Origin of the sequence: Streptomyces sp. NPDC059256, assembly GCF_042753785.1 — a bacterium.
GTDB lineage: Bacteria > Actinomycetota > Actinomycetes > Streptomycetales > Streptomycetaceae > Streptomyces.
The window spans coordinates 200,095-315,437 of the sequence record NZ_JBHYZO010000002.1 but is presented as its reverse complement, the minus strand read 5'-3'; the positions used below and the strand labels follow the sequence as shown (position 1 = coordinate 315,437).

The following is a 115,343-nucleotide window of genomic DNA, read 5'->3' as shown; positions in this document are numbered from 1 at the left end:
ACGGCCTCGTCCGTGGTGGCCGGATGGTCCTGTGGCGCGGGCACTCCCGGTACCACGGCGCCCCAGTGGCGGCGCAGGGCGTCGACCGTCGCGTCGGCGAGGTCGGTGAGGAGCGTCCGGTCCAGCTCGGGACCGCCTTCGCCGCCCCCCTGGTCGAGCCATGGGGGCGAGCAGCCGTCGGCGTACACGGCCTCCTGGTCGGCGAGGCCATGGGGACGGCCGGTACGCCTGCGCTGACCGGGTACGCCCGCGGGGTCGGCCTGCGGTGAGTCGCCCGGCCAGGGGTCTGCGGACCATTCGTCGTCGTCCCAGTCCTGGACGTCCCAGCCATCGGCTCCCCAACCGTCCTCGGCTCCCCGTGCGCCCCAGTGCGCCTCCGGGTCGCCCTCGCCCCACTCGTCCGACGCGCCTTCCTGGGAGGTGCTCGCCGGCGCGAGGCGGACGGCCGAGCGCAGCGCACCGGCCAGGGCCCGTGCGCCGTCCGCGGTACGGGTCCGTTCCGCGGCGGCCCACCACTGCTGGCGGACGATCTCGGCGACCAACCGGTCCACGGTCTCCAATCCCACGTCGAGCCGCTCCACGCCGGTGGTGTCCCACCAGTCGTCGACCGCCCGGGCCCAGCGGATGCAGAGCAGCAGCAGGGTCCAGGAAGTGGCGAGCAGCAGGGTGGTGAAGCCCAACCAGGACGGCGGTTGCAGCGTGTGACCGAGTGCCCAGCCGCCAGCCACACCGACTGCGGCGGAGATGAGTTGGGTGCCCGTGGCCATCCGCAGGGCGCCGCCGCGGGCGCGGTTGGGCCGGGCGCGGGCGGCGAGCACATGCCCGACGAACAGGATCGTCAGCGGCAACAGGGCCAGCAGCGTGCCGGGCCACGACCACAGGGAGCCAAGGAACGACAGCCCGGCCACGGCGGTCCAGGCTCCGGGGCGGGCCCGGGCGAACCGGAACGGATTCGCGATGGTGACCGCCGCCACCTCGGGACTGCCCTGCTGCAACTCGGCGATCCGGCCCTCGGCTGGCAGGGGCGCGATCTGTTCGGAGAGGGCCGTGAGCCGCTCCGCGACGGTGTTCAGATCGAACCCGTCCTCCAGCATGGCGAGGGTGAACCGGTTGATCTCATCGTCGACCACGTCCCCGCGTGGGCGTTTGCCCACCGCTCCCAGCCCGGCGTACCGCTGCCCCTCCCCGGGACGTCCTCGGTCCTCCGCGGGCGGGAGCGCAATACCCACTTCCGCCAGCAGTCCTTGGGCATCGCCCGGTGCCAGATGGGGTGAGGCGCTGGCGCGCAGTGCGCCCGCCACCAGGGTGCGGTAGCGGCGGAGTTCCTGTGCGGACTCCTCGATCGCGCGGCTCAGTTCCTGCGCCGGGCGTCGCCCCACGAGGATGCCCACGGGACGGGCCAGCTCCGAACGGAACCGCCTGGCCCGCATCAGGGCCTCCGCGTACGCCCGGTGAGCCCGCTCGGCGGGACCTCCCGGCACATGGATACGAGCCGGGGCGGGCGGCGGCCCCTCGCCTGCGAGTTCGGCCAGCCGAGCCGGCAGGTTCTGGGCGCTCAGCCGTGGCCCGGTCGTGCCGGGCTGACCGGTGAACCGGGTGAGCGCACCGAGCCAGGCCCGTTCCAGCGCTGGTGCTGCCAGATCGTGTTCCAGGGCGCGCAGCGCGGGTGCGGCGGTGGCGGACGGACAGTGGCGCAGGGCGCCGAGGACACGGTCGAAGAGCTCCCTCTTGCGCAACAGGTCGACGAGGATGCCCAGTGCCGCGGTCCGCGCGGTGTCCGAGCCCCCCTGACCGTTGTCAGCCGCCCCACCGGCGAGGGGGTCGGCGGTCCAGAGCACTCCCACGCCCTCGGAGTTCAGGGCGGACACCAGACGGAGCCTGCTGGCCGAACGGTCCTCCTGCCCGGCCTCCCATGAGGTCTCCTCGTCCCATTCCGAGACCTTCGCGGACTCGTCCAGTTCACCGACGGCCAGGCACACCACCTCGACCGTGCCGAGGGTGGGGTAGCCCATGACGAGTTCATAGGCGTCGGCGTGGGCCGTGAGCCCCTGCGGGGTGTCCACGAGGAGGAAGCGCAGATCCGGCTCCGGCGCCACCTCCCCTTCCTGACGCCATTGATGGAGCACCAGGTCACGCAATCGCGCCTGGTCGGCGGGGCGTTCGTGCTCGGAGCGGAAGTCGAGTACGACGACGACGGAGCCGCTCACTCGGGGTCTCCGTCCCAGACGCCGCGGCCCTTGCCGTCGGAGTCCCGCTCGCCGTCCCACTCGGTCTCGCCGTCGCTGTCGGCGAGCCCCCAGGGAAGGGACGACTCACCACCGGGCCAGCCGGGGTCCTGGAGCGGCTCGTCCGGGTAGGGGGCGTAGGCCGGTTCGGAGGACGTCTGGTCGGGGATGAAGGCCGCGGCCGAGGCCACTCGGCCCGCGGTGGGCGCGGTCACGGGTCCGTAAGCCCGGGGCCCTCGGTTCCGGTCGGGATCGCCGGCCCCTGCGGGATCGCCGGGATCTGCGTGGTCGGCCGGGTCAGTCAACTGCCCGTTGGTGTAGTCCGCATGGACCTGTCGGGGCCGGCGGGCGGCTCCGGTGGGATCGGCGGGCGGCTGGCCGTGCCCCGCCCGTGGCGGTACGGGCCAGTCCGGATCGGCGCCGCCCGACCGTGGGCCCGGTTCCCGGCCCGCCCCGCTGTCGTACGCGTCTTCCCCGGCGCCCTGTTCCTCGCGTGCCGGCTCCCTGCGTCGGCGTCCTTCGGTGGCTCGGGCCCCGCCCGCCCCCTCCGTCCGATCGTCGCGGCGGGCCCCGGCGCGACCGGCCTGGGGCCCGGACGGTGCCGAACTCCTGGCGCCCGCAGCGGAGCGCGGAGAACCCCGATCAGGGCCTTGGCGCGGCACGTCTCCGTACCGATCGGCCTGCGGCGGCTCGTCGTACCGATCCCGACGCGGCCGGTCCGATGCGTACCGCGAATCACCGTCTGTGGTGTGCCGGTCCCCGCGGTCGTCAGCGTCTACCCGGTCGTCACTGTCGAGGCGGTCTTCGTACCGGTCCGCGTGGCCGCGTCCCGCCGGCCCTTCGTGACGCTGACCGCCAGCCCGCTGACCGCCCGCACGTTCACTGCCAGCCCGTTCACTGCCAGCCCGTTCACCGCCCGCCCGTTCACTGCCGTAGCGATCGTCCCGTGAGCGCTCCTCGTACCGGCGCTCATGGGTCGCGGGGTCAGGCTCGGACCAGCCCTGGTCCCAGTCCTCGTCCCGGCCGCGGGGGCTGCGCGCCGGTTCGCCGCGCCGGACCGGGGTGTGGTGGTCGCGCACCCACTCCTCCAGCAGCCGCAGGTTCGGCTGCACCGGGCGCTTGCCCTCGGGGAAGGGGACTTCGAGCGCGCCGACGAGGGTCTCCTCCCAGAACTGGCGCAGGGGACGCACCCACTCGGCGACCCGGTCCCCGTACTGGTCCTCCCGCTCCTCCAGGAGACGGAGTTGACGCGGCGCGATCTCGTTGACGAAGCGCCGGTACAGCTCCGACGGCTTGCTGCCGGAGGTGGTCAGGTCCTGCGGGAGGACCCGCATCAACTCCCGGCAGTAGTCCTCCACGATGGAGCCGTCGCCGTCTCCGTCGCCCTCGCTCAGCAGCGCCCAGTGCTCGTAGGCCCGCAGCAGGCTCGCCCAACTGGAGATCTCGTCGTGGTGCTCGTCGAGTTGCAGCGTCATGGCGGGCACGTCGTTGCCGACCCGGTCGTGCAGACGGATGCGGACCTTGCGCGGCGACGCCGGGTCACCGAGGCAGTCGACCTGCCCGTTCCACATGGCGCACAGCAGCCGGTGCAGGATGTGCTCGCGGTCCTCCTCCGTACTGGCCAGCCAGTCGTCCTGGTAGCCGAGGCGCTGCCGCCAGCGCAGCAGGTCGTCGTCGCGCTGGTCGTCCTGTGCCCGGGCCCACTGACGCAGCACCGCCCGTGCCTCCGGCACTTCGGTGACGCTCATCTCGCTGCGGAACAGCACGACCGTGATCGTGTCCGAGTCCACGCCGCGGCACTCGATGGTGCGCTGGCTGTCGCGCGGCAGGTGCAGCGCGCGCTTGAGGTAGGTCTCCGCCGCGTCCTTGCTGTGCGCCTGCGGATAGGTGATGAGGATCTTGAGCGGCCCACTGCCCTCCGGGGTGAATCCCGCGGGCAGCAGCCCGGCCACCTTGAAGCCGAACTGACGCAGTGCACCGGAGCTGACCTGCTCGGCCGACTTGGAGTCACCCGCAGCCGCGGACAGCAGGGTGCCGAGGCTCGGCATCAGTGGACGGGAGCGCTGTTGGCGCCCGCTCTCAGCGAACAGCTTCTGCACCCGCTCCTTCAGCACGCCCTTGACCCCGGACACCGCGGCGGCCGGATTGCGCCGGCCCTCCGCGAACGTGCTCTGCCAGTGGTCGGAGCTGACGAGGGTGAGCAGCAGCGCCGTCTCGTCGTCGCTCCCGCGCAGTGCCTCGCTCTCGATCAGACGCTCCATCAGGTCCTCGTAGAACTCGCCGAGGCTTGACTGCGGCGGCAGGAAGTACGAGACGCCCGTACGGTCGTCGTACAACTCCTTGACCTTCGCCGCGTCCGCGGTGCGCTCCTCCTCGACCGCATCGCGGAAGGCGTCGATGAGCTGGCCCAGTTCGTCCTGGAGGTCATTGGCTGCGGACCGCCAGCGGGGCTCCTGTTCGTTCCAGGCGCGGTGCCAGACCGCCCGGGCGCTCAGCTGGTACCAGTCGTTCTGTTCCTGGATGACCGTGGCGACCTCGTCGTCGGCCCAGCGCGGCCGGGACAGACCACCGATCCGGCCCCGGATGCGCGGCACGATCGGGGGCGGGAGCGCTCCGCTCTCCAGCCCGGCGGGCGCCTGCCGGCGGTTCTCCAGCACTCCCAGGAAGCCGAGGCCCGCCACGGGGTCCGCATCGTCCGGGATGCCGCGGATGACCCCCTCCAACTGGAAGAGGTCGATGTCGCGGAGCATCCGCTCCGCGGCGGCGCGGGGCTCGAATGCCTCCGCGAGGGTGATCACTTTGCGCCCCACCCGGCGTTCCAGATCGCCGAGTTGACGCCGCATCGTCTCCAGCCGGTCGCGCAGCGCCTGTTCGATGTCGCTGCTGCCCTTGGGAACCACCGTGGGCTCCGGTACGGCAATGGCCTCCCGCCGCCAGAGGTCGCCCAGCCCCGCGGCCTCGAACATCTGACGCACCAGCGGGGCGTTATCCGTGGTCCGGGGCACCCTGCGGTCCAGCAGCCTGGGCACCGCCCTGGCCAGCATCCGCGCGGACACCAACTCGGCCAGTTCGTCGAGGGGCGCGGTCATGGAGGCGACCAGACTGGTGGAGACCCCTCGATGTCCGATTCCACTGGCGGCCCTGGTGCGTCGGGTGACGCCCCGGTTGATGAAGTTGGCGGCGAAGGTCTGGTAGTCGTCGTCCGCGTGGGCGGGGCCTTCGCGCAGTTCCGTGCCGATCAGGGACAGCACCAGCGAGACCATGGATCGACGCAGGTCGTCCGGCCTGATGCCGGCGGTCAGACTGAAGAGGAACCCCGTCGGTACGGTTCCGTTGTCCAGCCGGATCGGGTGCATGTCCGGGTAGCGGATGCGCAGGGCGTTGAGCTGCTCGGTCGCCCCCAGGTCGGATTCGGCGTCCGGTACGTTCTGCCGGTCGACGAGCCGGAACAGGTCCACCACGGCACGTGCCGCGTTCAGCTTGGCCGCACGCCCGCCGCCGTTGCCTTCGGGGAAGGCCGAGGGCATCACCACCAGCGGGTAGATCCTGGCGCCTGTGAAGTTCTTGTCCTTGAACGTCTGGCCGATCAGGTGCAGATAGTCCAGGAAGATGCCGGTGCCGGTGCCGCCCGCGACGGAGAAGGCGACGAACACGTCGCAGCCGCTGATCGGGCCGCCCTCCAACTCCTCCAGTTCACTGCCCGACCGGCTGATGATGTCGATGGCCTCGCGCAGCGGCTCCACGACCGGGGCGGTGCCGTTGCGCAGGGTGCCGAACAGGGCGGCCCGGCCCACGGTCGGCCACTGGCCCGCACCGTTGCGCAGGGGCACCACCTTGGGTTCGCCCTCGCGCGGCGGCAGCCAGTCGGACACCTCGTCACGGAGTACGGCGCGCAGCATCCGGGTCACATCAGGGGAGCTGAAGTAGCTGGCGGGCAGCAGGTCGTGTGTGGCGCGTGCGGTACGGGCGTACGCGTCGCGCAGAGTGCGGTCGGCGTTCATGTGGGGAAGCCTGGCGAGTTCGGACTCGCTGTAGTCGGCGTACACGAACTGGAGGCAGTCGGGCAGCTGGTGACGTTTGCGCTGGCTTCCCGCTGTGAGCGCGTTTCCGTCGGGCCCGCACAGTTCGGCGCGCAACCGCCGTTCCAGTTCGGCGCCGACCAGACCGCCGGTACCACCCAGGCCGACGAACAGCATCGGCTGGAAGATCCTCATGATTTCTTCTCTCCGCGAGGGCCGGAGCACCCGGCCGGTTGTGGGTGAGGGATGTGCAGTGCCGTGCTCGCGTGGGGGATGTGATCCCGGCGTGGCCCGGGCCCGTCGAGGCCCGGGCCGCGCCGGTCAACCGCTTCGGCTAGAGGTCCGGATGCGGCGAACCGCCGCCTGAGGAGGCCCCCACACCGCCCGATGAGGGCGGATAGGCCGATCCATGAGTGGCGCCCGGGCGCTGCTGGCCACTCCGGTCGCCCGACTGGCCGCCCGGCCCACGGCGTCCGCTGCCGTCCAGCAGCCGGACCAGACGCCGCAACGCGCCGCCGCCCGTCGCACCCCGCCCGGAGCCGGGCTCGATGCGCAACTGGACCGTGCTGCCGGGCAGCGTCACCGCGGTGCCGATCCGTACCGACTCCTCGGCCCGACCCGGCATCCGCAGCAGCCCGCCCCGGGGCCCGCGCCGCAGGTAGTAGCCACCGCTGGTGGGACGCGGCTCCAGCCGAGGATCGTCACTCTCCTCGTCCACCACTTCGAAGCGGTACGGGACCACCCCGCCCGTGCTGACGGGCAGCGAACTCCCCTCCCGGTGGCCACCGCCGTGGGGCACCAGCAGCCTCAGCACCAGCCCCGAGGGGTCGGCGCGCATCTTCCGGGCGCGCCAGGCCCAGATCACATAGGCGATCAGAGCGACCAGCAGGATCGCGCCTGGCACCACGGCCCACCAGTAGTCCCGCCACACGCGCTCGGGCAGGGACGGCACGGGCACCACCTTGATGGTGACCAGCTTCGCTTCCAGCACCTGTTCGTCCGCGGCCGTGTCGACGACGCGGATCTTCCCCGCCAGCGTGCGTCCCTCGGTGTTGTCGCCGACGCGGAGGGTTCCGTACTCAGTGATGGACTCCCCGGGATCCAGGGCGTATTCGCGGCGCGAGAGCGTCAGATCGCCCGGGGCGGCATCCTCGACACTGAGGCTCAGCGTCCGTCGGGTGGTGGTGTGGTTCTCCGCCTTGAGGGTGAAGCGGGCGCCCTCGCCGGGATGAACGGTGGTGTCGGAGACCTTGATGTCGGCCCGCACCAAGTCGTTGACGCCGCCGATCCGGGTGGGGAAGGGCCGGTGGTCAGCCGTCAGGCCGACCGCGCCGAGCACACCCACCGTCTTCAAGGCGCCGGTCGCGGTCTCGGGCACCTTGACCGTGCCGGAGAAGATCCCGTCGCGCGCCTTCGTGTCCTCGCCCTCGCCGTCGTCACTGAGGGAGATCGGTACGGGGTCGAAGCCGTCACCGGTGAGGGTCGCCGAGACCCGTAGGCGATCGAGGTCCGTACGGTTGGTGATCGACTCGTGGTCGCGGGTCTGGAGTTGGAGTTCCACCACCGGGCTCTCGCCCGGACGTGGTGCCGTGGGCTTCATGCTGATGGAGGAACGCAGCGATCCGCGCCACTGCACACCGACGCTGGCGAGCTTGTCCCGATGCCCCTCCGGGGCGTCGAGGTGCACCGTCCAGTTCCCCGGCCGCGGATCGGTGACCCGCAGCGCCTCCACGTTCTTGCCCTCGCCGGCGAGGGTGAAGGTCGATCCGTCGCGGTGCTTGCCCGGCTCGACCTTCTTGCCGAGCGGATCGATGTACGTGACGGTGACCTTGGGATCTCCCTTGGAGACAACGATGCTCGCGAGTGTGGCGAGCGGGGAGATCCGCAGCTTGACATCGGTCGGCGGGGTGCCCTTGACCGGCTTTTCCGAGACCAGGCAGCGCGCGCCGGCGAAAGCGGCCTGAAGGGCGTCGCCCACCGCCTCGGCGTCCGGCACCGTACGGGCCTGCGGCTTGGCCTGGGGCAGATTGACGCAGGAGCCCTGGTGGGCACCGGCAGCCATCTCCTTGAGCTTGCCAGGATCGGCCTTTCCGAACCCGAGCGGCCAGATCTGCACCTTGGCGGCCTTGGCCTCCGCGAGCGCTTCCCCCAGTTCGCGCTTCCCATTGGCCTCGCGGTCCTTGGGGTCGCCGTATATCGGGCTGTCCTCGACGTCGAGGAGGCCGTCGGTGAGCAGGAACAGGACCCTGGGCACATTCGGTTCGCCCTCGCCGAGCCGGTCCACGGCCTGGCGGATGGCCGACGGGAAGTCGGTGCCGTTGCCCTCGTTCTGCTTGCGGCTCTTGAGCTTGCCGATGCAGTCGCTGAGCTTCTCCCGGGCCACTCCGCTGAGCGTGGTGGCCGGGCAGACCTCGTCCACCGGCGACTGCCGGTCGTTGTCCGCGCTGGCGAACCCCAGCACGGTCATCCGGGAGAGGTCCGACATCTCACCGACGACGATGCGCTCGGCGGCGTCCCGCTCCCGCTCCACGTCCTCCTGGGCCAAGGACCCGGACACATCCACCACGATGGCGGCATTCACCGGGTCCTGGGTCTCCGCCTTGGCGAGCGCCGCCGAGTCGAAACCGCTGCCCGCGCCCTGGACGGGCGACGGGGACAGCGTCAGGGCCGCCAGCACCAGGGCGCCGAGCGCCGCGCCACCGCCCAGAACCCGACGGCGAGCCGCGGTGCGGGGCGAGTGACGGCGCGCACCGAGTCCATCCGAGGCGGGCCACCCAGCGGAATCCCCCGTATCGATCCCGCTGGGCGTGCCCACCCGGCCCCCCGGCTCATGGCCCGCGATTTTCCGCGGGCCGGTTCCCGTCGGCGCCGGTGCGCCGCGGGCTGCGCGGCTCTGGTCGCCGCTTGGGTCTGTGCTCACGTCTCCACCCCGTCTTTCTTCCTGCCAACCACTCGTGCTCGTATCCGCGGCCGTCGCGCTCCGCTGCGCGCTCTTCGACTCCGGCCCCGTCCTCGGCCCCCGTCCGGTCCGCCCCCTGTCGCGGTCAGACCGTCAGCAATCCGGCCGTCACGCACACCACCCCCATGAGCAGCCAGCCCACGCCCCAGCGGATGCAGCGGTACTTCCGGGCGAGGATGCTGCTCAGGTCGACCGTCTGGGTCACCAGCCAGGCGGCCGGCTGCCCGCCCGCGTCCGTCACCGCGGTCAGGACTCCCGCGTGGCCCGACTCACGGTGGATCGCGAGCACATCCGCGTAGAAGGTGATGCCAGGCCCGTCCCGTTGAGTTCGAAAGCGGGGGAGTATGGCCCGAACGAGTGACATGGCACCGAACATCCATACGAGACCGCCCACCGCGAGCAGCCCCATGCCCGCGGTGGACGGCCGGTCAGGAAACCTCGCGTTGCTCGCCACGAGTGCGGGCAGGGCGAGGACGAAGGAGAGCAGCACGGACGCCTTGGTGTCGGCGCGCGCCAGGTCCTCCCGTACGAACGTCAGCAGCCGGCTGGCCGCATAGCCGGCGCCGGAACTCTCGACGGTGTCGACGAGCGCGGGGGCGGTCATCCTCGACCCCGTTCGTCATCGGAGACGGACCAGTAGTCGCCGCCGCGCTCCTGCCGGTCGTCGGAACGTCGGGAAGGCTCGTCCCGGTAGCGGTCGTCCCGCTCCCGATCCCGCTCCCGGTCCTGATCGCGGTGTCGGTCCCGGTCCTGATCGCGGTGTCGGTCGGGTACGTCACGGCTGTCCCTGCCCCCGTCGTCCCTCGGGCGGTCGTCCCTCCTACGGTCGCCCCGGTACCGGTCCTCACGTGAGGAACCATCACGCCCCCGGTCGACGTCGGACCGGCCGTTCCTGCCGGCGTCCCCGCCCGGACGACCCGAGCCCGATCGGCCGTCGGGTCCGTCCCACGAGCGGTCGTCACGCCTTCGGTCGTCCCGCCCCGCATCGTCGCGCGACCAGTCCTCCCGCCCCCGGTCACCGGCTCGCCGGGGCCCGCCGGAACGGTCCCGCTCCTCGTCGTCCCACGACGGGTCGCGGTGTGTGCGCCCCCGCTCGGATCGCTCGTCCCCGGCGCGGGTGCCCTCACTGCGGCCCCCCACCGGCCGGGGGCCACCGGGTCGACGTGATGCGTCCCGGCCGTCCCGAGGACGGTCGTCGCGACCCGCCCGAGCGGAACTGCCCCGGTCGCCCCGGTCCCTGCTGCTGTCGCTCCAGTCCCGATCACGATCACGGTCGCCGTCACCGTCACCGTCGCGAACGACTCGCGGGCGGCCCTGCCACTCCTGATCGTCCGAGCGCCCACGGTCCGATCGACCGGAGGAGGACCAGCGGTCCGCGGTACGGGAGTCGGCGTCATGAGCGTCACTGGACCTACCGCGGGAGCCCCGATCCGAACCGAACCGATCCGAACCTGAGCGATCCGACCCTGAGCGGTCCGACCCTGAGCGATCCGGTCCCGACCGGTCCGAAGCCGACCAGCCTGAACCGGAGCGAACCGGACCCGACCTGTCCGGACCCGACCTGTCCGGACCCGAGCGCCCGCGCGAGCCCTCACCATCGGACCGCCCGCCCTGCGGTCGACCACGGGAAGGACCGCCGTCCCCCGACCTTCCTCCGGACGAGGTTCGACCGCGCCCGGGTTCGTCCCCGGGCGGCTCCGCCCGAGCCGAACCGTAGGAATCGTCGTCGTCCCAGAGATCGCGTTCCGGACGCCGGCCCGATCCGGCCCGTCCACCACCGGCGTCAGCGTCAGCGACGGACACCCCGTCCTCGTACTCGTCCACCCAGGAGCCGTCGTTCCAGACCCGCCCCTCGCGCGGCGGTCCGCCCCTCGACCCGGCATCCGCGCTGGGCCACGGCGGCTCCTGCCGGCCCGTACCGCTCCGAGGCTGTTCGCCGCCACCGCTCCCCGACGAACCGGGCGGCAGGGAGAGCCGCGGCGGCGGCGCGGGCGGCAGAGCCCGTTCGGCGAGGGCCACGTACTGCGGGTCGGTCGACCGCTGCCCCGGCAGGATCAGCGAACGCAGGTGAGCCTCCAACTCGGGGCTGGTGATCCGGTCCTGCTCCAGCATCCGCAGGAAGAAGTCCCGGGTGTCGCTGCGCCCTTGGGCGTCGTCCTCCTGCATCATCGTGATGACGCCCTTGACGTCCTGCTTCGTACCGGAAGCCATCAGATAGGCGAGCCGGTCCGAGGCCGATCCGGCGGCCAGCTTCGAGTACGCGGCGAAACGCCGCCCCACCCGCTGCTCCTCGCCCTCGTCCGTACGGGCCTCACGCACCTGGTCGAGGATCACCTCATCGGTGCCCACGTCCACGAACAGCTCCGCGCTGAGCCCCACTTCAGCCCCGAGGTCCCGCCAGCGCCCTGCCCTGATGTCGGCGCGGATCGCGGTGTTGGCCTGCTGTGCCTCCCGTACCGGATAGCGCTCGGACACCTCCCGCAGTCGGTCCACGATCTCCTCGCCGAGGTCCCGCTCCACACTGGCGAGTTGGTTCACGGCCACCCGCTCGTAGTCCGTCACCTGCCACCGCAGAGTGATCTTGGTGACGAAGAAGGTGGCCGCCCCCGCGGCGGGAAGCCTGACCTCGAAGGTGGTGATGTGGCGCCCGCACGCCACATGACACACGCTCAGTGGGCGTGCCCACCAACGCCGTTCCCGGACCTCGTGGGGTCCGTTCACCGTGTAGACGGTGCAGCCGCCGCCCTCGTAGAAGACCACCGACGCCGACTGGGCCCCGCCGTCGTGGCGATAGCCCCGGCCGGGGAGCGGTGTCTCCCGCAGGAACGGTCCAGGAATGCTCTCCGGAAGCCTTCGGCTGTTCTCCCCAGCGTTGTCGGGCAATTCCGCTCCGTTCCCCCGCCCCGGTCCCGGTTCAGCGACCGCTTCGGGCCATTCCGCTTCCATCTGCTGCCCGTCTTCTTCCGGGTACTGGCTCAACTCCGCTCCTCTCTCCGGCCGGGCAGCCCGGCCCCCACTACGTCCCGCACATGACTCGCGAAGGCTTCGTTCAGAGGTTCATCGGGGGCGTCCGCCATGGTTCGGAGCAGCCACAAGAGCCGCTCCCAGTCACGCCTTTGACGCATCAACTGCGGGAGGAACCACAGCAGGGCGCGCAGGACCTCGCCGGGCACCGGATCGAGTTCCGCTCCCGTGGCGGCCTCGTGGTCCTCGAAGACATAGATCCGCTGCCGTCGATCCGGCCCCGGCACCACGGCGTCCTCCTCGGCCACCCGCAGCCAGTCCCGAAGGGCGTCCATGGTCCCCTCGCTGGACAGATGGGTGTCCGCAGCCCGCCACAGCAGATCGGCCAGCGGGGCGTCCGCGCCCGGGACCGCCACCGCGACGGCGAGCGCCAGCGGCCAGTGGGCCCGCAGCTCCAGTTCGCGATCGGTCTCCTCGGTGGACGCGCGGGGAGCCGAGGAGAGCGTGGTGGAGCGCCAGCGCAATGAGGGAGAGCGCCGGTTCGGTCGTACCGCGGGCGGCAGCCGGTGCACGGGCAGCCCCGACGACGAGGATTCCGCACCGTGAAGACCCGGATCCTCGCCCTCCGTGGCCCCCGGCACTCCGCTCTCCGGCTCCCACAGCTCGTCGGTACGCGCCCAGGCGATGCGCAGCGCACTCAGCAGGGCGAGATTGCGGAACTCGCCGGTGAGCTCCGCCGCCCACTCCTTCAGGACGGTGAGCACCTCCGTGGCCCTGCTGCCCGATGCGAGCCTGGCCAGCGAGAACGACGCCACCTGGAGGTGCTTGCCCTCCTCCCGGCTTCCGATGTCACCGAGCAACTCGACCGCGTGTCGGGTGTCGTGCTCCGTGCGTCCGTAACCGAGGACGATCGCGGCCGTCCAGCACAGCTCCGATTCCGTGGCCTCCGCCCAGTCCCGTACCACCGAGCGCACGGCTGCCCGGTGCGGCTCACGGCCGCCCATCTGGTCCAGGGCCGTGGCCGCGAAGAAGCGGCGCCGTGGGGCGTCCGCCGCGGCCAGTGGACGGATGAGTTCCGCGAAGCCGTATCCCACGTCGGCGGCGCAGAGTTCACCCGCGACGACGGCGGCCCGTGTCCACACCTGGGGACGGGGATCGTCGGCGAGCGACCGCAGCCAGCGCACCACGGGCCCCCGAGCCGAGTGATGGCGCTCCCAGACCTCGGCCAGTACGGCTCCGGCCAGGGCCTCGCCCCGGTAGGCGACCGTGCGGACCGGCAACGGCACCCCGCCGAACGTGTCGTCCTCCTTGACCGAGAGGTCCGCCCGGCAGGCGGCCAACAGCCCCTCCAGGTTCTCGGTGAACACCGGCCTGCCCGGTGCCCTGGCGGGATCACGGGCCTGCAAGAGTTCCCACGCCAGCAGGTCGGCGGCGTCGGCGACGGCACTGAACGCCTCCCCGTCCAACACGGCGAGCGCCACCCGGAAGGCCATCTCGCGCAGCCAGCCGTCCATGTTGTCCGCCGACTGCTCCCCGCCCCGGCCGGACTCGTCGGCGAGAGCGGGTACGCGGGCACCGCCGCGTCCCGTGAACCACTCCCTCGCCTGGCCCCGGGCCACCTCTCCGCACGAGTCGAGGAGTTGTGCGCGGCTCAGCCCGCCGCTGACGTGCTGGACGACCAGACGTGCAACGTGCTCCGTCTCCCCCGGCCGCAGGGAGTCCAGTCGAATCCCCAACGCCTGCTGGAACAGGGCGTGATCGAGGATCTGGTTACCGGCGTCGAGCGCGGCCTCCGCCGCCTCCGAATCGCGGGACAGTCCGCGTACGAGGTGCCAGGAGAGCAGTTCGCGCGCCGGCGCCGGCGGACACTGACGTCCGTAGCGGCCGGTGAGCAGGCCGCCACCGGGTGAGGACGGCGATGCCACCAGCACCGCGTAGGCAGCTCGTTCGGCCAAGGCCGACGACAGGGCATCGAGGTGCAACTCCTGTGGAACGGGCCAGTCCCCCGCTTCCTCGGGCAGCTGAATGATCATGCCGCCGCCCTGTGGCACACCCGCGACGATGGCCGGGAGGTCGCGTACGAGATGGGCCGAGGCCGAGGGATCGAGCCGGGTCACGCGCCCGCCGCTCTGTGTCCCGTCCGCACCCTCCGCACCACGGGTCCTGCTGGCCGTGGTCAGCTCGTCGAGCAGGCACAGGGCCGTGGTCGACCGTCCGGTCCCGGGCGGTCCGCCGAGCAGCAGTACGCGTCGGTTGCGCAGGACGTCCTTGAGCAACTGGTAGCCGGTCGGGGCCCGATAGACCTGGCGGAGACGGGCCAGTTCCTCATCCGGAACGATGCCGAAGACGGGTGCCCTGGTCGTGCCCCTCCCGCCGACGTACACATCGCCGAAGTGGGCGTGACCGAACCTGCTGCGGTCGAAGACCCCGCTGTTGCCGCGGACCTCGAACCGGACCTGGGCCTCACGGCGGGCCCGGGTGGAGGCTCGGGTGCCGCCGGAGGCCCCCGTGTCGGCCAGGGGGTCGCCCATGGCTTCCCGGAAGCGCTCGCCCTGTCGCTGTTCCCGTTCCGCGCGCTCGTTGCGGGAGCCGTCGGCATCGTCGTCCTGCCCACCGGCCCCGGGGGAGTCTTCGCGGTCGCCGCGCTCCTCCCGCCCACGATGGTCATCGCCCCGATCCCGATCCCGATCCCGATCCCGATCCCGGTCTCTGTCCCGATCGCGGTCTCTGTCTCTGTCCCGATCGCGGTCGCGGTCGCGGTCGCGGTCCCTGTCGCGCTGGCCTCGATCCCGGTCCTGTTCCCGGTCACGCTGCCCACGGTCCCGGTTCTCCCGGTCCGGCCCCCGCTCCCGGCCGCGGTCTGCGTTTCCGGCGTTACCGGCATTTCCGGCGTCCGGAGCGGGCGCCCGGACGGGTGCGGCCCCCGCACCAGGGGCTTCCGCACTCACCGCTCCTCCTTGGGCGGTGCCGTATGACGTCCACCGAAGTGGGTCGTCCCGTAGCGGAAGTCACCACGGTCCACGAAGATGCTGTCCCCCTCGGCCTGCACCTCGAAGTGGGCACCTTCCCGGTCCCGGTCGGACTCCCCCTCCACCATGGGGTCACCGACCAGCCAGGGGTCCGGCGACGCGACGAACCTCAGTGCGTCCCCGTCCGCCCCCTGCTGTCCATGCTGTCCATCCGCTCCGGTGGCGGCACCGGTAGCAACGGCCCGTGCGTCCGTACCGAGATCCGAACGGGACGGTGCCCGGGCCCCGTTCCGGGCGCCCCGACCCCCCTCGGGCGCGGCACCGGCGCCCCGAAACGCCCCGAACTCCGCGTCCCCCGGCACGGCAGGCCGCGTCTCGCCGGGGATGTGGTACCAGGCTGTGAGGGGGCCTTCCTTGAGCATCAGCCGCGCCGGACGGTAGGTCGACGGCTCCATGAACCGACCGCCGTGCTTCACGATCGCCTGGTAGAGCGAGTCGGAGACCACACAGACGAGGTCGCGGCCGGAGTGGGCGAGCACATCGCGGGTCACATCGGATTCGGCCAACCGGCAGACCTGGTCGACGGCTTCGCCCGCCAGGCCGTCGTCATCGTGCTGAACGGGCCCCACGTGCATGCCGACCCGCAATCCGAGCGGTACGGAGAGTTCCTCATTCCCATCGCGCAACACCTGGTACAACTCGGCCAGCCAAGGGCCGATCAACTGCGCGGGTGGCACTCGGGCGTCCACGGCGGCGAGGAATCCGTCGCCCCTGTCCTCCCGATGGATCAACGACCTGCCCACGCCGCTGGAGTCGAAGGCTTCGTCAGCACATGCGTAGATGCGCCGACGCATCCGCAGCTTGGCGTTGTCCAGATAACGACCTGACCCACGGGCATCCACACTCATCAGGAACTTGTAGACAGCCCCGGCACCCATTGCGCCTCCCCTGGTGTTCACGGATGCAGGTCAGCATCCCCGCCCCCAGGGCTTTGGCATGTGGTCGTTTACACATCGTTCTGAAGCATTGGGATCTCCTGGAGGAGGCGCACGCCCCCTGCGCACCACCCCACTACTGAGCGCACGCCCCCGCGCCCCCTGCTCAGAATCGCCGCTCCCACCGACCTCGGAACCAACGAACATGGAGCTCAGAGAGCGAGAAACCGCCAATCCAACGGGGTGCGTCCCCCTTGGATACGTCCGCGACCGGAATCCGTCTCAGCGCCACACCCAGCCGAGGCACGACTACGTTCCATCGGCCCACACCCCTACGGAGAAATCCTCAGGAGGTTCGGCTGCGAAAGTCGAAACTGCCACCGGAGGCGAGCAACTGAAGCACCGTCGGGTCGACGAGTTCGATCCGCCGCTGCCCGGTACGGACGACATCGGCATCACGCAGCAACCGCAATGCCTTGGCCACCGCCTCACGGGTGGCACCCACGGCATCGGCGAGATCGTGTTGCGCCAGATCGACCAGCACCACCTCGGCAGCCGTCTTCGCCCCGCGCGAGACCGTGGCCGGACCGACCGCGGGCAGCTCCAACAGCCGTTCCGCCAGACGCTGGAGCACGGTCAGCGAAGCAAGTGATCTGCGCTCCTCATCGGCGCTGCGCAGCCGGGCCGCGAGTTGGGCCATCAGCAGGCCGTTCGCCTGTGGGGTGCCCGCGACGAAACGTCGAAACCGCTCGTTCATGATCACGCGAGCGGACACGGGACCGAGGGCGGTGACGGTGGCGCTGCGTGGCGAGCCGTCCAGCATCGCCATTTCGCCCACCAGCTCCCCGGGACCACGAAGGGCCAGAATCAGTCGGGAGGACGCCCGCTCGGTCGCGGTGGAGACGACGGCCCAGCCCGTGAGGATCACCAGTACATGGCTGCCCTCTTCGTTCTCCCGCAACAGATGTTCCTGAGCAGCGAACTTGCGTTCAGCGCCGAGGCCCAGCAGTTCTTCCCTGGCCTGCTTCCCCAGCCCATGGAGAAACGGCCGTCCTCGCCCCACCAGGCTCATTGCTCGCGCCACCCCTCGCCCTGTGCGTCGCCCATCGAGCGTAGTGACCCCCTGGAAGGGGCGGAAGCGATCGAGCGGATGGACATCAGCCGAACCACGGGCGCAACCGCCCTCTCCACCACCGGTCAGAGTGGCCGGGACCGTCCGCACCCGGGTACAGCGATCTTCAACCAGGACACCGCGTCGGGGTCCCGGTCGCCGAGTGGCCCGAACCCATCGCCAGACTGCTACGAACCCTCTCTCCGCTCAACCACTTTCTCCGGCAGTCTGCGTCGAAACCACACCATCCGCACACCGGCTCGACCGTCCACCCGATCCATCCCCGGTGGGCAGCGACCGGACCTCTGGCCGACGGCTGGCCGGGAACCCGAGAACGACCCCCCCTGCGTCGGAAACCGGCAGCGGGGAACGACCGCCCTGCCCACACTCGGCAACGACGTACGGCGCCACCGTCCCGGAGCCCCCAGCCAGCCGCGGAAGCCTGCGGGCGGGTACGGACACCGTGTCTGTCCTCAGGAGGAGACAGTCGCCCACCACCCAGCCCAGACCGGCCCAGACAGCAAAATGCCCTCCGACCGGTGATCACCAGGTCGAAGGGCATTCATCGAGTGGAGCCTAGGGGAGTCGAACCCCTGACATCTGCCATGCAAAGACAGCGCTCTACCAACTGAGCTAAGGCCCCTCATGGGAGGACAAGACCGATTGGACCATGGGTCCCGGCCACATCCGCAGACCCAGAGTACCGGGTGTTTCGGGTGATCCTGCAAAACGATTAGGACTCCCCGTGGGCGACCACTCTCCGTAAGATGCACGACGAGGTTCGCAGCAGCGAAGCCCGCTTTGGGGAAGCGATGGGGAGACGCACATGGACGCCGTGCAGCAGGAGACGACCGCAAGAGCCAGGGAGCTCCAGCGAAGCTGGTACGGGGAGCCATTGGGGGCGCTGTTTCGGCGGCTGATCGACGACCTGGGGCTGAACCAAGCCCGGCTCGCTGCCGTTCTCGGTCTGTCCGCTCCCATGCTCTCCCAGCTCATGAGCGGCCAGCGGGCGAAGATCGGCAACCCTGCGGTGGTCCAGCGGGTCCAGGCGCTCCAGGAGTTGGCGAGTCTGGTCGCCGACGGGAGCGTCAGTGCAGCCGAGGCCACCGATCGCATGGAAGAGGTCAAGAAGTCACAGGGAGGCTCCGTGTTGACCGGTACCAGCCAGACCACCAGCAGTTCGGGCGCCCCCACCGTGCGACGGGTGGTGCGGGAGATCCAGTCCCTGCTGCGGTCCGTCTCAGCCGCGGGCGACATCATCGACGCCGCGGACACGCTCGCCCCGACCCATCCGGAACTGGCAGAGTTCCTCAGGGTCTACGGAGCCGGGCGCACGGCGGATGCCGTCGCACACTACGAGTCGCACCAGAACTGATCACCGAGGCTGAACCAGAGCACCACCTGACGCCTCACGAGGACGGGGAGCGGGCGCAGCGCCATGGGTGAGGTCTTCGCCGGTCGGTATGAGCTGGTCGACCCGATCGGACGCGGTGGCGTCGGCGCTGTGTGGCGCGCCTGGGACCACCGGCGCCGCCGCTATGTGGCGGCCAAGGTGCTCCAGCAGAGCGATGCGCACACCCTGCTGCGCTTCGTCCGCGAACAGGCCGTCCGCATCGATCACCCCCATGTACTGGCCCCGGCCAGCTGGGCCGCGGACGACGACAAGGTTCTGTTCACCATGGATCTGGTGAGCGGCGGGTCGCTGGCGCATGTGATCGGCGACTATGGCCCGCTGCCTCCCCACTATGTCTGCGGTCTGCTCGACCAACTGCTTTCCGGACTGGCCGCGGTGCATGCCGAGGGGGTCGTGCACCGCGACATCAAGCCCGCGAACGTCCTGATGGAGGCCACCGGCACCGGACGTCCGCATCTGCGGCTGTCCGACTTCGGCATCTCGATGCGCAAGGGCGAGCCGAGACTCACCGAGACCAACTACGTGGTCGGTACGCCCGGGTACTTCGCACCCGAGCAGATGACCGGTGCGGAACCGGACTTCACCGCGGACCTGTTCGCGGTCGGCCTGGTCGCCATATATCTCCTCGAAGGCCAGAAGCCCGACTCCAAGGCGCTGGTCGACCACTTCGTCGCCCATGGCACTCCGGGGGCGCCCCAGAGCATCCCCGAGCCGCTCTGGCAGGTACTGGCCGGACTTCTTCAGCCCGACCCCGAGGACCGCTTCCGTAGCGCCACAGGAGCGCGCAAGGCGCTCGCGACGGCGGGCGAGATGCTTCCCGATCTCGGCCCCGACGACGAGCCCGTCGAGATCTTCGACCAGCTCGGTCCCCTGCCGATGGGGTTCGGCCCTGACGGCCCGGAGAGGCCGAAGGCGCTGGGACCTGCCCGCCGCCCAACCGGCTCGGCGCCCTCCGCTCTCCCGGCATCCGCTCTCCCGGCATCCGACGGCAGCCTTCCCCACCCGACCGGGACCGAGTCCGGGGCTCCCCACGCCGCCGCACCACCTCTCGCCGGCTTCCCCACCGCGGGGCCGCCCTCCGGCCCATCGGTCATCGAACGCCCCGGCGTGGCCCCGCCCCCCGCAGAGCCCTCCACTCCGGCCGAGGCCGTCGAACCGCTGCCGCTGCCCCCACAGCCACCCAGCACACCGCCACGGCCCGTCCAGCAGCAGCCCGGCCTTCTCACCCACGGCTCCGAACCCACTCCGGGCGCGCACCCGGCGCCACACCCCCTGACACCACCGCAGTTGCCCCCGGTGCCCACGAACGGGCCGGTGCTGCCTCCACCGCCCACCCAGCCGCCGACTCCCACACCACAACCGATCCAGCAGCCGCCCACACCTCCGGCCGCTGCCGAGTCCACCCCGCCCCCCGTGTCGGACCTGCTGACGGATCACGGCGTCGCCCCCTTCTACGCCTACGCTCCTGAGCAGTTGCCGCCGTCCCACACCACGCAGACCGCGCCGACCTCACCGGTGCAGTACCAGCCGCCTCTCACTCGTACATACACCGCTCAGAGCCCTCGGGTTCCCCTCACCCGAGCCGAAGCCCGGCGCGCGGCCAAACGCCCCGGGCCGCCACTGAAGGTCGCCGCCCCCGTGCTGTTCCTGGCCCTGATCTGCTACACCGTGGGCGTCTGGGCGCTCCTCCAGCTCTGAAGCGAGCCCCCACAGGCTTTTTGCTTGAGCAATTCAAATATTCACTTGAGTGAATGCGGGGGGTGAGGGTGTGCCGGGGCAGCAGAAAGCCCCGGTCGCTTCGTGCGACCGGGGCTTCAACCAAGACTGCTGCGACTCACACACCCGAACCTGCGGGCACGGAGTCGGTCGCCTCCGTCCACAGATCCTGCTCGGCGCGATCCGCCTGGATCTGGCGGTACACGAGGAGCCCGCCGATGGCGGCCAGTGCGACCAGGAGAAGCTTCTTCACCGCGCGACCTCGTCTTTCCTTGACGTATGAGGACTTCTGCCGCCCGACTATACACACCGACCGATACCGATCAGTGACCTACGTGGACGCTTGCCCTCAGCTCAACTTCCGCAGTCAATAATGCGTTCGGCCCGTACGAAGTCACTCCGTACGGGCCGATTCAACACTGTGGGGCTAACAGGATTTGAACCTGTGGCCTCATCCTTATCAGGGATGCGCTCTAACCAACTGAGCTATAGCCCCGCCGCGCTGCGCGCTGACCTCTGAAGATTAGCGCACGTCGGGCGCAGCTCCCAAATCCCGGGGCCAAAGGCCCCGGACCTGGGACTACTCGTCCTCTGCGAGCGTCAATTCCACCCCGCCGACGAAGCCGGCGGAGAGGTTGTAGATGAACGCTCCGAGGGTCGCCAACGCGGTGGCGAGCACAACGTCGATCACCGCGATGATCGAGGTGAAGATGAGCACTCGCGGCAGCGAAAGGAACGACTGCAAGTCGAACCCATTGCTGTCGGTCGAGCCCGTGGCTTCGCTGATCGTGCCGCCGACGGTGGAGAAGACGCCCATGGCGTCCATCACCATCCACAGCACCGCAGCAGCGATCACCGTACAAATGCCGAGCGCGATCGAGAGCAGAAAACTGACCTTCATCACGGACCACGGATCGGCCTTGGCCACCCGCAGCCGCGCCTTGCGGGTGCGCGGTGTGGTCCGCGCACCCGTGCGGGGCAGCCGTACGCCGGCCTGCGTCCCCTCGTCGCCGTGCGGCGACGGGTAAGCCTGGGGCGGGCGGTAGGGCTGCCCGGCCTGGTGGGGCGCCGGCTGGTCGCCACTGAACGTCTCGTACGGGGGCTGCTTCCCCCGGGTGTCTGTCACCGTAACCCCCTGGGAGTCCGTGGCTGAGCCACGGGCACCGCTCGCTCCAGAAGCTCCGGCAGCGGCCGAACCGGCGCCCGTGGCTCCACTCACGCTCTACTCCTCGTGCTCCCCGGCCGAAGGCTCGGTGCCCTCGGCTGCCGCTTCGGCCGAAGCGGCGAAGGTCTCATCGGTCCCCACGGCCTCTTCGGCCCCTTCGACCTCTTCAGCCTCCCGACCGGCCTCGGCGTTACGAGCGATACCGACCACGGCATCGCGCTTGCCCAGGTTGATCAGTTGGACGCCCATGGTGTCACGGCCGGTCTCCCTGACTTCATTGACTCGCGTACGAATCACACCGCCGCCGAGGGTGATGGCGAGAATCTCGTCCGTCTCCTCGACCACCAGAGCGCCCACGAGCGATCCACGGTCCTCCACGATCTTGGCAGCCTTGATGCCGAGGCCGCCACGACCCTGGACGCGGTACTCGTCGACAGCGGTCCGCTTCGCGTAACCGCCATCAGTAGCAGTGAACACGAACGTACCGGGCCGCACCACATTCATCGACAGAAGCTCGTCTCCTTCGCGGAAACTCATCCCCTTGACACCGGATGTGGCACGCCCCATCGGGCGCAGGGCATCGTCCGTCGCGGTGAATCGGATCGATTGCGCCTTCTTGCTGATAAGTAGCAGATCGTCCTCGGCCGACACCAGTTCTGCGCCGATCAGCTCATCATCGGTTCCCGCCTCGGTCTCCCGGAGGTTGATCGCGATGACACCGCCGGAGCGAGGCGAGTCATAGTCCTTCAGCGGGGTCTTCTTGACCAGACCGCCCTTGGTGGCGAGCACCAGATAGGGCACGGCCTCGTAGTCGCGGATCGCCAGGATCTCGGCGATCTGCTCGTCCGGCTGGAAGGCGAGCAGATTGGCCACGTGCTGGCCACGCGCATCGCGGCCGGCATCGGGGAGCTCGTACGCCTTGGCGCGGTAGACCCTGCCCTTGTTGGTGAAGAAGAGCAGCCAGTGGTGGGTGGTGGAGACGAAGAAGTGGTCGACGATGTCGTCTTCCTTGAGCTTCGTCCCCCGAACGCCCTTGCCGCCCCGCTTCTGCGAGCGGTAGTCGTGGGTCTTCGTGCGCTTCACATAGCCGCCGCGGCTGATCGTGACGACGATGTCTTCCTCGGCGATCAGGTCCTCGATGGACATGTCACCGTCGAAGGGCACCAGCATCGAACGCCGGTCGTCGCCGAACTTCTCCACGATGACCGCCAGCTCATCGCTGACGATCTGCCGCTGCTGGGCGGGGGAAGCGAGGATGGCGTTGTACTCGTTGATCTTGGCTTGCAGCTCGTCGTGCTCGGCAACGATCTTCTGGCGTTCCAGTGCGGCCAGTCGGCGCAGCTGCATCTCCAGGATGGCGTTGGCCTGGATCTCGTCGATGGTCAGCAGTTCCATCAGACCCGTGCGGGCGATGTCGACGGTGTCGCTGCGCCGGATCAGCGCGATGACCTCGTCGATGGAGTCCAGCGCCTTGAGCAGACCGCGCAGGATGTGCGCCCGCTCCTCCGCCTTGCGCAAACGGAAGCGGGTGCGCCGGACGATGACCTCGATCTGGTGGTGCACCCAGTGACGGATGAACGCGTCGATCGACAGCGTGCGCGGCACGCCGTCCACCAGCGCCAGCATGTTCGCGCCGAAGTTCGTCTGGAGGTCCGTGTGCTTGTACAGGTTGTTCAGGACGACCTTGGCGACGGCGTCGCGCTTGAGCACGATCACCAGCCGCTGACCGGTGCGGGAAGAGGTCTCGTCCCGCACGTCGGCGATGCCGCCGATCTTGGCGTCCTTCACCAGGTCGGCGATCTTCTGCGCGAGGTTGTCCGGGTTGACCTGGTACGGAAGCTCCGTGACCACCAGGCACTGACGGTTCTGGATCTCCTCGACCTCGACGACCGCGCGCATCGTGATGGAGCCGCGTCCGGTCCGGTACGCCTCCTCGATGCCCTTGCGCCCCACGACCAGGGCGCCCGTCGGGAAGTCCGGGCCCTTGATCCGCTCGATGAGGGCGTCCAGCAGCTCCTCATGGGTGGCGTCGGGGTGCTCCAGCGCCCACTGGGCGCCTGCGGCGACTTCCCGCAGGTTGTGCGGGGGGATGTTGGTGGCCATGCCGACCGCGATGCCCGCGGATCCGTTGACCAGGAGGTTGGGGATACGGGCCGGCAGGACCGTCGGCTCCTGGTTGCGGCCGTCGTAGTTGTCCTGGAAGTCGACGGTCTCCTCGTCGATGTCCCGGAGCATCTCCATCGACAGCGGCTTGAGCTTGCACTCGGTGTACCGCATGGCGGCGGCCGGGTCGTTGCCGGGGGAACCGAAGTTTCCGTTGGAGTCCACCAGCGGCAAGCGCATCGACCACGGCTGGGCCAGCCGGACCAGGGCGTCGTAGATCGAGGAGTCGCCGTGCGGGTGGTAGGTGCCCATGACGTCACCGACGACGCGGGCGCACTTGTAGAAGCCCTTCTCGGGCCGGTACCCGCCGTCGTACATCGCGTACAGCACTCGACGGTGGACCGGCTTCAGTCCGTCCCGCACGTCCGGCAGTGCGCGGGAGACGATGACGGACATCGCGTAGTCGAGGTAGGAGCGCTGCATCTCCGTTTCGAGCCCGACGGGCTCGATCCGCATGACCGGCTCTTCTTCGGTGGTGGCAGGGTTGGGTGTCTCGTCGGCCATTGCTGGTCTTCGGTCCTTTCGTACGGTCAGCTGAGACCGACTCAGATGTCGAGGAAGCGGACGTCCTTGGCATTGCGCTGGATGAAGGAGCGACGTGCTTCGACGTCCTCACCCATCAGCACGGAGAAGAGGTCGTCGGCCTGGGCCGCGTCGTCCAGGGTGACCTGGCCGAGGACGCGGTGCTCCACGTCCATGGTGGTGATGCGCAGTTCCTCGGCGTTCATCTCGCCCAGTCCCTTGAAGCGCTGGATCGAGTCTTCCCTGATCCGCTTGCCCTGCTGCTTGCCGAGCTCCACCAGTGCGTCGCGCTCACGGTCCGAGTACGCGTACTCGAAGTCGTCCCGACCCCACTTGATCTTGTAGAGCGGCGGGCGGGACAGGAACACGTGCCCGGCCTCGACCAGGGGGCGCATGAAGCGGAAGAGGAACGTCAGCAGCAGCGTGTTGATGTGCTGACCGTCGACGTCGGCGTCCGCCATCAGAATGATCTTGTGATAGCGGAGCTTCTCGATGTCGAAGTCCTCGTGGACCCCGGTGCCGAAGGCCGAGATCAGCGCCTGGACCTCGGTGTTCTGGAGGATCTTGTCGATCCGGGCCTTCTCGACGTTCAGGATCTTGCCGCGGATGGGCAGGATCGCCTGGTACATCGGGTTGCGACCGGACTTCGCCGAACCACCGGCGGAGTCACCCTCGACGATGAAGATCTCGCACTTGGTCGGGTCGTTCGACTGGCAGTCGCTGAGCTTGCCGGGCAGTGAGGCCGACTCCAGCAGGCCCTTTCGCCGGGTCAGATCGCGCGCCTTGCGGGCGGCCACCCGGGCGGTCTGCGCCTGGATCGCCTTGCGGATGATGTCCGCGGCCTCGTTCGGGTTGCGGTCGAACCAGTCGGTGAGGTGCTCGTGCACGACCTTCTGGACGAACGTCTTCGCCTCGGTGTTGCCCAGCTTGGTCTTGGTCTGGCCCTCGAACTGGGGCTCGCCCAGCTTGACCGAGATGATCGCCGTCAGACCCTCGCGAATGTCCTCGCCGGAGAGGTTGTCGTCCTTCTCCCGCAACAGCTTCTTGTCACGCGCGTAGCGGTTGACCAGGCCCGTGAGCGCGGCGCGGAACCCTTCCTCATGCGTGCCCCCCTCATGCGTGTGAATGGTGTTCGCAAAGGAGTAAACGCCCTCGGTGTACTGGGAGTTCCACTGCATCGCGAGCTCGACCGAGAGCATCCGCTCGCGGTCTTCGGCCTCGATGTCGATCACGGTCGGGTGGATCAACTCGCCCTTGCGCGAGTTGAGGTACTTCACGAAGTCGACGATGCCGCCCTCGTAGTAGTACGTGACCGTGCGGACCTGCTCCTGCTCGGCCTCCTCGGCGGTGTCGGCGCCGACCGTGGCCTTCGCGGACTCGCGCTCGTCGGTCAGCGTCAGGGTCAGGCCCTTGTTGAGGAAGGCCATCTCCTGGAAACGACGGGAGAGCGTCTCGAAGGAGTACTCGGTCGTCTCGAAGATGTCGCCGTCGGCCCAGAACGTCACCGAGGTGCCGCTCTCGTCCGTGGCCTCGTTCTTGGCGAGGGGCGCGGTCGGGACGCCGAGCTTGTAGTCCTGCGTCCACCGGAAGCCGTCGGCCTTGACCTCGACGGCGACCTTGGAGGAGAGGGCGTTCACGACGGAGACACCCACGCCGTGCAGACCGCCGGAGACCGCGTAGCCCCCGCCGCCGAACTTGCCGCCGGCGTGGAGGACGGTCAGGACGACCTCGACCGCGGGCTTGTTCTCCGAGGGGACGATGCCCACCGGAATGCCTCGGCCGTTGTCGATGACGCGAACGCCACCGTCGGCGAGGATCGTGACCTCGATCAGGTCCGCGTGCCCGGCCAGGGCCTCGTCGACGGAGTTGTCGACGACCTCGTACACCAAGTGATGAAGCCCACGCTCACCGGTCGAGCCGATGTACATGCCGGGGCGCTTGCGAACCGCGTCCAGCCCCTCCAGGACGGTGATCGCACTGGCGTCGTACGAGGCAGTGACCTCTACGCCGCCATTGAGGGTGGACGGGGTGATCTCGTTGGGGTTGCCGGAATCGGCCACGAAGCGCCCTTTCTGGCACAGCACAAGCCGTTCTCCGGACAGGCGGGGACGGCTGCGTCGTTCGACATGTTCCGCAAGGTGGCGGGATTGTCCATCAGTCTACCGGTACCGCCGACACTCATGGGGGTTTGCCGGTGCTTGAGTCCGCATGTGCCGCCCTAAACACTGACGGTCCGACTCCCCATATGCGGGAAGGGGCTACAGGAGGCTGACACCGGCATTGAGCGCTTTGGACTGTCAGCGAACGGCTACGGTGAGGGACGGATCATGAAAGGCCCCATTCCGGGCGCCGGGACGGCCCCTCGACGAGGGCCGGGAAGCGGCGGGGGAACGGCCCTGAAACCGGTGCGGGGACGGAGCAGGAGCGGGCGCGTCCCCACCCTGCCGCCGGACTCGCCCTGCCGTCGGACCCCGGAACCACCGACTGCGTGGGCCCGCTGTGCGCCGGGCGTCCGGGCGCCTCCACTGCTCGGGTGCCGCATCCAGGAGGCCCTGAGCGGCGGCCGGGTCGATCGGAGTGGGCCGAGCCGTGGGTGGTGGAGCGCACAAGAAGGACCGCAGCGGTTCTGCACGGAATTTTCACAAGCCGGGGCAGGGTCCATGACCGATCCGACAGTGGTACCGCAGCCCTGGGGCGGTACCCGAACTCGATCCGAACCGCCCTATCCGTAGGTGTCGCCGGGGCCGGTGCTCCCGGGTGCACGGAGCGGCCCGTACCCCTTCCAGGGGCCTCCCGGCCCCAACACCTTGATCAGCCTCACGGTGCCCTGCCCGAGGTCCTCGTTGAGCCGAGCCACCAGGCGTGGCGCGAGCAGCCGCAGCTGGGTCGCCCAGGCCGTGGAGTCGCACTGCACCGTGAGCACCCGTGCGTCAGGGGCCTCGTCGTAGCGCAGCGGCACACAGTGATTGGCCAGGTGCTCGCCCACGATCTGCGGCCAGCGACCCATCACTCCGCCCACCGCGGCCGGGGTCTCCCAGCCGCGCTCGGTGATCAGTCGATTGATCGCCGCCCCCAGGGGCAATGGGTCACGACCGTCCGCATGAGCGCCGGAGCGAAGCCCTCCGCCCCTTCTGGCCTGTTTCTTCTCTTGCGCGGCTGCACCGCGGGCCCGGGCTTGCTCCTTGGCCGCCCGCAGGGCTACGCGTGCCAGGTCCACGCCGGAGACCTCGGCAGGCGCAGGGAGCCCGGCCGCCACGGGGAGCGGCAGTTCCGCGCTCATGCCCGCTTCACCTCGCCACCGGCGACCTCGTAGCGCGTCCCGGCCAACACCGCCGGTACGTCGTCGTCGACGGCCGCGGTCACCAGGACCTGTTCGGCGGGGGCCACCAGCTCGGCGAGCCGTTCCCTACGCCGGGCGTCCAGCTCGGCAAATACGTCGTCCAGGACGAGCACAGGTTCGTTTCCTTCGGTGCGCAGCAGATCGTAGGAGGCCAGCCGTAGGGCCAGGGCGTAGGACCAGCACTCGCCGTGACTGGCGTATCCCTTGGCGGGCAACTGGCCCAATCCGAGCACCAGGTCGTCGCGGTGCGGTCCGACAAGGGTGACTCCCCGCTCGATCTCCTGTTTGCGGGTCTCACCGAGCGCGGTGAGCAACTGTTCGTAGATCTCGGAACGGTCGGGGGACTGATCCGGGTGGGCCACGGTCAGTCCGGCGGAGGAACGGTACTCCAGGGCGATCGGGCCGCCACCGGGTGCGAGTGCCTCGTACGACTTCTCGGTGAGCGGCTGGAGGACCCGGATGAGCTCGAACCGCTGGGCCAGCAGTTCGGCGCCCGTGTGGGCCAGGTGCTGGTCCCATACGTCCAAGGTGGAGAGGTCCGCACCGGAGCCGCCGCGCGAGCCGGAGTCATCGGGCTCGCCCGGTGGTTCCGCAGCCGCGCGGCTCGACGGCCGGCCTGGCTTGGTCACTCCGTAGCGACGGGCTATCGCCGCCGATTTGAGCAGGGAGTTCCGCTGCTTGAGCACGCGCTCGTAGTCGGCGCGCACCCCCGCCATGCGCGGCGAGCGGGCCGTGACCAGTTCGTCGAGGAAGCGACGGCGATCGCCAGGGTCGCCCTTCACCAGCGCCAGATCCTCGGGGGCGAACAGGACCGTACGGACGATCCCCATCACATCTCGGGGTCTGACCTGCGACGACCTATTGATCCGGGCACGGTTGGCGCGACCCGGGTTGAGTTCGAGCTCCACCAGTTGCGAGCGCTCGCCCTGGGTGACGGCGCCCCGGATCACGGCGCGCTCAGCGCCGGCCCGCACGAGTGGGGCGTCGGAGGAGACCCGGTGGCTCGACAGCGTGGCCAGGTAGCCGATGGCCTCGACGAGGTTGGTCTTCCCCTGCCCGTTGGCGCCCACGAACGCGCTGACGCCCGGGTCGAGTGGGACCTCGACCCGGGCGTACGAGCGGAAGTCGGCCAGTGACAGATGCGTGACGTGCATGGATGTAGGCCGACCTCCCCCGGCTCAGGGCTTACTTCTTGCTCTCCACCGCGTGGCCACCGAACTGGTTGCGCAGTGCGGCGATCATCTTCATCTGCGGGGAGTCGTCCTGACGGGAGGCGAACCGGGCAAAGAGAGATGCGGTGATGGCGGGCAACGGTACGGCGTTGTCGATGGCGGCTTCCACCGTCCAGCGGCCTTCACCGCTGTCCTGGGCGAATCCACGCAGCTTGTCGAGGTGCTCGTCCTCGTCCAGCGCATTGACCGCGAGGTCCAGCAGCCAGGAACGGATGACCGTGCCTTCCTGCCAGGAGCGGAAGACCTCGCGCACGTCGGTGACCGAGTCGACCTTCTCCAGCAGCTCCCAGCCCTCGGCGTACGCCTGCATCATGGCGTACTCGATGCCGTTGTGAACCATCTTGGCGAAGTGACCGGCCCCGACCTTGCCGGCGTGGACGGCTCCGAAGTCACCCTCGGGCTTGAGCGCGTCGAAGACGGGCTGTACGCGGGCGACGTGCTCGGTGTCACCGCCGTACATGAGCGCGTAGCCGTTCTCCAGGCCCCACACGCCGCCTGAGACTCCGCAGTCGACGAAACCGATGCCCTTGATGCCCAGCTCGACGGCGTGCTTCTCGTCGTCGGTCCAGCGGGAGTTCCCGCCGTCCACGACGATGTCGCCGGGGGAGAGCAGCTCGGCCAGCTCATCGATGGTGGACTGGGTCGCGGCTCCGGCCGGGACCATCACCCACACCACCCGCGGGCCCTTCAGCTTGTCCACAAGCTCTTGAAGGCTGTGGACATCGGCGAGGTCGGGGTTGCGGTCGTAGCCGATGACGGTGTGGCCTGCGCGGCGAATGCGCTCGCGCATGTTGCCACCCATTTTGCCGAGGCCGATGAGGCCGAGCTCCATCTTGACTGTCCTTAAGCGTCGAATGCAGAAAGCGTCGAATGCAGATGCGTAACCGGTTCCGAGCCTACGCCGGAGTGACGTAGGCAGCCTGACGGGCCTGCTCGGGGTCTGAGCAGGCCCGTGGGAGGACACCGGGAGTGCCTGGCTGCAAAGGGGTGGGAACTCAGCCCGAGAGCCGTACAGGCATGATCAGGTACTTGTACGCCTCGTCCGCCTCGGCATCGACGGCGGGCTTGCCGCTCAGCAGCGCGGGCTTGGTGGAGGTCGTGAACGACAGCTGGGCGACCGGTGAGTCGATCGCGCTCAGCCCGTCCAACAGGAAGTTGGGGTTGAAGGCGATCGAGATGTCATCGCCCTCCAACTGGGCGTCAACACGCTCCACAGCCTGTGCATCATCGCTCGATCCGGCTTCCAGGATCAGGACGCCCTGCTCGAAGCTAAGTCGGACCGGGGTGTTCCGCTCGGCGACGAGCGCCACGCGCTTGACTGCCTCCACGAAGGGAGCGGTCTCGATCACGGCGACCGAGTTGAACTCGGTGGGGAACAGCGTCCGGTACTTCGGCAGATCGCCTTCGAGCAGCCGAGTCGTCGTCAGCCGGCCAGCGCCCTCGAAGCCGATGAGGCCCTCGCCCTTGCCCGAGCCTGCGAGTGCGAGCGTGACGGTGTCACCGCTGGTCAGGGCCTTTGCGGTGTCGAGGAGCGTCTTGGCGGGCACGAGCGCGACGGCAGAGGTGTCCGCGTTCTCCGGCTTCCACAGGAACTCGCGGACGGCGAAGCGGTAGCGGTCGGTGGAGGCGAGGGTGACGGTGTCGCCCTCGATCTCGATCCGTACGCCGGTGAGGACGGGCAGGGTGTCGTCGCGCCCGGCGGCGATGGCGACCTGGGCGGCGGCGGAGGCGAAGACCTCGCCGGGAACGGTCCCGGTCGCGGTCGGCATCTGCGGCAGGGCCGGGTACTCCTCCACCGGCAGGGTGTGGAGGGTGAAGCGGGAGGAGCCACAGACCACCGTCGCCCGTACACCGTCTGTGGAAATCTCCACCGGGCGGTTGGGCAGGGCACGGCAGATGTCGGCGAGCAGACGGCCGGAAACGAGGACGGTGCCGTCCTCGTCGACCTCGGCTTCGACGGAGACCTTCGCGGAGACCTCGTAGTCGAAGCTGGAAAAGCTGAGCGCTCCGTCCTCGGCCTTCAGCAGAAGGCCAGCGAGTACGGGCGCCGGCGGACGGGCCGGGAGGCTTCTGGCCACCCAGGCCACCGCCTCCGCGAGTACATCGCGCTCAACCCGGATCTTCACCGGAACCGCCTCCTGCTGTTGCTGGCTCGCCGTTGCTGGCCTCTGTCGTCGGCTGTGTTGCCGGGGACCAGTCTGACGCACGCCACCGACAGTCGGTGCGGCTGCGGGTCAAGTCGTGACCACAGGTGTCGCGGGCCGCCGAGCCGAGTTGTGCACAGGGCCCACTTCCAAACCAATTCCCCGCTAACTATGTGTGGCAGTAGTAGTAGGGCCTGTGGAAACGGTGGATAACGTCGTTATTGCAGGTCAACGGCTGTTTTTTGTCCACCGTGCCTGTGGGTGGAACCGGTGGACAACTCCGTGTTCCTGTGGACACCGAAAAGTTCTGCACACCCGATGCACAGGTTGGGGTCAGTTCTCCCCAGGGCCGTCCCCAGCTTTACCCAGGTTCCCCACAGCCCAATCCGCCTCCTTGGTGTGACGGCTTTCACTCGACACGGTGAGAGGGGGCGTTCTGTTGCCGAACAGTGGACAGCGGTGTGGAGAAGCTGTGGGCAACCCACCGTTGCCTGTGGGCTGCCGGTGGACAAGTTTGATCACAGCCTGTGGATGAGTTTTTCATCCACAGGCTGTGGATAACGGTTGACCACAATTCCACAACCGAGTGACCTGGGATGATCGTCTCCCGAGACTCCAGCCTGTGGATGCAATCTGGACAACCTGACAGTCCCCAGGCTGTGGACGGTGAATTCTCCCCTGATCTGTGGAGAACTCCCTGCGGAGCGGCGGTATTCGAACACTTCAGAGCCTGTCCGGCCGGCCCTCCACCGTCACGAACGGCCTCCCGGGAGCTCCGTACGGGCCGCGAAGCCCTCCCCCGCGGCTCCGGAGAACGCCGCAGGGACCAGATTCCACGAGCGATCGGCCCGCCGCCGTCCGCATCGCTGGCCCACTGGCGAGGGTCACCGGTCCCTGGGCCCCTAGATCTCTGATAGCTGGTTCCCGGGCATGGAGAAGGGCCCTGGAAACCTGCTCCAGGGCCCTTCTCCATCGATTGCGCGGCTTCCCGCCAGGCGTGGGCGCACCCCGCCCTGCGCGGGTCGGCTAGCCGTTCTTGATGCGGTTGGTCAGCTCCGTCACCTGGTTGTAGATCGACCGTCGCTCCGCCATCAGTGCCCGGATCTTCCGGTCCGCGTGCATCACGGTCGTGTGGTCCCGCCCGCCGAACTGCGCGCCGATCTTCGGCAAGGAGAGATCCGTCAGCTCGCGGCAGAGATACATGGCGATCTGCCGGGCGGTGACCAGAACCCGGCTCCTGGAGGATCCGCACAGGTCCTCCACGGTCAGCCCGAAGTAGTCCGCCGTCGCGGCCATGATCGCGCTCGCCGTGATCTCCGGCGAGGAGTCCTCACCGCCGGGGATCAGGTCCTTCAGCACGATCTCCGTCAGCCCGAGATCCACCGGCTGCCGATTGAGCGAGGCGAACGCCGTCACCCGGATCAGTGCACCCTCCAACTCGCGGATGTTGCGCGAGATGCGGGAGGCGATGAACTCCAGCACCTCCGGAGGGGCGTTGAGCTGCTCCTGCACCGCCTTCTTGCGGAGGATGGCGATCCGGGTCTCCAGCTCGGGGGGCTGCACATCCGTGGTCAGACCCCACTCGAAGCGGTTGCGGAGCCGGTCCTCCAGCGTGATCAGCTTCCTCGGCGGTCGGTCGGAGGAGAGCACGATCTGCTTGTTGGCGTTGTGGAGCGTGTTGAAGGTGTGGAAGAACTCCTCCTGCGTCGACTCCTTGCTCGCCAGGAACTGGATGTCGTCGACCAACAAGATGTCGACATCGCGGTAGCGCTTGCGGAAGGTGTCGCCCTTGCCGTCCCGGATCGAGTTGATGAACTCGTTGGTGAACTCCTCCGAGCTGACGTACCGCACCCGGGTCCCCGGATAAAGGCTCCGCGCGTAGTGCCCGATGGCATGGAGCAGATGGGTCTTGCCCAGCCCCGACTCGCCGTAGATGAAGAGAGGGTTGTACGCCTTCGCCGGGGCCTCGGCGACCGCGACGGCGGCGGCGTGGGCGAACCGGTTGGACGCGCCGATCACGAAGGTGTCGAAGAGGTACTTCGGATTCAGTCGGGCGTGCGGCTCACCCGGCCTCGGAGCCGGCGACGGCTGTGCCCCCAGTGGACCGGGTGCCCCCGTCGGGCCGCGGTGGGACTGCGGGGACTCGTTCCTCTCATGGCGCTCCGGCCGCCCGGACTCATACGACTGTCGCTCCGACGGCTGGGGCGAGCGGTAGTCGTGCGACGACTGGTGCGATCGCGGCGAGGCATAGGGGTCGCGGTCCTGGAAGCCGCCGAGGCGCGGCTGTTGCCAGGACAGGTCCTCCTGTGAGCGCGGCCAGGCGCCGGGTTCGGGCCGCTGCTGCTGGTACTCCGGGTACGCGGGCCGGATCTCCGGCAGCCCGTCGTCTCCGGAGCGGTGACCGTATCCGCGGTAGCGGTCGTTCTGCTGATAGCGGTCGCCCGGTGCGTCGTCCCGCTGCGGGCCCGCGTACTCGTCCTGCTGTCCCTGGTACTCGTCGCGCTGCGGTCCTTGGTAACGCGGTGCCTGGGACTGTTGTGCCGGGGGCCGTGCGGCTGGCGGTTCGCCCGCCGAGTCGTCGACCGTGATCGCGATCCGAATGGGACGTCCGCACTCCCGGCTCAACGTCTCACTGATCAGTGAAGCGAGCCTGCCTTCCAGAACCCGCTTGCTCCACTCATTGGGTGCGGCCAGTAGCGCGGTGTCGGAGACCAGCGCCAGCGGCTGGCAGCGTTCGACCCACTGCTTGTCCTTGGGCTCGATGCCTGGCTGGCCATCGGCGAGGAGTTGTTCCAGCACGCGTGGCCACACTGCGGCAAGATCGGCAGGTACGTCAGCCACAAGGCACGCTCTCTCACAGGTCCCACGAAGGTGTGGTTCTCGGGACGGGGATGGGAAGGACAGGCAAGGACAGAAAGGAAAAGGGTTCGGAGTTCAGCCAAGGTAGTCAGGGCGACCCGCGCGGTTCAAGTTGTTGTCCACAGCCTGTGCATAGTGGCTGCGGGCGTGACCCTGGTTTGACCGGATGGCGTAGCCGCGCGTACCGTAAACAGGTCGAGTTGTCGATGGCTGCTGCCGCCTGCCTCCGATGGGCAAACCTCACACTCTGTGATGGTGAAGCGGTGCACTCGGGCGAAACGCGAGCTACTCGTGGGCGCACGGTGACAGCCAGGCGATGTCCCGCCATCTACGAATCATTTCTGGAGCCCCCGAGTGAGCAAGCGCACCTTCCAGCCGAACAACCGTCGTCGTGCGAAGACCCACGGTTTCCGTCTTCGCATGCGCACCCGTGCCGGCCGCGCGATTCTCGCGTCTCGCCGTGGCAAGGGTCGCGCAAGCCTGTCCGCCTAATCGCGTTCAGGTCATGACGTGCTGCCTACCGAGAATCGGCTGAGGCGGCGCGAGGACTTCGCGACCGCGGTACGACGGGGTCGCCGGGCAGGTCGCCCGCTTCTCGTCGTCCATCTACGCAGCGGTTCAACGGACCCGCACGCGCCTGGGGAGAGCGCTCCCCCGACGTGTGCGGGTTTCGTCGTAAGCAAGGCTGTAGGCGGAGCGGTCGTGCGCAACAAGGTCAAGCGCAGACTGCGGCACCTCATGCGCGATCGGCTCGCCGAGCTGCCCCCCGGTAGCCTGGTGGTCGTACGGGCGCTGCCCGGTGCGGGTGACGCCGCTTATGAACAGCTGGCCCGAGACCTGGATGCCGCCTTCCAGCGGCTGCTGGGAGGGGGCGCGCGATGAAGTACCCGCTGCTGGCTCTGATCAAGCTGTACCAGTGGACGATCAGTCCCCTGCTGGGACCCGTCTGCCGGTACTACCCGTCGTGTTCCCACTACGGATACACGGCCATCGACCGACACGGTGCGGTGAAGGGCACGGCTCTCACCGCTTGGCGGATCCTGCGGTGCAATCCGTGGTCGCCGGGCGGTGTGGACCATGTGCCGCCCCGTAAGCGTCCGCGGTGGCACGAAATGCTGCGCGATGCCGTACGTGGCAACAAGGGCGGGCACTCCGCCGCCGAAGTGCCTTCCCAGGGGTCGACGTCCAAGCCCCTGGAACCGGCCGCAGAGACCTCGCCCAAAGCTCAAGGAGCCTGATTAGTGGACACGATTGCCAGTCTCTTCAGTTTTATCACCACACCTGTTTCGTGGATCATCGTCCAGTTCCACAAGCTCTACGGGGCGGCCTTCGGTCCTGACACGGGCTGGGCCTGGGGACTGTCCATCGTGTCGCTGGTGGTCCTGATCCGCATCTGTCTGATCCCGCTCTTCGTGAAGCAGATCAAGTCGATGCGGAACATGCAGGCGCTTCAGCCGAAGATGAAGGCGATCCAGGAGCGCTACAAGAGCGACAAGCAGCGTCAGTCCGAAGAGATGATGAAGCTGTACAAGGAGACGGGCACCAACCCGCTCTCCTCGTGCCTTCCGATCCTCGCGCAGTCGCCGTTCTTCTTCGCCCTGTACTACGTGCTCTCGAACATCGCGTCGGGCAAGACCGTCGGCGTGATCAATGAGTCACTGCTGAACAGTGCCCGTGAGGCGCACATCTTCGGTGCTCCGCTGGCGTCCAAGTTCACGGACAGCCCGGGCAAGGTCGAGGCTCTCAACGCCACCCTGCTCGATGTGCGGATCGTCACGGCAATCATGATCATCCTGATGTCGGCGTCGCAGTTCTACACCCAGCGCCAGCTGATGGCGAAGAACGTCGACCTGACGGTCAAGACGCCGTACATGCAGCAGCAGAAGATGCTGATGTACATCTTCCCGGTCATCTTCGCCGTCATGGGCATCAACTTCCCCGTCGGCGTCCTCGTCTACTGGCTGACCACCAACGTGTGGACCATGGGCCAGCAGATGTACGTGATCAACCAGAACCCCACCCCCGGCAGCAAGGCGCAGGACCAGTACCTGGGCCGTCTGCTGAAGAGCGCCACCACCCGCGGTGACGTGCGGTCCCGGCGCAAGCGCAATGTCGTGGCGGCCATCGTGGCCAAGGGTCCGGATCGCAATGACAACGAGCGTCGGTTCATCTCCGGCCTTGCCAAGGCGGGCTTCGCGGCCCAGGCCGACGGCAATGTGGCGAAGAGTGACACCGCAGTCGCCGATGTCGAGGGCGGCGGAGCACCGCACAAGCGCCAGCAGCCCAAGCGGCAGACCAAGGCCAAGCGGCATACGGCAGCCACCCAGCCGGGTGCCAAGACCAGCGACGCCGCTGAGCCCGATGCGAAGCCTTCGCTTCGGAAGGACACCCCGCAGGATTCAAAGCCGAAGCCGGCTGGCAAGTCTGCCGCACGCCAGCAGCCCAAGGCGGGACAGCGCAAGGGTCAGCAGCGGCCCAAGCACCCGTCGTCCAAGAAGTAAGAAGGAGTCCATCCGTGACGGAAGGCACCATCCCCGCCGCCGCCGAGGAAGGCGACACCCTGACCCGCCTTGAGCAGGAAGGGGAGATCGCCGCCGACTACCTCGAAGGTCTGCTCGACATCGCCGATCTGGACGGTGATATCGACATGGACGTCGAGGCCGACCGGGCTGCGGTCTCGATCATCAGCGATTCGGGCGGTAGGGATCTTCAAAAGCTGGTTGGCCGGGACGGGGAGGTTCTGGAGGCACTCCAGGAACTGACCCGTCTGGCCGTGCACCGGGAGACCGGCGACCGCAGCCGGCTCATGTTGGACATCGCGGGATTCCGGGCGAAGAAGCGCACGGAGCTCGCCGAACTGGGTGCCAAGGCCGCCGCCGAGGTCAAGGGTTCCGGAGAGCCGGTCAAGCTCCAGCCCATGACACCCTTCGAGCGCAAGGTCGTCCACGACGCGGTCGCCGCCGCGGGGCTGCGCAGCGAGTCCGAGGGCGAGGAGCCGCAGCGCTTCGTCGTCGTGCTCCCTGCTTGACCTCTGTTGTTCCATCGGCCCCGTCTGTTTCGCAGGCGGGGCCGATCTTTGTCAGCCTGATAGTCAGCCACCACGGTCCATATTGCGACCCAGCGGTACGGAAGGACGGTCCCCGTGACGGAGGCAGCAGAGCTTCCCTTGGCGCCCGAAGCGGCCCGGAGGGTTTTCGGAGAGTTCTATCCGGAAGCCGTGCGGTATGCGGAACTGCTCGCTGATGCCGGAGTCAAGCGTGGCCTGATCGGTCCTCGCGAGGTGCCACGACTCTGGGAGCGTCATCTTCTGAATTGCGCCGTGCTCTCCGAGGTGGTCCCTGAGGGCGTCACGGTCTGTGATGTGGGCTCGGGGGCAGGGCTGCCAGGTATTCCTCTGGCGCTGGTCCGACCGGATCTGAAGATCACGCTGCTGGAGCCTCTGCTGCGGCGTACCAACTTTCTCCAGGAAGTGGTCGAGCTGCTGGGGCTGGACCATGTGACGGTGGTGCGTGGTCGGGCCGAGGAGGTCTTGGGGACCCTTACGCCGGTTCATGTGGTGACGGCGCGTGCGGTGGCACCGCTGGACCGGCTCGCCGGCTGGGGTGTGCCGCTTCTCCGTCCCTATGGAGAGATGCTCGCCCTCAAGGGAGACACCGCAGAAGAAGAGCTTCAGGGGGCCCGGGCAGCCCTCAGTAAATTGGGTGTGGTGAGCAGCTCGGTGTTGCATGTCGGGGAAGGACTGGTCGACCCGCTGGCCACCGTGGTGCGTGTTGAAGTTGGTGAGAGCCCGGGCGGAGTGCGATTCGCTGCGAAGCGAGCCAAGGCGGCACGGGTCAGCCGTACACGCCGGAGGCGATGACCGGCACGTGGCCGGCCTGTGGAGCCTGCCCGCTGTGATGGATGTCTCCTGGGGTGGGCACTGGCTCCCGTTCGCTGCGAGATCGGCGAGCGGAGCTGCTTGGCCGGGAGCGTTCGGGGGCGATGAGACCGTAGCTTTCCTGCCTCCGAACCCTGCCCCGTCGTCTGCTCTGGGATCGGGTGGCGGTGTCTCCGATAGCTGCGAGGGTGCCCTGCTTCGGTTGAGTCGTCCCCGGATTCCTGGGCCAGATGCTCCATACAAGCTGCCATACGTACACATTTCGGAGTGTCGACCTGGGGTCGGCACGGTACCCGATGCATCGTGTTTCACGTGAAACGTCGCTCACTGCTGCAGGGAATCATCAGCCGCGGGCGGGCAGCCGCCCCGATTCGTAGCCGTAAGCCCCTCGTTGGGGTTAGGGCGTTGTCCACAGAGGTGGATTCATCCACAGAAGCACGGGCCTCGCTGGTTCATGACCCCGAAAGCATGGCAGGCTCTGTTCATCGCGAGCCTGAAGTCGAGGAGAGTGAATCCTTGCGGTCCGACGCCAACATCGCGGGACCGATGACCGATCCGGTCCCCGGTCCCCGTACCGAGTCGGGGGGAGAAGATGTTTCACGTGAAACACCGCCCCCGATGGACGACACCCCCATTGGTCGAGCTGCCCAGCTGGCCGTGGAGGCGCTGGGGCGTGCCGGCGCGGGCCTGCCCCGACCTGAGCAGACCCGCGTCATGGTTGTCGCCAATCAGAAAGGTGGCGTTGGGAAGACCACCACCACCGTCAATCTCGCAGCCTCGCTCGCCCTGCACGGTGCGCGTGTTCTCGTGGTCGACCTGGATCCTCAGGGCAATGCCTCTACGGCCTTGGGTATCGATCATCACGCGGAAGTTCCCTCGATCTACGACGTCCTCGTGGACAGCAGACCTCTCTCCGAGGTTGTTCAGCCGGTCCCCGATGTGGAAGGTCTTTTCTGTGCGCCCGCCACCATCGATCTCGCCGGTGCGGAGATCGAGTTGGTGTCTCTGGTGGCTCGGGAGAGTCGACTACAACGAGCGATCCAGGCGTATGAGCAGCCTCTGGACTACATCCTGATTGACTGCCCTCCGTCGTTGGGTCTACTGACCGTCAATGCGATGGTGGCCGGCGCGGAGGTACTGATTCCCATCCAGTGCGAGTACTACGCGCTGGAAGGGCTGGGGCAACTGCTCAGGAATGTGGATCTGGTGCGTGGTCATCTCAACCCCACGCTCCATGTATCCACGATTCTCCTCACCATGTACGACGGCCGTACCCGTCTCGCCTCACAGGTGGCCGAGGAGGTCCGTACTCACTTCGGTGAGGAAGTGCTACGGACGAGCATTCCGCGTTCGGTCCGTATCTCGGAAGCTCCGAGCTATGGGCAGACGGTTTTGACTTACGATCCCGGTTCCAGTGGATCTCTGTCTTACCTTGAGGCAGCACGCGAGATTGCACTTCGCGGGGTCGGAGTCCACTACGACCCGCAGCACGCCCATGTGGGCGGCCAGAAAAGTCAGCAGAACGTCTCGGAGGGGATTCAGTGAGCGAGCGACGTAGAGGGTTGGGGCGTGGGCTCGGTGCCTTGATCCCTGCCGCTCCCCAGGAGAAGCAGCAGGCGTCTTCCAACGTGTCCATGGGCCCTGTTGGAGCGCCACAAACGCCCACCACTGACCGTGGGGTGGCAGCCGCAAAGGTGACGGCGCTGGCAGCCGCCCCCGAAGTCATGCTGCCCGCGCAGTCCTCGGATCGTTCATCCGAGCAGGCTGGGTCAACGGGTGCGTACTTCGCTGAAGTGCCGATCGACGCCATCACCCCCAACCCACGGCAGCCCCGTGAAGTCTTCGACGAGGACGCCCTCGCCGAACTCGTTACTTCCATCAAGGAAGTCGGGCTTCTTCAGCCGGTTGTCGTACGGCAGTTGGGCCCGGATCGCTATGAACTGATCATGGGCGAGCGTCGCTGGCGGGCCTGCCGTGAGGCCGGACTGGAGCGGATCCCCACCATCGTTCGGGATACGGACGATGAGAAGCTTCTGCTGGATGCCTTGCTGGAGAACCTGCACCGCGCTCAGCTGAATCCGCTGGAAGAGGCAGCCGCTTACGACCAGTTGCTCAAGGACTTCAACTGCACCCATGACCAGTTGGCAGACCGTATTGGCCGCTCTCGGCCTCAAGTCTCCAACACCCTTCGGTTGCTGAGGTTGTCGGCGCCCGTTCAGCGCAGGGTCGCTGCTGGCGTGCTCTCCGCCGGCCATGCGAGGGCTCTGCTCTCTGTGGATGACTCCACGGAGCAGGACCGCCTGGCGCATCGGATCGTGGCCGAGGGGCTGTCGGTCAGAGCGGTTGAAGAGATCGTGACCCTCCTCAACTCCAGCTCTGCGGCAACGGCCAAGCCCAAGAGCCCCAGGGCCGGCACACGTGTGTCGCCTGCCCTCGGCGATCTGGCAACTCGCCTTTCGGACCGCTTCGAGACTCGAGTGAGGGTCGACCTCGGTCAGAAGAAGGGCAAGATCGTCGTTGAGTTTGCCTCGATGGAGGACCTGGAGCGCATCTTGGGCACCCTGGCGCCGGGGGAGGGCAGGGTCCTGGAGAAGAGTCTCGATGACGGGGATTCTCACGACGAGAGCTGAGTGAGGCTCTCTGCTTGAGTCATGAGGCGGGCCATGTTCGGGAGAACGACCGGACACGGTCCGCCTGTGTTTCTTTCTCCCCTTCTGTGTGGGGACACGCTCGATACGATGCTGATGGATGGGTCACTGCGCCTCGTTGTCTGACTGAGACCTCCTACCGGTGATCACTGTGGAGTCGCCAGGTAGCCGCAGCCTTTAGCTGAGGGAAGCAGGGTCTCCAGGGCCGGCGGGAGGGTGTCGTGCCTCTTGCGAGCCAGGGCAGGAAGCGAGGAACAGCCTCCATGGGGCGTCGGCTTGTACCTCTCACATTGGACAATCTCTCGGACCTGCCCCGGCCTTGCCGGGCATGCGTCTTCTGGGAGCTCGACCCTGTTCGCGGAGACGCTGCCGTTCGAGCGGGGCGATCAGAGCTGGAGAAGGAGTCCTGGATCTCGGCGGTCCTGCTGGACTGGGGGTCCTGCGGCAGAGTGGTCTATGTGGACGATGTCCCTGCTGGGTTCGTTCTCTATGCGCCCCCTGCCTATGTTCCGCGGTCCCAGGCATTTCCGACGAGCCCAGTTTCAGCGGATGCCGTGCAGCTGATGACCGCGTGGATCAGCCCCGGGTACCAAGGGCAGGGCTTGGGCCGTGTCATGGTGCAGACAGTCGTGAAGGATCTGCTGCGCAGAGGGTTCCGGGGGATAGAGGCATTCGGTGATGCCCGTTGGAAGGAGCCTGCTTGTCTTCTACCAGCTGATCATCTCCTCGCAGTTGGCTTCAAGACCGTGCGGCCTCATCCCTCCTATCCACGGTTGAGGCTGGAGCTGCGGACTGCTCTCTCCTGGAAGGAAGACATGGAACTCGCGCTTGATCGATTGCTGGGTGCCGTTCAGAAGGAGCCGGTACTCAGACCGCTTTGATCATGGGGATGTCTATGAGCGCGACGAAGGGGCTCACCCCGTACGGGATGAGCCCCTTCGCTGTTTCACATCCGATGTTTCACGTGAAACATCGGGCCCATGTCACTTGTGGGCGAGGAACGGCTCCAGTTCACGAAGAATCGCAGCCTTGGGCTTGGCGCCGACGATCGTCTGCGCCACCTCACCGTTCTGGTACACATTCAGCGTCGGGATGGACATGACGCCGTACTTCGCCGTGATGGTGGGGTTCTGATCGATGTTGAGCTTCACGATCTCGATCTTGTCACCATGCTCGGCGGCAATGGCCTCCAGCGACGGCGCAATCTGACGGCACGGACCGCACCACTCGGCCCAAAAGTCCACGAGTACAGGCTTGTCGCTCTTGAGGACAACCTCTTCGAAGGTGTCGTCCGTAACGGTCTTCAGGGCGCCGGCCACGGCGGCCTCCTTAGCTTCTTCTGGGGGTGGGAAAGGACAGTCGAGGAATCAGACCGCAGGGGTCTTCTCGGGCTCTGCGACCTTCTCGCCATCGGCAAGGGCCGCGAGGAACCGCTCGGCGTCCAGAGCTGCGGAGCAGCCAGTACCAGCGGCAGTGATGGCCTGACGGTAGGTGTGGTCGACGACATCGCCCGCGGCGAAGACACCGGTGAGGTTGGTGCGGGTCGAAGGCGCAGCGACCTTCAGGTAGCCCTCGTCGTCAAGGTCGAGCTGCCCCTTGAAGAGCTCCGTCCGCGGGTCGTGACCGACGGCGATAAAGAGACCAGTGGCCGCCAGCTCGGACGTCTCGCCCGACTTGGTGTTGCGCAGAGTCAGTCCGGTGAGCTTCTGGTCGCCATGGATCTCGGCAACCTCGCTGTCCCAGGCGAACGAAATCTTGGGGTCGGCGAAGGCCCGGTCCTGCATGGCCTTCGAAGCCCGCAGGGTGTCGCGACGGTGGACGATCGTCACTGACTTTGCGAAGCGGGAGAGGAAGGTCGCTTCCTCCATCGCAGTGTCGCCACCACCGATCACCGCGATGTTCTGGTCCTTGAAGAAGAACCCATCACAGGTGGCGCACCAGGAGACGCCTCGCCCGGAGAGCGCATCTTCATTGGGCAGACCAAGCTTGCGGTGCTGGGAGCCGGTGGTCACGATCACGGCTTTGGCGCGGTGCACGGTGCCCGCAGTGTCGGTGACGGTCTTGATGTCGCCGGTGAGGTCCACGGAGACCACATCGTCCGGGACGAGCTCGGCACCGAAGCGCTCCGCCTGGGCGCGCATGTTGTCCATCAGGTCCGGGCCCATGATGCCGTCACGGAAGCCCGGGAAGTTCTCCACATCGGTGGTGTTCATCAGTGCGCCGCCGGCCGTGACGGCACCTTCGAACACCAACGGGTTCAGCGAAGCCCGTGCGGTGTAGAGCGCCGCCGTGTACCCGGCTGGCCCGGAGCCAATGATGATCACGTTACGGACGTCGCTCACGGGTTCTTCCTCGTCTCTGAAGGCTGTGCTGCTGCCGGGGTGCCGGGTCAATGACTCCTCACCCCACCCAACGGATACTAAGGGGCTCGCATTCCCGGGACGGCATACAGCGCGAACCAATGCGTCAGCGACGAGAGTAGGTCTCTTCCAAGAGCAGCTTTCCAGCAGCCGGCGGTGAGCTGTTCACACAGACGGCATCGACGACGTACGCCTGAACGAGCCCCGTGTCAGAGGAGTGGGGGAAGACCATCAGATAGGCGTTCTCCCCTTCGTACGTGCCCTGCTCCACGGCAATCGGAGAGTCGAGGCGTCCTGTTCCTTGCTGGACACAGGTCGGTGCCGCGGCGCCCTTCAGGGTCTTCGGCGAAGACGGTGCTTCATGGGTGCGGACACCATTGCTGTTCTCCGGCACGGAACGCCTAGCGGAAGCGTTGCCCCCGACGAGTAGCTGCACGGTGCTCTCCAGAGCTGGGCCTGCGAAGTCATCAGCCGAACCGAGGTCGGCCACGCCAGCGCTGGTGGAGCGTTTCTCCGAGGCGCCGTCATCGGTGGATCGAACCATCTGTAGGAGAAGCACGCTCATGCTGATGGCGGCGATCGTGAAGACGGCGCCCAGGGTGGCTGTGCGCCGCCGCCGCTTCGTCCGAGTGCGCCCGGGACCAGTGGTGCCGCGGGCATGACCTGAAGGCCGCTCCGTTGCGGGGTGGGTCTCCTGCTTCGACGAGACGTGCGTTGTTTCACGTGAAACATGCGTCTTGCGTTCGGGAGCTGTGGAATCGAGTAGCGCTTCGGCGGCGAGGGCCGCGTCAATGCGCTCGGCGATATCTGCCGGCATGCGCGGCGTTCCGGGCAGCGTGCCGAGCATGCCCCGGATCTCCTCCAGGGAGGCATGAACGTCTGCACACAGCGCGCAGTCGTCCAGATGCTGTCGGAGATCGTTGCTCTGGGCAGGGGAGAGCAACCCTTCGGTGAGATCGGAGATCTCTGAGACGTCCGGGTGCTGAGTCATATCGGCCGTGGATGTCACGCGCGCCCACCTCCGCCCTTCGCAGCAGCAGAGCCGTTTGGCTCTGTGTCCCGTGGTCCCGATGCCGATGGGACGGAATCCCCCGGCGTCCGGTTCCTTCCCCCGCTCGGCCCACGGCTATCCCCGGCATCAGCGCGCAGATGGGTGAGCATGGGCAGCAGTCTGGCCCGGCCACGGGCGCACCTGCTCTTGACCGTTCCTACCGGCACATCGAGGACGAGAGCGGCCTCCGCCACGGGGTATCCCTGCATATCGACGAGGATGAGTGCGGCGCGCTGATCCGGCGGAAGTTTGGCCAGGGCCGCCAGGAGTTCTCGGTTGAGGTCCTGGCGCTCAGCCGGCGCTTCCGCCGATTCATGCGGTTCCAGTAGCTGCTCCAGGCGCTGTGCGTCATCGATGGGAGACGTTTTGCGCGTCGCTGCCTTACGCGCACGATCCAGACAGGCATTCACCGTGATGCGATGAAGCCATGTGGTCACGGCGGACTGACCCCGAAAGGTGTGAGCTGCTCGGAAGGCGGAGACAAGAGCGTCCTGGACGGCGTCGGCGGCCTCTTCGCGATCCCCCAGGGTCCGTAGGGCGACGGCCCAGAGTCTGTCGCGATGCCGACGCACCAGCTCACCAAAGGCGTGTGGGTCCCCCGCGACATGGCTGGCCAACAGGTCTTGGTCGCTGGTGTCGCGAGGTATCGCGTCGTCCAACGGTGCAGCCCCTCCCCTGGTGCCGTCAGGTGGTGATCTTGATTTCTGAGACCTTGCCTCGGAAATCACCCTCGCCGGTTGACGGAAGATTGGTCAGCCAGACCAGAACGTATCGCGACTTCAACGGCTTGCCAGGCTTAAGGGAGACATTGGTTCCGGACCCCTCGGCGACCTTGGCGTACTTCCTGAAGCTGTCGGGCTCCGATTGTGCCGATTCGGACGCGGCCCGCAGTTCCACGGAGGTGGTCCCTCCGAGGAAGGACACATCGACAGTCCCGATCGGCTGCACCTTGCCGAGGTCCAGGATGAGGCCGACTCCGGCCTTCAGTCCGCCGAAGTTGGACTTGCCGCGGTAGCCATCCGTGTTCCAGTAGGTGCTGCGGTCTCCGTCGAAGCTCTTCTGTATCCCTGCAGGCTTCTCGGACCTGTCCGAGCCGAAGGGGTCGAAGTCTCGCGCCGACTCGATGGTGATCGGCTTTCCGGTCTCGGGAAGGGGATTGACGCCTTCGTTCTTGTTTCCGGTCTCGGACTGGGTGGTGCCCGGGTCGACTCGTTCCTTGCCGTGGTCGATCAGCCTGTCGGCGACCTGCCAGCTACCGAGTCCCAGAGCAGCGATCAGCAGGGCGGCCACTCCCCACTTCAGAACCTTGCCCGTACGACTTTCGAGTGGTGCGGGAGGAGTGGGGATCGCCTGCGTGGTCATGACGCCGGGGTGGGGAGGACGCCCGTAGACGCCCTGTTGGTAGGTGGTCCGCTGGTAGTCGGGTGGCGAGGCGAAGGCCGGTTCCGGAGGGCGGATCCGTGGCATCGACGCGACTGCCTTGGCCAGTTCTTCCGGGGTGGTGCAAGGGGGTTCCTGTCGGGAAGCCGTTGCACCCTCGTTGACCAGTGCCCGCATGGCGAGTTCGGAGAGTCCTCGATGGACACCGGCCCTGACCTGGTCGGGTGGGAGGAGCCCGATGCCCTTGGGAAGCCCGGAGAGGCCGTACGCATTGCTCTCGTAGGGCCAGCGATGGGTCAGGGCGGCGTAGAGAAGGGCGCCGATCGCCTCGGTGTCGGCCCGCTGGGGACGGTCGGTGGTGATGCCCCTTAGCGCGGCGTTCACCGCTAGCCCACGGATGCGGTACTGGCCGGTCGAGGTCCTTAGTACGGCCCCCGGCGTGAGCCTGAGATGCGCCAGCCCCTCGCGGTGCGCCGCGGTCATGGCCTGTGAGAGCTGATCCACGAGGTGATAGGCGTCGTGCGGCTCCATGGGGCCGAGCGCCAGCACCGCCGTGAGCTCGGTGGCATCCGGCAGCCACTCATGGACCACATAGACGAGGTCGTTCTCCTCGACCGCATCCAGTACCTGGACGAATCGCGGATCTCCGAGGAGGGCCGCGGAGCGCGCCGCAGCCAGGACCGAGCGGGCTCGTGGGTGGTCGGCGGGTAGGAGATGGACCCCGACAGCACGGCGTAGTTTCTCGTCCACGGCACGCCAGCTGCTGAAACCGTCCAGACGGGTGACGCACTCCTCCAGACGGTAGCGTCTGGCGAGCTTGTGGCCGCTGTGTAGCTCGGGCGGGGCGATCGAAGGCTCGGCCCTCTGTCGCTCACTGCCCGTCTCCGGCGTTTTGCCTTCCGCCGTGTTCTCCGTCTGGGCCGCCCCGTCGGTCGTGGCCTTGTCCGCCTGCGCGGTCAGCGGTTCGTCTCCGCTGTTGTCGGCCACGTCGACGGCAGCCGTGCTACGTTCCGCCACCGTCGTTCCTGCCTCCCCATCCGTTGCGCATGAACAAACAGCCATGCCAATTGTGCCCACAGTCCGCCGCTATGCACGACACACAGCGGACAGCGATGGTTGTGCGGTATTGCAGTCGACTAGCGGCCGAGGCGCCCGCGGACCATTCCGACCATGGAGTTCAGCTCCTCGATGCGCATCCGCTTCGCCGCCAGGAAGAACACGGCCAGGAGCACGATTCCACCCGCTACCAGTGCGGCAAGGGAACCTACGGCTCCGCCACCGAGGGCCTTGAGGATGGCGTACGCGGCTGCCCCGCCCAGGGCTGCCGCGGGAAGGGAGGCCAAGCAGAGCCGGGCGTAGGTCCGCAGCACGTGCGGACCGTCGAGATCTCCGCCCAGGCGCTTGTTCAGCCTGGACCAGGCGACACCGACGCCGACCATGTAGGCGAGCCCGTACGAGGCGGCCATGCCGACGACCGCCCAGCGGGCTGGCAGCACGACAAAGCTGATCGCGGAGGCCAGCGCGTTGACGAAGGCCACGATCACCGTGTTGTAGAAGGGCGTCCTGGTGTCCTCGTAGGCGTAGAAGCCACGGAGTACGACGTACTGCACCGAGTACGGGATCAGCCCGAGACCGAACGCCATCAGGATGAAGCCGATGTTTCGGGCACCTTCCTCCCCCGAGCCGGCGTAGAGCAGGCTGGTCATCGGTACACCGAGCGCGAGGAAGGCGAAGGCACAGGGCACGATGGCGACGGCCGAGGTACGTAGGCCGTGGGAGATGTCGTCGCGCACGGCCGCCGAGTCGCCGTCACTGGCGGAGCGGGAGATCCTCGGAAGGACAGCCGTCATGACCGATACGGTGATGATGGCCTGCGGCATCTGCCACAGGAGCAGGGCGTAGTTGTACGCGGTGATGCCGGCGCCCGTGACGCCCTCTTCCCTCGCGGCCGTGCCGCCGGCCCAGGTGGCCAGCTGGGTCACGACGATCATGCCGAGCTGGTTCGCCAGCACGAAGAAGAAGGTCCACTTGGCGAGGCCGGCGGCCTTGCCCAGACCCTGTCCCTTCCAGTCGAAGCGCAGCTTCATCTTGAAACCGGCTTCGCGCAGGTACGGGATCATTGCCAGCGCCTGAACGACCAGTCCGAGCAGGGTGCCGATGCCGAGCAGTCGGACACCTTCGGGAGTGATGGTCGAGCTGTCCACTCCGGTCTCGGTGAAGCTGCCGAACGCCCAGATGAAGGCACCGAAGGTAGCGATGATCACGATGTTGTTCAGGACCGGGGTCCACATCATCGCGCCGAATCGACCGCGTGCGTTGAGGATCTGCCCAAGCACCACGTGGACGCCCATGAAGAACAGGGTCGGCAGGCAGTAGCGGGCGAAGGTGACCGCTACCTCCATCTGCTGAGGGTCGGACGCGATCGAGTCCGACATGATCTGGATCAGGAGCGGTGCCGCGAGAACGCCGAGCGTGGTGACACCCGCGAGCAGGACGATGACGAGGGTCAGCAGTCGGTTGGCGTATGCCTCTCCGCCGTCTTCGTCGTTCTTCATGGCTCGCACGAGCTGGGGGATGAAGACCGCGTTGAGGGCGCCACCGCCGACCAGGACGTAGATCATGGTCGGGAGGACGTTGGCGACCTGGTAGGAGTCGTTGAGCGTTCCCACGCCGATGGCCGCTGCCATCACCAAGGTCCGGAGGAAGCCGGTCAGCCGCGAGACGATGGTGCCCGCCGCCATGATGGCGCTGGACTTCAACAGCCCTGCGGTCTTGTTGGCCGGCTTCTGCGGTGGGGGCGCCGGCAGTGGTTCTGCCGTTGGTGCGGGGATCTGCTGGGGAGATGCCTGCTGGTCCCGGAAGAGATGGGCGAAGGCGTCCGGCTCCGGCTCCCGATCGCCCGCCCGGGTGACCAGCTCGTCGACACCGGTGAACTGAGTGGTCCTCGCGTCGTCGCCGTAGGGCAGATGCCGGGAAGGGCCTTCGGGCTCGGGCGGTGGGGTCTGGGCCCAGACCCGGGGATCGGGTGCGTACTGCGCAACGGGCGGCTGCTGGTAGAGCGGCTGCGGCTGCTGGTAGGTGCCGGGAGGGGGCGGGGGGTGGGCAGCCCGGTCGTAGAGGGCCTCGGCGACCGGATCCTGGGCGGACAGATCATGGGTCCGGTAGGGGTCCTGGGCATAGGCGTCCTGTGTGTAGGGATCTTGGGCGTAGTGCTCCTGGCCGTATCCTTCCTGGCCATAGCCCGCAGGTCCGTACCCCTCGTGTCCATATCCCTCCCGGGGGGACGGGTGCTGTGCGCCGGGGTCAGGTTCAGGCTGCGGCGGAACCTGACCGTCTGGGCCCACGCCCGCGCCCTGACCGCGGTCACCGTCGTACGGCGCGTTCATTGCTACCCCACCTCATCGTCCCCGGCCGGCCGGCCACGACATCGCTCAACGGTCCACTTTCTCACCCGGGCCCGATGCGTTGCCGCTTTCCGGTTTGGTGTCCGGTGTCGGGTCACTCGCCTGCCCGGGATCGGGCTCGCGGATGTCGCCCTCAGGGCGCTCGGTGGCCCCTTCCCCTTCTCCTGCTGCTGCCTGGTTGTCGTTCTCGTTCTCGTTCACGGGCCGCGGCGTCTCGGCGTCGTCCTCGTCGGACGTCGCCTCAGCGGCGGCAGGGTCCAGCAGGGCCGCCCGCTTGCGCTGCGTGTACATCCGCACACCGGCGAGGACCAGCAGCAGCACCCCACCGGCGATGACGAGCATCACGGTGGGAGTGATCTCCGAGACCTTCACCGTGAACTGCATCTTCTCGCCGTACGGCTTGTTGTCCTGCGTATAGAGCTGGGCGGTCATACGGACCTGGCCGTTGGCGTTCGCCAGGGCGTCGAACTTCACCGACTGGCTGTGTCCCCCTTGCACGGTGACCGGCTGTTCAGCGGTGCCCTTGTCGTCGCCGAGGCTCAGTCGCGCTGCATTGTCCGAGCTGAGCCGGAGAACCAGATTGTCGACGCCCTGCACCAGCCGGTTCTGCACCGTGACCGGGATCGTCGCGCTCCGTCCGGAAAGGGTGATCTGCGACTTGTCGATCAACTCCACTTCCTCGGTGAGGGACTGGAGGTTCTTCTGTACGCCGTCGCGGTACGACTGGGCCCCGACCGGGTTTCCACGCCACGACGTGGACATCTCACGGTCGATTGCCCGTCCGAACGGCGTCTCCACCCGGTCCATCTGCGTCAGGATGACCGTGAACTTGTCGAGGGCGTTCTGCGTGGCCCGGATGTCCTGGAACGCCCGCACGGGCAGCTCCTGCTTCCGCAGGCTCTTGGGATACCGGGACGAAGGCGCGACCGTGGTCGTCGCCCCGGCGTCGGGCTCGACCGCCGCGGCAGACACCAGGTCCAACGGACGGGTCCAGCGCTGCGCGTCCAGGGCCGTAAGGGCGCGGGCCATGGACTGGGCCTGGGAAGCGCTCGGCATGCGCTGGGGGGCCACGACGATGCTGCGAGGGTTGCCCGGATCCTGAAGTGTCACTGCCAGGGTCTGGGCGAGGAACTGCTGAATGGCGAGCGTCGAATCCCCGCTGTTCAGCATGGGGCCCTGGAAAGCCTTCGAAAGCCGGACATCACTGACCACGGCGGTCGTTCCACCGCCGATCGGCCGGGCGGCCGTCGCGGTGTACTCCAGGTTGTCGCGCAGGCTGTCGCTGCGCGCGATCACCTTGCTGGCGCCCGCCGAGGTCGCCACATCGACGATCGACGAGTCCACAGCACCGTCGACAGGCCAGGCGAAGTCAGTGGACGGCTTCTCATGAATGATTGTTTCCACCGTCTTGGCGGCGACATCCGTGGCTTGCTGAAGGTGACTGAGGGAACCGGACACATGCTTGCCGCGGTGTGCCAAGGAGGCGAGATCTGGATCGGCGAAGGGCAGCGCGACCACCTTGCGACCCTCGACGGCTGCTTCGACAGAAGTCAGCCATTGGTTGGCGACCGCCTGGTTCCGCCCTGCGACCGTACGGTCCCCGCTCTTGACCCGGTAGTTTCCCGTCATCGCGTCCACGGTGGCCAGGAGGTCGGGATCCACCACCCAGGTGACCGGAAGCCCTTTGCCCAGGGCGACCATCTGGCCCAGCCGACCTTCGGGCGCCAGTTCCTTGGCCAGGGACTCATCAGCGAAGACCGGTGTCTGGCGTTCGTCCGAGCCCGTCTCCGTCTCTGACGTGAGGTGGGTCGAGGAGATCAGAGGCCAGAGGTAGGTGAGCTGGGTCCGCTTGTCCAGGGTGTCGGGTTGCCACGGCAGAAAGGTCCGCTCCATGCCCAGTACCTGGTCAATGGGCTCTGCCGGAGTCCTGCCCTGGAGCGCGATGCCCAGTTGGTAGACCCCTCCGTCCCCCAGGTCCAGTTCTTCCACCGGAACGGAGAGGGAGAAGTCCCTGCTGATGCCGGCGACGAGTTCGGGGAGCTTCAGGGTGTACTTGTCGTTGATGGGGCGCCCTTCGGCACCCGGGGTGTAGCCGGTCCGTTTGGCAGCTCGATCAATGGCCGTTCTGCCCTGCAACTGGGATCCGACGTACAGCTCAAGTTCGACATCGGTCACGGTCTGTTTGCCCTGGTTCAACACCGTGCCAGAGATCGTGAGGGTGTCGTCCTCAACCGGCGCGGCCGGTGTGAAGGAAGAGAGGGACACCGCGACCGTGCGCGAGCCGGAAGGCGCTTCGTCGGCATGGGCAAGGGAGGCTCCCGGCCCACCGAGGAGACCTGCCACCAAGGGGAGGCCGGCCACCAGCGAGGCTGCACGACCCAGTCGCCGGCGGGCAGGGGAAGGGGGCCCCCCTTGGAAGTCTGCCGCCTCGGCCACGCGCACGTCCGTCCCTGTTGTCTGTCGCCATTGGTCGCTGTCGCATATCGCGTCCACGCATGGTAACGAGGCACGCTGTGCTGAAGTGCCGCGGAGTGTTTTACAAGATCGCAACGGTTAGCCGAATGTGCTCTTTCCTCGGCCTGAGATCTTGCTCCTGTTGTCTGTGTGGCCAGGCGTGCATCGTGGGGCGCTAGTAAAGACGGGCGCTTCAGTCGCCGGGGCCACGTACCCTCTTCTGTTGTGCCGAACGCCAACGAAGACATCTCCACCGCGCCGAATCAGGTGCAACACCGCGCGGTGACTCAGCTACTGCGTGTAGCCCCCGTCGCTGACGATCTTGCCCGCCTCTTTCGGGATGCGGGATTCAGTCTTGCCCTCGTGGGAGGCTCGGTCCGGGACGCGCTGCTCGGCAGGCTCGGTAACGATCTTGACTTTACGACGGACGCCCGTCCCGAGGACGTACTGAAGATCATCCGTCCCTGGGCTGATTCGGTATGGGACGTGGGCATCGCCTTCGGGACCGTCGGCGCTCAGAAGGACGGCTATCAGATCGAGGTCACGACCTATCGGTCCGAGGCGTACGACAGGACTTCGCGCAAACCTGAGGTCTCCTACGGTGAGTCCATCGAGGAGGACCTCGTCCGCCGTGACTTCACGGTGAACGCGATGGCCGTTGCCCTGCCGGAGAAGGAGTTCATCGACCCTCACGGCGGTTTGGAAGATCTTGCGGCCCGAGTGCTGAGAACGCCGGGTACACCGGAGGATTCCTTCTCGGATGATCCGCTCAGGATGATGAGGGCCGCACGGTTCGCCGCTCAATTGGACTTTGAAGTGGCCCCCGACGTCGTTTCCGCGATGAAGGACATGTCCGACCGTCTGGAGATCGTCTCGGCGGAGCGGGTTCGGGATGAGCTCAACAAGTTGGTTCTCTCGGCGCACCCACGCAAGGGGCTGGCGCTCCTCGTCGATTCTGGTTTGGCCGACCGAATGCTGCCCGAGTTGCCTGCGCTGCGGCTGGAGAGCGATGAGCACCACCGGCACAAGGATGTGTACGAGCACTCCCTGACCGTGCTGGAACAAGCCATTGATCTTGAGGAGGACGGACCTGATCTGGTGCTCAGGCTGGCTGCCCTTCTGCATGACATCGGCAAGCCGCGGACTCGACGCTTCGAAGAGGACGGACGGGTGTCGTTCCATCATCACGAGGTGGTGGGCGCCAAGATGACCAAGAAGCGGATGACCGCTCTGAAGTACTCCAATGAGATGGTCAGGGATGTCTCGCGGTTGGTGGAACTGCATCTGCGGTTCCATGGATACGGTGCCGGGGAGTGGACAGATTCCGCAGTGCGTCGGTATGTCCGTGACGCTGGGCCTCAGCTGGCCCGACTGCACAAACTCACCCGCTCGGACTGCACCACCCGCAACAAGCGCAAGGCGAGCGCCCTGTCACGCACATATGACGGACTTGAAGAGCGGATCGCGCAGCTACAGGAGCAAGAAGAGCTCGACGCCATCAGGCCCGACCTCAACGGCAACCAGATCCAGGAGATCCTGGGTGTGGGGCCCGGGCCGGTGATCGGGCGCGCCTATAGCTTCCTGTTGGAGTTGCGCTTGGAGAACGGTCCGATGGATCAAGAGGCAGCCGTTGCCGCGCTGAAGGAGTGGTGGGCAAGCCAGGAGTAGGAGGGGGTGGGGCTTGATGTTTCACGTGAAACATCAAGCCCCACCCATGGGCTCACTTCGGCGGGGCGATGTTTCACGTGAAACATCGCCCTGAGTGCTTCTCGATCCACGGCGTCCCCGTTATATGGAGCGAGTGCCTTCTCGATTCCATCGGGCCAGGGCGATGGCGGTTGCCCCATAGATCGCTGAGACCAACACGAGGAGCTGTAGCGATCGCCCGTCAGGGGGCAGTATGAGTGCGGCCACTCCGGCCGCCCCTACGAAGGCGACGTTGAACAGCACGTCATAGAGGGAGAAGACGCGCCCTCGATAGGCGTCGTCCACCGAGGTCTGAACGACCGTATCGGTGGTGATCTTTGAGCCTTGAGTGATGAATCCCAGGATGAACGCGGCGGCCAGTGTGGGGCCCGGAGTGAAGGAGAGCCCCAACGCGGGGACCAGCAAAGCCGCCGCTCCCGAGCAGATGGCCATCCAGCCCACGCGGCCAAGTCGGCTGGCTGCCCAGGGTGTCAGTACTGCCGCCGCAAAGAATCCGGCTCCCGAGATGCCTACGGCGACCCCCAGGAGGGCGAGGCCGTCCTGCTCGTTCTCGTACCAGGCATAGCGACAGAGCATGAGGACCATGACGGTCAGTGCCCCGTAGTTGAATCGCATCAAGGTCATCGCGGTCAGCACTCGGGCGGCTGCCGGACGTTCCACGAGATGGCGTAGCCCCGCCCTGAGTCCGCGCGCCGTCGAGGCGAGCGCGGCAGCCAGGCGGGGTTGGATCTGCTCTGGATCTGGTCCGAGAAGCTGTTTGTCCATACGGAGCGAGGCCAGTGCGGAGCAGAGGTAGAGCGCCGCCCCCAGTGTCACCACCGCAGCATCGGAGTCTTCCGAGACCAGTCGGACAGCGAACGCCAGTCCGCCACCTGCCGTGGCCGCCAAAGTGCCCGCAGTCGGTGAAAGTGCGTTGGCCGTGACCAGACGCTCCTCATCGACCACCCGCGGAAGTGCCGCGGAGAGCCCTGCCAGAACAAAGCGATTGACCGCGGTGACGGACAAGGCGGACGCAAAAAAGATCCAGTCGGGCACCGAGACAAGGATCAGCACGGCGGTCACTCCTGCGAGGAGCGCTCGCAGGAGATTGCCGTACAGGAAGATCTGCCGCCGCCGCCAGCGGTCGAGGAGTACTCCGGCGAACGGCCCGACAAGGGAGTAGGGCAGCAGGAGTACGGCCATCGCCGAGGCAATGGCCGCCGGAGAGGTCTGCTTCTCCGGGGAGAAGACCACGTATGTAGCGAGGGCAACCTGATAGACGCCGTCGGCCGACTGGGAGAGCAGTCGCACGGCAAGCAGACGACGGAAGTTGGTCAGGCGGAGGAGTACGCGCAGATCACGTACGGCAGACATGCGATCAAGGGTCACACATGCGAAGGGTCCCCGAGTGGATGACCCGGGGACCCTTCACGGTCGTTCAGCTCAGTGGAGAACCTCAGCGAACTCCGCCGCGTTCAAACAGGTGTCGACTGATCGGCGACACCGGGATCCCGTGCCATGGAGCGGCCGGGCCCTGAGCGAAGCCGAGTGACGAGGAGCGTCTAGCGCTCGACCTCACCCGCGATGAACTTCTCGACGTTCTCACGGGCCTCGTCATCGAAGTACTGCACGGGCGGCGACTTCATGAAGTACGAGGATGCGGAGAGGATCGGGCCACCGATGCCGCGGTCCTTGGCGATCTTCGCAGCCCGCACGGCGTCGATGATGACACCGGCGGAGTTCGGGGAGTCCCAGACCTCAAGCTTGTACTCAAGGTTCAGCGGAACGTCACCGAAGGCACGACCCTCAAGGCGTACGTACGCCCACTTGCGGTCGTCCAGCCAGGCCACATAGTCCGACGGACCGATGTGGACATTGTCCTCGCCCAACTCGCGGTCGCGGATCTGCGAGGTGACAGCCTGCGTCTTGGAGATCTTCTTCGACTCCAGGCGCTCCCGCTCCAACATGTTCTTGAAGTCCATGTTGCCGCCGACGTTCAGCTGCATCGTGCGGTCCAGGATGACACCCCGGTCCTCGAAGAGCTTCGCCATCACCCGGTGGGTGATGGTGGCACCGACCTGGGACTTGATGTCGTCACCGACGATCGGGACGCCCGCCTCGGTGAACTTGTCCGCCCACTCCTTGGTGCCGGCGATGAAGACCGGGAGGGCGTTGACGAAGCCGACCTTGGCGTCGATGGCGCACTGGGCGTAGAACTTCGCCGCAGCCTCGGAACCGACGGGCAGGTAACAGACCAGAACGTCGACCTGCTTGTCCTTGAGGATCTGGACAACATCGACCGGGGCCGCGTCGGACTCTTCGATGGTCTGGCGGTAGTACTTGCCCAGACCGTCCAAGGTGTGACCACGCTGCACGGTGACGCCGCTGTTCGGCACATCGCAGATCTTGATGGTGTTGTTCTCGCTGGCGCCGATGGCGTCCGCCAGGTCGAGGCCGACCTTCTTGGCGTCCACGTCGAAGGCGGCGACGAACTCGACGTCCTTGACGTGGTAGTCACCGAACTGGACGTGCATCAGACCCGGCACCTTGCCGGCCGGGTCGGCGTCCTTGTAGAACTCGACGCCCTGCACCAATGAGGCGGCGCAGTTGCCCACGCCGACGATGGCTACGCGAACCGAACCCATTCCGGTTGCTCCCTGTTTGTTCTCGGTATTCCGGATGAGACCCTGCGGACCGCGGGGTCTCAGTTGACGGTGTCGTTGGACGGATTCGGAGGGGTGTCCGGTCCTGAGGGCATGCCCTCGGTGGACTCGGAGCTCCCGAGCCGAGGCAGGCCGTCCGCCGACCCAGTTGTGTTGTCGTGTTGAGGCGAGCTGTCCAAGGAGGGCCGCCGTTGGTCCCGTCCCGCCCGCTCGCTCTCGATGAGCTCGTTCAACCAGCGCACTTCGCGTTCCACGGACTCCATGCCGTGCCGCTGGAGCTCAAGGGTGTAGTCGTCGAGACGCTCGCGAGTCCGTGCCAGGGAGGCGCGCATCTTCTCCAGCCGTTCCTCCAGCCGGCTGCGCCTACCTTCCAGCACACGCATCCGCACCTCGCGCTCCGTCTGCCCGAAGAAGGCGAAGCGAGCCGCGAAGTGCTCGTCCTCCCAGCTGTCCGGGCCGGTGTGGGAGAGCAGTTCCTCGAAGTGGTCTTTACCTTCCGCCGTCAACCGGTAGACGATCTTGGCGCGGCGCCCTGAGAGTGAAGCGGCCAGGGCGTCCTCTAGAGCGCTTCCCGGTTCCTCGATCAACCAGCCGTTGGCGACCAGCGTCTTGAGGCAGGGGTAGAGGGTTCCGTAACTGAAGGCCCGGAAGATTCCCAGTGAGGTGTTGAGCCGTTTGCGCAGCTCATACCCGTGCATCGGGGCCTCGCGGAGCAAGCCGAGCACGGCGAACTCAAGGATGCCGGAGCGTCTGCTCATCATCCTCGCCTTCGTTCGCCCGGCTGCTTATGTCGTGCTGATGTATCGAGTCGATACATCAGCACGATATGACGAGGTCTGGCGTGCGACAAGGGGGCTCATGGTGAACGGCGTCACATCCCCAAATGATGTTGAGCAACTTGCCTGTTTTGGGATGAACTTCAGTGCTAGAGGAGCTTTGACCGTGCGTAGTCTGTGCGGATGCCGACCACCGGGAACCATGGGATGCCTGCAGACGTCAATGCCGTGGGTGCTCAGAGGATGAGACCTTTGTCTGGTCTGGTCCGTATCCATTCCGGGGGCCCGGAACACAACTGCCGCTTCCAGGCGTCTCGCCTGCCCGAGGAGTAGTCGTTCGATGAGCGAGCACCGTCGCAAACCGCCACAACCGCAGGGTGGCGGGCGGGCGGCTGCCAGGCGCGCCGCCCAGCAGCCATCCGGCCGTCGCGCAGCACCGCCACGGCGTAGCACTACGGAGTCACCTTCCGCCCCTTACGGGCAGGACTCTCCCCCCGGCTCCCCCGCGGAGCCCACGCCTCAGGGGGATGACCGCACCTATACCAGCCGGGCCGAGGCCCGTCGTGCCGCCCAGCGCGGCTCCGGCCGTCGACGGGTCGACGGTGGCGCTGGTGGGGCTGCGGGTGGCCGTGGCGGTCGACGTGGTGGGGGCGGCGGCGGTGCTCGGGGATCAGGTCACGGTGGCGACCCCGGCAAGAAGCGGTTCATCGACTACCCGCGGGGTGGCAAGGACGGCTGGCGCCGCTGGATGCCGTCTTGGAAACTCGCCACCGGCGTCAGCCTGGGCGTCATCGGCCTCATGATGGTCGCGGGCGGAATCGGCTATGCGCTGGTGGGCATCCCCGACCCGGACAAGGGCGCGACCGCACAGAACAACGTCTATCTCTGGGACGACGGTTCTCAGATGGCCGCCACCGGCGGCGAGATCAACCGGCAGAACATCTCCTTCGAGCAGATCCCCCTGCACATGCAGAACGCTGTGATCTCCGCGGAGAACAAGACGTTCTGGGAGGACGAGGGCATCGACCCGATGGGCATCGGTCGAGCCCTGGTGAACATGGCCAAGGGCGGCCAGACCCAGGGCGGCTCCACCATCACCCAGCAGTACGTGAAGAACAACCGGCTCCGGGACCAGTCACAGACCCTGAGCCGGAAGTTCAAGGAACTGTTCATCTCGATGAAGATCGATAACGAGGTGGACAAGCAGGACATCATGGCCGGCTATCTGAACACGTCGTACTACGGACGCGGCGCCTACGGCATCCAGGCCGCCGCCCGTACGTACTACGACAAGGACGCCAAGGATCTCAACGCCAGCCAGAGCGCGGTACTCACGGCGCTGCTCAAGGGTCCGACGTACTACGACCCGGCCGGGGCCGTCGACATCGACCCCGCGGCCACCCGGGAGAAGAACCTGAAGCGGGCCACCAAGCGGTGGAAGTGGATCCTCGGTGAGATGGTCAAGGACGGTCACCTCGACTCCGCCGAGCGCGACGGCTACCTCCAAAAGGGCTATCCCATGCCCAAGTCCGTCAAGAAGGCCGCCAATCTCAGCGGGCAGGTCGGCTATCTGGTTGACCTCGCCAAGGCCAGCTTCCTCAGCAAGAACGGCGGCAAGCCGACGGCCGACGAGCTCGCCCAAGGCGGGTACGAGATCCGCACGACCTTCAACAAGGACAAGGTCACCAAGCTCGCCAAGACGGTCAAGGACGTCTACGAGGAGAACATCGACCCCAAGAAGCGCCCGGACACGGACACCTTCGTGCAGTTCGGCGGCGCTTCGGTGGAGCCCTCCACCGGGAAGATCGTCGCGATCTACGGTGGTGAGGACGCCACCAAGCACTTCATCAACAACGCCAATGAGACCGGTGCCCAGGTCGGATCGACGTTCAAGCCCTTCGTGCTCGCATCTGCGATGACCGACGGGGTCCGCGACCCCAAGCTCGGCGAGAACCAGTCGCTGGAAGAGCGCAAGATCGTCGATCCCGACAAGAGCGTCTACAGCGGCAAGAACAAGCTGAAGATCAAGCGCTACGACGGATCGATTTGGCGCAATGAAGAAGGCAAGGAGTGGTTGCAGGTCAACGACCGGGACAAGTCCTACGAGGACCTGAACCTCCGTGAGTCGATGGTCGTCTCCGCGAACTCTCCCTTCGTCCAGCTCGGCATGGACATCGGTATCCCCCAGGTGAGGGACTCCGCGGTCAAGGCCGGCCTGCTGGAGACCTCCCTGGACAAGTCCAACGTGCCGTCGTTCTCCATCGGCATCTCCACCCCGAGCGCCATCCGGATGGCCGGCGCGTACGGAACCTTCGCGGCCAACGGCCAGCAGCGCGATCCGTACTCGGTGCAGGAGGTCAAGAAGGAGTCCGTCACCATCTACAAGCACAAGGACGAGCCGACGGGAGCGTTCCCCGCGAACGTCGCCCACACGGTGACCGACGTGCTGAGGGACGTGGTCGACGAGGAGGAGGGCACCGGTAGGAACGCCCGACTTCCCGGACGCCAAGTGGCGGGCAAGACCGGTACGACCGACGGCAACAAGTCGGCGTGGTTCGTGGGCTACACCCCCCAGCTGTCGACAGCGATCGACATGTTCCGCCTCGACTCGGACGAGAAGAACAAAGAGCGTTCCTTCGAGATGATGTACGGCACCGGTGGCAAGAAGAAGGTCCACGGATCGTCCTTCCCCTCGGAGATCTGGAAGCGCTACATGACCAAGGCGCTCAAGGGCGAGCCGAAGCTGACGTTCCCGAAGCCCGAACCGATCGGTGAGGCCGTCTGGGGCGGTGGCGCCGAGAGCCCGGCGCCGAGCCCGCAGCCGGAACCGAGCGAGTCGGAGTCCGAGAAGCCCGTCGAGAGCCCGTCCCCGTCGAAGACCCCGAAGCCTTCGCCTTCGCCGTCTCCTTCAGCGAGCGAATCGTGTGACCCGTGGGGACTGGACTGCGGCGAACCGGGTGGCTCCGAAGGCGGTGATCCGGGCGGTTCCGGCAACGGCGGTCCCGGAGACGGCGACAGCAACGGAGGACCGGGGCCCACCAGCAGTCCCTCGCCAACGGGCTCGGGTGGGCCCGGTAGCAAGGGCGGTGGATGGCTCGGAGGGCCGGACGGCTGATCGACGGTCGTCGGATGGCAGTGCCCCACACCGGTGGTGATCGGTGTGGGGCACTTCTGCGTCGTGCCATGGCCACGGGCGCCGGTCTTTCCAGACCGTGATGGCGCAGTCGGTGCCGTACGGCAGGATGAGCACCATGCCCAGCACAGAGAAGACCACCGTGCCCCAGGACCGGCCGGACGTACGTCCCACCCGGCGGGACTCCATCGCAGCCGCCGGCAGCGAACTGATCGGTGGTCCCCTCGGTCGCTGGGCCCAGCGCCGTAGCACCGGGCCGTTCACCCCCGTACGCGTTGTCGTGCTGGTCGCCCTGGGGATGTTCGCCCTGGGGATGGTGCAGAAGATGCCTTGCTACAACTGGGCCTGGTTCCGGGGAGCCAGTTCGCAGTACACCCACGCCTGCTACTCCGACATCCCGCACCTGTATCTGGGACGCGGCTTCTCGGAAGGGCTCATCCCCTACTTCGACCGGTTGCCCGGCGACATGGAGTTCCTGGAGTACCCCGTACTGACGGGGCTCTTTATGCAGGTCGCCTCGTGGCTGAATCTCGCCGAGGGGTCGATCCAGCAGCAGGAGCAGGTGTACTGGATGATCAACGCCGGCATGTTGATGATCTGCACCGCGATCCTCGCGGTCTGCGTCGCCCGTACGCACCGCCGACGGCCCTGGGACGCGCTGCTGGTGGCGCTGGCGCCCGCCTTCGCGCTGACCGCGACCATCAACTGGGACCTGCTGGCCGTGGCGCTCACCGCCGCGGCGATGCTCATGTGGTCGCGGAGCAGGCCGCTGGCCTTCGGCATCCTCATCGGCCTTGCGACCGCGGCCAAGCTCTATCCCGCACTGCTGCTCGGTCCGCTCTTCCTGCTGTGCTGGCGTACGGGGAAGTGGCGCGAGTTTGCCACGGCGACCCTGGGGGCGGCAGGGGCCTGGCTGGTGGTGAACGTCCCGGTCATGGTGTTGGCGCCCGAGGGGTGGAAGAAGTTCTATACGTTCAGCCAGGAGCGGCAGATCGACTTCGGCTCGTTCTGGCTGATCATCACCGAACGCACCAAGTCGCCCATCGCGGTCGAAACGGTCAACACCTACGCCACGCTGCTGATGCTGCTCGCGTGCGCCGGGATCGCAGCCCTCGCGCTGGCGGCACCCCGCAGGCCCCGGTTCGCCCAGCTTGCCTTCCTGGTGGTGGCCGCGTTCATCCTCACCAACAAGGTCTACTCGCCGCAGTACGTGCTGTGGCTGATCCCCCTGGCAGCGCTCGCCAGGCCGCGCTGGCGCGACTTCCTGATCTGGCAGACGTGCGAGGTCATGTACTTCCTGGGGATCTGGATGTACCTCGCGTACACGACGGGCGACAAGCACCAGGGCCTGCCGCCCGAGGGATACCAGGTCGCCATCGCCCTGCATCTGTTGGGGACGCTGTATCTGTGTGCGCTGGTGGTCCGCGACATCCTGCTGCCGGAGCGGGACGGGGTGCGCCAGGACGGATCGGACGATCCGTCCGGTGGAGTCCTGGACGGCGCTGCCGATGTCTTCGCCCTGGTTCGGGACACGGGGAAGGTCGAGGAACCGGTGGACGGCGTCAAGGTGGACTGGGGCGTGGCGCCCGAGCAGCCCAGCGGCTGGGGTGGCGGGGGCGGTTCGCGACTGCTGTAGGTCGTGTCTGACCAGGAGCGGCGTCCGTCTACAGGGCGTCGCAGAGCAGAGGGGATGTGTCTGACACGCCCCAGGGGCGCTCTGCCGGTGTTCCCGCCTGGACGGCACCGGCACCGGCCCCGGGTCCCAGTGCCCGAGGCCGATGTGCCCTGGTCAGGGCAGGTACGAGAAGGTCAGCGGTCGACGATCCGGTCGAACTGGGTGGTGGTGTGCCGTAGATGCGCCACCAGTTCGTCGCCCACGCGGGGCTCCTGGGCGTCCGAGGGCACGAAGAGGATCGACACCTGCATGTGCGGAGGCTCGGCGAACCAGCGCTGCTTGCCCGCCCAGACGAAGGGCGCCAGGTTCCGGTTGACCGTCGCCAAGCCTGCCCGGGCGACACCCTTGGCGCGGGGCATCACACCGTGCAGGGCCTTGGGGGCCTCCAGCCCGACTCCATGGGACGTTCCGCCCGCGACGACGACCAACCAGCCGTCGGACGCCGCCTTCTGCTGGCGGTATCCAAAACGGTCGCCCTTCGCGACGCGGGTGACGTCGAGCACGGAACCGCGGTACTCGGTTGAGTCATGGTCGCCGAGCCATAGACGAGTACCGATACGGGCGCGGAACCGGGTCTGCGGGAACTGCTGACGCAGCCGGGCGAGCTCTTCCGCGCGCAGATGGCTGACGAACATGGTGTGCAGCGGCAGCCGTGCGGCGCGGAGCCGGTCCATCCAGCCGATGACCTCTTCGACGGCGTCGGAGCCGTCCGTCCGGTCCAGCGGCAGATGGATCGCGAAACCCTCCAGCCGTACGTCCTCTATGGCGGCGGCCAGTTGACCCAGGTCCTGCTCCAGGACGCCGTGGCGCTTCATGGAACTCATGCACTCGATGACGACGCGTGCTCCCACGAGGGCGTGCACGCCGTCAACGGAGGAGACCGAGCGGATGACCCGATCGGGTAGTGGAACGGGTTCCTCGCCGCGGCGGAAGGGGGTCAGGACCAGCAGATCGCCGCTGAACCAGTCCTTGATCCGGGCGGCTTCGTAGGTGGTGCCGACGGCCAGCATGTCGGAGCCGAATCGGGATGCCTCTTCGGCGAGCCGCTCATGGCCGAAGCCATAGCCGTTTCCTTTGCAGACCGGCACCAGACCGGGGAACTGGTCGATCACGGACTTCTGGTGCGCCCGCCAGCGCGTGGTGTCGACGTAGAGGGAGAGCGCCATGTGCCGGCCCGGAACCTTTCTGGTGGCTGCGGTGTATCAGGGGTGTGGACAAGAACTACGAGGTTACGGTGTGGGTGCGCGGGACGTCTGCGGCGCGGCACGCGTCAGCGGCGCGACATATACATGTCGAGGGCCTTGTGCAGCAGCTTGTTGAGTGGGAAGTCCCATTCGCCGACGTACTCGACAGCCTCTCCGCCCGTGCCGACCTTGAACTGGATCAGACCGAAGAGGTGGTCGGTCTCATCGAGGGAATCGCTGATTCCACGCAGGTCGTAGACGGTCGCACCCATGGCGTAGGCGTCGCGCAGCATCCGCCACTGCATCGCGTTCGAGGGCCGGACCTCCCGCCCGATGTTGTCCGATGCGCCGTACGAGTACCAGACGTGGCCGCCGACGACGAGCATCGTCGCCGCGGACAGGTTCACACCGTTGTGGCGGGCGAAGTACAGCCGCATGCGGTTGGGGTCCTCGGTGTTGAGGACCTGCCACATGCGCTGGAAGTAGGACAGGGGGCGGGGGCGGAACCGGTCGCGGATCGCGGTGATCTCGTAGAGCCGCTGCCATTCTTCAAGGTCCTGGTAGCCGCCCTGGACGACCTCGACACCGGCCTTCTCGGCCTTCTTGATGTTGCGGCGCCACAACTGGTTGAAGCCCTTGAGGACATCGTCGAGGGACCGGTTCGCCAGCGGGACCTGATAGACGTACCGGGGCTGGACGTCACCGAAGCCGGCCCCGCCGTCGTCGCCCTGCTGCCAGCCCATCTTCCGCAGCCGGTCGGCCACTTCGAAGGCCCGGGGCTCGATGTGCGTCGCGTCCACGTCCCGCAGCCGCTTCACATCCGGGTCCTGGATACCCGCCTTGATGGCGGGTGCGTCCCAACGCCGGATCACGACCGGTGGCCCCATCTTCACGGAGAACGCGCCCTGTTGCTTGAGGTGGGCGAGCATCGGCTGGAGCCAGTCGTCCAGATTCGGCGCGTACCAGTTGATGACCGGACCCTCGGGCAGATAAGCGAGATACCGCTTGATCTTGGGGAGCTGGCGGTACAGCACCAGACCGGCACCCACGAGCTGGCCGTTCTTGTCGAACCAACCGAGGTTCTCCGAGCGCCATTCCGTCTTCACATCGGCCCATGCCGGGACCTGGCAGTGACTTGCCGACGGCAGGGACTGGATGTACGCCAGATGCTGCTCTCGGCTGATGGTCCTCAGGGTCAGGCTCATGTGGGGCGCTCCTCAGCAGGTATGTCCCCATGGGTCAGGGGCTCCGGCTCTCGGGCCGAAGCCTACTGCGCTGGGGGAGCGCCCCGAATGGCCGCGTGCCGTCGCCCGGGAGGCGGCCGGCGGCTTTGCTCGCGGCTTGTGCCTCCTCCGCTCAGCCGTCGCTCACCCGAGGACTCCGCCGAAGAGGCCGCCGTGCGCCATTCCGAGGAAGAAGCCGAAGGCGGATGCGCCGAGTCCGATGATCAGCGCGGTCCGCTCACGAGTGGTGACGGAGATGAACTGTCCGTAGCCACCGGTCAGGATCCCCACCAGCCCGGCCCATGAACTGAGCAGATGCAGGCTGTGGAACATCGCGGTGATGAAGGCGACGGCCCCGAGGACCAGAGTCACCGCGACGAGGGTGTCCTGAAGGGGGTGGGGCTTGCCATCCGTGGCGAAGAGGGAATTCGTGGACGGATGGCGTCGCATTGCTTGTGCCATGGAGCACCTCCTGGCGTAGCCGGAGCGCGGCGCTTCGTAGCCCCGCGCACACCCGATGTGTACAGATTGCGTCTCCTCCCCACAGGATTTCAACCGGACGCACCTCTACGGGTACTCTGTACGGTCTGCACCAGTGTCTGTCGAGTCTCTGGCCAGCCCGGAGGACGATCGCCCGCGATTGTCAGTGGCGGCTGGTTGACTCGGTCACTGTTGCAACGCATCACGACCCTCCTGCCACGGAACGACCGTGGCCGCTGAGTCCAAAGGAGGTGGGTTCTACATGCGTCACTACGAGGTGATGGTCATCCTCGACCCCGATCTGGAGGAGCGCTCTGTCTCCCCCCTGATCGAGAACTTCCTCTCCGTTGTCCGTGAGGGCAGTGGAAAGGTTGAGAAGGTCGACACCTGGGGCCGTCGTCGTCTCGCTTACGAGATCAAGAAGAAGCCCGAGGGCATCTACTCGGTCATCGACCTGCAGGCCGAGCCTGCGGTCGTCAAGGAGCTCGACCGCCAGATGAACCTGAACGAGTCGGTCCTCCGGACCAAGGTCCTTCGTCCCGAGACCCACTGAGCATCTAGCTCAGAGGTCATCGGGTTCGAGTAGCAGCAAGCAGCCAGAAGCAATCCCCGCCGAGAGGTTCACCCATGGCAGGCGAGACCGTCATCACGGTCGTCGGCAATCTCGTCGACGACCCCGAGCTGCGCTTCACCGCATCCGGTGCGGCGGTCGCGAAGTTCCGTATCGCGTCCACTCCCCGCATGTTCGACAAGCAGACCAATGAGTGGAAGGACGGCGACAGCCTGTTCCTGACCTGCTCGGTCTGGCGTCAGGCGGCGGAGAATGTCGCAGAGTCGCTGCAACGCGGTATGCGCGTTGTCGTGCAGGGCCGTTTGAAGCAGCGGTCCTACGACGACCGCGAAGGCGTCAAGCGCACGGTCTACGAGCTGGACGTCGAGGAAGTCGGCCCCAGTCTCAAGAACGCCACGGCCAAGGTCACCAAGACCACCGGTCGAGGTGGCCAGGGCGGCTACGGCGGTGGCGGCGGTCAGCAGCAGGGCGGCGGTAGCTGGGGTGGAAACTCCGGTGGCCAGCAGGGCGGCGGCGGGGCAGCACCCGCAGACGACCCGTGGGCCACGAGCGCTCCGGCCAGCGGCGGTCAGCAGCAGCAGGGCGGCGGCGGAGGCGGCTGGGGCGGAAGCTCCGGCGGCTCCGGTGGCTCTGGCGGCGGCTACTCGGACGAGCCCCCCTTCTAGGGGATTCCTCCAGGGGAGCTCGTTCCCCACTTCTTGATCACACAGGAGATACACCATGGCGAAGCCGCCTGTGCGCAAGCCGAAGAAGAAGGTCTGCGCATTCTGCAAGGACAAGACCGTATACGTGGACTACAAGGACACGAACATGCTGCGGAAGTTCATTTCCGACCGTGGCAAGATCCGTGCCCGCCGCGTTACCGGCAACTGCACGCAGCATCAGCGTGACGTCGCCACGGCCGTGAAGAACAGCCGTGAGATGGCGCTGCTGCCCTACACGTCCACCGCGCGCTAAGGGAGGGTGACCGAATCATGAAGATCATCCTCACTCACGAGGTCACTGGCCTCGGTGCCGCCGGCGATGTCGTCGACGTCAAGGACGGATACGCCCGCAACTACCTGGTCCCGCGCGGTTTCGCGATCCGCTGGACCAAGGGCGGCGAGAAGGACGTGGCGCAGATCCGCCGCGCCCGCAAGATCCACGAGATCGCGACCATTGAGCAGGCCAATGAGGTCAAGGCCAAGCTTGAGGCCGTCAAGGTGCGTCTGGCTGTTCGCTCCGGCGACGCCGGCCGTCTCTTCGGTTCCGTGACTCCGGCTGACATCGCCACGGCGATCAAGTCCGCCGGTGGCCCGGAGGTCGACAAGCGTCGTGTGGAGCTCGGTGCGCCGATCAAGACCCTGGGCTCGCACCAGGTGTCCGTGCGTCTGCACCCCGAGGTCGCCGCGAAGCTCGGCGTCGAGGTCATCGCCGCCTGAACGCGGTAAGCGACTGAACAAGGAGGAGGGCCGCACCCCTGGGTGCGGCCCTCTTCTGCTGTCTGCGCTCAGGTGGGCTGTCGTGTTTCACGTGAAACATGGCCTTCACGGGAACACGCGGTCACGATCCGGACGGCCGCAGCTGGGGTCAGCGAGTCGCCCCGACCACAATCCATCGGCCGGATCGCATGCGCAGCCAGAGGGTCACCAAGCGCATGGTCATCATCAGAGTCATGGCCCACCACAGCGCGGTGAGTCCACCGCCCAGTGATGGGACGAGCAGGGCGACGGGTGCGAACACCGCCAACGTCGCGAGCATGGCCCAGGCCAGATACGGGCCGTCCCCCGCTCCCATCAACACGCCGTCGAGGACGAAGACCACACCGGCGATGGGTTGGGAGACGGCGATCACGAGCAGTGCGGGGAAGAGGGTGTCATGTACGGCTTGGTCACCGCTGAAGAGCGGGACGAAGAGGGGCCGCAGGGCTATCAGGAGAATGCCGAGGACCACGCCGGAGGCCACCCCCCACTGCACCATGCGACGACATACCTGGCGCGCTCCTTCGGCATCACCAGCCCCCAGATAGCGGCCGACGATCGCTTGCCCGGCTATGGCTATCGCGTCTAGGGCGAAGGCCATCAAGCTCCACAGGGAGAGCACGATCTGATGGGCGGCGACCTCGGTGTCGCCGAGCCTGGCGGCCACGGCCGTGGCGATCATCAGAACCGCGCGCAGTGAGAGCGTACGGATGAGCAGAGGTGCTCCTGCTTGGGCGCTGGCCCGGATTCCGGCGGCGTCGGGTCTGAGCGAGGCGTTGTGGCGTCGGGCGCCGCGTATCACGACGGCCAGATAGGCGATGGCCATACCGAACTGAGCGAGGACGGTGCCCCAGGCAGAGCCCGCGATACCCCAGCCGGCTCCGTAGACCAAGACCACATTGAGGATCGCGTTGGCGGTGAAGCCGCCGATGGCGACATAGAGCGGGGTCTTGGTGTCCTGAAGCCCGCGGAGAACGCCTGTGGCGGCAAAGACGATCAACATCGCGGGGATGCCGAAGCTGGAGATCTGTAGATAGGTGATCGCGTAGGGGGCGGCCGTGTCGGAGGCCCCCAAGACGTCGATGAGCCAGGGAGCGGTCGGGAAGGTGAGAGCGACCATGGCCAGGCCCAGGAACGCCGCGAGCCAGATGCCGTCCATGCCCTGTCGAATGGCGGCGGGGAGATCGCCCGAGCCGACCCTCCGGGCGACGGCCGCGGTTGTCGCATATGCGAGGAAGACGAAGATGCTCACGGCGGTCAGGAGGAGCGATGCCGCGATGGCGAGACCGGCGAGTTGGTGCGTTCCCAGATGGCCCACGATGGCGCTGTCGACGATCACGAAGAGTGGTTCGGCGACGAGCGCTCCGAAGGCGGGGACCGCGAGGGCGACGATCTCTCGATCGTGCCGTCGGCGAAGCGCTTTCGGAGCTGTGGGTGCCTGTGTCATGCGCCCAATGTAATCTTCCACAGGTAAGAGCTGCAATATGACATTGATCCTTACCTTCGACCGGGAAGTCGACTTGGCTGTGCGCCGATTGTTCTGATCTTGGTCCGGTTGGAAAAGTTTTTCTCCCCCACAGCCGGTGGATGGAGAAGTCGCAGCTCAAGGCGTGTGCGTCGCGGCGAATGGGATGTTGTCCACAGTGCTGTCCCCCGGTCCGTGCACAGGTTACGACGAGTTCTCCACAGCATCTGGTCGGTCATCCACATGGCCTGTGGATAACCAGATTGGCTGACGGTGGCGAGGGGCCTACCGTGGACCGTCGCTCGACGCGCCGGAAGCGGGGCCGAGCCGCTCGTTTTGTCAGTGCCGTGCCGTAGAAAGAGAGGGCACGGCGAGGTCCGCTCAGCGGACGGGAGGAGGTGGCCCGGTGAGCATTTCCGAGCCCTTGGACGACCCGTGGGCGGCCGAAACCGGCCCCGGCGATCGCCTGCCCGTCTCCCGCCAACGCCGCAACGACCAGCGCGGCGGTGGCCGTGAGGACCAGCACGAGCGCGGGCGGGACAACGGCGGTTGGGACGGAGGCTCCTCCGGCTTCGAGCGGGTTCCCCCGCAGGACCTCGACGCGGAGCAATCCGTTCTCGGCGGCATGCTCCTCTCCAAGGACGCGATTGCCGATGTCGTGGAGATCATCAAGGGGCATGACTTCTATCGGCCCGCGCACGAGACCGTCTATACGGCCATCCTCGACCTCTATGCCAAGGGCGAGCCCGCAGACCCCATCACCGTGGCGGCGGAGCTGGTCAAGCGGGGAGAGATCACCCGTGTCGGCGGTGCCCCCTATCTCCACACCCTCGTGCAGTCGGTGCCCACCGCAGCGAACGCCTCCTACTACGCGGAGATCGTCCATGAGCGGGCCGTGCTGCGGCGGCTGGTGGAGGCAGGCACCAAGATCACACAAATGGGATACGCGGCCGACGGTGACGTCGATGAGATCGTCAACTCCGCCCAGGCCGAGATCTACGCGGTCACCGAGCAGCGCACCAGCGAGGACTACCTCCCTCTCGGCGAGATCATGGAAGGTGCGCTCGACGAGATCGAGGCGATCGGGTCCCGTAGCGGTGAGATGACCGGTGTGCCCACGGGCTTCACCGATTTCGACTCGCTGACGAACGGACTGCACCCGGGCCAGATGATCGTGATCGCGGCGCGCCCGGCGATGGGTAAGTCGACCCTCGCACTGGACTTCGCCCGAGCCTGTTCGATCAAGAACAATCTGCCCAGCGTGATCTTCTCCCTGGAAATGGGACGCAACGAGATCGCGATGCGACTGCTCTCCGCCGAGGCACGGGTGGCGCTGCACCACATGCGGTCCGGCACGATGACCGACGACGACTGGACGCGCCTGGCGCGCCGGATGCCGGACGTATCCCAGGCCCCCCTGTACATCGATGACTCCCCCAACCTCTCCATGATGGAGATCCGGGCGAAGTGCCGAAGGCTGAAGCAGCGCAACAACCTCAAGCTGGTGGTCATCGACTACCTTCAGCTGATGCAGTCCGGCGGCTCCAAGCGAGCCGAGAGCCGACAGCAAGAGGTCTCGGACATGTCCCGTAACCTCAAGCTCCTCGCGAAGGAGCTGGAGGTTCCGGTCATCGCCCTCTCCCAGCTGAACCGTGGCCCCGAGCAGCGCACCGACAAGAAGCCCATGGTCTCCGACCTGCGTGAATCGGGATCGATCGAGCAGGACGCGGACATGGTGATCCTGCTGCACCGCGAGGACGCATACGAGAAGGAGTCCCCCCGGGCGGGTGAGGCAGACCTGATCGTCGCCAAGCACCGTAACGGCCCCACAGCGACGATCACGGTTGCGTTCCAGGGGCACTACTCGCGGTTCGTGGACATGGCGCAGACCTGAGACGACGATGTGGGGTTTCGCGGCTGATGTCGTCATCTCACGGGCCATGTCGTACCGATGTCGTGGACGACATCGCCGTGGGACCAGCGCGTGGGTGCTGCTGCTCAGCGCCTTGTCTCGTACCTGGTTAGGATCACGCCGCCGGGAAGCGTCCGCGTCTCCACCAGGTTGAGGTTCACCCAGTTGTCCAGCACGGAGAAGAACGGCGTGCCACCGCCCACCAGGACCGGCGCGGTGGCCAGCACGTACTCGTCGATCAGCCCGGCCCGCACGGCCGCCCCGGCGAGCGTTGCGCCGCCGATGTCCATCGGGCCGCCGTCCTCGGCCTTGAGCCGGGTGATCTCGGCGACCGCGTCGCCGGTGACCAGGCGGGTGTTCCAGTCGACCTTGTCGATCGTCGAGGAGAACACCACCTTCGACATGTCCCGCCAGCGGCGCGCGAACTCGATCTCCGCCGGGGTGGCGTTGGGCTGCTGGTCGCCGGTCGGCCAGTAGGAGCTCATCGTCTGCCACAGCTTGCGCCCGTACAGCGTCAGATCGGTCGCCTGCAACTGGTCTGACCAGAATTGGAACAGCTCGTCGCTCGGCACGCTCCAGCCGATGTCGTCGCCGGGCGCAGCGATGAAGCCGTCCAGGGTCAGGTTCATGCCGTAGATCAGTTTCCGCATGGCCTAGCCTTCCGTCCGTGGGTGTCCGGCGTATAGACCAGCGCGGTGCGGGGAACTCATCGGTGCGCGATCTGGGCTCGCCGGTAGTCCTCGTGCTCGGGGCTCAGCGTGGTGTACTCGGCCGACACGGGCAAGCCGCCTGATCTTGACCTCGCCCTCGCGAGGAAGTGCCACGGATTTGAGACTGATCATGGGTGATAGGTCCGTGAGACAGCCAAGAACGCCCGTCTCATGCAAGATCGACATGTTGTGAGCGGCGGGATCCTGCAACGGCCGGCCAGGTCTCACCATGCATGTCGGCATCCCACGGTGGGTGTCGGGGGCTGGGAGTCTGAGCCGAGGTGGGCTGGGACATACAGGTCGCGTCCGTACCTCGTTCGCGTTGAACGCCGGCGTCCGAAAGGCCAGACGGCTGCGCCGGGAACAGTCGGTTCGGCTGGCACCGTTGCATCGATTGAGGGGCCGGCCGGGCACCGCGGGGGCGGGGACACGGCGACCACCAGGCCGTACGCCCCGCCAGAACGCCAGAACGCCAGAACGCCAGAATCCGAAGTCCCGGGATCGCGGTATGCCTGCCGTCCACTCGGACCAGCACTTACTTCTGTAGGAGGACAGTTTCATGACTGACCGGCCCTTGACGCTCATGGCCGTACACGCACACCCCGACGACGAGGCCACCGGAACCGGAGGGGTCCTCGCGCGGTATGCGGCGGAAGGCATCCGCACGGTTCTCGTGACCTGTACCGACGGCGGTTGCGGTGATGGACCAGGGGGTGTCAAGCCGGGCGATCCAGGGCACGATCCGGCGGCGGTCGCCTCGATGCGCCGTCAAGAACTCCAGGCGAGCTGTGACGTCCTGAAGATCAGCGATCTGGAGATGTTGGACTACGCCGACTCCGGGATGATGGGTTGGCCGAGCAACGAAGCCCCCGGATCCTTCTGGCAGACCCCCGTGCAGGAAGGCGCGGCCCGACTCGCGGAACTCATGCGGCACTATCGACCTGATGTGGTTGTCACCTACGACGAGAACGGCTTCTACGGCCACCCCGACCACATCCAGGCCCATCGCATCACGATGGCGGCGCTGGAGATGACCGAGCTAACACCGAAGGTGTACTGGACCACGATGCCCCGCTCGGGGATGCAGCGGTTCGGCGAGATCATGCACGAGTTCCATGAGGACATGCCGGAGCCGGATCCTGCCGAGGCCGCCGCGATGGCCGAGATCGGCCTCCCCGACGATGAGATCACCACCTGGGTGGACACCATCGCGTTCAGCAGTCAGAAGTTCGACGCGTTGGCCGCGCACGCCAGTCAGGGCGAGAACATCTTCTTCCTCAAGATGGGCAAGGAGAGGTTCGGCGAGCTGATGGGCATGGAGACCTTCCTGCGCGTCCAGGACGCCACCGGCGCGGCCATACCCGAGGACGATCTCTTCGCCGGCCTGCGCTGATCCGTCCATCCGGCTGGGGCCGGGAGGTACATCGACCGCACGGGCGCAATCGCGCCGGTCATGCTTTCCCGTGGCTTGTCGATGCAGCCCGCTCCGGCAGTCCGGCCCCGGCCCTCACCGGTGGCCTCGACACAAGGCTGGTCAGTTGGTGCGGGTCAGTCTCCACACGTTGTCCGCCCGGGTGCCGGGCTTGCCGTCGGGGGACGGAGAGGGCTTTTCCACGGTCTCCAGGGTCTCCACCCGCCAGCTGGGTGGGAGCGCGAGCGCGGCGAGTACGTCCTGGAGCGTGGGGAAGGCCGCGTCGAACGGGTACTCGTGCTCCTCCATCCACGTCGGCCATCCGGCGTGCATGACGACGAGGAGGGTGCCGCCAGGTGCGACCGCTTCCGCGGCCCGCTTGAGCACGCCGTCCTGGTCCAGAGCCACAGGCGACTGAAGGAACTGTGCGCTGACCAGATCGAAGCTTCCCTTCGGGAAGGTCACTCCGAGTTCGTGGCGCTCGAATGTCACCTGCTCGGCGAGACCGGCCTCCGCGGCATGGTTCGCCGCCCGCTCCAGTGCCGTGGGGGAGATGTCCACACCGGTCACCTGCCATCCGAGGGACGCCAGCCATACGGAGTCGGCGCCTTCACCGCAGCCCAGATCCAGGGCGCTGCCCGGTTCTAGAGCGCTGATCTCGCGTACGAGGAGTGCGTTCGGGTTGCCGCTCCAGACACGCTCGCTGGAGCGGTAGCGCTCCTCCCAGAACTGTGTCGGGCCAGTGGGCAGCGGTATCGACATCGAGATCCCCTTCGCGACGACTGCGCGGTGCCAGCGGCACCTGGATCTCAGGTTCGTCGGGGTGTGAAGGGTGCGTCAAACGTGGTTGCCGGTTCGGCAACAAGTGGACGCCGGGCCATGACCCGCCGCGACCCTGGCCGTACGCCCGGTGGGTTCCTCCCGGCTGACACCCTTTGACCTTCAGGTTGGTTGAACATCGACAATCGCCTGCATGGACGAGATCGAAGGTCTGTTGAGCATCGGGACATTCGCCCGCCGGGTGGGATTGGCGCCGAGTGCCCTCAGGTTCTACGACGACTGCGGAGTGCTTCGGCCCACCCGGGTGGATGCGACGACCGGCTATCGCTACTACGACGCGGATCAGGAACCGCGTGCCGTTCTGGTCCGGCGCCTTCGAGAGGCCGGCCTTCCGCTCATGGATGCCTCACAGGTCCTGGACGGCACCGCCGAGGAGGCGCGTGACGTCCTGGAGAAGCATGCCCTGCGAACGCGCGCCACGGCGGCTGCCGCCCAGTCGGCGATCGACGGCATCCTCAGTGACCTTCCGCTGGGGCGGCGCAGGGCCCAGGCACTTGTCGGCGGGGCGGAGTTGTCGAGTGCCGTACGACAAGTGGCGTTCTCGGTCGCCACCGCCGCGACACGCGAGAGCTTCCCGGAACTCGGCTGTGTACTGCTCGAACTCGGCCACCAGGAGATTCGCCTCGTCGCCACCGACCGTCATCGAATGGCCGTGCGGGTGCTTCGCCCCCACCCCCAGCCCTTCGTGTGCGAGCCCTGCCAGCTACTGATCGACCTCGCCGATCTGAAAGAAGCTGCCTCCTGGGCGCTGTCCCAGGCGCTTGTCACCGTTGAGGTCGACGGTTCGGTGGTACGGATGCGGGGCGAAGGCGAGGTCCGCCTCCTGAACGCCTTCGACGGGGTGTTTCCCGACTACCGGATGGTCCTGGAGGGCCTTGCCGCAGCCCAGCATCGGCTGGTCATCGACCGGGAGGCCCTCCGGGGAACCCTGGCCATGAGCCCGCCGGGGGAGACGATCATCCTGCACACGAATGAGCAGCAGCGATTGGTGCTCTCCAGCGCTGGCCCAAGTCCGCTCCCCGAGGCCGGGGGCCTCCGCGCCATCTGCACCGGGCCGCCCCTGTGTATCGCCTTCGATCCAGCGGTGCTGCTACCTGCACTGGATGCCAGCGTGGGGCCCGATGTCCTGGTGGAAATCTCGTCGGCGATGGAGCCGGTCGTGGTTCGCTCCGCCGACCAGGGCAGCTTCACCACCCTGGTCATGCCGGTCCACGACACCGTCTCGGACGACTGAGACACGACTCTGCGACCCCCAGTGGATCGAGTATTCCGCGGGTCGCGAAATGCCCAAGCGAACAGTCGACTTCACGCGATCACACCCGATAGACCTGCTCCATGACCGCACCTCTGACAGCCCTTCTGCCCACCACCGAACGGGCGCTGCTCCACCGCATCGCCGTGGCCCAGTCGGAGGGGCGAGCTCCTTCGTTGACCGGTGCCGTGGCTCGTGACGGCCAGCTCGTATGGACTGGAGAGCGCCCTTCTGTCGAAGGGGATGAGACGGGTGCCAACACCCAGTACCGGATCGGCTCGATCACCAAGACGTTCACGGCCGTTCTGGTGATGAGGCTGCGTGACGATGGGCTGATCGACCTTCAGGACCCATTGGAGAAGCATCTTCCCGGTACGGGGATTGGCGAGGTGACGATCGCCCAACTGCTCGCTCATAGCTCGGGCTTGGGTGCGGAGACACCGTCGCCATGGTGGGAACGCTCGTCCGCTTCGCTTCGGCCCGGCCTTCCCGACGTCCTCGGGGAGCAGTCGCGCAAGCATCCCGCTGGCCGCCGCTTCCACTACTCCAATCCGGGATACACGGTTCTCGGTTCCCTGATCGAGGCGGTGAGGGGCGGTTCGTGGGAGGAGGTTCTCCGGCGGGAGATCCTGGAGCCACTAGCCATGACCCGTACGAGCATGGAGCCCCAAGCTCCTTCTGCTCAAGGGTGGGCGGTGCATCCGTGGGCCGATGTGCTTCTGCCCGAACCCGCAGAGGACCTTGGACTGATGGCTCCTGCGGGCCAGCTCTGGTCGACCGTCACCGACCTATGTCGGTTCGGCGCATTCCTCGTCGAGGGAGACGACCGTGTACTCAGCGCCGCATCGGTACGGGAGATGAGGACGCCCGCCGTACCTGCCGAGAGCGGGGAGTGGGATGCCACCTATGGCTTTGGGCTTCAGATCATCAGGCGAGACGGTCGCACGTTGGTCGGTCATGGAGGCTCGCTACCGGGATTCGTTGCCGGCCTCTGGGTTGGCGTCGACGACGGGGTGACCGCAGCGGTTCTCGCCAATGCGACCTCGGGCCCTTTCCCCAGCTTGGTTGCCACCGACCTCATTCAGATCGTGGCTGAGGCTGAACCACGTCTTCCTCAGATCTGGCGCCCGCTATCGGAGGTCGATCAAGAGCTGCTGGAGATCACCGGCCCTTGGTACTGGGGGACCCATGCCTTTGGTCTGCAACTGCTCCCTGACCGTGTTCTCGCCCTTCAACCTCTGACCGGGCCCGGTCGTAAGGCACGGTTCACTGCTGCGGAGGACGGAACCTGGATCGGGCAGGACGGCTACTACGCGGGGGAGACCCTGCGCGTAGTGCGCCGGACGGATGGTTCGATTGCCCATCTCGACCTGGGGTCGTTCGTTTTTACCCGCGAGCCCTATGAGCCGGACACCGGGATCCCTGGCGGCGTGGACAAGGAGGGATGGCGCGGGCTTCCCAGCTGAGTCTGCTGACGCCGTGGGCTTCCCACTCAACGTATCGACGCACTAGGTGCAGTCGGGCACGAGGAGAGCCGAGGAGAGCCGAGGACTGTTTCACGTGAAACGTCACCTCCGATCGGCAGGAGGCTCAGCATGTTTCACGTGAAACAGCTGATGGAACACGGGCGCGAATGCCGAGGGTGGCAGCCTCGATCTACCTGCTCATGGCCCTGGGATCAAGATCGGATACGAGCTGACCAGGGGTCGCGTCCGGTTCGGACTTCTGATCGTCAAGGAGTCGAAATGGGCCGTGTGGAAGAAACCTCGGATCAGAGCGGCAGTTTGAAGCCGATGTGGGAGGCGACAAAGCCCAGTCGCTCATAGAAGCGATGGGCGTCAGTGCGGGAGGCATCCGATGTCAACTGGACGAGTTGGCAGTTCTGGCGGCGCGACTCTTCAATGGCCCACTCGATCAACTGCCTTCCGAGACCGCTGCCGCGCTCATCGGCGTGTACCCGAACGCCTTCGATCAGAGCTCGGGTGGCGCCACCTCGGGCGAGCCCCGGAATGATGGTGAGCTGGAGCGTGCCCACCACCGTGCCTCCACGTACCGCAACGGTCGGGTGTTGATGTGGATCGGCCTTGAGCCGCTCGAATGCAGTCCTGTACGGAGTGAGGTCCTGAGGAGACTCCCGGGTGGCTCCCAGCACATCATCAGCGAGCATGGCCACGATCGACGGTAGGTCGGTGTCCTCGGCGGGGCGTATCTCAAGATCGCTCATGACTCACACTCTAGGCAGGGACTCGAAGCTCCTCGACGGTCCGTACCAGGGGCGTCAGAGTGGGATCTGTGGCTGCCTGGTCGAGAGCCGCACGCAGCGCTGTGTCATGCGTGGGGCGGGCAGCAGCCAGCAGGGCCAGACCTGCGTCCGTCACATCCGTATAGATTCCACGGCGATCGGTGTCACAGAGATAGCGACGCAGCAGCCCACGGCCCTCAAGACGGCTGACCAGGCGGGTGGTGGCGCTTTGGCTGAGGATGATCGCTTCAGCGACCTGCTTCATCTGTAGATGGCCGCGAACATCGCCATGCTGACGGCTCAGGACCTCCAGCAAGGAGAACTCCCGCACGCTCAGGCCATGGGCTCTCTCCAGAGCCCGTTCGATGTCGGCCTCGATTCTGCCGTGGAGCAAGGAGAAGGCGGACCAGCCCTGGGCGAGCCAGGTGTACGAGGGGTTGGTCTCGGCCATCGGTCTTCCTCCTTCGTGCCCAGCGACCTTTCCCCGATGGTGATGGTCAAGCACTGACACCCCGGGGAAGGTGGGGGCCGCAATATACCGCGTCCGCAACCATCAGATTCGCTCGGGGAGTGTCCGCGATCCTTCTGGGATGTCTGTGCAAGAGCCTTGCTCTCAAGGGAAGTTGGGGGTTAGCCGGCTGCCACCGAGAGTGGGGCGAAGCGGCGGGACCAATCGCCGGGCAGCTCGTCGATCCCATGGGTCATCACGGTGTTGAAAGCGACGGAGTGCAGACCATGTGCCTTCAACCAGGTCAGAAGTTCTTGATGGCGATCGTCGATATCGGTGCGGAAGGGCCGGTCCGTGGCCGGGGCGAGCGAGGTGATCAGCGCCTGGGCGGTCCGGGTGTCCCGGGCGATCAGAGGTCCGATGACATGGGTTTCCATATTGGGCCAGGCTGCGGCGTAACCCGTCAGCTTGCCGTTCTCCTCGGCCACACGAAGATGGTCGGCGAAGGCCGGTAGGCGCGTGATCATATGGGTTCGGTCCGGACCGAACACTTCTGTGTCGAGCCGTACGATGCTGGGCAGGTCCTCGGCGGTCGCAGGCCGGGTGATGGAAGCGGCCCAGGCGACATCCGCCGGGGGCCGGAAGTGTCCGCGGACCATCTCCGCTCGTCCCACGGTCGTGAAGCCCAGTCCCTCATAGAGCAGTTGCCCTTGTGGGGTGGCATGCAGCGTGAGCGGTGTGCCACTGGCCTCCTTGAGCACATGCTGCATCATGCGTCGACCGATGCCTTGGCGCGCATGCTGCTCAGCCACCAACATCATGCCGATCGCAGCCAATTCGGGACCGTAGGACATCACGGTGCAACAGGCGGCAAGCCCCTTGCCGGAGGGGTCATCGATGCCGTAGGCGGTTCCCGCGGTCAGCAGCAGGGACCACTTGTGCTCTTCCCTGGGCCAGCCGCGATTCTCCGAGAGATCGGCGCAGAAGAGCAGATCCTCCCTGGTGAGACGACGAATGTGCGGTGAGTCTGGGAGCGAGGTCGGCATGAGGATCAGGCTGTCTGACGCAGTGATCGTTCGTCTAGTGCTTTCCGGGAAGTGGCCCCACCCCGGAGTCTTCGCCCACGCCGGGTCAACCCCCAAGGCTTCAGTACGGAGAGAACCATCATCAAGAGGTAGGCGCACAGAGAGACAACGGGCCCCATCACCAGATCGAGAGGTGCGTTCAGCGACCCTCCCCCAGAGATGATCTCCGCTGCTTCGTTCACCCCTGGGCGGAGAGCGAACACCGAAGCCGCCGTAGTGGCTGCTGTCAGAAGGAACTTGGTCAAGACCCAGCGATGCCGGGCAAGGCCCCAGGCCGTCCCCAAGGACAAGACCACGCCGGTGATGAAGGTCAGCAGCGCCGACGGAAGAACCAGCCAGTCCGTGAAGACCTTCATCGACTGGACGCTGGAGTCGATGGTGGCCGAAGACTCGGAGGTGCTGGCATTCAGCGCCAGAGCCAACAGCCCCAGCGTGACCCCCAACCAGGATGCGGCGGCGCAGACATGGACGACAAGAAGTGCCCGCCGGGTTGGTCGCTTCAATGGTTTCACGTGAAACACCGTGCCGAACCGACCGCTTCGACGCATCTGACGGCGGGAGTAGCCGCTGCTACGCGCCATGGCGTACGAGCCTGTCTGTGCCGCTCCACAGAGGGAGCGGCACTGTAAGGCAAGCGGCTGGAGATAGAAGGAGTTTCCTCGCTTTGAGCCACGCAAGGTCCACTCCCTGTAATGATACGACTACGGAGATGGCGAGTCGTGCCGGAGATCGTGGCAGACAGCAGTCCTGGGGCAGGAGCACTGAAGTGAGGCACGTTCCGAGCAGATGGAAGTGCGGAGACCGAACAAGAGATGTTCGAGGCGAGGCAGACAATGGACGCTCCGACAACTACCGTGTCGGCCGGCAGATCAGGTGACAACGGTTCCGACGAAGGCATAGCCCCGCCGGAGCCCTCCCCGGATGACCTCCGGACACCACCGGCCGAGGCCGCCCGACGGCAGACCACCCAGCGCTCCGGGAGCATGGGGGGCGAACAACGGGTCGGTGAGGAGCGCACACAGCGTTCGATGGACTACCCGCCCCGCTTCTACCCTGTCCACCCGGCCGAAGGCCGTGGCTCTCAGCCGCCGGACACCGCCGTCCCAGCCCTGGACCACCGCTCGCACCCCACGAAGCCCATGAGCGCTCCTGTGTCAGTGGACTCCAGTGCTCAGTCGACTGGTATGCCCTTCGGCGAGGCCGCGGGCGCTGGTGCAGGCACAGGCGACGGTGTGTACGTCCCGGTCGAGCACTCCGCCCATCCTCACCGAGATCCAGATCGCGGAGATACCCCGGCCCGAGAGGAACTCCCCTGGCCGCGCGAGGCGGTCAGCCCCCTGGGCACCCCCACCCGACTGCGCCTACCCGGTCAACACCAGGCCCTGGCCATCGAGCAGGGACCCGTAGCCGAACCGTCGAGGCCGACCATGAGCCCCGCCTCGACATCCGAAGTGCCCTCCGATGCCGAACTCGTTCGACGCACCTTGGCCGAGATCGAGCCGACGGCGGACCGGGTCACCTCCTACTTCTATGCCCTGCTCTTCCTGGGGCACCCCGAACTACGCCCCCTGTTCCCGGTCGCGATGGACACTCAGCGCGACCGGCTGCTCAAAGCGCTGCTCACTGCCGCCGAGCACATGGACGATCCGGTCGTCCTCACCGAGTACCTTCAGCATCTGGGGCGCGGACACCGCAAGTACGGGACGCAGGCCGCCCACTACCCCGCCGTGGGCGAGGCCCTTCTCGGCGCCTTGAGCCGATACGCCACACGGACCTGGGGGCCCGAAACCGAGGCCGCCTGGGTGCGTACGTACACCACGATTTCGCAGATCATGATTGATGCCGCAGCGGAGAACGAGGTACAGGCCCCTGCCTGGTGGCATGCCGAGGTCGTCTCCCACGATCTTCGAACGCCCGACATAGCCGTTGTCACGGTCCGCCCCGACCAGCCCTATCCCTTTGTCGCCGGGCAGTACACCAGCGTGGAGACTCCCTGGTGGCCACGGGTCTGGCGCCACTACTCCTTCGCCAGCGCACCGCGCCCGGACGGACTTCTCTCGTTCCATGTGAAGGCGGTGCCCGCCGGTTGGGTCTCGGGAGCGCTGGTTCGCCATGCCCGCCCCGGCGACATCCTGCGGCTGGGTCCTCCGGCCGGCTCCATGACGGTCGACCACTCCACCGACAACGGTCTGCTCTGCCTCGGTGGAGGAACGGGAATCGCCCCCATCAAGGCGCTGGTCGAAGACGTTGCCCAACACGGCACCCGGCGGCCGGTCGAGGTCTTCTACGGCGCGCGCACGGACTTTGACCTCTATGACATCGACACCATGCTGCGGCTGCAGAAGACGCATCCCTGGCTTTCGGTGCGCCCCGTTGTCGACGACCGAGCCCACTTTCCTGATGCGGTGAGGGCGTTCGGCCCCTGGCACGAGTACGACGGCTATCTCTCCGGGCCTCCCGGGATGATCCGTAGCGGAGTGCATGCCCTACGGGGCATCGGCATACCACCCAACCGCATCCGCCATGACTCCTTCGAGGACCTGATCACCGTCGGGAGCTAGCGGGCGGACCGACCACACACGGCACGTCGTCGGTGCGCCAAGGTGACGACGACAAGAGGCAGGCGACAGGAGGCAGGAGGCGGGCACGGGTCGGTCCAGCAGTGGACCGGATCGTTCTGTTCGATCCATCAGCCCAGGTCATGGGCGTGCAGTGCGCGCACTCCCTCGATATTGCCGTCCAGATAGTGCCGCAACGAGAGCGGTACGAGATGGACCGCGGCGATACCCACCCGGCTGAAGGGAACCCGGACGATCTCGTACTCCCCACATGGCTCGTCGATCTCCGGGCCGTGTCGGAGGGACGGGTCCATGGACTCCAGACGGCAGACGAAAAAGTGCTGCACCTTGACCCCGGCGATCCCACCACCCGCGATGTGCTCCACGGTGTCGACGAAGCAAGGCACCACATCGGTGACCTTGGCACCCAGCTCCTCGTCCAGCTCCCGGTGCAGAGCAGCGATCACTGTGGTGTCCGTCGACTCGACCCCGCCGCCCGGCGTCAGCCAGTACGGATCGAGCCCTGGCTTGGTGCGCTTGATCAGAACGAGATCGTCGCCATCGAGCAGGACGGCACGTGCGGTGCGCTTGACCACGGGACGTTCGGTCATGGCTAGAAAATGGCCCATGATGGCGGTTCTGAAACTCCTGGGGCGCGTTCGTTCACCAGTCGCTCGCTGCCCGCAGCAGCCACTCGTGCGCCCGGGCGATCGGAGGAAGCGCCAGCGTCCCCGTCCTCACCACGAGGAAGTACGTCCGCAACGGGGGTACCGGAGGGTCCAGCAACGCCACGAGGTGGCCCCGTTCCAAGGCGTCCTCACAGAGGTATCGCGGCAGCACCGCGAGGCCGGCCCCTGCCGCCGCACTCTCCAGTACCGCCCTGAGGTCCGGCGCGATGACGGCCCCTGCGGCGGCCGGACGCGAGTCGAAGACCGCGGCCCAGTAGCGGGCCACCAGGGGGAGCGACTCATGGACTTCCACCACGGGCAGTTGCTCCAGCACCACATGGCCGCGGCGTAACACCTCCGGGCCCAGTCGGGCCGCCCACCGCGGGGAGGCGACGAGGACATGCTCCTCGTCACAGAGCGGAGTCGCGGTGAGGAGGCCGCCGCGGGGACGGGCTGTGGTGATGGCCAGATCATGATGGCCGGCGGCCAGCCCTTCGAGGGTCTCCTCGGCGTTCCCGAACGAGGCGCGCAGGGCCAGACCCTGGGAGATCAGCGGGGTGAGGGCGGGCAGGGCGCGCAGCGATGTGAATTCTGGTGGTCCGGCCAGATGCAGGGTCCGTACGCCGGATGTCTCGTCCAGTCCGGTCTCGGCGATCTCGACCAGGGCGTCCAGGTGGGGAGCGGCGCGATGCGCGAGCTCATCACCGATGGTGGTCGGAGTGACACCACGTGCCTGCCGAAGGAAGAGCGGACGGCCCAGTTGGCGTTCAAGGGTGCGGATCTGGCCTGTCACCGCTGGCTGGGAGAGTCCCAGCAAGGCGGCGGCTCGGGTGAAGGAGCCTGCGCGGTGGACGGTGACGAATGTGCGTAGCAACGCCAGATCCATGTCGAGCGCCCCTCTCGACCGACGATGCTCACGGATCGGACAACTATAAATAAGTCGATAGGTCGCTGTCGTTACTGTGATTGGACACTGACGCAGAGTCAACTAGCCTTGGTCACGAGGTTCTTCGGGGGGATGAACCGGGGCGGTCCGAGCCACGAGGGGGGAGGTTCGGACCGCCCACCAACAGCTTCGGACCTTCTGTCCTCGACGGGCGCCTGCTTCGACTGCCCGAGGATCCCTGCCCGTACCCATGGGTGCCCCCGTTCTCACCGCCGAACCGCATTCGCGTGTGACCGTCCTGTGGAGCCTTTCCGTCCGGGCCTCGATGCACCGCCGTACGAAGATGGATCGCAGTCAGCGCAGGGGTGCTGTCGGCGGCTCGTCGAGTGCCTCGTCCAGCGCTCGCAGCACATCGGCCACCAGGTCCTCCGTGTCCTCCGCGCCCGCCGAGAGCCTCACGAAGCCCTCGGGCACCGCATCCCCGCCCCAGCGGCCCCTGCGCTCCACCGATGAACGCACGCCACCGAAGCTCGTGGCATCGTCCACGAGTCGCAGGGCGTCCAGGAACCTCTCCGCGTGGGCCCGGTCGGGCAGCACGAAGGAGACGATCCCGCCGTAGCGCTTCATCTGGAGCGAGGCCAGTGGGTATGAGGGATCGGTGGGAAGCCCCGGATAGCGCAGCCCACCCACTTCGCTGCGCTCGCTCAGCGCCCGTGCCAGCGCCAGTGCGTTGGTGCAGCTGCGCTCGATCCGCAGCTGGAGCGTGGCGAGCGAGCGGTGTGCGAGCCAAGCCTCCATCGGCCCGGGAATCGCGCCGACCACCTTGCGCCAACGCCGTACGTTCTCCGCCAGGTCGGCATCGCGGCAGCTCACATGACCGAGGAGGAGATCGCCATGGCCGGTCAGGCCCTTGGTGTCACTGGCGACCGAGAAGTCCGCGCCCAGTTCCAGCGGGCGCTGTCCCAGCGGGGTCGCCAAGGTGTTGTCGACGGCGACCAGAGCGCCTGCCCGGTGCGCGGCCCCCGTGAGCCGGCGGATGTCGCACACGTCGAGCCCGGGATTGGACGGGCTCTCGATCCAGAGGAGCCGTGCCCCGTCCAGGACCGACAGTTGGCGGTCGTCACGCGTCGGTGCCGTTCGCACCTCGACTCCGTACGCCTCCAACTGTTCCCGCACCAGAGGCAGTGCCTGGTAGCCGTCACTGGGCAACACCACCGCGTCCCCGGTTCTGAGCTGGGAGAAGAGCACGGCCGAGATCGCCGCCATCCCGGACGCGAAGGCCACGGTCTCGACCGGGACGCCCGGCGCCTCCAGCTCGCCGATCGCCCTCTCCAGAAGGGTCCAGGTGGGATTGGAATCCCTTCCGTAGGTGTACGGTCCGGTCGGTTCTCCCGGCAGATGGAAATGGGCGGCGAAGACCGGACCCGGCAGGGTCGGCTCGTGCTTCACCGGCTCGGGCAATCCGGCCCGTACCGCCCTTGTCCCGTCTCCTGGGCCCTGTGCGCTGTTCATCGTGTGGATTCGATCCTCGTCGTGCTCGGTTGAGTCGTGCTCGGCTGTGGTGGGCGGTGACCGGGTCCGGCGCACCGAAAGTCCTGAAAGTTCCGAAAGTTCCGAAGAGCAGGATCCGTGCGGCCTCAGTCCTTGTCGGGCAGGGCGACGCTGAGCGCCCAGGAGACCAGCGAGATGATCAGGCCGCCCAGTACGGCGGTCCAGAAGCCTTCGACGTGGAAGTTCAGATCGAGCTTGTCGGCGAACCAGGACGTCAGCAGCAGCATCAGCGCATTGACGACCAGTGTGATCAAGCCCAGTGTGAGAACGAACAGTGGCAGGGTCAGCAGTTTCACGATCGGCTTGACGACCGCGTTGACCAGCCCGAAGATCAGGGCGACCACGATGAGGGTCGTTGTTTTCTTGCCGGTGCTGTCACCGGTCAGCGTGATGTCCGAGAGCAACCAGATGGCGATGGCCAGGGCCACAGCATTGGCGATCGTCTTGACGAGAAGATTCATCATGCGTCTGATCGTGGCAGACATGATCGGACCAACGGCAGGGGCGGATAGACGATGAAGGCATTCCGACTGGACGAACTGGAGATCGAGAGGGCCGCCAACGACGGCGCTTACCTCCAGTTCTTGCGCGAGCGGAACATGTCCGTCGGCCTCTATGCGCTGGACTCCGGCGATCTCGATCCGCAGCTTCCCCATGGCGAGGACGAGGTCTACTTCGTCGTCAGTGGCCGCGCGGCGATCACGGTAGGTATGGAGACGACCCAGGTCAGTCGAGGCAGTGTGGTCTACGTACCCGCCGGGGTGCCGCACAAGTTCCACCACATCACCGAGGACCTACGGGTGATGGTGGTCTTCTCTCCTCCCGAGAGCTGAGGTCCCCGCCCACGGTTCCTGCTCCGAGCGGAGCCGGCTCCGCCCTGGTCCCTAGGGGGTCGGTCAGGGGAGAGCAAGGGCTGCCGGGGCCCCGCTCACCCCATGGGTCCGCCTAGCATCGAAGGCAGAGGTCAGGAGGTTCAGCAGACCCCTCGTGGGACACCCGGGGCGTCCGGTGGACCGATGATGCACAGAGGAGAAAGAGGTAAGGCGATGGCCGTGCGGGAGATCTTCGCTGGACTGCCCTGGTGGGTGAAGTGGGTTGCCGTTCCCGTGGTCGTCCTGTCCGTCTTCGGGGGGCTGATCGCCAACGTCCTCGGATTCGTGGTCAGCCTGCTCTTCAATGTGCTGCTCTTCGTGGCCCTCGTCGCCGGACTCATCTTCGTCGTACGGAAGTTCACCGGTTCCCCCAGTTCGCGCGAGGATTGGTAGGCGCTCCCCGCAGGGGTGTTAACCCGGCCGGGGGAACGGCCGGCAAAGCCCAGGTCCCTCCAGTCTGACGGCCATTACAGTGGCAAGCCGTCCCCCGGCCCCCGGAACTCCTCCCTTCAGGTAGGTTCCGGGGCGGCCGTGCGGCGGGCGCGCGGGGGCGGCCCCCGCGGGCGGGCACGGCGCCCGTCACCATGCCTGGGGGTTGACCTATGGCCACAGCTCCGCACGCTGCCCCAACGCTGATCACTTCGGTGCAGCGGGCCCTTCGGCTGTTGGAGGCCGCGGCCTCCCATCGGGACGGTGCGCCCGCGAAGCAGCTGGCGAGGGAGGCAGGCATTCCCCTTCCCACCGCCTACCATCTGCTGCGCACCCTGACCCACGAGGGCTATCTGCTCCGGGAGAAGGGCGTTTTCGTCCTCGGTGGCGCGGTGGAACGACTCGCGGTCGGCGGTGCTGTGCAGAATCGTCGCAGCAGACTTGAGGAGTCCCTCCACCACTGGCGGGACGCGCTGGGCGTCCCCGTCTACTTCGCCCTGTACCGCGAGGGCGAGATCGACTTGGTCGCGTATGCCGACAGCCCCCATGCCCCGGCCGTCTCGGAGTGGGCGAACTTCCGGGAGACTGGCCACGCCCACGCCGTGGGCCAGTGCCTACTGAGCCAACTCGACGACGCCGCGCTCGGGGACCACCTCGATCGTCATCCCGTGCAGCCCGTCACGCGGTACTCCGTGTCCGATCGCCGCGCACTCGTGGAGCGGCTCGCCGCCACGGGTCGTACGCAACCGGTGGTCGAGCGCCAGGAGTACGCCTTGGGCACGGTGTGCGCTGCCATCCCCATGATGGTCGGGTCCAACGCAGCCGCGATGGCCATTTCTCTACCCCTCCATCAACAGGAGAGGTTGCTTCCCGCAGTCGAACAACTACGCAGCGGAGTTGGCGAGCTGCTCGACGCGCTGGCATTCTCTATCAGTATCTGAAAAATCACTCCTTGTAGTCCTCTAGCGTGTGCAGCACGATTACGGCAAGAGCGCCAGGGGGATCATTCCTGGCCGTTTTCGGCAGGCTTTCAGCGGGTTTCATTCACTGCGGGGTAGACGATGCGCGAGTCGGTCCAGGCCGAGGTCTTGATGAGTTTCCTTGTCTCCGAGGAGCTGTCGTTCCGGATTCCGGTGGAGCTCCGGTATGCGACGGACGATCCGTACGCTCTGCGGATGACCTTCCATCTACCTGGAGACGCGCCTGTGACCTGGGTCTTCAGTCGCGATCTCCTCTTGGACGGGGTGCTGGGGCCCAGCGGTGACGGTGATGTGCACATCGGCCCCACGGGCCCGGAGGAGCTGGCCGACATCGCCATTCGGCTCCAAGTCGGCGCGGACCGGGCCCTGTTCCATGTGCGTACTGCACCGGTCGTGGCCTTCCTCGACCGCACCGACAAGCTGGTGCCGCTGGGGCAGGAACGAACCTTCGGAGACTTCGAAGGGAATCTGGACAAGGCCCTCCAGGAGATCCTGGCCGAGGAGAACGCCGGCTGAGGCCGCGGTCACCTGCGGAGGGCGGCGACGGGGTCCCCCCCGACGCCCCCCAACGCCTCCCCGGACGCCTCCCCCGACGCCTCCTCCACTCCGGAACCGCACAGGCCGGGACCCCGGGGCCAAGCGAGGGCCGAAGGGGCTGCCCACCCCGCTCCGACGCTACTTCTTGCGGCGTCGCCCCTTGCCCCCGCGCGTCAAGACCCCGCCGCTGCCCGGCAGTCCGCCCTCGCTGCGCCGCCCGGTGGGCTCCGCCGTGCCGTCCCCGGCCGTACGGGGAGCACCCAGCCCGCCGGGAGCACCGCTGCCTCTTCCCGCTTCCGCCTCATCACCAGCGGCCGTGCGGTCGGCGGACACCACCAGCGCTGCGAGTGCCGTGGTGACCGGAACGGAGGCCACCAGACCGATCGAGCCGATCAAGGTTCGGACGATCTCCTCCGCCACCAGTTCGCTGTTGGCGACCGTGCCCACACTGCTCTGCGCGATCGAGAAGAGCAGCAGGAGGGGCAGCGCCGCGCCCGCGTAGGCCAGCACCAGCGTGTTGACCACGGAGGCGATGTGGTCGCGTCCGATCCGGATGCCGGCGCGATACAGCGCGCGGGGCCCCATCCGCGGGTCTGCCTGGTGCAACTCCCAGACCGCGGACGTCTGGGTCACCGTGACGTCGTCGAGCACTCCGAGCGAGCCGATGATGACTCCGGCCAGCAGGAGGCCGCTCATATCGATGTTCGGGTACAGCCCGTGGATCAGACCGGTGTTGTCGTCCGTGTTGCCGCTCAGATGCGCCCAGCCGATGTAGAGCGAGCCGAGCAGACCGATCAACAGAAGGGAGATCAGGGTGCCCAGAACGGCGACCGAGGTACGAGCGGTCAGCCCATGGCACAGATAGAGGGCGACCAGCATGATCGCACTGGCCCCGACCACCGCGACGACCAGCGGATTGGACCCGTCCAAGATGGCGGGCAGGATGAACAGGGTCAGTACGGCGAAGGAGATGACCAGCGCGATCAGCGCCATCACCCCACGCATCCGTCCCACGAGCACCACGGCGAGGGCGAAGATTCCGGCGAGCAGGGTCATCGGGAAGCCACGGTTCACGTCGATGACGGCGTACTGGAGGTCGCGCGGGGCGTCGGGAGCGTACGCGACCACCACTTCCTGGCCCTGTTGCAACTGCCGCGATGCGTCGGGCTGGATGACTTCGGTGAAGACGCGCCCCATGTCCTTGCCCGTGGTGAGCTGGACCTTCGCCTTCTTGCACTGGCCCTGCTGGCCGTTGACCGCCTCCCGGCCCTCGGGTGTGCTGGTGTCTCCCGTCGGCGGCACCTGGGCGACGTTCACGTCCTTGCAGTCGACCCGCTGCACGCTCGTCACCTTGCCCTGCTCGGTCTGCCGGTCGAATCCGACGCCGGTGCGTTCATGACCGGGCGCTGAGCCGGGCCAGAGCACGAGGAGCCCCACGACGACCGCGGTGGCGAAAGGAATCAGCACCGCGGCGATCACCTTGCGAAGGTGCCGTGAAACGGGCATGGCGGGGCCATGGCTGTGCGAGTGCGAGTGGGAGTGACCGGACGGGGCGGCAGGAGAGGGACGGCCCGGAGGATGGCCGTGGCCGTGGCCGGACCCGGACCCGGGGCCGTGGCCGGGGTCGGCGGAAGGGACGGGCGTGGAGAACTGCCCAGCGGACTCGTAGCCCCGGGCGTCGTGCGGGACGGGCCGGTCCCGCAACGCCGCGTCCGGAAGGCCGTGGTGGCCCTGCGGGCCGGGGGCGTACGGCGGCTGGCCCGCGCCGTAGCCCTGGGTCGGCGGGTGCTCGGGGACGCTTCCCGAGTCGGCTGCGGGGCCCGCAGGTTGGCCCTGGGGCTCGGACCACACAGGCATCGGCCGCCGGCGCGGCGGAACGGAGTTTGGGGGAGAGTCCGGTGTCTCCTGCGAGCGCTCCAACGACTCCCGTGGCGGACGATGGGACTCCGGAGAGACAGGTCCCCACTGGGGATCGGGCCCTTGCTGGGGGTCGGACGGCGAAGAGGTCACCGACCGATCATCGCAAGAACGGCAGGGGGCCTCTGTTCAGCGCGCCAGAAAGGGCGCTAGCGTGGTGGCACCTTTGCACACGCGGGAGCTCGGAGCACCGGGCTGAGAGGGCGCTGACCTCCGTAGAGCCGACTGGCCTAAGCCAGCACGGCAGTGACGGAAGCCGCTGCGTCGACCGCCGAACCTGTTACCGGGTAATGCCGGCGTAGGGAGTAGGTCTTATGACCGTTCAGGATGCACGCACGTCTGCCGTCGACCAGGTCGGATCCACCGAATCGGGCGACGCCATCGAATCCGCCGCTTCGACCGGACGGAAGCCGGGCTGGCACAAGGGGTACGTCGAGGGCTCGCGTCCCGACCTCCGGGTGCCCGTTCGACAGGTGCACCTCACCAACGGGAAGGACGTGACGCTGTATGACACCTCCGGCCCGTACACCGATCCCGTCGTCGACACCGATGTACGGCGTGGGCTGGCGCCGCTGCGGGAGAACTGGATCATCGCTCGGGGGGACACCGAGGAGTACGCGGGCCGTCCGGCCCGTCCCGAGGACGACGGACTCAAGCACACCTCCCCGCGCGGCGGACTGAGGAATCTCGACGCGGTCTTCCCCGGCCGACCGCGTCAGCCCCGTCGAGGGCGCGACGGACAGCCGGTGACGCAACTGGCGTATGCGCGCCGTGGCGAGATCACTCCTGAGATGGAGTACGTCGCGATCCGCGAGAACGTCTCACCCGAGGTCGTACGGGAGGAGATCGCCGCAGGTCGGGCGGTGCTGCCCGCCAACGTCAACCATCCGGAGATCGAGCCGATGATCATCGGCAAGCGATTTCTGGTGAAGGTCAACGCCAACATCGGCAACTCGGCGGTCACTTCCTCCATCGAGGAGGAGGTGGACAAGATGACCTGGGCGACCCGGTGGGGTGCTGACACGGTCATGGACCTGTCCACCGGACGCAACATTCACACGACCCGTGAGTGGGTGCTGCGCAACTCCCCGGTCCCGATCGGGACGGTTCCGCTCTACCAGGCGCTGGAGAAGGTGGACGGCCGGGCCGAGGAGCTGAACTGGGAGATCTACAAGGACACGGTCATCGAGCAGGCCGAGCAGGGCGTGGACTACATGACCGTCCATGCGGGGGTGCTGTTGCGGTACGTGCCCCTCACCGCGCGCCGCAAGACGGGCATCGTGTCCCGTGGCGGCTCGATCATGGCCGCCTGGTGTCTCGCCCACCACAAGGAATCGTTCCTCTACGAGAACTTCGAGGAACTGTGCGAGATCCTCGCCGCCTATGACGTCACCTACTCGCTCGGTGACGGGCTTCGGCCCGGGTCGATCGCCGACGCCAATGACGAGGCGCAGTTCGCCGAGTTGCACACCCTGGGGGAGCTCAACCGGATCGCCAAGCGGTTGCACGTGCAGACGATGATCGAGGGCCCCGGTCACGTTCCCATGCACAAGATCAAGGAGAACATCGACCTCCAGCAGGAGATCTGCGAGGAGGCCCCCTTCTACACGCTCGGCCCGCTCACCACCGATGTGGCGCCCGCTTACGACCACATCACCTCCGGCATCGGAGCGGCCATGATCGCTTGGTGGGGGACGGCGATGCTCTGTTACGTCACTCCCAAAGAGCACCTGGGGCTCCCCAATCGTGACGATGTGAAGACCGGTGTGATCACTTACAAGATCGCAGCGCACGCCGCCGATCTCGCCAAGGGACATCCGGGTGCCCAGGAATGGGACGATGCGCTCTCCGATGCGCGTTTTGAGTTCCGCTGGGAAGACCAGTTCAATTTGGCGCTCGATCCGGATACCGCAAGGGAGTTCCACGACGAGACGCTGCCGGCGGAACCGGCGAAGACCGCCCATTTCTGTTCCATGTGCGGCCCCAAGTTCTGCTCGATGAAGATCAGTCGCAGCATCAATGAGCAGTTCGGTGGCGATCAAGCGCAAAAGTCCGACGAGGAGGTCTCGGCGGGCATGCTCCAGAAGTCGAAGGAGTTCGCGGCCAGCGGCAATCGGGTCTATCTGCCCATGGCCGACTGATCGGGCAGCGGGCTGACTTCCTCCCGTGCCGAGTCACGTCGGTACGGGGGCCTGGGGTCGGCCCGCTCGGGGTCGGGCGAATCGCCGGTGAGGCGCTCCATGGGGCCGCGGGTGGACAAGGCCCCCGCAGGGTGGCGGGGTCTCGATGTCGGGGCACCTCGGCGCGGGCCCGATGGGGCATTCGCCGTACCGCACTCATGTTGTCCCGCACTCATGTTGTCCCGCACTCATGTTGTCCCGCACCCACGTTGTCCCGCACTCACGTTGTCCGGCACTTCACACCCGGACTCACGCTTCCTGCGCGCACCGCGTTCATCCGCCGGGCCCGAATCGTCTCCACGGCGCCGGCGTTCGGCCGGACCGTGGAGACGACGGGTCCCGCGTCCGATGGTCGGCATCCCGCACGGACCATCGGACGGGATGGTCAGTCCGGCTGGTGCTCCGGACCGCCGAAATCAGGGCTGGAGAAGTCAGGGCTGGTGAAGGTGGGGCGCTGCCCCTTGGTCGCGCCTTTGCTGGGACTGGAGTAGTCCGGTCCGCTGTATCCCACCTTGGGGATACGGCCCAGAGGGCGCGGCGGAGCGGTGGCGGCGGGGTCGACGCTCGGGTCGTTCAGGGCCGCCTGGAGGAAGGGCAGGATGCCGCGCTCCACCAGGGCGTGTCGCCAGGCGTCCTTGGCACGGGCCACCTCGTCGGGCAACTCGTCCGGTGTCTCCACCGCGTGCACCTGTGTTGCCCCGTTGCGCAGGGCGGTCACCAGCAGTCCGATGCCCGCGGCCAGGGTGGCGACGGCGGCGAGCGCACCGAAGAACCAGCCGGCGGACACCAGCGAGCGGGCGATGGTGGGAACGGGCTCCAGCATTCTGAGGCTGTAGCCGATCAACAGGAAGATCACTGCTGCCGTGCCGGCGAGCACTGGCGCCAGGGCGCCGATCACGGCTGCGAGTCCCGCCCCCCGCTCGGCCGGCCCGTCCGGTGCCTGTACGGAATCATGGGTGACCGCCGACGCTGCGGATGCGCGGGTTTCCTCGCGGATCTTCACATAGTGCTCGTACTCGGCTGCGGCGGCGCCAGTGATCGACGCCGTCGCGTTCAAGGCCATCGTGCGTAGTTGTGCTGCATTCAGTCGCTGCCCTATGGCAGCGAGATCAGGTCGGTCCGGCGCATTGCGCAGTGCCTCTTCGAGGACCCGCTCATATTCGGCGCGGTCCTCGTTCAGCAGGTGCGGAGCGCTTTTCATCTGCATCCCCCGATGCTCCGTAGGGCCCGAATCGCCCGCTTTTGACGGACGGTTGGGCGGAAACGGAGGAGAGCCTGCTACGGATATGCAGATGGTAGAGCGGTTACGGCACGGCGTGACAGGGGGTTTCCATAAATCGGGGTCGTGCTTTGCTAATCAGGCAGGGGAAGTTGGACGACCAGTAGCTTTCCGGCCATGGTGACTCCGCCGTCCATGGCGATGGCGAGCCCGTCCGCGTACACATGGGGTCCATCGATGACCGTGCGTTCGGTCTCTTCCCCGTCCTCGTTCCCGACCTCGCCCAGCAGATAGGGAATAGGGCTGTGACCGTGCACGATGCGCTGGCCGCCGTAGGCCGCGAGCAGGTCTCGGACGGCTTGGGCGCCTCCCTCGTCGCGGAAGGCGAACCGCTTGGTGAGCTTGCGGAAGAGGTCCCAGCACTCGTCGGCGTCATTGCGGGTGAGGATCTCGTGAACGGCTTCGTTGACGTCCTCGATGGTGGAGCCGTAGTCGAGGTAGGCCGTGGTGTCCGAGTGCATCAGCAGATGCCGGTCCTCTTCGACCACGGCGTCGAGCCGGGCCATCCACTGCACATGGACGTCCTGGAGCCGGTCCATGTCGGCCTTCTGCCCGCCGTTGAGCAGCCAAGCGGCCTGGAAGGTGGCGGTGCCCGCGCCCGAGTTGACCGGGGTGTCGCCGAAGCGTTTGGCGCCCAGCAGGAGCAGTTCGTGGTTGCCCATCAGGGCCTTGCAGTAGCCGCCGGCCGCTGCGGCCTCGGCGGAGAGCCGCATCACCAGGTCGATGACGCCGATGCCGTCGGGACCGCGGTCGGTGAAGTCGCCGAGGAACCAGAGACGGGCGTTGCCCGCGGCCCAGCCCCCGTCGCCGTCGATCAGCCCTTGGGCGGTGAGCGCGTCGATCAGTTCGTCCAGGTATCCATGGACATCGCCGACGACGTAGAGCGGGCCAAGGCCGTCGGAGGTGGCCGCGGCGCCCGAGGTGGTCGGCATCTGGAGCGTGTCGTTCTCGGTGCTGCGCCGGATCACCGGCAGGTCGCGCTCGGTGGGGGTGTAGCCCTCGGGCACTTCGTCCTCGGGAATGGCATTCCCGGGGTGCGTGTCGTGCGGGGGCAGACGGCTCGGCTGTTGGTGCAGGGGCTCCGGTGTGGACGGCTGCGGTGGGACGGGAGCCGGGTGCGGCGAAGGGGACTGCTCCGAGGCCGTGGACCCCTGGGGCATCGGTGACATGGGGTAACTCTGTGGTGCGTGGGGTGTTTCATGCTCTCGGGACACCTCAGGAACCTGGGCAGCCTGCTGTGCCTCCATCTGCGGTGCGGATTCTGAGGCCGTGGGCTGGGGAGCCGACGGGGGCTCCTGCTCCTCGGCCAGCTGCGACTGTACGGGCACCTGTGCATACGGTGGTACGCGGAAATCACGCAATGTCGCCGTCCGCACCACGGGTCCCTGACCGGCCCCCTGAGTCATCGACCCCTCCACCACCGTCGCGCCGCAGTTCACCTCTCGGCCCAGCCTGGTCAGGGTGGTCCGCGGTGTCGTGCGCCCATCATAGGAATGAGGTCCGCGCTCTGTGACGCACCAGGGGTGGTGAATCCGTCCCCACCCCTGACACGACGGTTGTTTCGTCCTGATTGAGGAGTTCTATTCCGAAGAAGGCGAGCGGGGGGCACTCACCGTCGTCCGGGGGGAGCGGCGCTGCGAGGAGGTCCGAACGATCAGTTCGGTCGGTATTACCTGCTCGACCGGTCGGTCCTCGTTGATTCCCTCGATGGCGTCGATGAGTAGTTGGACGACTGCTGTGCCGATTCTGCGCGGCTTGAGCGAGAGGGTGGTGATGGGTGGTTCGGTGGTGGCGTAGACGGTTGACTCGCTGCAACAGACGAGAAGAAGATCTTCGGGTACCCGTAGTCCGTAGCGACGGGCGGCGGCGAGCAGATCGGTGCCGTTGGGGTCGAAGAGCCCGTACACGGCGTCGGGGCGGTCCGGTCGGGCGAGCAGCCGATCGGCTGCGACGGCTCCGGCACACGGATCGTGTGCCGGGTAGGACTCGTAGACGGGATCCTGGCCCACCCGTTCGCACCAGTTCAGGTACGCGGTCGTGGATAGGCGCGTGTACGTATCCGTGGTGGTGCCGGTCAGAAGTCCGATCCGGCGGGCGCCTGCGTCCGCCAGATGGTCGAGTAGGTCGAGTACGGCGGCTTCATGGTCGTTGTCCACCCAGGCGGTGACGGGCAACGTACCCGCCGGGCGTCCGTCCGAGACGACGGGCAGGCCCTGGCGGACCAGCTCGGTCACGACGGGATCGTGGTCCGATGGATCGATGACGACGGTGCCGTCGAGGGCGACGTTCGACCAGACGTCGTGACGAGAGGTGGCGGGGAGGATCACCAAGGCGTATCCGCGGGCCAGAGCCGCCGAAGTGGCGGCTCTCGCCATCTCGGCGAAGTACGCGAACTCGGTGAAGGTGAAAGGTTCATCCCCGTACGTCGTCACCGTCAGGCCGATGAGCCCCGACTTTCCGGTGCGTAGAGTGCGGGCCGCTGCCGATGGGCGATAACCCAGTCGGTCGGCGACCTCTCGGACATGTCTGCGGGTGGCGTCCGGTAGTCGCCCTTTTCCGTTGAGCGCATCCGAGACAGTCGTGATGGAGACACCGGCTGCGGCGGCGACGTCTCGGATGCCCGCCCGACCTTGCCGGCTCCCCCGGCGGGATGTGTCCGTCCGGCTCACCTGGTGCTTCCCTGCTGCTGTCATGGCGACCCGATAGTAGGGCTCGCGTGGGCGGTTGGACTGGTCGCATATTCAGTCGTTGACAGGCACGTTTATGCATGATCATAACGCATCAACTACCTTGAAATGTAAGGAAGTTACACGTTGTGCCTACGCCGTTTCGGGTGTCTTACGCTATTGACCTAGCGGGTGGTCGATGTTTCGAAGAGGTCTCAACTCACCTCTACGGGGGATGCGCGCCACGGAGTGAGCCACCGGCGTACGCCATGGAAGCGAGCGCTCCCCCCATTTCCGTACTCCGCCCATACGCTCCGGGCCGGAATCCTCATAGGGTGAGGAGCATTGGTTCCGGAGTATCCGAAATGCTGGTTCCGGAGTGTGGTCGCCGCGGTGACGGAAGGGCTGTTGCCCGCGGTGACGGACGGTCGAGGAGGACCTGCGGTGAGCGAGACGAGTCCCAAGCTGCGCGCCGAGCTGGACGGCATTCCCACCTACAAGCCCGGCAAGCCCGCCGCGGCCGGCGGCCCGGCCGCCTACAAGCTGTCGTCCAATGAGAACCCCTATCCGCCACTGCCGGGAGTGATGGAGACGGCGATCGCCGCGGCGCAGGGCTTCAACCGCTACCCCGACATGGCCTGTACCGGTCTGATGAACGAGTTGGCGGACCGTTTCGCCGTGCCACTGGAGCATCTGGCGACCGGTACGGGCTCGGTCGGCGTCGCTCAGTCGCTGGTGCAGTCGACCTCGGGCCCGGGTGACGAGGTCATGTACGCGTGGCGATCCTTCGAGGCTTATCCGATCATCACCCAGATCAGCGGTGCGAAGTCGGTGCAGGTGCCGCTGACCTCGGGCGATGTGCACGATCTGGATGCGATGGCCGATGCCGTCACCGAACGGACCAGGCTCATCTTCGTCTGCAACCCCAACAATCCGACCGGTACGGTCGTCCGCCGCGCGGAGCTGGAGCGGTTCTTGGACCGTGTGCCGACCGATGTGCTGGTGGTGCTGGACGAGGCGTACCGGGAATTCATCCGCGACGCCGATGTGCCCGACGGCATCGAGATCTACCGGGACCGCCCCAACGTGGCGGTGCTCCGGACGTTCTCCAAGGCGTACGGGCTGGCCGGGCTGCGCGTGGGGTTCGCCATCGCACATGAGCCGGTGGCCGCGGCGCTGCGGAAGACGGCGGTCCCCTTCGGCGTGAGCCAGTTGGCGCAGGACGCGGCCGTGGCGTCCCTGCGGGCCGAGGACGAGTTGCTCGGCCGGGTCGGCTCGCTGGTCTCGGAGCGTGCTCGGGTCCATGAGGCGCTGGTGGGGCAGGGGTGGACCGTTCCCGAGACCCAGGCGAACTTCGTGTGGTTGCGTCTGGGGGATCGGACGCTCGACTTCGCCGCCGCGTGCGAGAAGGCCGGAGTGGTCGTGCGGCCGTTCGCGGGGGAGGGCACCCGCATCACCATTGGCGAATGCGAGGCCAATGACCTGCTGCTGCGGACCGCCGAGGAGTTCCGTAAGACTCTTTAGGGCCCGCTGCGGCCGGTGGTCGTACGCCGGGAGGGCGCTCGGTCTCGCGTGCCCCCGGTGTTGACTCCGCCGCTGCCCCCTCGATCGTGCTGCCCCGGACCGGTTCTCGGTCCGGGGCAGTTCTGCGTCCGCAGCGTCCAGAGAAATGCCCCGGCTAGTACCTCCGGTCGTGGCCCCGGACGGCCCCGCTGTGAGGTTGGAGACATCGTCGACCCCTCCCTGAGGCGTTATCGGCCGATTTGCCAGGTTGAGGATGGGGCTCAGCTGCTGGTGGCACCCTGCGTGCACTTGCCCCGGGTCCACCTTGGGCCCCATCGACCCCTCCCGTAGTCGGTGCGTATGCCCCCTCCTGAGCCGTTCGGCCCAGGCGCCCCAAGGGCTCCATTGGGGCGTCCGTAGGGCGACCCGGCCGGATTGTCGGGAAGAGGACCCCCGGCCATTGGTGCGGTTTTCGTATGAGTCATAATCCTTGTGAATGTGAACGCGTTCACAAGCGTGTCCTGTTCATCCCGCGATAGCTGGGATTAATCGGGCAAACTGCCGCACGACCTCGTCGATGTAAGGAGATGACGACGTGGACTTGGCTCTGGCGCCGGAGACGTTGGCGCGATGGCAGTTCGGCATCACCACCGTCTACCACTTTCTCTTCGTTCCCCTGACGATCTCCCTCGCCGCCCTCACGGCGGGCCTCCAGACCGCCTGGGTACGGACGGAGAACGAGAAGTACCTCAAGGCCACGAAGTTCTGGGGGAAGCTCTTCCTGATCAACATCGCCATGGGTGTCGTCACCGGCATCGTGCAGGAGTTCCAGTTCGGTATGAACTGGTCGGACTACTCCCGCTTCGTCGGCGATATCTTCGGCGCCCCGCTCGCCTTCGAAGCGCTGATCGCGTTCTTCTTCGAGTCCACCTTCATCGGGCTGTGGATCTTCGGCTGGGACAAGCTCCCGAAGAGGATCCATCTGGCCTGCATCTGGATGGTCTCCATCGGCACCATCCTGTCCGCGTACTTCATCCTGGCCGCCAACTCCTGGATGCAGCACCCGGTCGGGTACCGCATCAACGAGGAGCGGGGACGGGCCGAGCTGACCGACTTCTGGCGTGTGCTCAGCCAGGACACCGCCCTCGCCCAGTTCTTCCACACCATCACGGCGGCCTTCGTGGTCGGCGGTGCGTTCATGGTCGGCATCGCCGCCTACCACCTGGCACGCAAGAAGCACATCCCCGTGATGCGGACCTCGCTGCGCCTGGGACTGGTCACCCTGATCATCGCCGGTGTCTTCACCGCGATCAGCGGCGATGTCCTCGGCAAGGTCATGTTCCGGCAGCAGCCGATGAAGATGGCGGCGGCCGAGGCCCTGTGGGAGGGGGAGGCCCCTGCGCCCTTCTCGATCTTCGCCTACGGCGATGTGGACGAAGGTCACAACAAGGTCGCCATAGAGATCCCCGGGCTGCTGTCGTTCCTCGCCAACGGCGACTTCGACTCGTACGTCCCCGGTATCAACGATGTGAACAAGGCGGAGCAGGAGAAGTTCGGGCCCGGCGACTACCGGCCCAACATCCCCATCGCGTACTGGGGATTCCGCTGGATGATCGGCTTCGGCATGGCGTCCGTCACCGTCGGACTGCTGGGGCTCTGGCTCACCCGCAAGCGGTTCCTGCTCCCCGAAGCGCTGCGGACCGGCGAGGAGGAGGTGCCGAACCTGGTGCTCTTCCGCAAGAAGCCGCTGGGTGCCCGATTCAGCAACTGGTACTGGAAGATCGCGCTCTGGACCATGACCTTCCCGCTGATCGCCACGTCCTGGGGCTGGATCTTCACTGAGATGGGACGTCAGCCCTGGGTCGTGTACGGAGTCCTGCGGACCAAGGACGCGGTCTCCCCCGGAGTGTCCCAGGGTGAGGTCCTCACCTCCATGATCGGCTTCACCCTGCTCTACGCGATCCTCGCCGTCATCGAGGTCAAGCTGTTGGTCAAGTACATCAAGCTCGGGCCGCCCGAGCTGACCGAGGCCGACCTCAACCCGCCCACCAAGATCGGCGGCGATGACCGTGACGCCGATCGTCCGATGGCCTTCTCGTACTGAGGCCCTGAGGAGCTGCTGAGGCATGGAACTCCACGACGTCTGGTTCGTCCTGATCGCCGTCCTTTGGATCGGATACTTCTTCCTCGAAGGGTTCGATTTCGGGGTCGGGGTCCTCACCAAACTGCTGGCCCGTGATCGACGCGAGCGGCGGGTGCTGATCAACACCATCGGCCCCGTCTGGGACGGCAACGAGGTCTGGCTGCTGTCCGCGGGTGGTGCGACCTTCGCCGCCTTCCCGGAGTGGTACGCCACCCTCTTCTCCGGCTTCTACCTACCGCTGTTGATCATCCTGGTCTGTCTGATCGTGCGCGGAGTGTCCTTCGAGTACCGGCACAAGCGCCCGGAGGACCGTTGGCAGACCAACTGGGAACACGCCATCTTCTGGACCTCCCTGATCCCGGCCTTCCTCTGGGGCGTCGCCTTCGGCAACATCGTGCGGGGCGTCAAGATCGACGCCGAGATGGAGTACGTGGGCAACTTCTTCGATCTGCTCAACCCGTACTCGCTGCTCGGCGGGCTGGTGACCCTCTCCCTCTTCACCTTCCATGGGGCGGTCTTCGTCGCACTGAAGACGGTCGGGGACATCAGGACCAGGGCGCGCGCCCTCGCCCTGAAGCTGGGTCTGGCCACCGCCGTACTGGCACTCGGGTTCCTGATCTGGACCCAGCTGAACCACGGTGACGGTACGAGCCTGGTGGCGATGGTCATTGCGGTGGTGGCGCTGGTAGTGGCCATCGCGGCGAACCAAAGGGGTCGCGAGGGCTGGTCGTTCGCCTTCTCGGGGGTGACGATCATCGCCGCGGTGGCGATGTTGTTCCTGACGCTGTTCCCGAACGTCATGCCCTCCACGCTGAACGACGCCTGGAGCCTGACGGTCACCAACGCTTCCTCAACCCCCTACACCCTCAAGATCATGACCTGGTGTGCGGGTATCGCCACCCCGGTCGTCCTGCTCTACCAGGGCTGGACGTACTGGGTGTTCCGCAAGCGCATTGGTACGCAGCACATCGCCGATGCCCACTAGTGGGGGATGTTTCACGTGAAACCGATCGATCCGCGCCTGCTCCGATACGCCCGAGCCACCCGGCTCTTCCTTCTCGCAGTCGTACTGCTGGGACTCGTCGGGGCGGCGCTGGTCGTCGCCCAGGCGATGCTCATCGCCGAAGTGGTGGTCGGAGCCTTCCAACAGGGGCTTTCAGTCTCCGATCTGACGACACCGCTGCTACTTCTGGCGGCGGTCGCGGTCGGTCGGGCGCTTGTCTCCTGGTTGACGGAACTCGCTGCCCACCGGGCCAGTGCAGCCGTGAAATCGGAGCTGCGGGGTCGACTGCTGGCCCGGGCCGTGGAACTCGGCCCGGGCTGGCTCAGCCACCAACGCACGGGATCGCTGGCCGCCCTCGCCACCCGTGGGGTTGATGCGCTGGACGACTACTTCTCTCGCTACCTCCCGCAGTTGGGGCTCGCGGTCGTGGTCCCCCTCGCGGTACTGGCGAGGATCGTCACCGAGGACTGGGTTTCCGCCGCCATCATCGTGGTGACCCTGCCGCTGATCCCGCTCTTCATGGTGCTGATCGGGATGGCGACCCAGACGCGGATGGATCGCCAGTGGCGGTTGCTGTCCCGGCTGTCGGGCCACTTCCTCGACGTGGTCGCCGGGCTGCCCACCCTCAAGGTCTTCGGTCGGGCCAAGGCCCAGGCCGAGTCCATCCGCACCATCACTTCCGAGTACCGCCGGGCCACCGTACGGACCCTGCGGATCGCGTTCATCTCCTCCTTCGCCCTGGAACTGCTCGCCACCCTGTCGGTGGCCCTCGTTGCCGTCACCATCGGCATGCGGTTGGTCCACGGCGACATGGACCTCTACACCGGACTGGTCATCCTGGTCCTGGCTCCCGAGGCATATCTGCCGATCCGCATGGTGGGGACGCAGTACCACGCGGCTGCCGAAGGGCTCTCGGCCGCCGAGGAGATCTTCGAGGTCCTCGAAACTGACCCCGCACGGTCCGCGAAGAACGGCACACGGAAGGTGCCCGCCCAGACCCTGCGGGCAGCGCTCGGACCCGATGAGGCGATCGCGGGCAGCCCAGCAGGGCAAGTGTCGATGGCTTCGGGCGGTGCGCGGTTCTCGACGGGTCTGGCACCACGGCTGGAACTGGAGGCGGTGACCGTACGCCATCCCGGGCGCAGCGAACCATCCCTGGATTCGACCTCACTCGATGTCCACAGTGGCGAGACCGTCGCCATCGTGGGACCGAGCGGCATCGGCAAGTCCACGCTGCTCGATGTGGTGCTCGGGTTCCTGGAGCCGACCGAGGGCCGCGTACGGATCGATGGAACCGATCTCCATGACCTGGATCTCGGCCGTTGGCGCGAGCAGATCGCTTGGGTGCCGCAGAGCCCCTACTTCTTTGCGGGCACGATCGCCGAGAACGTACGGCTCGCCCGTCCGGACGCCGATGACCGTGCCGTGCGGGACGCCCTGAGGGACGCGGGCGCGGATGGTTTTGTGACCGCGCTGCCCCAGGGGATCGAGACGACCTTGGGCGAGGACGGGGCCGGACTTTCGGCTGGTCAACGTCAGCGGCTCGCCCTTGCCAGGGCGTTTCTCGCGGACAGGCCCCTGCTACTGCTCGACGAGCCCACCGCGGCGCTCGACGGGGAGACGGAAGCCGCCGTCGTCGATGCGGTGAGGAGGCTGTCGACCGGCCGGACCGTGCTCCTCGTGGTGCACCGACCGGCCCTGCTCGCCGTGGCGGACCGGGTGGTCACCCTGACGCGCAGTGCAGAGCCCGCCGTGGAGTGCCGTCGACCGGCGGTGACGAACGCCCGCGACACCCAGCCGACCAGTACCAGTACCAGGACCGTGATCGGGGTCACCGACTGGGAAGCACTCGGAGCATCGGCGGCCGACGACGGATATCGGCTCGCCGAGAGCGCTGGTCCCGGAGCCTCCGTCCTCACCCGGGTACGGCAGGCCGCCGGACGGCAGCGCGGGCGCTTCGGCCTCGCCCTGTTGCTGGGCAGTCTCGCCCTGGGCTCGGCCGTGGGGCTCATGGCCGTCTCCGGGTGGCTCATCTCGCGGGCGTCCGAACAGCCTCCCGTGCTCTATCTGATGATGGCGGTGACGGCGACCCGTGCCTTCGGTATCGGTCGGGCCGTCTTCCGGTACGCCGAGCGGCTCATCTCGCACGACGCGGTCCTGCGCATGCTCGCCGAGCTGCGGATCTCGGTCTATCGAAGGCTGGAGTCGATCGCTCCGGCCGGACTGCGGCGCAGCCGTCGCGGTGATCTCCTGTCCCGTCTTGTCACGGATGTGGATGCCCTCCAGGACTACTGGCTCCGCTGGCTGCTGCCCGCCGGTTCCGCGGTCCTCGTCTGTGTCGGGTCGGTGGGCTTCACCGCGTGGTTGGTGCCGGAAGCGGGTGCGGCCCTGGCCGTGGGCCTCCTCTTCGCCGGCCTTGCGGTGCCACTTCTCAGCGGACTGATCGCACGGCGGGCGGAACGGCAACTCGCCCCGGTGCGCGGTGCGCTCGCCACCCGAGTGGTCGACCTCCTGCGCGGCACCGCCGAACTGACCGTCGCCGGTGCGGTGGACACCAGGCTCGCCGCGGTCAGGGAGATCGACGGAAAGCTCACTCGGATCGCTTCGCGCGGCGCAGCCGCCACCGCGCTCGGCGGTGGGCTCTCTGCGCTCGCCTGCGGATTGACCGTCGTCGTGGCTGCGATGGCCGGTGTACGGGCGGTCGGGGACGGCACGCTGAGCGGAGTGGCCCTGGCGGTCGTCGTTCTCACTCCGCTCGCCGCGTTCGAAGCGGTGACCGGACTGCCGCTCGCCGTGCAGTACCGACAGCGTGTCAAGCGCAGTGCGGAGCGGGTGTACGAGGTGCTGGACGCCCCCGTACCCGTGGTGGAACCCTCCTCGCCCGTGACCGCGCCGACGACCGCGTTCCCCCTCGAAGTGCGGGGGCTGAAGGCACGGTACGCGGACGGGGACCGCCCGGCGATCGATGGTCTCGACCTGACCCTCACACCGGGCAAGCGGATCGCCGTCGTCGGACCGTCGGGGTCGGGCAAGACCACGCTCGCTCAGCTACTGCTCCGGTTCCTGGACGCCGAGGAGGGGACGTACACCCTCGCCGGTGTCGATGCCGGGACGATCGAAGGGGATGACGTCCGACGGCTGGTGGGGCTGTGTGCGCAGGACGCCCATGTCTTCGACAGCTCGGTGCGCGAGAACCTTCGGCTCGCCCGTACGGACGCCGACGACGATGAACTGCGGCGGGCGCTGGCGCAGGCCCGGCTGCTGGAGTGGGTCGACGGACTGCCCCAGGGACTTGGCACCCTGGTGGGCGAGCACGGGGCGCAGCTCTCCGGAGGTCAGCGCCAGCGCCTGGCGCTGGCGAGGGCGCTGTTGGCCGACTTCCCGGTGCTGGTGCTCGACGAGCCTGCCGAGCACCTCGATCTGGCGACAGCGGACGCGCTGACAGCGGACCTGTTGGCGGCCACCGAGGGACGGACGGCGCGCGGATCGGCGACCGTACTGATCACCCATCGGCTGCGCGGGTTGGAAGAGGTCGACGAGATCATCGTCCTTGCGGAGGGGCGAGTGGTCCAGCGCGGGACCCATGCCGAATTGCTCTCGGTGGACGGGCCGTTGCTGCGGATGTCGGAGCGGGAGCGGGCGGCGGATCGGTTGGGTGCGCAGCTCGCCACGGCCAGTGGCTGATGAGAGCACGGCCCTCCCGGACCCGTTTCCAGGGTCCGGGCAGGGCCGTGCTCTGGCGGCGGGCCGGGCGGACTCTCTGAGATGGCGTTGGGGTGATGGACGGAAAGGGGGCCAGCGCCAGGCGCATCCCCGTACCGTCACCACGGGGACGCTGCGCACGATGTGCCGCGACGATCGGAGGCGCTGGAGGCCATCTCCTAGCACAGCCGACTTTCCTCATGAATGAGGTATTACTAGTCTCAAAGGCATGAATGTGGATCCGGACGACTCCCACGACCCGCTCGAAGCCGCCACCCAGGCGACGCGAAGCCTCCAGGGTCTTTCCACGGAGTTGACCGCCCGCGTCCCCCAGCTGTTGGAAGCCATGCGTTCCGTGGGGACCGGTCTGGAACTCCACTCCACACTCGACCGGATCTGCGAGACCGCCGCGGAACTCGCGGATGCCCGTTACGCCGCCATCGGAGTCGTCGACGAGGAGGGCAAGGGCCTCTCCGACTTCGTCACCTACGGGGTGAGCGACAAGGTGGCCGACCGCATCGGCCACCGCCCGGACGGCCACCGGGGACTCCTCGGAGCGCTCATCCACGACCCGGCACCCGTCAAGCTCGCCGATCTGACCTCCGACCCGCGGTTCGCCGGTTTCCCTGCCGGACATCCCCCGATGCGGACCTTCCTGGGGGTGCCGATTCGGGTGCAGGGCGAGATCTTCGGCAATCTCTATCTGACGGAGAAGAACGGCGGCGGCGATTTCAACGACTACGACCTCCACATGGTGCGGGTGCTCGCGACCGAAGCCGGGATCGCCATCGGCAACGCCCGGCTCTACGAGGCGGCCCGTCAGCGCGAGCGATGGATCGACGGCTCGGTCGCTGTGACCACCGCGCTGCTCTCGGGCGGTGACGCAGATGACGCACTCACCGTCGTGGCCGAACAGGCGCGCCGACTCGCGGACGCGGCGGCCGGGATCGTGATGCTGCCCGCCGCGGACGGCGGGCTGGAGATCGTCGCCGTCTCCTCAGCCCAACCGGTGACCTCGCTCGGTGCCGTCGCCCCTCCGGAGAGCCCCGTCGTCGCCAAACTCCTGGCCGGCGAAGCGGTCTTCATGACGGACGCCGCCACCGACCCCCGAGTGATCACCAGGCTCGCCGCCCGGTACGGACCGAGCATGATGCTGCCGTTGCAGAGCGGAGGCCGGGTGCTCGGCGCTCTGGCCACCCCCCGGGCTCGTGGCGCCCGCCAGTTCAGCGAGGCCGAGCGGACCTTGGCCACTCAGTTCGCCGCACAGGCCGCGCTGGCCTTGATCATGGCGGAGGCGCAGCGGGACCGAGAGCGCCTCGCCGTCTATGAAGACCGTGACCGTATCGCCCGTGACCTGCACGATCTGGTGATCCAGCGGTTGTTCGCCACGGGGATGATGTTGGAGGGTGCACAGCGTCGCTCGCTGGTACCCGCGGTTCAGGACGGAGTCGGCAAGGCCGTCGATGAACTCGACGTCACCATCCAGGAGATCCGCACCGCCATCTTCGCCCTCCAGCAAGGCCCCGCCGAGGCTCCCTCCGGGCTGCGAACCCGGGTACTGCGGGAGATCAACATGGCGGCGGTCCCCCTTGGATTCAAGCCGGGGCACCGGTTCCACGGGCCCGTGGACACCGTCGTCAGCGAACTCACCGGCAAGAACCTGATCGCAGCGCTGCGCGAGGCGCTGTCCAACGCCTTCCGCCATGCGCAGGCGTCCCGCATCGACGTCGTCGTCGACGCCACCGTGAAACTGCCCGATGGAACGGACGGGGTACGGCTCACCGTCGCCGACGACGGGGTGGGCATTCCGGACGGCGGTCGGCGCAGCGGTCTGCGCAATCTGGCCCGGCGGGCCGAGTCCCTGGGCGGATCCAGCGTCTGTGAGCCGGGCATCGGGGAGGACGGACAGGGGACGACCGTGCGCTGGGAAGCACCCCTCTGAGGTATCCGCTCTGTACGACGCGGCAGTTGTGACGTCCACCGGTGACCCTCAGGCAGGCAGGCAGGTGGGTAGGTAGGTAGGCAAGCAGGTGGGCAGCTAGGTGGGCCGTTGCCCGCGCGCGAGGGGCGTCCGACGGCCGGTGGGTTCTGGTCCAGGTGGCCGTACGACACACGGACGGTCCCCGGATTCGCCTCCGCTCCGGGTGACGATCCCGGTATGAGCTGGAAACGCTTGAGGTTCCCGGGTCGGTCATCGCTCGGTCCGGTGGCGGTGGGCGCGCTGCTGCTCGCGGTGGTGCCCTCGGTCGCCAGCGCCTCCGAAGGGCCGGAGATCCCCGCCGGCGCCGAGGTGGTACGGCTCTACCAGGCGGCGGCCCGGGCCACCACCGCCTATGAACGGGGGCGGCGCGCGGCGCATGCACAAGAGGCGACGGCAACTGCCCTCCAGTCCCGCCTCGGCCACCAGAGGCAGGAGCTCACCGCCCTTCAGGACGCCATGGGAGCGGTCGCCAGCGCTCAATACCGTACGGGCGGTCCATTGGCCCAACTGTCGCGGCTGCTCATGGCCCGGGACCCCGAGGAACTCCTACGCGCCCGCCGCTACGCCCGGCAGGCCGAGGAGCACGTGGGACGGTTGATCGGGCAGGCCCGACGGGTCGAACGGCGACTCTCCGCCGACGAACGGGAGGCGCGGGCTGCTTGGCGCGATCTGGAACGTCGTAGGGCGGAGCTGGCCGTGGCGAAGCGGCACATCGAGGCGACGTTGGAGAAGGCGCAGCGGACGCTCCAGGAGGAGGCGGACCGCAGCGCCCTGGCCGGTTCCTGTCCGGGCGCGGTACGACTCGACCAGCGCGACACCGTGCCCCCGAAGGGTACGAAGGAGTCTTGGGTGACGCCCGTCGAGCACTATGAACTGTCCGCGGGTTTCGCCAGTTCAGGGGAGCGGTGGGCGAGCCGGCACACCGGTCAGGACTTCGCCGTGGGCATCGGTGAGCCGGTCCGCTCGGTCGGTGCGGGACGGGTGGTGTCGATCTCCTGTGGTGGCTCGTTCGGCATCGAGATCGTCGTACGGCACGCTGACGGCTACTACACCCAGTACGCGCATCTCGCGTCGGTCACCGTCGAGGGCGGGGAACGGGTCGCTGCGGGGCAGTGGATCGGTCTGGCGGGCACGACCGGGAACTCGACCGGTCCTCACCTCCACTTCGAATCGAGGCTCACGCCCCATCTGGGGTCGGGCGTCGACCCCGTCGCATGGCTGCGCGAACGCGGGGTGAAGGTGGCGGCCCCGAAGGCCAGTACCGGTGCGGCCGGTGAGAGCAGCTGATCCGGTGCGGCCAGTGAGAGCGGCTGATCCGGGTGCTTGCCGGACGAGGGCTACTGCCTTGCGTGGAGATCGCGCAGGATCTGCTCGATGACGATGGCCACACCGTCCTCGTTGTTCGCGGCGGTCCGCCCGGAGGCGGCTGCGATCACATCGGGGTGGGCGTTGCCCATGGCGTAGGAGGTCCCCGCCCAGGTCAGCATGTCCACGTCGTTGGGCATGTCACCGAAGGCGACGACTTCGTCGGCGGAGATGCCGCGCTGGGCGCAGCACAGGGCCAGTGTGCTGGCCTTGCTCACGCCGGGGCCACTGACCTCCAGCAGTGACGAGGGGCTGGAGCGGGTCAGGGAAGCCATTTCGCCAGCGACCGTACGAGCCAGGGTGAGGAAGGCGTCCGGCTCCAGTTCACGATGGCGGACGAGCAGTTTGATCACTGCGCTGGCGGGGTCCGAGACGTCCTCGGAGAGCAGTTCCTCGGCGCTGCCGACCGTGGTTCCGGGGTCGTAGAAGTACGGGGGCGGATAGTCCGGTTCATGGTGGAAGCCGGTGGTCGTTTCGATGGCGAAGGTCACCCCGGGGGCGGCGGCGCGGAGTGCGTTGACGACGGCGAGGGCAGTGGGCCGCTCCAGCGGGCGGACGTCGAGCAGCTTGCCGCCGGCGCGGAGATCGACCACGGCCGCCCCATTGGCGCAGATGGCCAGGCCGTGACCGTGGACGTGTTCGCTGACGGCATCCATCCAGCGAGCGGGGCGGCCGGTGACGAAGAAGACTTCGATCCCGGCCTCTTCCGCATCGGCGAGGGCGGCGATCGTGCGCTCCGAGACGGACTTGTCGTCCCGCAACAAGGTGCCGTCGAGATCGGTGGCGATCAACCGGACGGCTGCGGGCAGCTGACGGGTATCGGTAGCTGAAGTCACCGTTCCATTCTCCCGTACGACTCGCACGGGCGTGCGGAAGGGCGCACATTTGAGGGATTGACCGGGGGGTCAAGGTGGTAAACGGGTGGTCAGGTGAGTGAAGAGGGGCGCATGAGGGGCGCGTGACACCCTTCCGGCGCCTCTATGGCGGCGGGAAGCCGCGAGAAGGCGACTGAATACGACGCATCGATCCAGGGCTCCCCGGGCCGCTCCGAGGTGGGGTACCCCCCTTCGGAGCTTCCCCGTACGCTCAAGGCATGCGTCTGAGCACCGTGATTCTCCCGATCCGTCCCTGGCACGACGGTGGCCGTGACGAATGGCTGTGGGCCGAGCAGCTCGGTTTCCACACCGCGTACACCTATGACCATCTGTCGTGGCGCACCTTCCGTGACGGCCCCTGGTACGGCGCGCTGCCGACGCTCACCGTGGCTGCCGCCGCCACCTCCCGGATGCGCCTGGGCACCCTGGTCACCTCGCCGAACTTCCGCCACCCCGTGACCCTCGCCAAGGAACTGATGTCCCTGGACGACATCTCCGACGGTCGTTTCACCTTGGGCATCGGAGCAGGTGGCAAGGGCTTCGACGCCACGGCGCTGGGCCAGGAGGCATGGACCCCCAAGCAGCGGGCTGATCGGTTCGACGAGTTCCTTCCGCTGCTGCACCGGCTGCTGACCGAGGAGTCGCTGAGCGAGGAGGGGGCCTTCTACTCGGCGGTGGAGGCCCGCAACGTTCCGGGCTGCGTGCAGCGCCCGCGACTGCCGTTCGCGGTAGCCGCGACCGGGCCGCGGGGGATGCGGCTCGCGGCCCGGTACGGCCAGGCATGGGTGACGACGGGGGACCCGGCCATCTTCGAGACGGGGACACCCGAGGACTCGCGTGTCGCATTGAAGGGGCAGCTCGATCGATTGGGCAAGGCATGTGCCCAGATCGGACGGGACGCGGCGGAATTGGAGAAGGTCCTGCTCACGGGCTTCACACCGGACCGGGGGGCACCCCTGGAGTCGGTCGATGCATTCGTGGACTTCGCAGGGGCCCACGGTGAGCTGGGGTTCACCGAGATCGTGATCCACGCCCCGATCCCGGACTCGGACTTCGCGTCGGACCGCGGAGTCTTCGAGCGGATCGCCACGGAGGCCCTGCCTCAGCTGGGGATTCCCAGCCAGTGCGATGACTCCCCCGCTCGATCCGGTGGGCGGACGGGGCAAGACCGATCGGCACCGCTCGGCTCCTGAGGGCAGCGAGGGTGGAGAGCGCCGGAGGGTGAGCGGGCAGACACGGGTAGTCGCTAGCGGCCAGGGAACCGTAGGTACTCCGGTGGGACCGTGTCGGTGAGCCACACCCCGTTGGCGCTGACGAAGAAGACATGGCCTGCCCGGTGCATGGCCCCGCAGTCCACGGAGAGCACCACCGGCCGCCCCCTTCTGGCGCCGACACGGGTGGCGGTCTCCCGGTCGGGCGACAGATGGACATGGTGGCGGTTCATGGGGCGTAGCCCCTCCCCTCGAATCGCTGCCAGATGAGCGGCGACGGTGCCGTGGTAGAGGTACGCCGGGGGTTCGGCCGGCGGCAGCCCCAGGTCCACCTCGACGGTGTGACCCTGGTTGGCGCGGATACGGGGGCCGTCGACGGTGAAGCGGCGCTATGGTCCAACTCGGATCGGGTCAGCGGGAAACCGTGCTCCGCCGCCGCCCGCATCAGCACGTCGATCGCCACCCAGCCCCCGGCGTCGAGCGTGATGCCGATGCGTTCGGGACTGTGGCGCAGATGCCGGGAAAGGTACTTCGATACTTTTACCGTACGGCGGTCGTCAGGGGTCTTCGGAAGGGCTTTCGCTCTGGCCCGCGGGGGTTCTGAAGCTCTGTCCATGAGCCCAGCGTGCCTCTCCTCTCCTGGCCATCGCCACGGAAATTCTTCCCGTACCAAGGTTTGATCCACAGTCAACTTGATTTATCCACAGGTCAATTGAAAACTCTGTGGATAACTCCCCCTGTGTATCAGTCGCTTTGGCCAAAATCCCTAGCTGGATGCCCCCTTGGTGCCAGAGCATCCAAGGTCCTTGTGGAAAGCTCCCGTTCTGTCGCGGCGGTGATGAATTCCGACGTCGCCTCCTCGCCGACAAGCCTCTGCACGGCCTGAATTGTGCGCGCGGGAAGGGCGACGGGACGGGTCTCCTGACTCATGGGGAGGGCAGCGTCCGAGGTCAGATGATGCCGAAGGTGGCGGGCGGACAAAGTGCGCATGGCACGGGCCAGTTCGGCATCAACGGTCTGCTGGGCCAGAGGACGCAACCGCCGTACCAGTTCGGCGGCCTCGACCGCATCTGCATCCGTGGGTGGACGCCCGCCCAGATAGCGGGCGAAGACATGCTCGGTGGTGAACTCAAGGAAGCGCTCGGCCATGCTCTCCACCTGAATGCGAAGTTCCCTCAGATGCCCGGATATTGCCGCCATGGGGACTCCGGCAGAGTGCAACTCCACCGCGACCGATAGTTCCTGGGGGCTCGGCACCACGAACTCCCCTTCCCTGTCCGGTACGAGCTCCAGCACTCCCAACGCGACGGCCTCCGCGATCGTGGTGGTGTCCGCCGCGCCACCGAACCTCTCGACGAGTTCCTCTCGGGTGATGCGCCCGGCTTCCTCGTCCGACCAAGGCCCCTGCACTTCGGCGACGAGCCCCAACAGACCGCCAAGCCCCCGTCCGGCGTCCCACGCTTCGAGCAGTTCCTTGATCGACGCGAGGGTGTAGCCGCGCTCCAGCAGATCCGCGATCTGACTCAACCGGGTGAGGTGCGCAGAGCCGTAGACATTGGACCGCCCGCGCCGCTCGGGCTTCGGCAACAGCCCGCGGTCCTGATAGGCGCGGATCGTCCTCACCGTGGCACCGCTGTGGTGGGCCAGGTCCTCGATCCGGTACTCGGCTTTCTGCGGGGCGCGTTGGTCCACTCGGCTCGGTGGCTGCGCCGACCGTGATGGTTCCATCGAGAGGCTCCTTCCTTCGCTGGTGTTCGGATGCCGACGTAGGGCAGGCCGTTCTCCGTCCCACCCGAGCACTGGGGCAGCCGTTCGGCGATCGTCGACCTGCCGGGCTGATCACTGGCCGATCCCGGTGTTCGTACGATGCGCCGCAGGGCCACCGGACGAGACAAGGTGGGAGGGGGCCAGTACGGGCCCGGGCCGGTGGTCTCACGAGCGCCCCCGCGCGAGCGATCTTGGTCAGAGCGGCGGATCCAGCCGCGCGAAGCGGCGCACCACACGGGGTGCCACCCGCGACAACAGCAGTCCGCTCCGGGCCTCCGGTGTCACCGGCACCACGGCCTCATTGCGCAGCGTCGCCCGCAGTACGGCATCGGCCACCTTCTCCGGTGGGTAGTTCCGCAGCCCGTACAGTCGGTGCGACTTCTGGCGGCGGCGGCTCTCCTCGGCCTCGTCCACCCCGACGAAACGAGCGGTCGACGTGATGTTCGTGTGCACGAAGCCCGGGCAGATCGCCGAGACTCCGATGCCCTGCGCCGACAGTTCCGCCCTGAGGCACTCGCTCAGCATCAGCACCGCGGCCTTGGACGTGCTGTAGGCGGGGAGCGTTCTCGAAGGCAGATAGGCCGCTGCGGAAGCGATGTTGACGATATGGCCGCCCTGGTCCCGGTCCGCCATCTGCCGGCCGAAGAGCCGACATCCATGGATGACGCCCCAGAGGTTGACGTCCAACACGTCCTTCCACTCCTCGGCGGTGGTCTGAAGGAAAGGTCCGGACATGCCGATGCCCGCATTGTTGACCAGGACGTCCACCACGCCATGGTCGCCGGCCACCTTCTCGGCGAGCTTCTCCATGGCATCCGCATCGCTCACGTCCACCACCTCGCTCCAGGCGTCGGAAGCACCGACCAGCCGTGCTTCCTCCGCCGTGGCCAGCGCGCCACGTTCATCCCGGTCCACTGCCACGACCCGCGCTCCGGCCCGCGCGAACGCAAGCGCCGTGGCCCGTCCGATGCCGCTGGCGGCGCCGGTCACCAGGACCAACTGGCCACCGAACCGTTCGGCGTACGGACTTCGGGAGCCGGTCTTCGACCGCGACCCCCCGATGGCCGTGCCAGCCCTCTCAGCCTTCTCAGCCTTCTCAGCCTTCTCAGTCGGCCCAGTCGGCCCAGTCGGGACAGTGTTGTCGGCCGCCTTCTCATGGGTCAGTGCGAAATCGGCGACCCATGCGGCCACTTGATCGGGTCGGGTGCGCGGAACCCAGTGTTTTGCCGGCAGGGTCCGCCTGGTCAACTGCGGCACCCACTGGGCGATGTCGTCATAGAGCCGCTCGGAGAGAAATCGGTCGTGGAGCGGAGTGATCAGCTGGACGGGCACATGTGCGTGGGCGTCGGTGCGTGGACGCCTTCCGCGCGCACGGACGTTGTCCCGGTAGAGCCAGGTGCCGTGCGCCGCATCGGTGGGCAGCGACGCAGCCGGATAGTTCTCGTCGGACAGCCGCTCGGCCCGCCGGACCAGCGAGGGCCACCGCTTGCCCAGTGGCCCCCGCCAGGCGAGTTCGGGGAGAGCGGGGGTGTGCAGGAGATAGACGTACCAGGACCGGGCGCTCTGATCGACGAGTTGACCGATCCGCCCGGGCGTGGGCCTGGTGAGCCGCCGCTTGTACCAGAGCGCCAAGTGGTCCAGGGACGGCCCGGAGATCGAAGTGAAGGACGCGATGCGCCCCTCGGTCCGGCGTACGGTCGCGAACTCCCAGGACTGCACCGACCCCCAGTCGTGCCCGACCAGGTGTACCGGCCGGTCAGGGCTGACGGCGTCGGCCACGGCGAGGAAGTCGTCCGTCAGCTTCTCCAGGGTGAAGCCGCCACGCAGCGGCTTGGGCGCCGAGGAGGCCCCGTGGCCCCGGACGTCGTACAACACCACGTGGAAGCGGTCCGCCAGCCGCTGGGCGACGGGGCCCCACATCTCCTTGGTGTCCGGGTAGCCGTGGACGAGCACCACCGTCGGACGCTCGGGGTCGCCCAACTCGACCACGCACAGGTCGATCCCTCCGGTGCGGACCCGGCGCTCCCGTGCTTCTTCGAGACTCACGTCTGCTCCCATTCCTGCACTTCGGTGTCCGTCCGTCCCTGTCCCTCCGGCGGAGGGACGACCATGCGCTGAAGTACCAGGCGGGTCCCTCTTCCCCGGGGACGGCGACGGGGATGACGGAACCTCCTGCCTGGTCTGACCGTTCACAGCATCAGCAAGCATCAGCAAGCATCAGCAAGCATCAGCAAGCATCAGCAAGCATCAGCAAGCATCGACGCCGCGCTCACCCATCGATCGCGGTACGCAGCCGTAACGTGACACTGATGAATGTGACAATGCTCGAAGGCTGCGTCAAGGGCCCCGTTCCTGCCTGTGGATAACCCTGGTCGCCTCCCGTAGCCCGTAGCCCGTAGCCCGTAGCCCGTAGCCCGTAGCCCGTAGCCCGGAGCCCGCAGAGTCCACAGAGCCAGACGAAGGTCCGGAGCAGGTCCAGAAGGTCGACGTCGAGCCGGCTGGTTGTCCTCTTTCGTAGGGACCCCTTACGGGCCCGTCACCCTGGAGTCGGACATCGATCCAGCCGCCAGGGTTGACGCTCGATGTGCGGCGCGCCACTACCGTCGAACTCGTGACTGTGATCGCGACCGAAAGCCTGAGCATGCGGTTCCCCAGGGTGACCGCTCTTGACCGGCTCTCTTTGGACATCGGACCGGGTGTGACCGGTTTGGTGGGTTCCAACGGAGCTGGCAAGTCCACATTGATCAAGATCCTGCTGGGTCTGTCGCCCGCCACGGAAGGCCGGGCCTCGGTGCTCGGGCTCGACGTCGCCACCAGCGGTGGCGCCATCCGCGAGCAGGTGGGCTACATGCCCGAGCACGACTGCCTGCCGCCCGATGTGTCGGCCACCGAGTTCGTCGTCCACATGGCGCGCATATCCGGGCTGCCGCCCGCCGCGGCCCGGGAGCGGACCGCGGACACCCTGCGACACGTGGGCCTCTACGAGGAGCGGTACCGCCCCATCGGCGGCTACTCCACGGGCATGAAGCAGCGGGTCAAACTGGCTCAGGCCCTGGTCCACGACCCCAAACTGGTCTTCCTGGACGAGCCGACCAACGGCCTCGACCCGGTCGGCCGGGACGAGATGCTCGGCCTGATCCGCCGCATCTACGCCGACTTCGGCATTTCGGTCCTGGTCACCTCACATCTGCTCGGCGAACTTGAGCGGACCTGCGACCACGTGGTCGTCATCGACGGTGGCACCCTGCTGCGGTCCAGCTCCACCAGCGACTTCACCCAGAGCACGGCCACCCTCGCGGTCGAGGTCACCGACACGGACGAGTACCCCGACGGCACCACCGCCCTGCGGAAACGGCTCACCGACGCAGGACTCACCCTCCACCAGGGGGTCGAGGACGGGCTCCCCGGAGCCGGACACATCCTGCTCGTCGAGTCGACCGGTGAGGAGACGTACGACATCGTGCGCGACACCGTCGCGGACCTCGGGCTCGGACTCGTCCGCATGGAACAGCGGCGCCACCACATCGCCGAGGTCTTCCGTCCGAGCGGTGAGCAGACCGCCACGAACGGCACCGGGCAGGCCATGGAGGTGCAAGCCGGATGAACACTCAGAAGACACAGGCCCCCGCGGCCACGCGCATCCACAACATCGGCTACCGGAACTACGAAGGGCAGCGCCTCGGCCGCGACTACGGCCGCCGTTCGCTGTACGCGCAGTCCCTGCGCGGTGCCTACGGACTCGGCCGTTCGGCCAAGTCCAAGGTGCTGCCGATGATCCTCTTCGGTGTGATGGTGCTGCCCGCGGCGATCATCGTTGCGGTCGCCGTCGCGACCAACGCCGGCAAGCTCCCCGTGGACTACACCGACTACGCGATCATGACCCAGCCCATCATCGGGCTCTACCTCGCCTCGCAGGCACCGCAGTCCGTCTCCCGCGACCTGCGGTTCAAGACGATGTCGCTGTACCTCTCGCGCCCCATCGAACGTTCCGACTACGTGCTCGCCAAGTACGCGGCGATGGCCTCGGCGCTGTTCATCCTCACCGCCGCTCCCCTGGTGGTCCTCTACCTGGGTTCCCTGCTCGCCAAGATGGACTTCTCCGACCAGTCGAAGGGGTTCGGCCAGGGCATGGTCTCCATCGCGATCCTCTCCGTGCTCTTCGGCGGGATCGGTCTGGTGCTCGCCGCACTCACCCCGCGCCGCGGCTTCGGCGTCGCCGCCGTCATCGCCACGCTCACCATCAGCTACGGCGCCGTGTCCACCGTGCAGGAGATCGCCCGCGCCTCCGACTCGGAGGGCGTCATCCAGTGGTTCGGACTGTTCTCGCCCGCCTCGCTCATCGACGGCCTCCAGACGGCGTTCCTCGGCGCCACCTCCACCTTCCCCGGCGGGGCCGGTCCCGGCGCCGGCGTGGGCGTGGTCTATCTGCTGGTCATCTCCGCGCTCATCGTCGGTTCGTACGCCGTGCTGATGCGCCGCTACCGGAAGGTCGGGCTGTGACCACCATCAACATCGAGCACACCTCGCGGTGGTTCGGAAACGTCGTGGCCGTCAATGACGTCACGATGACCATCGGCCCTGGTGTCACCGGTCTCCTCGGCCCCAACGGCGCCGGCAAGTCCACCTTGATCAATATGATGGGCGGCTTCCTCGCCCCCTCGACCGGGCAGGTCACGCTCGACGGCCAGCCGATCTGGCGCAACGAGTCGGTCTACCGGCAGATCGGAGTCGTGCCCGAGCGGGAGGCCATGTACGACTTCCTCACCGGCCGGGAATTCGTCGTCGCCAACGCCGAGTTGCACGGACTCGACGACCGGGCGGCCCAGCAGGCCCTCGCCACCGTGGAGATGGAGTACGCGCAGGACCGCAAGATCGCCACGTACAGCAAGGGCATGAGGCAGCGGGTCAAGATGGCGTCCGCGCTGGTCCACGACCCTGCCGTGCTGCTGTTGGACGAGCCCTTCAACGGTATGGACCCCCGTCAGCGGATGCAGCTGATGGATCTGCTGCGCCACATGGGGGCCACGGGACGGACGGTGCTGTTCTCCTCGCACATCCTGGAGGAGGTCGAGCAACTCGCCTCGCACATCGAGGTGATCGTCGCCGGTCGCCACGCCGCGTCCGGCGACTTCCGCAAGATCCGTCGACTGATGACGGATCGCCCCCACCGCTATCTCGTGCGCTCAAGCGACGACCGTGCGCTCGCCGCCGCACTGATCGCCGACCCCTCCACGGCCGGAATCGAGGTGGACCTCGCCGAAGGCGCCCTGCGCATCCAGGCCGTCGACTTCGGCCGGTTCACCCAACTCCTGCCGCAGGTGGCCCGTGAGCACTCCATCCGGCTGCTCACCGTCTCACCGTCGGACGAATCCCTTGAATCGGTCTTCTCGTACCTCGTAGCGGCCTGAAAGGAGCTGTGACGTCATGTACAACCCCACAGTCGCCCGGCTCACCTATCGGGCCGTCCTCGGCAGGCGCCGGGCCGCGATCCTCTTCATCCTGCCCGCACTCCTGCTGTTCATCGCCACCGCCGTCCGCATGTTCAACGGCGTGGACGACCAGATTGCCGCGGACCTCCTGGGCGGGTTCGCACTCGCCGCGATGGTGCCGCTGATCGGTGTCATCGCGGGAACCGGATCGATCGGCCCCGAGATCGACGACGGATCGATCGTCTACCTCCTCGCCAAGCCGGTGAAGCGTTCGACGATCATCTTCACCAAGTTGATCGTGGCGATAGCCGTGACGATGGCCTTCTCCGCCATACCGACCCTGATCGCCGGCTTCATCCTCAACGGGAACGGCCAGCAGGTCGCCATCGCCTACACCGTGGCGGCACTGGTCGCCTCCATCGCCTACAGCGCGCTGTTCCTGCTGCTCGGCACGGTGAGCAGGCACGCGGTCGTCATCGGACTGATCTACGCCCTGGTGTGGGAGGCCCTGTTCGGCAGCCTGGTGCCCGGGGCGCGCACCCTGAGCGTGCAGCAGTGGGCGCTGTCGCTCGCCGAGCGGATCGCGGGCGATGGGCTGATCGGCTCGGACGTCGGACTGCCGCTGGCGGCCTCGCTGCTGGCCGGGGTCACGGTGGTGGCCACCTGGTACGCGGGTCAGAAGCTTCGGGTGTTGAAGCTCGCCGGCGAGGAGTG

87 protein-coding genes, 2 tRNA genes, 1 pseudogene and 1 riboswitch (2 of these 91 only partly in view) are annotated in these 115,343 nt (G+C 67.2%); of the genes and pseudogenes, 40 read left to right on the top strand and 50 right to left on the bottom strand.

Annotated elements, in window-relative coordinates; genetic code table 11:
• The 9 genes from ACFXJL_RS05945 to ACFXJL_RS05905 form a co-directional block, all read right to left on the bottom strand.
• Positions 1-2,207 carry the 5' portion of a hypothetical protein gene (locus tag ACFXJL_RS05945; RefSeq protein ID WP_384689559.1) on the bottom strand. 481 nt of this gene lie to the left of the window's left edge, so 2,207 of the gene's 2,688 nt are visible here — the first part of the coding sequence; it begins with the start codon at positions 2,205-2,207; its stop codon lies off the left edge, out of view.
• Positions 2,204-6,439, bottom strand: coding sequence for a tubulin-like doman-containing protein (locus ACFXJL_RS05940; RefSeq protein ID WP_384689557.1), 4,236 nt, complete (start codon positions 6,437-6,439; stop codon positions 2,204-2,206). Before ACFXJL_RS05940 ends, ACFXJL_RS05945 begins: the two co-directional genes overlap by 4 nt.
• 139 nt (positions 6,440-6,578) lie before the next feature.
• The gene (locus tag ACFXJL_RS05935; protein WP_384689555.1) at positions 6,579-9,164 is read right to left on the bottom strand and encodes a VWA domain-containing protein; all 2,586 of its coding nucleotides are present in this window, start codon (positions 9,162-9,164) and stop codon (positions 6,579-6,581) included.
• Positions 9,165-9,288: 124 nt separating this feature from the next.
• Positions 9,289-9,807: a Pycsar system effector family protein gene (locus tag ACFXJL_RS05930; RefSeq protein ID WP_384634022.1), complete on the bottom strand. Its 519-nt coding sequence runs from the start codon at positions 9,805-9,807 to the stop codon at positions 9,289-9,291.
• Positions 9,804-12,182 (bottom strand): hypothetical protein, encoded by a 2,379-nt coding sequence (locus ACFXJL_RS05925; protein ID WP_384689552.1) that lies wholly within the window; start codon positions 12,180-12,182, stop codon positions 9,804-9,806. The genes ACFXJL_RS05930 and ACFXJL_RS05925 overlap by 4 nt, the downstream gene beginning before the upstream one ends.
• Positions 12,179-15,115, bottom strand: coding sequence for a hypothetical protein (locus tag ACFXJL_RS05920; RefSeq protein ID WP_384689549.1), 2,937 nt, complete (start codon positions 15,113-15,115; stop codon positions 12,179-12,181). Before ACFXJL_RS05920 ends, ACFXJL_RS05925 begins: the two co-directional genes overlap by 4 nt.
• The gene (locus tag ACFXJL_RS05915; protein WP_358876985.1) at positions 15,112-16,074 is read right to left on the bottom strand and encodes a hypothetical protein; all 963 of its coding nucleotides are present in this window, start codon (positions 16,072-16,074) and stop codon (positions 15,112-15,114) included. Before ACFXJL_RS05915 ends, ACFXJL_RS05920 begins: the two co-directional genes overlap by 4 nt.
• Positions 16,075-16,417: 343 nt before the next feature.
• Positions 16,418-17,143: a Crp/Fnr family transcriptional regulator gene (locus tag ACFXJL_RS05910; RefSeq protein ID WP_358876986.1), complete on the bottom strand. Its 726-nt coding sequence runs from the start codon at positions 17,141-17,143 to the stop codon at positions 16,418-16,420.
• 609 nt (positions 17,144-17,752) lie between these two features.
• Positions 17,753-17,825 (bottom strand) — tRNA-Ala (locus ACFXJL_RS05905).
• A gap of 183 nt (positions 17,826-18,008) precedes the next feature.
• Between ACFXJL_RS05905 and ACFXJL_RS05900 the strand changes: the two genes are divergently transcribed.
• Positions 18,009-18,557, top strand: coding sequence for a DNA-binding protein (locus ACFXJL_RS05900; protein WP_329021249.1), 549 nt, complete (start codon positions 18,009-18,011; stop codon positions 18,555-18,557).
• Positions 18,558-18,620: 63 nt separating this feature from the next.
• Positions 18,621-20,294: a protein kinase gene (locus ACFXJL_RS05895; protein ID WP_384689545.1), complete on the top strand. Its 1,674-nt coding sequence runs from the start codon at positions 18,621-18,623 to the stop codon at positions 20,292-20,294.
• A gap of 136 nt (positions 20,295-20,430) precedes the next feature.
• Here the strand turns inward: ACFXJL_RS05895 and ACFXJL_RS05890 are convergent, their stop codons facing one another.
• From ACFXJL_RS05890 to dnaA, 10 genes are all read right to left on the bottom strand, one after another.
• Positions 20,431-20,565: a DLW-39 family protein gene (locus ACFXJL_RS05890; protein WP_003958712.1), complete on the bottom strand. Its 135-nt coding sequence runs from the start codon at positions 20,563-20,565 to the stop codon at positions 20,431-20,433.
• A 169-nt stretch (positions 20,566-20,734) separates the two neighbouring features.
• A tRNA-Ile gene (locus ACFXJL_RS05885) sits at positions 20,735-20,808 on the bottom strand.
• Between the two features lie 84 nt (positions 20,809-20,892).
• The gene (locus ACFXJL_RS05880; protein WP_358876990.1) at positions 20,893-21,531 is read right to left on the bottom strand and encodes a DUF3566 domain-containing protein; all 639 of its coding nucleotides are present in this window, start codon (positions 21,529-21,531) and stop codon (positions 20,893-20,895) included.
• A 3-nt stretch (positions 21,532-21,534) separates the two neighbouring features.
• Complete coding sequence (gene gyrA / locus ACFXJL_RS05875) at positions 21,535-24,144, bottom strand: DNA gyrase subunit A (RefSeq protein WP_358876991.1); 2,610 nt, start codon at positions 24,142-24,144, stop codon at positions 21,535-21,537.
• Between the two features lie 41 nt (positions 24,145-24,185).
• Positions 24,186-26,246, bottom strand: coding sequence for a DNA topoisomerase (ATP-hydrolyzing) subunit B (gyrB, locus tag ACFXJL_RS05870; protein ID WP_358876992.1), 2,061 nt, complete (start codon positions 26,244-26,246; stop codon positions 24,186-24,188).
• A 638-nt stretch (positions 26,247-26,884) separates the two neighbouring features.
• The gene (locus tag ACFXJL_RS05865) at positions 26,885-27,442 is read right to left on the bottom strand and encodes a DciA family protein (RefSeq protein WP_329021244.1); all 558 of its coding nucleotides are present in this window, start codon (positions 27,440-27,442) and stop codon (positions 26,885-26,887) included.
• Complete coding sequence (locus ACFXJL_RS05860; RefSeq protein ID WP_358876993.1) at positions 27,439-28,656, bottom strand: AAA family ATPase; 1,218 nt, start codon at positions 28,654-28,656, stop codon at positions 27,439-27,441. Before ACFXJL_RS05860 ends, ACFXJL_RS05865 begins: the two co-directional genes overlap by 4 nt.
• A gap of 31 nt (positions 28,657-28,687) precedes the next feature.
• Positions 28,688-29,566 carry a phosphogluconate dehydrogenase (NAD(+)-dependent, decarboxylating) gene (gene gnd, locus ACFXJL_RS05855; RefSeq protein WP_329021242.1) on the bottom strand — a complete coding sequence of 293 codons (879 nt, stop codon included), beginning with the start codon at positions 29,564-29,566 and terminating at the stop codon, positions 28,688-28,690.
• Between the two features lie 163 nt (positions 29,567-29,729).
• Positions 29,730-30,860 (bottom strand): DNA polymerase III subunit beta, encoded by a 1,131-nt coding sequence (gene dnaN, locus ACFXJL_RS05850; protein WP_358876994.1) that lies wholly within the window; start codon positions 30,858-30,860, stop codon positions 29,730-29,732.
• A gap of 1,044 nt (positions 30,861-31,904) precedes the next feature.
• Complete coding sequence (gene dnaA, locus ACFXJL_RS05845) at positions 31,905-33,719, bottom strand: chromosomal replication initiator protein DnaA (RefSeq protein WP_358876995.1); 1,815 nt, start codon at positions 33,717-33,719, stop codon at positions 31,905-31,907.
• A 372-nt stretch (positions 33,720-34,091) separates the two neighbouring features.
• On the opposite strand from dnaA, the gene rpmH reads away from it, so the two are divergent.
• The 9 genes from rpmH (at position 34,092) to ACFXJL_RS05800 (ending at position 41,143) form a co-directional block, all read left to right on the top strand.
• Positions 34,092-34,229, top strand: coding sequence for a 50S ribosomal protein L34 (rpmH, locus tag ACFXJL_RS05840; protein ID WP_010985740.1), 138 nt, complete (start codon positions 34,092-34,094; stop codon positions 34,227-34,229).
• An 18-nt stretch (positions 34,230-34,247) separates the two neighbouring features.
• Positions 34,248-34,619 carry a ribonuclease P protein component gene (gene rnpA, locus ACFXJL_RS05835; RefSeq protein WP_329021239.1) on the top strand — a complete coding sequence of 124 codons (372 nt, stop codon included), beginning with the start codon at positions 34,248-34,250 and terminating at the stop codon, positions 34,617-34,619.
• Positions 34,616-34,975: a membrane protein insertion efficiency factor YidD gene (yidD, locus tag ACFXJL_RS05830; protein WP_329021238.1), complete on the top strand. Its 360-nt coding sequence runs from the start codon at positions 34,616-34,618 to the stop codon at positions 34,973-34,975. The genes rnpA and yidD overlap by 4 nt, the downstream gene beginning before the upstream one ends.
• A 3-nt stretch (positions 34,976-34,978) precedes the next feature.
• Positions 34,979-36,238: a membrane protein insertase YidC gene (gene yidC, locus ACFXJL_RS05825; protein ID WP_358876996.1), complete on the top strand. Its 1,260-nt coding sequence runs from the start codon at positions 34,979-34,981 to the stop codon at positions 36,236-36,238.
• 14 nt (positions 36,239-36,252) lie between these two features.
• On the top strand, positions 36,253-36,765 hold the full coding sequence (locus ACFXJL_RS05820) for a R3H domain-containing nucleic acid-binding protein (RefSeq protein ID WP_358876997.1): 513 nt from the start codon (positions 36,253-36,255) through the stop codon (positions 36,763-36,765).
• Positions 36,766-36,879: 114 nt separating this feature from the next.
• Positions 36,880-37,596, top strand: coding sequence for a 16S rRNA (guanine(527)-N(7))-methyltransferase RsmG (gene rsmG / locus ACFXJL_RS05815; RefSeq protein ID WP_329021235.1), 717 nt, complete (start codon positions 36,880-36,882; stop codon positions 37,594-37,596).
• A gap of 486 nt (positions 37,597-38,082) precedes the next feature.
• A complete protein-coding gene (locus ACFXJL_RS05810) occupies positions 38,083-39,159 on the top strand; it encodes an AAA family ATPase (protein WP_329021234.1) in 1,077 nt (358 codons plus the stop codon).
• Positions 39,156-40,244: a ParB/RepB/Spo0J family partition protein gene (locus tag ACFXJL_RS05805; RefSeq protein ID WP_384689533.1), complete on the top strand. Its 1,089-nt coding sequence runs from the start codon at positions 39,156-39,158 to the stop codon at positions 40,242-40,244. The genes ACFXJL_RS05810 and ACFXJL_RS05805 overlap by 4 nt, the downstream gene beginning before the upstream one ends.
• A gap of 281 nt (positions 40,245-40,525) precedes the next feature.
• Positions 40,526-41,143, top strand: a complete 618-nt coding sequence (locus ACFXJL_RS05800; RefSeq protein ID WP_358876999.1) for a GNAT family N-acetyltransferase — start codon at positions 40,526-40,528, stop codon at positions 41,141-41,143.
• A 102-nt stretch (positions 41,144-41,245) separates the two neighbouring features.
• Here ACFXJL_RS05800 and trxA read toward each other — a convergent pair whose 3' ends face one another.
• The 7 genes from trxA to ACFXJL_RS05765 all read right to left on the bottom strand — a co-directional run bounded on the left by trxA (position 41,246) and on the right by ACFXJL_RS05765 (position 50,893).
• Positions 41,246-41,581, bottom strand: coding sequence for a thioredoxin (gene trxA, locus ACFXJL_RS05795; protein WP_358877000.1), 336 nt, complete (start codon positions 41,579-41,581; stop codon positions 41,246-41,248).
• A 48-nt stretch (positions 41,582-41,629) separates the two neighbouring features.
• Complete coding sequence (gene trxB, locus ACFXJL_RS05790; RefSeq protein WP_329021230.1) at positions 41,630-42,604, bottom strand: thioredoxin-disulfide reductase; 975 nt, start codon at positions 42,602-42,604, stop codon at positions 41,630-41,632.
• Positions 42,605-42,728: 124 nt separating this feature from the next.
• The gene (locus tag ACFXJL_RS05785; protein ID WP_384689529.1) at positions 42,729-43,631 is read right to left on the bottom strand and encodes an anti-sigma factor family protein; all 903 of its coding nucleotides are present in this window, start codon (positions 43,629-43,631) and stop codon (positions 42,729-42,731) included.
• Positions 43,628-44,332: an RNA polymerase sigma factor SigM gene (gene sigM, locus ACFXJL_RS05780; protein ID WP_358877003.1), complete on the bottom strand. Its 705-nt coding sequence runs from the start codon at positions 44,330-44,332 to the stop codon at positions 43,628-43,630. Before sigM ends, ACFXJL_RS05785 begins: the two co-directional genes overlap by 4 nt.
• Positions 44,333-44,357: 25 nt before the next feature.
• Positions 44,358-46,070 carry a protein kinase family protein gene (locus ACFXJL_RS05775; RefSeq protein WP_358877004.1) on the bottom strand — a complete coding sequence of 571 codons (1,713 nt, stop codon included), beginning with the start codon at positions 46,068-46,070 and terminating at the stop codon, positions 44,358-44,360.
• A gap of 119 nt (positions 46,071-46,189) precedes the next feature.
• Positions 46,190-48,439 (bottom strand): murein biosynthesis integral membrane protein MurJ, encoded by a 2,250-nt coding sequence (murJ, locus tag ACFXJL_RS05770; protein WP_358877005.1) that lies wholly within the window; start codon positions 48,437-48,439, stop codon positions 46,190-46,192.
• 45 nt (positions 48,440-48,484) lie between these two features.
• Positions 48,485-50,893: a DUF6049 family protein gene (locus ACFXJL_RS05765; protein ID WP_384689525.1), complete on the bottom strand. Its 2,409-nt coding sequence runs from the start codon at positions 50,891-50,893 to the stop codon at positions 48,485-48,487.
• Between the two features lie 243 nt (positions 50,894-51,136).
• On the opposite strand from ACFXJL_RS05765, the gene ACFXJL_RS05760 reads away from it, so the two are divergent.
• Positions 51,137-52,579: a CCA tRNA nucleotidyltransferase gene (locus tag ACFXJL_RS05760; protein ID WP_358877084.1), complete on the top strand. Its 1,443-nt coding sequence runs from the start codon at positions 51,137-51,139 to the stop codon at positions 52,577-52,579.
• A 120-nt stretch (positions 52,580-52,699) separates the two neighbouring features.
• Here the strand turns inward: ACFXJL_RS05760 and ACFXJL_RS05755 are convergent, their stop codons facing one another.
• The 3 genes from ACFXJL_RS05755 to ACFXJL_RS05745 all read right to left on the bottom strand — a co-directional run bounded on the left by ACFXJL_RS05755 (position 52,700) and on the right by ACFXJL_RS05745 (position 56,018).
• Positions 52,700-53,971, bottom strand: a complete 1,272-nt coding sequence (locus ACFXJL_RS05755; protein ID WP_384689523.1) for an MFS transporter — start codon at positions 53,969-53,971, stop codon at positions 52,700-52,702.
• A 188-nt stretch (positions 53,972-54,159) separates the two neighbouring features.
• Positions 54,160-55,242 carry an inositol-3-phosphate synthase gene (locus ACFXJL_RS05750; protein ID WP_358877008.1) on the bottom strand — a complete coding sequence of 361 codons (1,083 nt, stop codon included), beginning with the start codon at positions 55,240-55,242 and terminating at the stop codon, positions 54,160-54,162.
• A gap of 59 nt (positions 55,243-55,301) precedes the next feature.
• The gene (locus tag ACFXJL_RS05745; protein WP_329021219.1) at positions 55,302-56,018 is read right to left on the bottom strand and encodes a helix-turn-helix transcriptional regulator; all 717 of its coding nucleotides are present in this window, start codon (positions 56,016-56,018) and stop codon (positions 55,302-55,304) included.
• 358 nt (positions 56,019-56,376) lie between these two features.
• Between ACFXJL_RS05745 and ACFXJL_RS05740 the strand changes: the two genes are divergently transcribed.
• On the top strand, positions 56,377-59,151 hold the full coding sequence (locus ACFXJL_RS05740; RefSeq protein WP_384634072.1) for a transglycosylase domain-containing protein: 2,775 nt from the start codon (positions 56,377-56,379) through the stop codon (positions 59,149-59,151).
• Positions 59,152-59,287: 136 nt separating this feature from the next.
• Positions 59,288-60,805, top strand: coding sequence for a glycosyltransferase family 87 protein (locus ACFXJL_RS05735; RefSeq protein ID WP_384689519.1), 1,518 nt, complete (start codon positions 59,288-59,290; stop codon positions 60,803-60,805).
• A 173-nt stretch (positions 60,806-60,978) separates the two neighbouring features.
• On the opposite strand, the gene ACFXJL_RS05730 is transcribed toward ACFXJL_RS05735, so the two are convergent.
• The 3 genes from ACFXJL_RS05730 to ACFXJL_RS05720 all read right to left on the bottom strand — a co-directional run bounded on the left by ACFXJL_RS05730 (position 60,979) and on the right by ACFXJL_RS05720 (position 63,713).
• Positions 60,979-62,010, bottom strand: coding sequence for an alanine racemase (locus tag ACFXJL_RS05730; protein WP_329021216.1), 1,032 nt, complete (start codon positions 62,008-62,010; stop codon positions 60,979-60,981).
• Positions 62,011-62,114: 104 nt separating this feature from the next.
• Positions 62,115-63,233, bottom strand: coding sequence for a peptidoglycan bridge formation glycyltransferase FemA/FemB family protein (locus tag ACFXJL_RS05725; protein WP_358877011.1), 1,119 nt, complete (start codon positions 63,231-63,233; stop codon positions 62,115-62,117).
• Between the two features lie 162 nt (positions 63,234-63,395).
• A complete protein-coding gene (locus ACFXJL_RS05720) occupies positions 63,396-63,713 on the bottom strand; it encodes a hypothetical protein (RefSeq protein ID WP_358877012.1) in 318 nt (105 codons plus the stop codon).
• A 280-nt stretch (positions 63,714-63,993) separates the two neighbouring features.
• On the opposite strand from ACFXJL_RS05720, the gene rpsF reads away from it, so the two are divergent.
• The 4 genes from rpsF (at position 63,994) to rplI (ending at position 65,723) form a co-directional block, all read left to right on the top strand.
• Complete coding sequence (gene rpsF / locus ACFXJL_RS05715; protein WP_329021213.1) at positions 63,994-64,284, top strand: 30S ribosomal protein S6; 291 nt, start codon at positions 63,994-63,996, stop codon at positions 64,282-64,284.
• Between the two features lie 74 nt (positions 64,285-64,358).
• Positions 64,359-64,967: a single-stranded DNA-binding protein gene (locus tag ACFXJL_RS05710; RefSeq protein ID WP_358877013.1), complete on the top strand. Its 609-nt coding sequence runs from the start codon at positions 64,359-64,361 to the stop codon at positions 64,965-64,967.
• A gap of 55 nt (positions 64,968-65,022) precedes the next feature.
• The gene (gene rpsR, locus ACFXJL_RS05705) at positions 65,023-65,259 is read left to right on the top strand and encodes a 30S ribosomal protein S18 (RefSeq protein WP_003956534.1); all 237 of its coding nucleotides are present in this window, start codon (positions 65,023-65,025) and stop codon (positions 65,257-65,259) included.
• 17 nt (positions 65,260-65,276) lie between these two features.
• On the top strand, positions 65,277-65,723 hold the full coding sequence (gene rplI / locus ACFXJL_RS05700; RefSeq protein ID WP_358877014.1) for a 50S ribosomal protein L9: 447 nt from the start codon (positions 65,277-65,279) through the stop codon (positions 65,721-65,723).
• A gap of 148 nt (positions 65,724-65,871) precedes the next feature.
• Here rplI and ACFXJL_RS05695 read toward each other — a convergent pair whose 3' ends face one another.
• On the bottom strand, positions 65,872-67,209 hold the full coding sequence (locus tag ACFXJL_RS05695; protein ID WP_358877015.1) for an MATE family efflux transporter: 1,338 nt from the start codon (positions 67,207-67,209) through the stop codon (positions 65,872-65,874).
• A 442-nt stretch (positions 67,210-67,651) separates the two neighbouring features.
• Between ACFXJL_RS05695 and dnaB the strand changes: the two genes are divergently transcribed.
• Positions 67,652-69,121 carry a replicative DNA helicase gene (dnaB, locus tag ACFXJL_RS05690; RefSeq protein ID WP_329027634.1) on the top strand — a complete coding sequence of 490 codons (1,470 nt, stop codon included), beginning with the start codon at positions 67,652-67,654 and terminating at the stop codon, positions 69,119-69,121.
• A gap of 104 nt (positions 69,122-69,225) precedes the next feature.
• On the opposite strand, the gene ACFXJL_RS05685 is transcribed toward dnaB, so the two are convergent.
• Positions 69,226-69,789, bottom strand: coding sequence for a dihydrofolate reductase family protein (locus ACFXJL_RS05685; RefSeq protein ID WP_384634083.1), 564 nt, complete (start codon positions 69,787-69,789; stop codon positions 69,226-69,228).
• A gap of 619 nt (positions 69,790-70,408) precedes the next feature.
• On the opposite strand from ACFXJL_RS05685, the gene ACFXJL_RS05680 reads away from it, so the two are divergent.
• On the top strand, positions 70,409-71,242 hold the full coding sequence (locus ACFXJL_RS05680) for a PIG-L family deacetylase (RefSeq protein ID WP_384689512.1): 834 nt from the start codon (positions 70,409-70,411) through the stop codon (positions 71,240-71,242).
• A 141-nt stretch (positions 71,243-71,383) separates the two neighbouring features.
• Here ACFXJL_RS05680 and ACFXJL_RS05675 read toward each other — a convergent pair whose 3' ends face one another.
• A complete protein-coding gene (locus tag ACFXJL_RS05675) occupies positions 71,384-72,022 on the bottom strand; it encodes a class I SAM-dependent methyltransferase (protein WP_384689509.1) in 639 nt (212 codons plus the stop codon).
• Between the two features lie 211 nt (positions 72,023-72,233).
• Here ACFXJL_RS05675 and ACFXJL_RS05670 point away from each other — a divergent pair, with 211 nt between their 5' ends.
• The gene (locus ACFXJL_RS05670) at positions 72,234-73,334 is read left to right on the top strand and encodes a MerR family transcriptional regulator (protein ID WP_384689506.1); all 1,101 of its coding nucleotides are present in this window, start codon (positions 72,234-72,236) and stop codon (positions 73,332-73,334) included.
• Between the two features lie 101 nt (positions 73,335-73,435).
• Positions 73,436-74,818 carry a serine hydrolase domain-containing protein gene (locus ACFXJL_RS05665; protein WP_384689503.1) on the top strand — a complete coding sequence of 461 codons (1,383 nt, stop codon included), beginning with the start codon at positions 73,436-73,438 and terminating at the stop codon, positions 74,816-74,818.
• A gap of 305 nt (positions 74,819-75,123) precedes the next feature.
• Here the strand turns inward: ACFXJL_RS05665 and ACFXJL_RS05660 are convergent, their stop codons facing one another.
• The 3 genes from ACFXJL_RS05660 to ACFXJL_RS05650 form a co-directional block, all read right to left on the bottom strand.
• Complete coding sequence (locus tag ACFXJL_RS05660; protein ID WP_384634093.1) at positions 75,124-75,576, bottom strand: GNAT family N-acetyltransferase; 453 nt, start codon at positions 75,574-75,576, stop codon at positions 75,124-75,126.
• Positions 75,577-75,586: 10 nt separating this feature from the next.
• The gene (locus ACFXJL_RS05655) at positions 75,587-76,045 is read right to left on the bottom strand and encodes a MarR family transcriptional regulator (protein ID WP_358877021.1); all 459 of its coding nucleotides are present in this window, start codon (positions 76,043-76,045) and stop codon (positions 75,587-75,589) included.
• 179 nt (positions 76,046-76,224) lie between these two features.
• Positions 76,225-77,088: a GNAT family N-acetyltransferase gene (locus ACFXJL_RS05650; protein WP_384689499.1), complete on the bottom strand. Its 864-nt coding sequence runs from the start codon at positions 77,086-77,088 to the stop codon at positions 76,225-76,227.
• A gap of 276 nt (positions 77,089-77,364) precedes the next feature.
• Here ACFXJL_RS05650 and ACFXJL_RS05645 point away from each other — a divergent pair, with 276 nt between their 5' ends.
• Positions 77,365-77,643 carry a hypothetical protein gene (locus ACFXJL_RS05645; protein ID WP_358877023.1) on the top strand — a complete coding sequence of 93 codons (279 nt, stop codon included), beginning with the start codon at positions 77,365-77,367 and terminating at the stop codon, positions 77,641-77,643.
• A gap of 317 nt (positions 77,644-77,960) precedes the next feature.
• Positions 77,961-79,688, top strand: a complete 1,728-nt coding sequence (locus ACFXJL_RS05640; protein ID WP_384689496.1) for a globin domain-containing protein — start codon at positions 77,961-77,963, stop codon at positions 79,686-79,688.
• Positions 79,689-79,816: 128 nt separating this feature from the next.
• Here ACFXJL_RS05640 and ACFXJL_RS05635 read toward each other — a convergent pair whose 3' ends face one another.
• From ACFXJL_RS05635 to ACFXJL_RS05620, 4 genes are all read right to left on the bottom strand, one after another.
• A complete protein-coding gene (locus ACFXJL_RS05635; RefSeq protein ID WP_329021197.1) occupies positions 79,817-80,296 on the bottom strand; it encodes an NUDIX hydrolase in 480 nt (159 codons plus the stop codon).
• Between the two features lie 52 nt (positions 80,297-80,348).
• Entirely contained in the window at positions 80,349-81,239 is an 891-nt protein-coding gene (locus ACFXJL_RS05630) for a LysR family transcriptional regulator (RefSeq protein WP_358877025.1), read from the bottom strand.
• A gap of 354 nt (positions 81,240-81,593) precedes the next feature.
• A complete protein-coding gene (locus tag ACFXJL_RS05625; protein WP_384689492.1) occupies positions 81,594-82,751 on the bottom strand; it encodes a cystathionine gamma-lyase in 1,158 nt (385 codons plus the stop codon).
• A gap of 125 nt (positions 82,752-82,876) precedes the next feature.
• Positions 82,877-83,254, bottom strand: coding sequence for a phage holin family protein (locus tag ACFXJL_RS05620; protein ID WP_358877027.1), 378 nt, complete (start codon positions 83,252-83,254; stop codon positions 82,877-82,879).
• 51 nt (positions 83,255-83,305) lie between these two features.
• Here ACFXJL_RS05620 and ACFXJL_RS05615 point away from each other — a divergent pair, with 51 nt between their 5' ends.
• The 4 genes from ACFXJL_RS05615 (at position 83,306) to ACFXJL_RS05600 (ending at position 85,587) form a co-directional block, all read left to right on the top strand.
• Complete coding sequence (locus ACFXJL_RS05615; protein ID WP_358877028.1) at positions 83,306-83,623, top strand: cupin domain-containing protein; 318 nt, start codon at positions 83,306-83,308, stop codon at positions 83,621-83,623.
• A 219-nt stretch (positions 83,624-83,842) separates the two neighbouring features.
• Positions 83,843-84,055 carry a DUF5326 family protein gene (locus tag ACFXJL_RS05610; protein WP_329021189.1) on the top strand — a complete coding sequence of 71 codons (213 nt, stop codon included), beginning with the start codon at positions 83,843-83,845 and terminating at the stop codon, positions 84,053-84,055.
• 209 nt (positions 84,056-84,264) lie between these two features.
• On the top strand, positions 84,265-85,032 hold the full coding sequence (locus ACFXJL_RS05605; protein WP_384634105.1) for an IclR family transcriptional regulator: 768 nt from the start codon (positions 84,265-84,267) through the stop codon (positions 85,030-85,032).
• A gap of 120 nt (positions 85,033-85,152) precedes the next feature.
• Positions 85,153-85,587, top strand: a complete 435-nt coding sequence (locus tag ACFXJL_RS05600; RefSeq protein WP_329021185.1) for an SsgA family sporulation/cell division regulator — start codon at positions 85,153-85,155, stop codon at positions 85,585-85,587.
• A gap of 159 nt (positions 85,588-85,746) precedes the next feature.
• Here ACFXJL_RS05600 and ACFXJL_RS05595 read toward each other — a convergent pair whose 3' ends face one another.
• A complete protein-coding gene (locus ACFXJL_RS05595; protein WP_384689487.1) occupies positions 85,747-87,465 on the bottom strand; it encodes a YibE/F family protein in 1,719 nt (572 codons plus the stop codon).
• A gap of 224 nt (positions 87,466-87,689) precedes the next feature.
• Positions 87,690-87,847: riboswitch (TPP riboswitch) on the top strand.
• On the opposite strand from ACFXJL_RS05595, the gene thiC reads away from it, so the two are divergent.
• Positions 87,840-89,666: a phosphomethylpyrimidine synthase ThiC gene (gene thiC, locus ACFXJL_RS05590; RefSeq protein WP_384634111.1), complete on the top strand. Its 1,827-nt coding sequence runs from the start codon at positions 87,840-87,842 to the stop codon at positions 89,664-89,666. It overlaps the preceding riboswitch by 8 nt.
• 424 nt (positions 89,667-90,090) lie before the next feature.
• Here thiC and ACFXJL_RS05585 read toward each other — a convergent pair whose 3' ends face one another.
• From ACFXJL_RS05585 to ACFXJL_RS05575, 3 genes are all read right to left on the bottom strand, one after another.
• Positions 90,091-90,912: a hypothetical protein gene (locus ACFXJL_RS05585; RefSeq protein ID WP_384689484.1), complete on the bottom strand. Its 822-nt coding sequence runs from the start codon at positions 90,910-90,912 to the stop codon at positions 90,091-90,093.
• A gap of 146 nt (positions 90,913-91,058) precedes the next feature.
• Complete coding sequence (locus tag ACFXJL_RS05580; RefSeq protein ID WP_384634117.1) at positions 91,059-92,390, bottom strand: metallophosphoesterase; 1,332 nt, start codon at positions 92,388-92,390, stop codon at positions 91,059-91,061.
• A 174-nt stretch (positions 92,391-92,564) separates the two neighbouring features.
• Positions 92,565-93,677, bottom strand: a complete 1,113-nt coding sequence (locus ACFXJL_RS05575; RefSeq protein ID WP_358877035.1) for a LacI family DNA-binding transcriptional regulator — start codon at positions 93,675-93,677, stop codon at positions 92,565-92,567.
• 417 nt (positions 93,678-94,094) lie between these two features.
• On the opposite strand from ACFXJL_RS05575, the gene hisC reads away from it, so the two are divergent.
• The 6 genes from hisC (at position 94,095) to ACFXJL_RS05545 (ending at position 105,269) form a co-directional block, all read left to right on the top strand.
• Positions 94,095-95,174, top strand: a complete 1,080-nt coding sequence (gene hisC / locus ACFXJL_RS05570; protein ID WP_358877036.1) for a histidinol-phosphate transaminase — start codon at positions 94,095-94,097, stop codon at positions 95,172-95,174.
• A 574-nt stretch (positions 95,175-95,748) separates the two neighbouring features.
• On the top strand, positions 95,749-97,257 hold the full coding sequence (locus ACFXJL_RS05565; RefSeq protein WP_358877037.1) for a cytochrome ubiquinol oxidase subunit I: 1,509 nt from the start codon (positions 95,749-95,751) through the stop codon (positions 97,255-97,257).
• A gap of 22 nt (positions 97,258-97,279) precedes the next feature.
• Complete coding sequence (gene cydB / locus ACFXJL_RS05560; RefSeq protein ID WP_384634121.1) at positions 97,280-98,281, top strand: cytochrome d ubiquinol oxidase subunit II; 1,002 nt, start codon at positions 97,280-97,282, stop codon at positions 98,279-98,281.
• Between the two features lie 6 nt (positions 98,282-98,287).
• Positions 98,288-101,983, top strand: coding sequence for a thiol reductant ABC exporter subunit CydD (cydD, locus tag ACFXJL_RS05555; protein WP_384689479.1), 3,696 nt, complete (start codon positions 98,288-98,290; stop codon positions 101,981-101,983).
• Positions 101,984-102,230: 247 nt separating this feature from the next.
• Positions 102,231-103,943: a GAF domain-containing protein gene (locus ACFXJL_RS05550; RefSeq protein WP_358877040.1), complete on the top strand. Its 1,713-nt coding sequence runs from the start codon at positions 102,231-102,233 to the stop codon at positions 103,941-103,943.
• A gap of 216 nt (positions 103,944-104,159) precedes the next feature.
• Positions 104,160-105,269 carry a peptidoglycan DD-metalloendopeptidase family protein gene (locus ACFXJL_RS05545; RefSeq protein WP_384689476.1) on the top strand — a complete coding sequence of 370 codons (1,110 nt, stop codon included), beginning with the start codon at positions 104,160-104,162 and terminating at the stop codon, positions 105,267-105,269.
• Positions 105,270-105,319: 50 nt separating this feature from the next.
• On the opposite strand, the gene ACFXJL_RS05540 is transcribed toward ACFXJL_RS05545, so the two are convergent.
• Complete coding sequence (locus tag ACFXJL_RS05540) at positions 105,320-106,183, bottom strand: Cof-type HAD-IIB family hydrolase (RefSeq protein ID WP_358877042.1); 864 nt, start codon at positions 106,181-106,183, stop codon at positions 105,320-105,322.
• Between the two features lie 257 nt (positions 106,184-106,440).
• Between ACFXJL_RS05540 and ACFXJL_RS05535 the strand changes: the two genes are divergently transcribed.
• Positions 106,441-107,415, top strand: a complete 975-nt coding sequence (locus ACFXJL_RS05535) for an LLM class flavin-dependent oxidoreductase (protein WP_384689473.1) — start codon at positions 106,441-106,443, stop codon at positions 107,413-107,415.
• 53 nt (positions 107,416-107,468) lie between these two features.
• Here ACFXJL_RS05535 and ACFXJL_RS05530 read toward each other — a convergent pair.
• The 3 genes and pseudogenes from ACFXJL_RS05530 to ACFXJL_RS05520 all read right to left on the bottom strand — a co-directional run bounded on the left by ACFXJL_RS05530 (position 107,469) and on the right by ACFXJL_RS05520 (position 111,258).
• A pseudogene (locus ACFXJL_RS05530) lies at positions 107,469-108,049 on the bottom strand (RNA 2'-phosphotransferase).
• A gap of 128 nt (positions 108,050-108,177) precedes the next feature.
• On the bottom strand, positions 108,178-109,161 hold the full coding sequence (locus tag ACFXJL_RS05525; protein ID WP_384689470.1) for a MerR family transcriptional regulator: 984 nt from the start codon (positions 109,159-109,161) through the stop codon (positions 108,178-108,180).
• Between the two features lie 234 nt (positions 109,162-109,395).
• Complete coding sequence (locus tag ACFXJL_RS05520) at positions 109,396-111,258, bottom strand: SDR family oxidoreductase (protein ID WP_384689467.1); 1,863 nt, start codon at positions 111,256-111,258, stop codon at positions 109,396-109,398.
• A 583-nt stretch (positions 111,259-111,841) separates the two neighbouring features.
• Between ACFXJL_RS05520 and ACFXJL_RS05515 the strand changes: the two genes are divergently transcribed.
• The 4 genes in view from ACFXJL_RS05515 to ACFXJL_RS05500 are tightly spaced (at most 16 nt apart) and all read left to right on the top strand, a layout consistent with a single transcriptional unit that may run on beyond the window.
• Complete coding sequence (locus ACFXJL_RS05515) at positions 111,842-112,804, top strand: ABC transporter ATP-binding protein (protein WP_384634369.1); 963 nt, start codon at positions 111,842-111,844, stop codon at positions 112,802-112,804.
• Positions 112,801-113,700, top strand: a complete 900-nt coding sequence (locus tag ACFXJL_RS05510) for an ABC transporter permease subunit (RefSeq protein WP_358881412.1) — start codon at positions 112,801-112,803, stop codon at positions 113,698-113,700. The genes ACFXJL_RS05515 and ACFXJL_RS05510 overlap by 4 nt, the downstream gene beginning before the upstream one ends.
• Positions 113,697-114,608 (top strand): ABC transporter ATP-binding protein, encoded by a 912-nt coding sequence (locus tag ACFXJL_RS05505; RefSeq protein ID WP_358881411.1) that lies wholly within the window; start codon positions 113,697-113,699, stop codon positions 114,606-114,608. Before ACFXJL_RS05510 ends, ACFXJL_RS05505 begins: the two co-directional genes overlap by 4 nt.
• A gap of 16 nt (positions 114,609-114,624) precedes the next feature.
• On the top strand, positions 114,625-115,343 hold the 5' portion of the coding sequence (locus tag ACFXJL_RS05500) for an ABC transporter permease subunit (RefSeq protein WP_358881410.1). Its footprint extends 1 nt past the window's final position; the window shows 719 of its 720 coding nt (coding positions 1-719); it begins with the start codon at positions 114,625-114,627; only part of the stop codon is in view: it crosses the right edge, with 2 bases visible at positions 115,342-115,343.

Bases quoted from the DNA above. Each gene is read 5' to 3' on its own strand.
- ACFXJL_RS05740 (WP_384634072.1), top strand. From the start codon at position 56,377: ATGAGCGAGCACCGTCGCAAACCGCCACAACCGCAGGGTGGCGGGCGG.
- ACFXJL_RS05585 (WP_384689484.1), bottom strand. From the start codon at position 90,912: ATGCAGATGAAAAGCGCTCCGCACCTGCTGAACGAGGACCGCGCCGAA.
- ACFXJL_RS05675 (WP_384689509.1), bottom strand. From the start codon at position 72,022: ATGTCGATACCGCTGCCCACTGGCCCGACACAGTTCTGGGAGGAGCGC.
- cydB (WP_384634121.1), top strand. From the start codon at position 97,280: ATGGAACTCCACGACGTCTGGTTCGTCCTGATCGCCGTCCTTTGGATC.
- ACFXJL_RS05575 (WP_358877035.1), bottom strand. From the start codon at position 93,677: ATGACAGCAGCAGGGAAGCACCAGGTGAGCCGGACGGACACATCCCGC.
- ACFXJL_RS05615 (WP_358877028.1), top strand. From the start codon at position 83,306: ATGAAGGCATTCCGACTGGACGAACTGGAGATCGAGAGGGCCGCCAAC.
- ACFXJL_RS05640 (WP_384689496.1), top strand. From the start codon at position 77,961: ATGGACGCTCCGACAACTACCGTGTCGGCCGGCAGATCAGGTGACAAC.
- ACFXJL_RS05545 (WP_384689476.1), top strand. From the start codon at position 104,160: ATGAGCTGGAAACGCTTGAGGTTCCCGGGTCGGTCATCGCTCGGTCCG.
- yidD (WP_329021238.1), top strand. From the start codon at position 34,616: ATGAAGTACCCGCTGCTGGCTCTGATCAAGCTGTACCAGTGGACGATC.
- ACFXJL_RS05800 (WP_358876999.1), top strand. From the start codon at position 40,526: ATGGGGCGTCGGCTTGTACCTCTCACATTGGACAATCTCTCGGACCTG.
- ACFXJL_RS05510 (WP_358881412.1), top strand. From the start codon at position 112,801: ATGAACACTCAGAAGACACAGGCCCCCGCGGCCACGCGCATCCACAAC.
- ACFXJL_RS05900 (WP_329021249.1), top strand. From the start codon at position 18,009: ATGGACGCCGTGCAGCAGGAGACGACCGCAAGAGCCAGGGAGCTCCAG.
- ACFXJL_RS05670 (WP_384689506.1), top strand. From the start codon at position 72,234: ATGGACGAGATCGAAGGTCTGTTGAGCATCGGGACATTCGCCCGCCGG.
- gnd (WP_329021242.1), bottom strand. From the start codon at position 29,566: ATGGAGCTCGGCCTCATCGGCCTCGGCAAAATGGGTGGCAACATGCGC.
- ACFXJL_RS05695 (WP_358877015.1), bottom strand. From the start codon at position 67,209: ATGACACAGGCACCCACAGCTCCGAAAGCGCTTCGCCGACGGCACGAT.
- ACFXJL_RS05895 (WP_384689545.1), top strand. From the start codon at position 18,621: ATGGGTGAGGTCTTCGCCGGTCGGTATGAGCTGGTCGACCCGATCGGA.
- ACFXJL_RS05720 (WP_358877012.1), bottom strand. From the start codon at position 63,713: ATGGCACAAGCAATGCGACGCCATCCGTCCACGAATTCCCTCTTCGCC.
- ACFXJL_RS05725 (WP_358877011.1), bottom strand. From the start codon at position 63,233: ATGAGCCTGACCCTGAGGACCATCAGCCGAGAGCAGCATCTGGCGTAC.
- ACFXJL_RS05635 (WP_329021197.1), bottom strand. From the start codon at position 80,296: ATGACCGAACGTCCCGTGGTCAAGCGCACCGCACGTGCCGTCCTGCTC.
- ACFXJL_RS05745 (WP_329021219.1), bottom strand. From the start codon at position 56,018: ATGAGCAGACGCTCCGGCATCCTTGAGTTCGCCGTGCTCGGCTTGCTC.
- ACFXJL_RS05600 (WP_329021185.1), top strand. From the start codon at position 85,153: ATGCGCGAGTCGGTCCAGGCCGAGGTCTTGATGAGTTTCCTTGTCTCC.
- ACFXJL_RS05660 (WP_384634093.1), bottom strand. From the start codon at position 75,576: ATGAGCGATCTTGAGATACGCCCCGCCGAGGACACCGACCTACCGTCG.
- ACFXJL_RS05685 (WP_384634083.1), bottom strand. From the start codon at position 69,789: ATGCGGAAACTGATCTACGGCATGAACCTGACCCTGGACGGCTTCATC.
- murJ (WP_358877005.1), bottom strand. From the start codon at position 48,439: ATGAACGCGCCGTACGACGGTGACCGCGGTCAGGGCGCGGGCGTGGGC.
- gyrA (WP_358876991.1), bottom strand. From the start codon at position 24,144: ATGGCCGACGAGACACCCAACCCTGCCACCACCGAAGAAGAGCCGGTC.
- ACFXJL_RS05910 (WP_358876986.1), bottom strand. From the start codon at position 17,143: ATGAGCCTGGTGGGGCGAGGACGGCCGTTTCTCCATGGGCTGGGGAAG.
- ACFXJL_RS05915 (WP_358876985.1), bottom strand. From the start codon at position 16,074: ATGGGTGCCGGGGCTGTCTACAAGTTCCTGATGAGTGTGGATGCCCGT.
- ACFXJL_RS05605 (WP_384634105.1), top strand. From the start codon at position 84,265: ATGGCCACAGCTCCGCACGCTGCCCCAACGCTGATCACTTCGGTGCAG.
- ACFXJL_RS05755 (WP_384689523.1), bottom strand. From the start codon at position 53,971: ATGTCTGCCGTACGTGATCTGCGCGTACTCCTCCGCCTGACCAACTTC.
- ACFXJL_RS05865 (WP_329021244.1), bottom strand. From the start codon at position 27,442: ATGAGCGCGGAACTGCCGCTCCCCGTGGCGGCCGGGCTCCCTGCGCCT.
- ACFXJL_RS05680 (WP_384689512.1), top strand. From the start codon at position 70,409: ATGACTGACCGGCCCTTGACGCTCATGGCCGTACACGCACACCCCGAC.
- ACFXJL_RS05710 (WP_358877013.1), top strand. From the start codon at position 64,359: ATGGCAGGCGAGACCGTCATCACGGTCGTCGGCAATCTCGTCGACGAC.
- ACFXJL_RS05620 (WP_358877027.1), bottom strand. From the start codon at position 83,254: ATGATGAATCTTCTCGTCAAGACGATCGCCAATGCTGTGGCCCTGGCC.
- ACFXJL_RS05730 (WP_329021216.1), bottom strand. From the start codon at position 62,010: ATGGCGCTCTCCCTCTACGTCGACACCACGCGCTGGCGGGCGCACCAG.
- ACFXJL_RS05665 (WP_384689503.1), top strand. From the start codon at position 73,436: ATGACCGCACCTCTGACAGCCCTTCTGCCCACCACCGAACGGGCGCTG.
- ACFXJL_RS05535 (WP_384689473.1), top strand. From the start codon at position 106,441: ATGCGTCTGAGCACCGTGATTCTCCCGATCCGTCCCTGGCACGACGGT.
- ACFXJL_RS05930 (WP_384634022.1), bottom strand. From the start codon at position 9,807: ATGACCGCCCCCGCGCTCGTCGACACCGTCGAGAGTTCCGGCGCCGGC.
- ACFXJL_RS05735 (WP_384689519.1), top strand. From the start codon at position 59,288: ATGCCCAGCACAGAGAAGACCACCGTGCCCCAGGACCGGCCGGACGTA.
- ACFXJL_RS05940 (WP_384689557.1), bottom strand. From the start codon at position 6,439: ATGAGGATCTTCCAGCCGATGCTGTTCGTCGGCCTGGGTGGTACCGGC.
- ACFXJL_RS05525 (WP_384689470.1), bottom strand. From the start codon at position 109,161: ATGGAACCATCACGGTCGGCGCAGCCACCGAGCCGAGTGGACCAACGC.
- ACFXJL_RS05810 (WP_329021234.1), top strand. From the start codon at position 38,083: ATGGCAGGCTCTGTTCATCGCGAGCCTGAAGTCGAGGAGAGTGAATCC.
- rpsF (WP_329021213.1), top strand. From the start codon at position 63,994: ATGCGTCACTACGAGGTGATGGTCATCCTCGACCCCGATCTGGAGGAG.
- ACFXJL_RS05655 (WP_358877021.1), bottom strand. From the start codon at position 76,045: ATGGCCGAGACCAACCCCTCGTACACCTGGCTCGCCCAGGGCTGGTCC.
- cydD (WP_384689479.1), top strand. From the start codon at position 98,288: ATGTTTCACGTGAAACCGATCGATCCGCGCCTGCTCCGATACGCCCGA.
- rpsR (WP_003956534.1), top strand. From the start codon at position 65,023: ATGGCGAAGCCGCCTGTGCGCAAGCCGAAGAAGAAGGTCTGCGCATTC.
- ACFXJL_RS05650 (WP_384689499.1), bottom strand. From the start codon at position 77,088: ATGCCGACCTCGCTCCCAGACTCACCGCACATTCGTCGTCTCACCAGG.
- ACFXJL_RS05630 (WP_358877025.1), bottom strand. From the start codon at position 81,239: ATGGATCTGGCGTTGCTACGCACATTCGTCACCGTCCACCGCGCAGGC.
- thiC (WP_384634111.1), top strand. From the start codon at position 87,840: ATGACCGTTCAGGATGCACGCACGTCTGCCGTCGACCAGGTCGGATCC.
- ACFXJL_RS05750 (WP_358877008.1), bottom strand. From the start codon at position 55,242: ATGGGTTCGGTTCGCGTAGCCATCGTCGGCGTGGGCAACTGCGCCGCC.
- rplI (WP_358877014.1), top strand. From the start codon at position 65,277: ATGAAGATCATCCTCACTCACGAGGTCACTGGCCTCGGTGCCGCCGGC.
- ACFXJL_RS05595 (WP_384689487.1), bottom strand. From the start codon at position 87,465: ATGCCTGTGTGGTCCGAGCCCCAGGGCCAACCTGCGGGCCCCGCAGCC.
- ACFXJL_RS05580 (WP_384634117.1), bottom strand. From the start codon at position 92,390: ATGACTCAGGGGGCCGGTCAGGGACCCGTGGTGCGGACGGCGACATTG.
- ACFXJL_RS05550 (WP_358877040.1), top strand. From the start codon at position 102,231: ATGAATGTGGATCCGGACGACTCCCACGACCCGCTCGAAGCCGCCACC.
- ACFXJL_RS05860 (WP_358876993.1), bottom strand. From the start codon at position 28,656: ATGCACGTCACGCATCTGTCACTGGCCGACTTCCGCTCGTACGCCCGG.
- ACFXJL_RS05625 (WP_384689492.1), bottom strand. From the start codon at position 82,751: ATGAACAGCGCACAGGGCCCAGGAGACGGGACAAGGGCGGTACGGGCC.
- ACFXJL_RS05515 (WP_384634369.1), top strand. From the start codon at position 111,842: ATGCGGTTCCCCAGGGTGACCGCTCTTGACCGGCTCTCTTTGGACATC.
- ACFXJL_RS05520 (WP_384689467.1), bottom strand. From the start codon at position 111,258: ATGGGAGCAGACGTGAGTCTCGAAGAAGCACGGGAGCGCCGGGTCCGC.